Raw genomic sequence first — 115,343 nt, forward strand, 5'->3', positions numbered from 1 at the left:
ACACGCTGGATTGGCTGCAAGATGGCCTCAGCGCCTTGCACGCGCTGCGCACTGAAAGCTTCGATTTGCTGCTGCTCGACCTCGGCCTGCCACGCCTGGATGGCCTCGACCTGTTGCAGCAACTGCGCGCCGGGCAGCATGACCTGCCGGTGCTGATCCTCACCGCCCGCGACGGCACCGCCGAACGCATCGCCGGGCTGGACGCGGGCGCCGACGACTACCTGATCAAACCCTTCGACGTCGAAGAACTCAAAGCCCGCGTGCGCGCCCTGTTGCGCCGCAGCCAGGGCCGCGCGCAACCGATGCTGGAACATGCCGGCGTCAGCCTCGACCCGGCCACCCAGCAAGTGCGTTACCAGGATGAAGAGATCATCGTCACGCCGATGGAATACCAGCTGCTGCACCAACTGATGGTGCGCCCCGGCAAAGTGGTGACCCGCGAGCGCCTCGCCCGGGCGTTGTATGGCTGGCAGGACCGGGTCGAGAGCAACACCCTCGAAGTACTTATCCACAACCTGCGTAAAAAACTCTCCACCGACCTGATCCGCACCGTGCGCGGTGTTGGCTATGTGCTGGCGCTTAAACCATGACCTCGGTTCGCGCGCGCATCCTCATTCCGGTGCTGGTGTTTATTTTGCTCGGTGATGCCCTGATCAGCTGGCTCGTGCTGCGCGACAGCCACCACGAAATCGAAGAAGTCTACGACGCCCAACTCGCCCAAAGTGCGCGCCTGCTGCAAGGTGTGCTGCGCCAACGCGACCCCGGCGAAGCCGACTGGGACCGCTTATATCAGGCGTTCGACCAGGCCATGAGCCGTGTGGGGGAGGAGGGCGTGGCCCACCCGTACGAAACTCGCCTGACCTTCCAGGTGTGGCGCAGTGACGGGCAATTGCTCGTACGTTCCGCCGAAGCCCCCGTGCTGACTGCACCGCCGGCCACCCTCGGCGCCCACGACATCATGGACAACGATAATGACTGGTGCGCCTACCTCCTCGCCGACCCGCAACAGGGACTGCTGATCTGGGTGGGCGAGCGCGACGACATTCGCCAGGACCTGATCGAGCGCATTGTGCGCCACACCCTTTGGCCCACCTTGATCGGCGTGCCGCTGCTGACCGTGTTGATCTGGCTGACCATTGGCTGGGGGCTCACCCCGTTGCGCGCCATGGTGAGGTCGATTCGGGGGCGCAATACCGACACCTTGCAACCGCTGAACCTCAAGCCGTTGCCGACCGATCTGGAGCCCATGCAAACCGCGCTTAACCGGCTGTTGGTGCAAATGGATGACCTGTTGGAGCGCGAACGCCGTTTCATCGCCGACGCCGCCCACGAACTGCGCACGCCATTGGCGATCCTGCGCATCCATGCACAAAACGCCCAAAGTGCTGCGACCGAAGCGCAACGGCGCGAAGCCTTGGACTTCCTGGTCAACGGCGTGGACCGCGCCACACGCATTGGCAGCCAATTACTGACCATGGCGCGTATCGAGCCGCAACTGAGCAACCCCGTGCGCAAGCCTGTGCAATTGACGGAACTGGTGCGCGAAGAACTGGCCGAATTGACGCCGCTGGCCATGGAGAAAGGTGTGGAGTTGGTGCTCGAAGGCGAAGAAGAGTGTTGGGTGCAAACCGAGCCGGTAGCCCTGGCCATTGCGCTACAGAACCTGGTAACCAATGCACTGAATTTTTCCCCGGCGGGCAGCGAAGTGAAAGTGGTGATTGGCCTTAACTGCTTGAGCGTGGAAGACCAGGGCCCGGGGATTGATGAAGCGGAAATGGAGCGTTTGTTTGAGCGGTTTTATAGCCGGGATAACGCCAATGGTGCGGGGTTGGGGTTGGCGATTGTGGAGATGATCGTGGGCAAGATCGGCAGTGCGTTGACGTTGCAAAATTTGCAGCAGGGCGGCTTGCGCGCGCGGCTGAGCTTCACGGCTTGCGCGCAAGCGCCTGCGGGAATACCACACCGTTGAACGTGTGGGTGCAGCAGTCACAACTGGGCTTCATCTGTTCGGGCGTCAATTGGGGGTTAACCTTTTGCAGCAGGCCTGCCGCGTCGACCCACAAACCGCTGTAATAGCTGAAATCACCCAATAGCACATAGTCGTCTTTGTCATTTTCATGCAGAGCAACCATCCAGAACACGGGCTCCGGGCGATCCAGGCGAGCATTGGCTTCGCTGAACACCTTGTCCCATGGCTGACCAACGTTGGACAGGAGAAATCGGAATAGCGGCGTGTAGTCAAAACCGTGTCGTTGACGGCTGTGCATTGAACCGCGGGTGGACAGTGAACGCTGTGCACTTTTGGTATGCCGTTCATAGCGATAAGCGAAACCGCTACCGTGACGCACACCGTGGGTACGGGTGTTGACTGAGCGGTAGAGGAGGGGCTTTTTCATTGCATCAAGACTCTGTACGGGGTTGTTTTGGAGGGGGCGGCCAAGCGCCTTGATAGCGGAAGGAAATTTGGTAGTCGAATAGGTTGGGCTGTATTACATGCTGGAAGTGTGGCTGGAGAATTTTTATCCAATTTGGGAGAACGTTGAAAACGTCGGCATATATTGCGGTTTCATCGCTCAAACCTAATGCCTCAAAGGAACTGTCAGCGTCATCGATATCTGCCGAGTACTCATCTGCTTTTAAGTCATCACTGTTCTTTTCGTACCAGCACAATCTGATTTTCATGACCACTTTCCCCAGCGACGAAAAGTAAATCTCCAACTCCGAATCCAGATCAAACGTGCCGGATGTTTCCACCGAGTACGCGACGATATTTTTGTACGGCAGCGAGGTGAAGTCCTTTTTGCTGCCGGTAATCCCCTGCACGTTCACCGCGATGATGCGCTTGGTGGTGAAGACCACGCCGTCGCGCATGGCTTTGTAGGCGTCGATCACTTCTTCGCGGTCGAGCAGCAGGGCGGAGACGCGTTCGGCGTATTCGTTGTTTTGTTTGAGTTTGAAGAAGCCTTTGTTGTTGAAGTCGATCATGTGCCTGTCCTGGGTGAGTGGTGCGGCAAACGCCTGTGAGTGTGTATGACGTTTTGCTCGCGGATCTGTATCTAACGCCCGGCTTTCCAACGCCCTACCATGGCGTCCAACACACTATTTCTGGAGCGACACCATGCCCGAACTGTCCAGCTGGCTTGCCTATGGCCTGATCTCACTCGGCATGGTGCTAACGCCCGGGCCGAACATGATTTACCTCATTTCCCGCTCGATTTGCCAGGGGCGTAAGGCCGGGTTGATTTCCCTGGGCGGCGTTGCGTTGGGGTTTGTGGTTTACATGCTGTGCGCGGCATTGGGCATCACCGCGTTGGTGATGGCAGTGCCGTTTGCCTACGACGCGCTGCGGCTCGGCGGGGCGTTGTACCTGGTGTATCTGGCCTGGCAGGCGGTCAAGCCGGGTGGCCGTTCGCCGTTTCAAGTGCGGGACTTGCCCCAGGACAGCCCGCGCAAGCTGTTCATGATGGGCTTTGTGACCAACCTGCTGAACCCCAAGGTGGCGGTGATGTATTTGTCGTTGCTGCCGCAGTTCATCGACCCGAACGGCCATGGCAGTGTGCTGACGCAGTCCCTGGTGCTGGGCTTTACGCAGATTGCCATCAGCGTGAGCGTTAACTCGGTGATTGCCATCATGGCGGGCTCCATCGCGGTGTTCTTTGTCACCCGCCCGGGTTGGCAGGTGGTGCAGCGCTGGGTGATGGGCTCGGTGTTGATGGGGTTGGCGGTGCGGATGGCGGTTGAAGGGCGGCGGTGAGGCCATTCAGCGTGCCATGACGTTGACGATTACATGCAGGATGAAGGCGGGGCCATAGCAGGGCTGACCGTGTTCATCCTCGATCCGCCAGATGGACGTGACCGTGCAGGTTTCCTTGGGCGCGGCAAACTCCACAGTGATGTGCACCGGCTGGCCGGGCAGTGTTTCTGCAATAGCGACCTCGTTGTTCAGGCTGCGCAGGTGTGTGTCCATCACCACTTCCAGTGGCGCGCCCGTGGCGGTGCGTTGGGCGATGACGTATTCGCCGTCTACTCGCACCAACCTGCGGCCACGCCAGGGGCGGGAGCCAAGGTTCTGGATTTCCCAGGTTTTCTGAAAGATTTCGCCGGGCAGCACGACGGTTTGATCGGGCGTGGTTACGTCTGCATTGAAGACGGCGATGTCACTCGGGTCATGCAGGCCAATGGCTCGGTTGGTGGTGGCCATTGAGTTTGCGTCAGCCGGAGCGCCTGCCAGGTCGGCGAAGTAGCGGAACAGCAGCAGCGGCGAAACCTGCAACGCCTTGGCGAGTTTGATCAGTGTACGTACCGAGGGATCTTGCGAGGCGCCGCCTGCCAATCCGTAGAGATAGGTTCTGGAAATGCCAGCTTCCTTGGCCAGGGTGGTCATGGATTTGCCCAGTTCTCGGCTGCGTCGTACGACTAGGGCACGGAGTGTGTCGCGCGTTTTGATGCTCATAGTCGATTATTAATCCCCAGTCCTTGGTGAGTCGTCACCTTGTTCGTCAAAAAGGACAACCTGCTCGCCGTCACGTGTATTGGGCAGTGCACACTCGCACTTCTGCTGGCGACGTTGTGAAGGACATGGATAGGTCCCGTCTCGGTTGGCTGTATCCAGTGTCGCGGTTTCTCACACGCTTGCGAACCTAGTGTGTGTTGCATTCCTTTACATCAATCTTTGGATATAGCTATGACTCAAATAAAAGCGTGTTGTGAATCCATTGCCCGATCAGGCTTTGGCACCCTGCAAATATCTGATGCAATGCTGCAGGACTACAAAAAGATCGTTGATGGATACTCGGCAATTTCCCAAGCCACCAAAGAATCATTTTCCTTTGCCCTAGACACTGACGGATTTTTTCCTTTTGGCGCCGAGTATTCGGGTATCGAAGACCAACCTGATCTATGTGAACGGTTCTGCTACTGGCCCGTGCACGCATCTAAACGAATGGCTTTCGATTTCACGCGAAGCACATTTTTTGCAGCTGTTGATAGTTTTGAGAGGCAGATCAGCGAGTTGGCTAAGGAGTTGATGGACGGTGTTTGTGGTGAGTTTGGCGTCTCTCCATTAGCTCCCTTTCGCTCCGCGTCCTACGTGCAGCTCTGTGTCTACGGAGCGCAGACGACAGGTTGTGTACGTCGATTTGCTCAGGACCCTCATGAAGATGGTCACATGCTGTCGTTTATCAAACCTACCCGCGAGGGTTTGGTTTTGGTGAAGGGCAGTTCATTAGAGCCCGTGCGCCTTCTAGAGGGCGAGATTGCAGTTCTGGCGGGTTCTTTGCTCACAGAGCTTTCCGATCATGCAATTCCTGCTGCCTACCATGCCGTACTTGCACCCTTGAAACCGGTCGCCAGAAGTTCGTTGATTTACTTTGCTAATCCGAACCCGGAGCAGTTGCTGACGAGCTTTTACCGCCGACAATCAATCGATCTCAACAGCACTGTGAATGCTCGTCACACCGGTTTTGGTAATCAACCTATTCATTCTCTCTAGTATTTTTGCGGACACGGACATTCCATGTTTTCTAACTTCAGTGCCCTGTACGTCGAAGGCTTGCTCTTGGGCATCGGATTGTTCGCCGCTCCCGGCCCAAAAGACACCTTGGTCATCCGCCAAGCTGTCGGCCGTGGCCCTATTTGGGGCGTGGTCGCTATTTGTGTTTTGGCCGACATCCTGCTGATCGCTTTTGGCGTCACGGGTTTAGGTTCGCTGCTGGGAAGTTGGCCAGAGGTGATGGTGCTAATGCTGCTGTCCGGCGCGCTTTATCTACTGTGGTTTGGTGCCCAGCGCTTATTGGCCTGCATCCGTAACCAGTCCATGCCGGACACTCAGGGCGGCAATTCGCAACGCGGGCTGTTACGTACGGCGGTGGTGCTCGGCTTTGCCAACCCATACGCATGGCTCGATACGGTCGTGCTGATCGGCGCTATGGGTGCTGCCAAACCCGCAGGCCAACAAGTGCTGTTCGCAACCGGTGCCATGACGGCATCGTTGGTGTGGTTTGTGGTGCTGGCGCTGGGATGTCAGCGATTGGCCGGGCTGTTTCGTTCACCGGTGGTCTGGCGATGCCTGGACGCTGGCGTCGCCGTATTGATGGTGTATCTGGCCGGTGTGTTGATCACCGACTCACTGGATATCTTTCAGGTAGTCCTTGAGAGTAATCAGCGGCGGGCTTAGCTCATCAAGGCTGTGGACCTGTTGTACATCGGCGGACAGCTTGAGCAATTCACGCCCGAGTACGGTGTCGGCACCGCCTAACGTATTCAGTGCCTGGGCAATACACTCATCAAGCTTCACCTGAATCGTGGCCAAATCCCCCTGGCGCACCAACAACCCGAACACTTCCCGCTCATACCCGTCCATGACCAAATCATCCCGCAGAATCGGGCTCGCGCCTTCGGTCTCATGCACCAGCTTGAGAGCAAAAAGCGCAACAGCTTCCAGCGTCAATTCCATGGTCCCGGCTCCTTAACGTCTGCGTTCACCCGTGCATACGCACTTTTCTACAGGCGAAAAAAAAGACCTTGAATTTCAAGGTCTTTCTTTAAGATGGTGCCCCGAGGGAGACTCGAACTCCCACTCCTTTCGAAAACGGATTTTGAATCCGCCGCGTCTACCAATTCCGCCATCAGGGCTCAATGGCGGCGAAGTATAGAGATGAGATTACCGTTGGTCAATCACGTTTCATGGTCTATTTTCACTATTTCCGCTAGACTTCCCGGCCCTGCTAGACGAACCCCATCATGCGCGTTGCTGACTTTACTTTTGAGCTCCCTGATTCGCTGATCGCTCGCCACCCTTTGGCCGAGCGTCGCGCCAGTCGACTGCTGACCCTGGACGGGGTGAGCGGTGCCCTTGCACACCGTCAATTCACTGATTTGCTTGAGCATTTACGCCCAGGCGATTTGATGGTGTTTAACAACACCCGGGTGATTCCGGCACGGCTGTTTGGCCAGAAAGCGTCCGGCGGCAAGCTGGAAATTCTGGTGGAGCGGGTGCTGGACAGCCATCGCGTGCTGGCCCATGTGCGCTCCAGCAAGTCGCCGAAACCGGGGTCGAGCATCCTGATCGATGGCGGTGGCGAGGCCGAGATGGTCGCGCGCCATGACGCGTTGTTTGAGCTCAAGTTTGCCGAAGAGGTGTTGCCGCTGCTGGAACGCGTCGGCCATATGCCGTTGCCTCCTTATATAGACCGCCCCGACGAAGACGCGGACCGCGAGCGCTATCAGACGGTGTACTCCCAGCGCCCGGGTGCGGTGGCTGCACCGACGGCCGGGCTGCATTTCGACCAGCCGTTGCTGGATGCGATTGCCGCCAAGGGCGTCGAGAGCGCTTATGTGACCCTGCACGTGGGGGCCGGTACGTTTCAGCCGGTGCGTGTGGATAACATCGAAGACCACCATATGCACAGCGAGTGGCTGGAAGTCAGCCAGGGCGTCGTGGATGCCGTGGCGGCGTGCAAGGCGCGCGGCGGTCGCGTTGTAGCGGTGGGCACCACCAGCGTGCGTTCACTGGAGAGTGCGGCGCGTGATGGCGTGCTCAAGCCGTTCAGTGGCGACACCGATATCTTTATCTTCCCGGGCCGGCCGTTCCATGTGGTCGATTGCCTGGTGACCAACTTCCATTTGCCGGAATCCACGCTGTTGATGCTGGTGTCGGCATTTGCCGGTTACCCGGAAACCATGGCCGCGTATCAAGCCGCCATCGCCAACGAGTACCGTTTTTTCAGCTACGGTGATGCGATGTTTATCACCCGTAACCCGGCGCCGACTGCTCCTAAAGAAGCGGGCCCTGAGGAACCACTATGAGTCGTATGTCGTTTGAATTATTGGCCACTGACGGCAAGGCTCGTCGTGGTCGCCTGACCTTTCCACGCGGCACCGTCGAAACCCCGGCTTTCATGCCTGTGGGCACCTACGGCACCGTCAAGGGCATGCTGCCGCGTGACATCGTAGCCACCGGCGCCGAGATCATCCTCGGCAACACGTTCCACCTGTGGCTGCGCCCGGGCACGGAAGTGATCAAGAAGCATGGCGACCTGCATGACTTCATGAAGTGGCAAGGCCCGATCCTCACCGACTCCGGTGGTTTCCAGGTGTTCAGCCTGGGCGCCATGCGCAAGATCAAGGAGGAGGGCGTGACCTTCGCCTCGCCGGTCGACGGTTCCAAGGTGTTCATGGGCCCGGAAGAGTCGATGCAGGTGCAGCGTGACCTGGGCTCCGACATCGTGATGATTTTTGACGAGTGCACGCCGTACCCGGCGGATGAAGACGTGGCGCGCATTTCCATGGAGCTGTCGCTGCGTTGGGCCCAGCGCTCGAAGAATGCCCACGGCGACAACACCGCGGCGCTGTTCGGTATCGTCCAGGGCGGCATGCACGAAAGCCTGCGCAAGCGCTCGCTGGAAGGCTTGGACAAGATCGGCTTTGACGGCCTGGCCATCGGCGGCCTGTCGGTGGGCGAGCCCAAGCACGAGATGATCAAGGTGCTGGATTACCTGCCGGGCCTGATGCCGGCTGACAAACCTCGTTACCTTATGGGCGTTGGCAAACCGGAAGATCTCGTAGAGGGTGTGCGCCGCGGTGTGGACATGTTCGATTGCGTGATGCCAACCCGTAATGCCCGCAATGGGCATCTGTTCATCGATACAGGCGTGCTGAAGATCCGTAACGCGTTCCATCGCCATGATGATTCGCCGCTGGATCCCACCTGTGACTGCTACACCTGCCAGAACTTCTCGCGTGCTTATCTGCACCATCTGGACAAGTGCGGGGAAATGCTGGGTAGCATGTTGAATACCATCCACAATTTGCGTCACTACCAAGTCCTGATGGCTGGTTTGCGCGAGGCTATTCAACAGGGTACATTGGCCGCCTTCGTCGATGCCTTCTATGCCAAGCGCGGGCTCCCTGTGCCGCCCTTGGACTGAGTTTTCCGACCCTAAGATTCACTATTTGCAACTGGAGTGCTAAATGAGCTTTTTTATCTCTAATGCCATGGCTGACGCCGCTGCGCCTGCCGCTGCCGGCCCAATGGGCGGTGGTTTCGAGTGGATTTTCCTGGTCGGCTTCCTGGTCATCTTCTACCTGATGATCTGGCGTCCACAGGCCAAGCGCGCCAAAGAGCAGAAAAACCTGCTGGGCAGCCTGCAGAAAGGCGACGAAGTCGTGACCACTGGCGGCATCGCCGGCAAGATCACCAAGGTTTCCGATGCTTTCGTGATTCTGGAAGTCTCCGACACCGTCGAAATGAAGTTCCAGAAGGGCGCCATCGCCGCCACGTTGCCAAAAGGCACGCTCAAAGCGATCTGAGTAACAACTTTTACCAATCGACGGGGCGCGCAAGGCGCCCCGCGTTATAAGCGGGCGGCGTGATGCTGAACAAATACCCTCTGTGGAAATACGTACTGATCCTGGCGGTGCTGGCGATCGGTTTTATTTATTCCGCTCCCAATCTTTATCCTGATGACCCTGCGATCCAGATCACGGGCGCCAGCACTTCGCTGCAGGTCAATCAGGCTGACCTGGAACGCGCGAGCAAAGCGCTCAACGACGCGGGCATCCAGGTTAAAGCGGCAACATTGGCGGCTGATGCTAAGGGCGGCTTGTTGCGCCTGACCAAGGCAGAAGACCAACTGCCGGCCAAAGACGTTGTGCGCAAGGCCATGGGTGACGACTACGTTGTCGCGCTGAACCTGGCACAGACTACGCCAAAATGGCTGCGCAGCATTGGCGCGCACCCGATGAAGCTGGGTCTGGACTTGTCCGGTGGTGTGCACTTCCTGCTGGAAGTCGACATGGACAAAGCCCTCGACGCACGCCTGAAAGTCTACGAAGGCGACGTGAAGAGCCTGCTGCGCAAAGAGAAGTTGCGTTATCGCAGCCTGCCGCAGCTCAACGGTGCCATCCAGCTGGGCTTCGCTGACGAAGCTTCCCGCGAACAGGCCCGTGCTCTGATCCGCAAGAATTTCAATGATTTCGACATCGTACCGGCCGACCTGAATGGTCAGGCTGTACTGCGTCTGGCGATGAGCCCGGCCAAGATCGCGGAAATCCGCGAGTACTCCATCAAGCAGAACTTGACCACGGTACGTAACCGCGTCAACGAGCTGGGTGTAGCCGAGCCAATCGTTCAGCGTCAGGGTGCCAACCGCATCGTGGTTGAACTGCCGGGCGTGCAGGACACTGCTGAAGCCAAGCGTATCCTGGGTAAAACGGCCAACCTGGAATTCCGTCTGGCCGCTGAGCCGGGAGCTTCACGTGCCACTGCCGAAGAATTCGAGTTCCGTGAAGGCAACCGTCCTCCAGCGTTGATCGAGCGTGGCTTGATCATCACCGGTGACCAGGTGACCGACGCCAAGGCGGGTTTCGACTCGCAGCACGGTACGCCTGAAGTGAACATCCGTCTGGATGGCCACGGCGGCGACCTGATGAGCCGCGCCACGCGCAGCAACGTCGGCCGCAGCATGGCGGTGATCTTCATCGAGCAACGTCCGGTTACTACCTACACCAAGCAAATGGTCAACGGCGTCGAGAAAGACGTGCCGGTGCAGACCTTCAAGGAAGAGAAGAAGATCATCAGCCTCGCGACCATCCAGTCGCCGCTGGGTGCTCAATTCCGCATCACTGGCCTGAACGGCCAGGGCGAATCGTCCGAACTGGCGCTGTTGCTGCGTGCCGGTGGCCTGGCGGCGCCGATGTACTTTGCTGAAGAACGCACCATTGGCCCGAGCCTGGGTGCCGACAACATCACCAAGGGTATCGATGCGGCCTTGTGGGGCATGCTGTTTGTGTCGCTGTTCATCATCGCCATCTACCGCTTCTTCGGCGTCATCGCCACCGTGGCCCTCGCGGGCAACATGGTCATGCTGCTGGCCCTGATGTCGCTGCTGGGCGCTACGCTGACCCTGCCGGGTATTGCCGGTATCGTGCTCACCATGGGCATGGCGGTAGACGCCAACGTACTGATCTTCTCGCGGATTCGTGAAGAGATCGCGGCGGGCATGACCGTACAACGTGCAATCAACGAAGGCTTCGGCCGGGCATTTACCGCGATTCTCGACTCCAACTTGACCACCTTGCTGGTCGGCGGGATTCTCTTTGCCATGGGCACCGGCCCGGTCAAAGGTTTTGCGGTGACCATGTCCCTCGGTATCTTTACCTCGATGTTCACGGCCATCATGGTGACCCGCGCAATGGTTAACCTGATCTTTGGCGGGCGTGACTTCAAGAAGTTGTGGATTTAAGGGGCTGCCATGTTACGTACAATCAACTTCATGGGCGTTCGCAACGTTGCGTTCGGCTTCACCATGGTCCTCACCGTTCTGGCGTTGTTCAGCTGGTTCCATAAGGGCTTGAACTACGGTCTGGACTTCACCGGCGGTACGCTCATCGAGCTGACCTACGAGAAGCCGGCCGACGTTACCCTGGTGCGCAACGAGCTGGTCAAGGCCGGCTATCACGAAGCCATCGTGCAGAGCTTCGGTGCAACCACCGACCTGCTGGTGCGTATGCCGGGCGAAGATCCGCAACTGGGTCACCAGGTAGCCGAGGCCTTGCAGAAGGTCGGCGGCGACAACCCGGCGTCGGTCAAGCGCGTCGAGTTCGTGGGCCCGCAGGTCGGTGAAGAGCTGCGCGACCAGGGCGGCCTCGGCATGCTGATGGCGCTGGCCGGCATCATGATCTACCTGGCGTTCCGCTTTCAGTGGAAGTTCGGTGTCGGCGCCATTGTGTCGCTGATCCACGACGTCATCGTGACCGTCGGTATCCTGGCGTACTTCCAGATTACCTTCGACCTGACGGTATTGGCGGCGGTGCTGGCGATCATTGGTTACTCCCTCAATGACACCATCGTGGTATTCGACCGGGTTCGTGAGAACTTCCGCGTACTGCGCAAGGCGTCGCTGATCGAGAACATCAACGTTTCCACCACTCAGACCCTGCTGCGGACCATGGCGACGTCGATCTCCACCTTGCTGGCGATTGCTGCGCTGATGATCTTCGGTGGCGACAACCTGTGGGGCTTCTCCCTGGCGCTGTTCATCGGCGTTCTGGCGGGCACCTACTCGTCGATCTACATCGCCAACGTGGTGCTGATCTGGCTGAACCTCAACAGCGAGGATTTGATCCCGCCTGCCACTACCGGCAAGGAGGTCGACGACCGCCCTTGATGGGCGCTTGTTGACACGCTGTTACAAAGAAGGCGCGAGTATTGAACTCGCGCCTTTTTTTTCGCTCCAAGGCTGGGTATAGCGCGGACGTTTCGGTCCGTTTGTGATGGTCAGGAGGTTCACGTGAACAAGTCGTTGCTGGTTGGTGCGGTATTGGGTGCTGTCGGTGTGACTGCCGGGGGTGCTGTTGCCACCTACAGCCTGGTAAAAAGCGGCCCTGAGTATGCGCAAGTGCTGGCGGTGCAGCCGGTGAAAACCCAGATTAAAACCCCGCGCGAAGTCTGTAAGGACGTCGCCGTGACCCGGCAGAAGCCTGTGCAGGATCAACATCAAATCGTCGGTACCGTGGTCGGTGCGCTGGCGGGTGGCCTGTTGGGCAACCAGGTCGGTGGCGGTAATGGCAAGAAGCTGGCGACTGTAGCCGGTGCGGTGGGTGGCGGTTACGCCGGTAACAAGGTTCAGGAAGGCATGCAGAACCGCGATACCTACACCACTACGCAAACCCGTTGTAACACCGTCAACGACATCAGCGACAAGGTTGTCGGCTATGACGTGCGGTACACCCTGGATGGCAAGGAAGGTTCGGTGCGCATGGACCGTGATCCCGGTGGCCAGATTCCAGTGGATAAAGAAGGTCGTCTGATCCTGGGTCAGAACCAGCAGTAATTCCAAGTCGGGTGCGGTTCAAAATGTGGGAGCGGGCTTGCTCGCGAAGGCGTAGTGTCAATCAACAGATTTATTGACTGACCCACCGCTTTCGCGAGCAAGCCCGCTCCCGCATTGGGTATCGGTTGTAGCTGGAATTGCCGTATCGCCCAAATCCCAGGCATAAAAAAAGCACCCCTCGGGGTGCTTTTTTGTGCTCGCTCGCTTAACGCTTCAGCGAAGCCGGCAGGTGCGGCTGGATCGCCGTCAATACTGCCTTGAAGCATTTGGTGTTGCCGGCAACGACGTGGCCTTTCTCAAGGAAGTCGTGACCACCGGTGAAGTCGCTCACCAGGCCACCCGCTTCCTGGATCAGCAGGGCGCCTGCCGCCATGTCCCACTCGGACAGGCCCGACTCCCAGAACGCATCAAAACGACCGGCGGCAACATAAGCCAGGTCCAGGCTGGCAGCACCGGCGCGACGGATGCCGGCGGTCTGGCCAACCAGGGCGCGGAACATGCCCAGGTAGTTTTCCAGGTTGTCCATCTGGTCGTCACGGAACGGGAAGCCAGTGCCCAGCAGGGCGCCGTCCAGGCTGGTACGACCGCTTACACGCAGGCGACGACCGTTCAGCTGGGCGCCACGGCCACGGCTGGCGGTGAATTCTTCCTGGCGAACCGGGTCGAGCACGACAGCGTGTTCCAGGCGGCCACGGTATTTGCAGGCAATGCTCACGGCAAAGTGTGGGATGCCGCGCAGGAAGTTGGTGGTGCCATCCAGTGGGTCGATGATCCACAGGTAGTCTTCGCCTTCGCCGCTGCCTTTGTGCAAGCCGGTTTCTTCGCCGAGGATGCCGTGGGTAGGGTAGGCCTTGCGCAGCGCGTCGATGATTTTCTGTTCGGCGGCGCGATCCACCTCGGATACATAATCCTTGGCGTCTTTTTCGTCGACCTTGATGGTATCCAGGCGCTCGATGGAGCGGAAGATCAATTCACTGGCGCTGCGGGCGGCGCGCAGCGCGATATTCAGCATGGGCTGCATGGATGTGTCACCTAAGGTTGTTAAAGAAAGCCGGGCATTCTAGCAGAAACTTTCTTCAGGTGAAGGACGACGTTACCTTTCATGGCATAACCTTAGGCTGTTCTGTAAGATTTGCTCCCCTTTCCCGTGTCCGAGAGCGCCTCCCTTGCTGCAAAACATTCGTGTCGTCTTGGTCAATACCAGTCATCCCGGCAACATCGGCGGGGTGGCGCGAGCCATGAAAAACATGGGGCTGACGCGCCTGGTGCTGGTCGAGCCGCGCCTGTTCCCGCACCACGAGGCCGATGCCCGTGCGTCCGGCGCCAATGACATTCTGGAAAAAGCCCAGGTTGTCGCCACGTTGGAAGACGCGTTGGTCGGCTGCAACCTGGTGCTCGGCACCAGCGCCCGCGACCGTCGTATCCCTTGGCCGCTGCTGGATCCGCGCGAATGCGGCACCAAAGTGGTTGAAGAGGCTGCCGGCGGTGCCGAAATCGCCCTGGTGTTCGGTCGTGAAGATTCCGGCCTGACCAATGAAGAGCTGCAGCGATGTCATTACCACGTGCACATTCCATCCGACCCTGAGTTCAGCTCGCTGAACCTCGGGGCAGCGGTGCAGGTGTTGAGTTATGAAGTGCGCATGGCCTGGCTGGCCGCTGAAGGTCAGCCGAGCAAGGTTGAGAAGGATGAGGTCGCGTCGACCAAAAGTGGCGAGTTGGCCACGATGGACGAGCTGGAGCGGTTCTATGAGCACCTGGAGCAAACCCTGGTGGCCATCGAATTCCTCGATCCGGAAAAACCACGGCATTTGATGGCGCGCCTGCGTCGCCTGTACGGGCGTAGCTCGGTCAGCCGAGCGGAAATGAATATATTGCGTGGCATCCTCACGGAAACCCAGAAAGCGGCCCGTGGCGAGCTTCTTAAGCGGAAGGATTAAAAATGTTCGAGCGTTTGCGAGAAGATATCCAGAGTGTTTTCCACCGTGACCCGGCGGCGCGCAACGCCTTTGAAGTGCTGACCTGCTACCCGGGCATGCACGCGATCTGGATTCACCGCCTGTCCGGCGCCCTGTGGGGTATGGGCTGGAAATGGCTGGCGCGGCTGGTGTCGAACTTCGGTCGCTGGCTGACGGGGATCGAGATTCACCCGGGGGCCAAAGTCGGGCGTCGCTTCTTTATCGACCATGGCATGGGCATTGTGATTGGCGAGACGGCCGAAATCGGTGATGACGTCACCCTTTATCAGGGGGTGACCCTGGGCGGCACCACCTGGAACAAAGGCAAGCGCCACCCGACACTGGGTGATGGTGTGGTAGTGGGGGCGGGCGCCAAGGTGCTTGGCCCGTTTACCGTTGGTGCGGGCGCCAAAGTCGGCTCCAATGCCGTGGTCACCAAGGCCGTGCCGCCTGGCGCCACCGTGGTAGGTATTCCTGGGCGCATCATCGTCAAGCCGGAAGTCGGCGACGAGCAGGAAGCCAAGCGCAAGGCCATGGCGGAGAAGATCGGTTTCGATGCCTACGGCGTCAGCGAAGACATGCCCGACCCGGTGGCGCGCGCCATTGGCCAGTTACTTGACCACTTGCAGGCAGTGGACGGCAAGCTGGACGGCATGTGTGGTGCGTTGAAGGAGCTGGGCAGCAGCTACTGTGCGAAAGACCTGCCTGAGCTGCGCGAAGAAGACTTCGCAGAGATCAAGAACGAGGCTGCCACCACCAAGGCTGGCTGAGGTCTCGCAATCACCGCAAGACCCTGTGGGAGCGGGCTTGCTCGCGAAAGCGGTGTGTCAGTCGCTGAATATACTGGCTGACCCAGCGCCTTCGCGAGCAAGCCCGCTCCCACATTTGATCTTCGTTGTGTCTGGCAGTGCTGGTTGTCCGTTCCCGCTGTTCCATCCCACCCCACCCTGCTATGATTCGCGCGCCCTTTTTACGGGTAATCCCGACTAAAGCACTAGGTCTTATAGTTGACTTAAATACTCGGGAATCGCATACTTGCTCCCATTCTGAAACACCTTGGTACTTGTCCATGAGACTGACTACAAAAGGCCGATACGCGGTAACCGCCATGCTTGACCTGGCCTTGCACGCGCAAACTGGGCCGGTGTCCCTGGCCGATATCTCCGAGCGCCAAGGCATTTCCCTGTCCTATCTCGAGCAGCTGTTCGCCAAATTGCGCCGTAGCAACTTGGTTTCCAGCGTACGTGGGCCGGGTGGCGGCTATCAACTGTCCCGCGACATGCAGGGCATCCAGGTAGCCCAGGTGATCGACGCGGTCAACGAATCCGTCGATGCCACCAAATGCCAGGGTTTGGGTGATTGCCACGCTGGTGACACCTGCCTGACCCACCACTTGTGGTGTGACTTGAGCCTGCAGATCCATGAGTTTTTGAGTGGTATCAGCTTGGCTGATCTTGTGACTCGCCGTGAGGTGCAAGAAGTAGCCCAGCGTCAGGACCAGCGCCGTTGCAACACCAAGGCGCCGCGTCTGGACAAGATCGAAGCGTCCGCCGTCGAGTGACAGCCGCAGAGCTAACGGCACGCCAGCCAGCCTGATTAGGAGAAAGTCCATGAAATTGCCGATTTACCTTGATTACTCAGCGACCACCCCGGTTGATCCGCGTGTCGCGCAAAAGATGAGCGAATGCCTGCTGGTCGACGGAAACTTCGGCAACCCGGCCTCCCGTTCCCACGTATTCGGCTGGAAAGCCGAGGAAGCGGTCGAGAACGCTCGTCGCCAAGTCGCCGACCTGGTCAATGCCGACCCGCGCGAAATCGTCTGGACCTCCGGTGCCACCGAATCCGATAACCTGGCAATCAAGGGTGCGGCGCATTTCTACGCGACCAAAGGCAAACACCTGATCACCACCAAGATTGAGCACAAGGCTGTCCTCGACACCATGCGCCAACTGGAGCGTGAAGGTTTCGAGGTTACCTACCTCGAGCCAACCACCGACGGTATCGTCACACCAGCCATGATCGAAGCCGCGCTGCGTGAAGACACCATCCTGGTTTCCGTGATCCACGTGAACAACGAAATCGGCACCATCAACGACATCGCAGCCATCGGCGAACTGACCCGTTCCAAGGGCATTCTGCTGCACGTCGACGCTGCTCAGTCCACCGGCAAGGTCGACATCGACCTGTCGAAACTGAAAGTCGACCTGATGTCGTTCTCCGCCCACAAGACCTACGGCCCTAAGGGCATCGGCGCGCTGTACGTGAGCCGCAAGCCTCGCGTGCGTATCGAAGCCACCATGCACGGCGGTGGTCACGAGCGCGGCATGCGTTCGGGCACCCTGGCGACCCACCAGATCGTTGGCATGGGCGAAGCCTTCCGTGTAGCCAAAGAAGACATGGCTGCCGAAAACGTGCGCATCAAAGCGTTGAGCGACCGCTTCTACAAGCAGGTCGAGAACCTTGAAGAGCTGTACATCAACGGCAGCATGACTGCCCGCGTACCGCACAACCTGAATTTGAGCTTCAACTACGTCGAAGGCGAGTCGCTGATCATGGCGCTCAAGGACCTGGCAGTTTCGTCCGGTTCGGCCTGCACCTCGGCTTCCCTTGAGCCTTCGTACGTATTGCGCGCGCTGGGCCGCAACGACGAACTGGCACACAGCTCGATCCGCTTTACGTTCGGCCGCTTCACCACCGAAGAGCAAGTCGATTACGCCGCGCAGAAAGTCTGCGAAGCCGTCAACAAGCTGCGCGTTCTGTCGCCGCTGTGGGACATGTACAAAGACGGTGTCGACATTTCCAAGATCGAGTGGGCGGCACACTAACTATAGAAGCCGCCACCCAAGCTCTGTAGAAACGTGGCGGAAAACGCAGGCGTTTTTACAGGGTTCCAGAGCGGCCCTGATGAGTGAGGATTCAGTACCATGGCTTACAGCGAAAAGGTCATCGACCACTACGAAAACCCGCGCAACGTCGGCAAGATGAACGCGGAAGACCCTGATGTCGGCACTGGCATGGTCGGCGCTCCGGCGTGCGGCGACGTTATGCGCCTGCAGATCAAGGTCAACGACGCTGGCGTTATCGAAGACGCCAAGTTCAAGACTTACGGCTGCGGTTCCGCCATTGCCTCCAGCTCCCTCGCTACCGAGTGGATGAAAGGCAAGACCCTGGATGAGGCTGTGACCATCAGCAACACCCAGCTGGCCGAAGAACTGGCACTGCCGCCAGTGAAAATTCACTGCTCCGTACTCGCCGAAGACGCTATCAAAGCGGCCGTTCGCGACTACAAGCAGAAGAAAGGCTTGATCTAAGCATTTGGCGACGAGTAAGGAGTCAACGATGGCTATCAGCATGACAGAAGCGGCTGCGCAGCACATTCGCCGCTCCCTGAATGGGCGCGGTAAAGGTGAGGGGATTCGTCTGGGTGTTCGCACCACGGGCTGTTCCGGCCTTGCCTACGTGCTGGAGTTTGTCGACGAGGTGGTTGAAGAGGACCAGGTGTTCGAAAGTCACGGCGAGAAAGTGATCATCGACCCTAAGAGCCTGACCTACCTGGACGGCACCGAACTCGATTTCGTCAAGGAAGGGTTGAACGAAGGCTTCAAGTTCAACAACCCCAACGTGCGCGGTGAGTGTGGCTGCGGCGAAAGCTTCAACATCTGAGGCTATTTGTGGGCACTCCTTGTCATTTCGCTTTATTCGAGCTGCAGCCGAGCTTTCGGCTGGACCTTGAGCAGCTTGCCACGCGCTACCGAGAATTGGCGCGTGGGGTGCATCCGGACCGCTTCGCTGACGCTTCCGAGCGTGAGCAACGCCTGGCGCTGGAGCAATCGGCCAGCCTCAATGAAGCCTATCAGACGCTCAAAAGCCCCCCGAAACGCGCGCGCTATCTGCTCGCGATGAACGGTGGTGAGTTGCCGATTGAAGTCACGGTGCACGACCCGGACTTCCTGATGCAGCAGATGCAATGGCGCGAAGAGCTCGAAGACTTGCAGGACGAAGCCGACGTGGCCGGTGTCGCCGTCTTCAAGCGTCGTCTGAAAGTGGCCCAGGATGAGCTCAACGAAAGCTTCGCAGCCTGTTGGAATGATGCCGCGCAACGTGAACAGGCCGAACGCCTGATGCGGCGCATGCAGTTCCTCGACAAGCTCACCTACGAAGTGCGCCAGCTAGAAGAGCGCCTCGACGATTAACCCAGTGCTGCCCGTGTTGCACGCCTGATAGACAGATAAGACCTGATTACCATGGCTCTACTGCAGATCGCCGAACCCGGCCAAAGCCCTCAACCGCACCAGCGTCGTCTGGCGGTCGGGATTGACCTGGGCACCACCAATTCCCTGGTCGCCGCCTTGCGCAGCGGCCTGTCCGAGCCGCTGCCCGACGCCGATGGCCAGGTTATCCTGCCGTCCGCCGTGCGCTATCACGCTGATCGCACCGAAGTCGGTGAGTCGGCGAAGCTGGCGGCGTCTTCCGACCCTTTGAACACCGTGCTGTCGGTCAAGCGCTTGATGGGTCGTGGTCTGTCCGACGTCAAGCAACTGGGCGAGCAACTGCCGTACCGCTTTGTCGGCGGCGAATCCCATATACCGTTCATCGACACCGTCCAGGGCCCGAAAAGCCCGGTGGAAGTGTCGGCTGATATCCTCAAGGTGCTGCGCCAGCGCGCAGAAACCACCTTGGGCGGCGAATTGGTCGGCGCGGTGATCACGGTTCCTGCGTATTTCGATGATGCTCAGCGCCAAGCCACCAAGGACGCGGCGAAGCTTGCCGGGCTGAACGTGCTGCGCCTGCTCAACGAGCCGACTGCCGCCGCTGTGGCTTATGGCCTGGATCAACACGCCGAAGGCCTGGTTGCTATTTATGACCTGGGTGGCGGCACCTTTGATATTTCGATCCTGCGCCTGACCGGCGGTGTGTTTGAAGTGCTGGCCACCGGTGGCGACACCGCCCTGGGCGGCGATGACTTCGATCACGCGATTGCCGGCTGGATCATCACCAGCGCAGGCTTGTCCGCCGACCTGGACCCGGGCGCGCAGCGTAAATTGCTGCAAACCGCCTGTGTGGCCAAAGAAGCACTGACGAACGCCAATTCTGTAGACGTTTCCTACGGTTCCTGGTCGGCTCAACTGACCCGAGAAGCTTTCGATGCGCTGATCGAGCCGATGGTCGCTCGCAGCCTCAGGGCTTGCCGTCGCGCCGTACGTGACTCCGGTGTCGAGCTGGAAGACGTAGCCGCCGTGGTCATGGTTGGCGGTTCGACCCGTGTGCCACGCGTTCGCGAAGCCGTTGCAGAAGCCTTCGGTCGCCAGCCGCTGACTGAAATCGACCCGGATCAAGTTGTCGCCATTGGTGCTGCGATCCAGGCCGACACCCTGGCCGGCAACAAGCGCGATGGTGGCGAATTGTTGTTGCTCGACGTGATTCCGCTGTCCCTGGGGCTGGAAACCATGGGCGGCTTGATGGAGAAGGTGATTCCACGCAACACCACCATCCCCGTCGCCCGCGCTCAGGATTTCACCACTTACAAAGATGGCCAGACGGCCATGATGATTCATGTGCTGCAAGGCGAGCGCGAGCTGATCAGCGACTGTCGCTCCCTGGCGCGCTTTGAATTGCGCGGCATTCCGCCGATGGTGGCGGGTGCAGCGAAGATTCGCGTCACCTACCAGGTCGACGCCGATGGCCTGCTCAGCGTGGCTGCGCGTGAACTGGCCTCGGGCGTTGAAGCCAGCATCCAGGTCAAACCGTCCTACGGCCTGACCGACGGCGAAATTGCCAAGATGCTCAAGGATTCGTTCCAGTACGCCGGTGATGACAAGGTCGCCCGTGTACTGCGCGAGCAGCAAGTCGATGCCCAGCGCCTGCTTGAAGCGGTGCAGGGTGCCCTTGATGCTGACGGCGAGCGTCTGCTGGACGCCGAAGAGCGCATGGTCATCGACCTGCAGATGCAGGAGCTGGCCGAACTGATGAAAGGCAACGATGGTTATGCCATCGAGCAACAGACCAAGCGTTTGTCGCAAGTGACCGATGCTTTTGCCGCCCGTCGTATGGACCAGTCGGTAAAAGCCGCCCTGGCGGGACGCAATCTGAATGAAATCGAGGAATAATTAATGCCGCAGGTCATTTTTCTGCCACACGCCGAGCATTGCCCGGACGGTATGGTTGTTGAGGCTGAGACCGGCAAGTCCATCCTCGAAGTTGCCCATGACAACCACATCGAGATCGAGAGTGCCTGCGGCGGTGTCTGCGCCTGCACCACCTGCCACTGCGTGATTCGCGAGGGTTTCAACTCTCTGGAAGAAGCGGATGAGCTGGAAGAGGACTTTCTTGATCGCGCTTGGGGCCTGGAGGCGACTTCTCGCCTAAGCTGTCAGGCAAAAGTCGGGACTGAAGACATCACCGTCGAAATTCCGAAATATTCGCTCAACCATGCGGCCGAAGCGCCGCACTGATGGGTAGTATTGTCATGAACTATGGTTGGAATGATGTACAGCGCATTGCTGAAGAGCTCGCTGAAGCCAAGCCGGATGTGAGTCCGTTGACGGTCAACTTCGTTGATCTGCAGCGCTGGATCATGGAGCTGCCTGATTTCGACAATACCTCTGGCCGTTGTGGCGAGAAGGTATTGGAAGCGGTCCAGGCGCTCTGGATCGAAGAAATCGACTGATCATCCCCGCAGGTTAGGCAATACCCAATAACCCGCGTATAATTCGCGGGTTTAATTTTTCGTAAATTACCGTTTCTGGAGTTACACCATGGCTGTTCAACGTACTTTCTCCATCATCAAGCCTGACGCTGTTGCAAAAAACGTCATCGGCGAGATCACCACTCGTTTCGAAAAAGCCGGCCTGAAGGTTGTAGCTTCGAAACTCAAGCAACTGTCCAAAGCTGAAGCTGAAGGCTTCTACGCTGAGCACAGCGCTCGTGGTTTCTTCGGCGACCTGGTTGCCTTCATGATCTCCGGTCCTGTTGTTGTTCAGGTTCTGGAAGGCGAAAACGCTATCGCTCTGAACCGTGAGCTGATGGGCGCTACCAACCCTAAAGAAGCGGCTGCCGGCACCATCCGTGCTGATTTCGCTGAATCGATCGACGCCAACGCTGTTCACGGCTCGGACTCCGAAGCCGCTGCTGCTCGCGAAATCTCGTACTTTTTCGCTGCTACTGAAGTAACCGCTCGCTAAGCATCGGCTTAAAGAGTGAGGGTGAATCCATGACTACATCGACTGTTAAAACCAACCTGCTGGGTCTGACTCAACAGGAAATGGAAAAATTCTTCGACTCAATCGGGGAGAAGCGTTTCCGTGCCGGTCAGGTAATGAAGTGGATTCACCACTTTGGCGTCGACGACTTCGACGCCATGACGAACGTCAGCAAGGCCCTGCGCGACAAGCTCAAGGTCATTGCTGAGGTCCGTGGCCCCGAAGTGGTCAGCGAGGACATCTCCAGCGACGGCACCCGTAAGTGGGTGGTGCGCGTGGCGTCCGGCAGCTGCGTCGAGACCGTTTACATTCCCCAGGGCAAGCGCGGCACATTGTGCGTTTCGTCCCAGGCTGGCTGTGCCCTGGACTGCAGTTTCTGCTCCACCGGCAAGCAAGGCTTCAATAGCAACCTCACCGCCGCCGAAGTCATTGGCCAGGTGTGGATTGCCAACAAATCCTTTGGCAGCGTCCCGGCAACCGTCGACCGTGCCATCACCAACGTGGTGATGATGGGCATGGGTGAGCCGCTGCTGAACTTCGATAACGTCGTTGCCGCCATGCATTTGATGATGGACGACCTGGGCTATGGCATCTCCAAGCGCCGTGTGACCCTGTCGACCTCAGGCGTGGTGCCGATGATCGATGAGCTGGCCAAGCACATCGACGTCTCCCTGGCGTTGTCGCTGCACGCACCCAATGACGCATTGCGTAACCAATTGGTGCCGATCAACAAGAAGTATCCGCTTAAGATGCTGCTCGAATCTTGCCAGCGTTACATGGCGACCTTGGGCGAGAAGCGTGTGTTGACCATTGAGTACACCATGCTCAAGGACATCAACGACAAGGTCGAGCACGCGGTCGAGATGATCGAGCTGCTCAAGAACACCCCTTGCAAAATCAACCTGATTCCGTTTAACCCGTTTCCACATTCTGGTTACGAGCGGCCGAGCAACAACGCCATCCGCCGTTTCCAGGATCAACTGCACCAGGCCGGCTACAACGTCACCGTACGCACCACCCGCGGTGAAGACATCGACGCCGCCTGTGGCCAATTGGTAGGGCAGGTGCTGGATCGCACCCGTCGCAGCGAACGTTATATCGCCGTGCGCGAACTTAACGCCGCCGAAGATTTGCCGCAAATTGCTGTGAATCGAATCTGAGAGAGGATCTCTATGCCCTTGCGCCTTGCGCTGCTTTTACTTTTTACCGGCCTCGTGGCCGGTTGTGTTTCATCGGGCCATGACAGCCCTTTGCACACCGATAAAGGCCGTGATGAGGCGCGAGTTGCCTATGTGCAATTGGGTTTGGGGTATCTGCGCCAAGGCATGAGCGAGCAGGCCAAGGTGCCGTTGAAAAAGGCCCTGGAGCTGGACAGCGCCGATGCCGACGCGAATGCCGCACTGGCTTTGGTATTCCAGGCGCAGGCCGAGCCCGAGCTGGCTGATCAGTATTTCCACAAGGCCTTGTCCGTGCGTCCTGCCGACCCTCGGCTGCTGAACAATTACGGCAGCTTCCTGTTCGAGCAGAAACGTTATGACCAGGCCTCCCGTTATTTCCAACAAGCCAGCGCCGATACTCTTTATCCTGAACGCTCGCGCGTGTTCGAGAACCTTGGGGTGACCTCAATGCGTCTTGGCCAGCGCGACAGCGCCCGTCGGCAGCTGGAAAAAGCCCTGCACCTGAACGGTAGCCAGCCACGCGCGTTGCTCGAAATGGCTGAGTTGTCTTACGAAGACAGGCATTATGTGCCGGCACGTGACTATTACGAGCGTTTTAGCCTGCTCAGCGGGCAAAATGCACGTAGTCTATTGCTCGGTGTGCGGCTGGCGACGGTTCATGAAGAACGCGACACGGCCGCACGTTTTGGCCAGCAACTCGAACGACTCTATCCCGGTACGCCGGAATATCAGCAATACCTGTCGGAGCAATGATGAAAGCGGCGCACCCGGAAGTTGTAGCAGCTAATCGCGTAAACCCAGGCGAGACCTTGCGTCAGGCCCGCGAAAGCAATGGTTGGTCGCTGGCAGAAGTGGCCCTCAAGCTCAATTTGACCGCCACGTCCCTGGGCAACCTGGAAGCCGGCGCGTTCGACAAGCTGCCTGGGCACACCTTTGCCCGCGGCTATATTCGCGCCTATGCCAAGTTGCTGGGCATTGACCAAACCGTACTGGTCCAAGCGTTCGACCAATTCACCGGCACCGACTCCCAGGGCAGCAATGTGCATGGCCTCGGTCGCATCGAAGAGCCGGTGCGGGTTTCCCACACGATTTTGCGTATTGTCAGCCTCTTGCTGCTGATCGCCGTGATCGGCGGAGGCTTCGTCTGGTGGCAGGATCAGGCCTCCCAGCGCACGAAGGACCTGACCAGCAACGCCCTGGAGCATGTCGAAGTCGAAAGCGCCGACGGCACCACCCAGATTCATCCGCTGGATGAGCCGGAAGACCAGGCCGTTGCTCAAGGCCAGGCCGTGCCGGAAGCGCCAGCCACTGCCGAGCAGCCCGTTGCGGAAGCCGGCACGGCACCTGCTGCGCCCGCCGTTGTGCCAGTACCGGCGGTGCCTGCCACTCCGGTGGCCCCCGTTGCCCAGGCGCATGCTCCAGTCGCTCCGGCACAGGCTCCAGCGACCACTGCTCCAGCTGCACCGGCAACGCCGGCAGTCTCGCCGCCCAGCACACCCGCATTGGTGGCCGGCGATGGGCATATCCAGATTACCTTCATCTCTGACTGCTGGACGCAAGTCACCGATGGCAATGGCAAAGTGCTGTTTAGCGGTTTGAAGCGTAAGGGAGATACGCTTGACCAGGGCGGCAAGCCTCCTTTGACGCTGCGTCTGGGTTATGCCCGTGGCGCGCAAGTGGCCTACAACGGCCAGCCTGTGGACGTGGCGCCGTTCACCAGTGGCGAGACCGCTCGCCTCAAGTTGGGACAATAGTCATGCACGGCGAATCTCCAATCAAACGTCGCGTATCGCGCAAGATCTGGGTCGGCTCGGTGCCGGTGGGTGGCGATGCCCCTATCGCGGTGCAGAGCATGACCAACAGCGACACCAATGATGTCGCCGCCACCGTCGCCCAGATCAACCGTCTGGAAGCGGCCGGTGTGGACATCGTGCGGGTTTCCGTGCCGGACATGGACGCTGCCGAAGCATTTGGTCGCATCAAGCAACTGGTCAAGGTGCCGCTGGTTGCCGACATTCACTTCGACTACAAGATCGCATTGCGCGTGGCCGAACTGGGCGTCGACTGCCTGCGCATCAACCCGGGCAACATCGGTCGTGAAGACCGTGTGCGCGCGGTGGTGGATGCAGCCCGTGACCGCGGGATTCCGATCCGTATCGGCGTCAACGCCGGTTCCCTGGAAAAAGACCTGCAGAAGAAATACGGCGAGCCGACGCCGGCGGCGCTGGTTGAATCGGCGCTGCGCCACGTTGAACACCTTGAGCGCCTGAATTTCCAGGACTTCAAGGTCAGCGTAAAGGCCTCCGACGTGTTCATGGCGGTAGAAGCCTACCGCCTGCTGGCCAAGGAAATCGTGCAGCCGCTGCACCTGGGTATCACTGAAGCGGGCGGTTTGCGCTCAGGCACAGTGAAATCTGCGGTGGGTCTCGGTATGCTGCTCGCCGAAGGGATTGGCGATACTATCCGCATCTCCCTGGCGGCAGACCCCGTAGAGGAAGTGAAAGTCGGCTACGACATTCTCAAATCCCTGCGTTTACGTTCCCGTGGCATCAACTTCATTGCCTGCCCGAGCTGCTCGCGGCAGAACTTCGACGTGGTGAAAACCATGAACGACCTGGAGTTGCGCCTTGAGGACCTGCTGGTGCCGCTCGATGTTGCGGTGATCGGTTGCGTGGTCAACGGCCCGGGTGAAGCCAAAGAGGCGCACATCGGCCTGACTGGCGGTACGCCAAACCTGATTTACATCGACGGCAAGCCGTCGCAGAAGTTGACGAATGAGAATCTGGTGGATCACTTGGAAAAGCTGATCCGCCAGAAAGCGGCCGAAAAGGTCGCGGCTGACGCAGCGCTGATCGCGCGCGGCTAAGAACGAATTTAAGGATTAGATGTGAGCAAGTCTCTGCAAGCCATTCGTGGCATGAACGACATCCTGCCGGAGCAGACGCCACTGTGGCGCTACTTCGAGAACACGGTCGCGCGCCTGCTGGATAACTACGGTTACAAGCAGATCCGCATGCCGATCGTTGAATTCACCGAGCTGTTCAAGCGCTCCATCGGTGAAGTGACCGACATCGTCGAAAAAGAGATGTACACCTTTGAAGACCGTAACGGCGACTCCCTGACCCTGCGTCCGGAAGGTACCGCTGCGTGCGTGCGTGCCGTGCTTGAGCATGGCCTCACCGGTGGTGGCCAGCCGCAGAAGTTGTGGTACATCGGCCCGATGTTCCGCCACGAACGCCCGCAGAAAGGCCGTTATCGCCAGTTCCACCAGATCGGCCTCGAGGTGTTCAACCTCGACGGTCCGGACATCGACGCCGAGCTGATCGTGCTGACCTGGCGCCTGTGGGGCCTGCTCGGCATCCGCGACGCGGTCAAGCTTGAACTCAACAGCCTGGGCACCAGCGAATCCCGGGGTCGCTATCGCGTCGCCCTGGTCGAGTATCTGTCTGCTCACTTGGACAAATTGGATGAAGACAGCCAGCGCCGTCTGAAAACCAACCCGTTGCGCGTCCTCGATACCAAAAACGCCGACACCCAAGCCGTACTGGTCGACGCGCCGAAAATGGCCGACTACCTGGACGACGAATCCCGCACGCACTTCGAGGGCCTCAAGGCTCGCCTGGATGCGGCCGGTATTCCCTACGTGATCAACCCTAAGCTGGTTCGCGGCCTCGATTACTACAGCAAGACCGTATTCGAGTGGGTCACCGACAAGCTTGGTGCCCAAGGCACCGTATGTGCCGGTGGTCGCTACGACGGCCTGGTTGAGCAAATGGGCGGCAAGCCGACCACGGGCGTAGGGTTTGCGATGGGCATCGAGCGGCTGATCCTGCTGCTGGAAACCCTGGAGCAGGTCCCGGAAGAAATCTCCCGTCAGGTGGACGTGTACCTCTGCGCCTTTGGCGAGGCCGCCGAACTGGCAGCCCTGGCCCTGAGCGAAAAAGTGCGCGACCAGCTGCCGAACCTGCGCCTGCAGATCAATGCCGGCGCCGGCAGCTTCAAGAGCCAGTTCAAGAAGGCCGACAAGAGCGGTGCGTTGTATGCACTGATCCTGGGCGATGACGAACTGGCCCAGCAAGTGATAGGTTTCAAACCCCTGCGTGGTCAGGGCGAGCAACAGAACATTGCCTTTGATGCGCTCGCCGCGCACTTGGCCACCTGCGTCGTGCAGGGTTGAAGCTGTCGAACAGCCGAATTTAGCGATTAAGGAGTATTGGGGTGTCGAGTACTGATGATGAGCAGATGGCCGAGTTCAAGGACTGGTGGCAGCGTAACGGCAAGCCCCTGGTTACTGGCGGCCTGCTGGCTTTAGTGGTGGTGTTCGGGTGGCAAGCCTGGCACAAGTATCAGGCCAACCAGTCCCAAGGCGCCTCGGTCCTCTATCAGCAATTGCTGGAAACCACCCTGACGCCGGACGGCAAGCCCGATCCTGCCCAAGTGGCGGACCTGGCCGGCAAGCTGAAAAGCGAATTTGGCGGTAGCACTTACGCCCAGTACGGCAGCCTGTTCGTCGCGAAAGTCGCGGTCGACACCGGCAAACTGGACGACGCGGCCACTGAGCTGAAGGCCATCGCCGACAAGCCGACGAACCCGACCCTGGGTGAAATCGCACGTCAGCGCCTGGCCCAGGTATTGGCGGCACAGAACAAGGCTGACGAAGCACTCAAACTGCTCGACGGCGATGCTGACAAGGCATTCGTGGCCACTCGCGAAGAGCTCAAGGGCGACCTCTTGGTCCAATTGGGTCGTACCGACGAAGCCCATGCTGCGTACCAAAAAGCCAAGGCGGCGCTGTCTGATGAAGCGGCGGTCGGTGGCTTACAAATCAAGCTGGACGACTTGGCCAAAGGGGATGCGTGACGTGATCCGTTGGAAACATGCAGCATTGCTGGCTCTGGCCGTTCTGGCCGCGGGTTGCAGCAGCAACAGTAAAAAAGAACTGCCTCCTGCCGAGCTGACCAGCTTCAAGGAAGAAGTGGTCCTGCAAAAGCAGTGGAGCCGCTCCGTGGGTGATGGCCAGGGCGACCTGTACAACCTGTTGCAGCCGGCAATCGACGGCGACAACATCGTGGCCACTGACTCCACCGGCGTGATCATTGCCATGGATCGCATGAATGGCGACGTCAAGTGGAAGAAAGACCTCGAGCTGCCGGTTTCCGGTGGCGTGGGCGTCGGCTACGGCATGGTGCTGGTGGGTACGCTCAAAGGCGACGTGGTTGCTTTGGACTCCGCAACGGGTGAAGAGAAATGGCGCGCTCGCGTGACCAGTGAAGTGCTCTCCGCGCCTGCCACCAACGGCGATATCGTCGTGGTGCAAACCCAGGACGACCGTGTGATTGGCCTGGACGCCGCCACCGGCAACCAGCGCTGGTTGTACGACAGCACCCCTGCGGTGTTGACCCTGCGCGGCACCAGTGGTCCGATTGTGACCAACAACCTGGCCATCGCAGGCCTGTCGACCGGTAAAGTGGTCGCCCTGGATACCCAGAACGGCGTGCCGGCCTGGGAAACCCGTGTGGCAATCCCTCAGGGTCGTTCCGAACTGGACCGCGTGGTGGACATCGACGGCGGCTTGCTGCTGTCGGGCGAAACCATCTACGTCGCCACCTACCAGGGCCGCGTTGCTGCGCTGGACCTGCAAAGCGGCCGCATCAACTGGCAGCGTGATGCTTCCAGTTATGCCGGTGTCGCCCAAGGGTTTGGCAGCGTCTACGTAAGCCTGGCGTCCGGCACTGTTGAAAGTGTCGACGAGCGTTCCACCACTGCACTGTGGAGCAACGACTCCCTGGCCCGCCGTCAACTGTCGGCACCGGAAGTGTTCTCCAGCTACGTAGCGGTAGGTGACTTCGAAGGTTACCTGCATCTGCTGAGCCAGGTGGACGGTCGTTTTGTCGGCCGCGAGCGTATCGACAGCGACGGCCTGCGTGCGCGTCCGCTGGTTGTGGGTAACATGCTTTACGTGTTTGGCAACAGCGGCAAGCTGGAAGCCCTGACCATCAAGTAAAGAATTATGCTTGGGGTAAAACCCAGGCGGCCCCGCTTCGGCGGGGCATGCGGCATTTGAATATGCTGCCCCGAGCACCAGCCGCTGCCTTGCAGCGGCTTTTGTATTTTCTGAAATAACGAAGTGGAGAGCCGCATGGTTCCCGTAATCGCCCTGGTGGGCCGACCTAACGTCGGCAAGTCCACCTTGTTCAACCGCCTGACCAGGACTCGCGACGCCATCGTCGGCGACTTGTCCGGTCTGACCCGTGATCGCCAATACGGTGAGGCAAAGTGGCAAGGGCGCTCCTACATTATTGTCGACACCGGTGGTATCTCCGGTGACGAGCATGGCATGGACGAAAAGATGGCCGAGCAGTCGCTGCTGGCCATTGAAGAAGCCGATGTTGTGTTGTTCCTGGTGGACGCCCGTGCGGGCTACACCGCTGCCGACCAGATGATTGGCGAGCACCTTCGCAAGCGCAACAAGCGGTCCTATTTGGTCGCCAACAAGATCGATAACATCGATCCTGAGGCTGCCCGCGCCGAGTTCAGCCCGATGGGCCTGGGCGACGCGATCCCGGTCGCCGGTGCTCACGGTCGCGGCATCACCCAGATGCTGGAAATCGCCCTGCGCGACTTCCCCAAGGATGACGAAGAGGAAGAAGAGGGCGAAGCAGAGATCGTCGCCGAAGGTGAGGAAGCCAAGCGCATTCCTGGCCCGAGCGAAAAAGACGGTATCAAGATCGCCATCATCGGCCGCCCGAACGTCGGCAAGTCGACGCTGGTTAACCGCATGCTCGGTGAAGACCGGGTTATCGTGTATGACGAGCCCGGCACCACCCGCGACAGTATCTACATCCCGTTCGAGCGTAACGACGAGAAGTACACGCTGATCGACACCGCTGGTGTGCGCAAGCGCGGCAAGATCCACGAGGAAGTTGAAAAGTTCTCGGTGGTCAAAACCCTGCAGGCGATCAAAGACGCCAACGTGGTGATCTTCGTGATGGACGCCCGCGAAGGCGTGGTGGACCACGACCTCAACTTGCTGGGCTTTGCCCTGGAAGCCGGTCGCGCCCTGGTGATCGCGATCAACAAGTGGGACGGCATGACGCCGAGCGAGCGCGATTTCGTCAAGATCGAGCTGCAGCGTCGCCTGTTCTTCGTTGAGTTCGCCGATATCCACTTTATCTCGGCGCTGCACGGCACCGGCGTGGGCAACCTCTACGCCTCCGTACAGAACTCGTTCAAGTCCGCGGTTACCCGCTGGCCGACCAACCGTCTGACCCAGATCCTGGAAGACGCCGTCGGCGAGCACGCGCCGCCGATGGTCAACAACCGCCGCATTAAACTGCGTTACGCCCACTTGGGTGGTGCCAACCCGCCGATTATCGTGATTCACGGTAACCAGATCGAGAAGGTGCCAAAGTCCTATGTGCGTTACCTGGAAAACACCTACCGCCGTGTCTTGAAACTGGTCGGTACGCCGATCCGAATCGAGTTCAAGGGTGGCGAGAACCCATACGAAGGCAACAAGAACACCTTGACTGACCGTCAGGTGAACAAGAAGCGTCGTTTGATGACTCACCACAAAAAGGCCGACAAGAAGCGCCGAGATAAAAAGTAAGCAGTAGTGAGTGGCAAGCTACAAGCGGCAAGTAGAAGCGGGATTGCTTGTAGCTTGAAGCTAATAGCTTGCCACTCAAATCGCCAGGTACAACGGGGGCTCTGACTGAGCCCTTTTTTGTGCCTGGCGGTTTGTCGCTTGACCTGCTTGCAGCTTGCAGCTTAAAACTTGCAGCTCACCCGAAGGGGGCTCCTATGATCACCAGCAAGCTGCCGAATGTCGGCACGACCATTTTCACCACCATGTCGCAACTCGCTGCCGAAACCGGCGCGCTCAACCTGTCCCAGGGATTTCCTGATTTCAATGGCCCTAAGGCGTTGCTGGATGCGGTGGGCAAACACGTTGCCAGCGGGCATAACCAATATTCACCGATGACCGGCTTGCCGGCCCTGCGTCAGCAAGTGGCGGCCAAGATCGCGCGCAGCTATGGCGCCACGGTCAACCCCGACAGCGAAGTGACCATCACGCCTGGCGCCACTGCTGCAATCTTCTGCGCAATTCAGGCGGTGATTCGCAGCGGCGATGAGGTCATTGTGTTCGACCCCAGCTATGACAGCTATGAGCCCTCGGTTGAGCTGGCCGGTGGTCGCTGCGTGCACGTGCAACTGAGCCTGCAAGGCTTCGCCCTGGACGTTGAGAAGATCAAGGCCGCGCTCTCACCGCGCACGCGCATGATCATCCTTAATTCCCCGCACAACCCCACCGGTGCACTGATCAACCGTGCCGAGCTGGACCAATTGGCCGAACTGATCCGCGACCGTGATATTTACCTGGTCAGCGATGAGGTCTACGAACACCTGGTGTTCGACGGCGTGGCCCATGCCAGCGTGCTGGCCCACCCAGAGCTCTATCAGCGGGCGTTTGTGGTCAGTTCCTTCGGCAAGACTTACCACGTCACCGGCTGGAAAACCGGGTATGTGGTTGCGCCTCCAGCGCTGACCGCTGAACTGCGCAAGGTGCATCAATATGTCAACTTCTGCGGGGTGACCCCCTTGCAGTACGCGTTGGCTGACTTCATGGCCGAACACCCGGAACACGTCGAAGAACTGCCGGCTTTTTACCAGGCCAAGCGTGATCTGTTCTGCGACCTGCTGACGCCATCGCGCTTCAGCTTTACCCGGGTGGCCGGTACCTACTTCCAACTGGTGGATTACTCACAGATTCGCCCGGACCTGGATGACGTCGCCATGTCGCTGTGGATGACCCGTGAACACGGCGTGGCGACGATTCCGGTGTCGGTGTTCTATCAGCACCCACCCGAAGGCCAGCGCCTGGTGCGCCTGTGTTTTGCCAAACGCGAGGAGACGCTGCAACAAGCGGCGGAGAAACTATGCGTGATTTGAGTACATTGCCCGACCTGAATATCGCCCTGGTCCAAACCAGCCTGGTGTGGCATGACCGTCAGGCCAACCTCGAACATTTTGAGCTGCTGCTGGAACAGGCCAGGGGCGCCGATCTGATTGTGTTGCCGGAGATGTTTACCACCGGTTTCTCAATGGAATCGCAGACCCTAGCAGAGCGGGAAAACGGCCCGACCCAGCACTGGCTCCAAGCTCAGGCGGCGAAATACAACGCTGTGGTCACCGGGAGCGTGATCATCCAGGCCGCCGACGGCAGCCACCGCAACCGCCTGCTGTGGGCGCGGCCGGATGGCGAGGTGCTGCATTACGACAAGCGCCACCTGTTCCGTATGGCGGGCGAGCACGACCATTACACGCCGGGCGAGCGTCAGGTGCAGTTTGAGTTGAAGGGCTGGCGTATCCGTCCGCTGATTTGCTACGACCTGCGCTTCCCGGTGTGGAGTCGAGATGCTCAGGACACGGATTTGCTGCTGTATACCGCCAACTGGCCGGGTGCGCGGCGCCAGCATTGGAATCGGCTGTTACCGGCGCGAGCCATCGAGAATCTGTGCTACGTGGCTGCAGTGAATCGGGTGGGTACGGATGGCGAAGGCTTTGCCTACACCGGGGACAGTCAGGTGCTGGATTTCCAGGGTGAGACACTGCTGAGCGCGGGGGAGGCGGACGGGGTGTTTCAGGTGTGCCTGAATGCTGCGGAGTTGGCGGCGTATCGCACCAAGTTTCCGGCGAATCTGGATGCCGATGACTTTCAGTTTGTCTGATAGGCCGCTATCGCGGGCAAGCCCGCTCCCACAGGTGAATGCATTCCAAATGTGGGAGCCGGGCTTGCCCGCGATGAGGCCCTAGTAGACACCACAAATAAAAAGGCCCCTGGATTCTCACCCAGGGGCCTTTTGCATTTCAGCGGTAAGGCTTACGCCGCTTTCGCTTCCAGCTGGCTCAACGAGCGGTTCAGCGCACTGAACACCGCTTTAAAGCTGGCCGTGGTGATGTTTTCATCAATCCCCACACCGTGCACCGGACGCTCGCCATTCACGCGCAGTTCGATGTAAGCCGCGGCTTTGGCGTTGGTGCCGGCGCCGATGGCGTGTTCGTTGTAGTCCATGATCTCGACCTTGATCGGCAGCGCGGCAACCAGCGCTTCGAGGGTGCCGTAGCCCTTGCCGTGCCAGCGCAGGTTGGTTTCGCCCTGGCCTTTGCCCGAGACTTCCACTTCCACCGTGCTGTTGCCGTTCTCTTCCTGCAGGCGATGGCTGACCAGCGCATACGGCGTATTGGCTTGCAGGTATTCACGCTGCAACAAGGCGTAGATCTGTGGCGCGGTCATTTCCAGGCCGACGCGATCGGTCTCAGCCTGTACCACTTGGCTGAATTCGATCTGCATGCGGCGCGGCAAGCTGATGTCGTATTCCTGCTCCAGCAGGTAGGCGATGCCGCCTTTGCCGGACTGGCTGTTCACACGAATCACCGCCTCGTAGCTGCGGCCGATATCGGCCGGGTCGATCGGCAAGTACGGTACTTCCCACAGCGCGTCGGCTTTTTGCTGGGTAAAGCCCTTTCGGATCGCGTCCTGGTGGGAGCCGGAGAACGCGGTGTGTACCAGGTCGCCAACGTAGGGGTGGCGCGGGTGCACCTGGATCTGGTTGCACTCCTCGACGACTTTGCGCACGCCGTCGATGTCGGAGAAGTCCAGTTGCGGGTCAAGGCCTTGGGTGTACATGTTCAAGGCCACGGTGACCAGGTCGACGTTGCCGGTACGCTCGCCGTTGCCGAACAGGCAGCCTTCGACACGGTCGGCGCCGGCCATCAGGCCCAGCTCGGTGGCGGCCACGCCGGTGCCACGGTCGTTGTGGGTGTGCAGGCTGATGATCACGCTGTCCCGGCGGTTGATATGGCGACCGAACCACTCGATCTGGTCTGCATAGATGTTCGGCGTGGCGCATTCAACCGTGGCCGGCAGGTTGAGGATCATCTTGTGCTCTGGTGTCGGGTTCCATACCTCGATCACCGCGTCACAGACTTCCTTGGCGAACTCCAGCTCGGTAGCGCTGAAGGTTTCCGGGGAGTATTCGAAGGTCCACTGGGTTTCCGGCTGCTGCGCGGCATATTTGACGAACAGCTTGGCTGCGTTGACCGCGATGGCCTTGATGCCGTCCTTGTCCTGGTTGAACACGATGCGGCGGAACGACGGCGAGGTCGCGTTGTACAAGTGCACAATGGCTTTTTTCGCGCCGCGCAGCGATTCGAAGGTGCGTGCGATCAAGTCTTCACGGCCCTGGGTCAGCACCTGGATGGTGGTGTCCTCGGGGATGTGGTTGTCTTCGATCAGGGTGCGCACGAAGTCGAAGTCGGTTTGCGAAGCGGCTGGGAACGAGGCCTCGATTTCCTTCACGCCGACGGCGACCAGCGTCTTCCAGAAGCGCAGCTTTTTCACCGCGTCCATCGGCTCGATCAGCGACTGGTTGCCATCACGCAGGTCGGAGCTGCACCAGATCGGCGCTTCGGTGATGGTTTTCGACGGCCAGGTGCGGTCCGGGATATCGATGGTCGGGAACGCACGGTACTTCGAAGACGGGTCTTTGAGCATGCTCATCGGGAAATCCTTTGTGGTAAGGGCCGAGAAAAGGCGGCCTGCCGTAAAACTGTTATTGGGGGCGAAGCTGGGGACGAGGCAGAACGATTCAGCCTGGCAGTCGTGCGCTGACGAGGCACAGGCTGCGGTGCTGGCGGAGCTGAATGAGGGTGTGAGAGGTTTTCATAAGCTCAACCCTAACCGCCGGGGTGAAAGATGGCAAGCAGTCGAGAAAAATTGAGAGAAGTTCTGCTATGTGGGTGGGAAACGAGATTTTATGGTTGGAAGCAGCTGAGTTGCTTGTTTTAATTGCGCGCCCTTTAAGGGGCGCGCAATTGCGTCATTCAGGGTTGGAAAGCGCCGATAAAGATCGCCGGGTCGACCCGTGCGTCATTGAGGCTGATGTTCCAGTGCATGTGTGGCCCGGTCGCACGGCCTGTTGAACCGACCTTGCCCACCACCGCGCCGCGCGCCAGTTGATCACCGACCTTCACGTCGATCTTCGACATATGGCAGAACATGCTGATAAAGCCTTGGCCATGGTCGACAAACACGGTATTGCCGTTAAAGAAGTAATTACCGGTGAGGATCACCTTGCCTGCCGCCGGGGTCTTGATCGGCGTGCCGGCACCTACGGCGAAGTCCAGGCCAGAATGGGGATTGCGTTCTTCGCCATTGAAGAACCGACGCACGCCGAACTTGCTCGACAGCGGCCCGTTGACCGGTTTGTCCAGCAGCAAGTTGCTGGGCGTGTTCGGGCTGAAGCTGCGGTAGGCCTTGAGCTGAACGGCCAGTTCGCCCTCGATGCGCTTGAGTTGCGCCGGATCCGGGTTCACCTGGCTTTTGTTCTTCAGGGTGATGTGCTGCTCGGGGTACTTCTTGAACCCCACCACAAACGGCAGGTTTTGCCCGCCACTGCTGATGCGTTGCGTGCCAGGTTTGACCGTCAGCGGTATCCCGACAATCGCCAGCCAGTTGTTCTGTTCCTTGACCACTAACACTGGCCGGTTCTGGTAGGTGGCTTTAGGCGCTGCCGCTGAAGTACCCAGGTCAACCACCGCGACGCCACCGGGCACCGGCTTGTTCAGCAGCCGAGTGATGTAGCTGTCGGCATGGGCGGTGAAGGTGAGGCACAACAGCATCAACAAGCTCAATAAACGTGGCATCAATCAATCCAGTAACGAAAGGGTGACGGGCGTCAGGTGGTTATCTTCCACCCGCACCTGCAGTTGGCCTTCACCGAGGCGTGCGGTCAGGCGCTGGCCAGTGTGGGTTTGCGCGGCGTTGCGGATCGCCTGGCCACGCTCGTCCAGCAAGATGCTGTAACCACGGCCGAGAGTCGCCAGCGGGCTGACCACTTGCAGCGTCTGCACCTGGCTTTGCAGTTGCAGGCGACGCGCCTTGAGACCTTCGCGCATGGCGCGGGGCAGGCGTTCGGCGAGGCTGTCCAGGCGTTGGCGCAGCAGGGCCAACTGACGGCCGGGGTGCTGGCCGGCGAGGCGGGTTTCCAGGCGGATCAAGCGTTCGCGACGGGTATTGAGGCTGCGCTCGAAAGCACGGCGCATCCGCATGTCCAGGTCATCCAGGCGCTGGGCCTGCTGGCGCAGGCGTTCGCCCGGGTGGCGCAGGCGGCGAGCCATGCCTTCCAGGCGCAGACGGTCGTGGGACAGCCGGTTGCGCATCAGCATCACCAGCCGGCGGTGCAGGTTTTCGACTTGGCGCACCCAATGGCTGGCGTCGGGTGCGAGCAACTCGGCGGCAGCGGAGGGTGTAGGCGCGCGCACGTCGGCGACGAAGTCGCAGATCGACACATCGGTCTCATGGCCGACGGCGCTGACGATCGGCGTTACGCAGGCATCCACCGCGCGCGCCACGGCTTCTTCGTTGAAGCACCACAGGTCTTCCAGCGAACCACCGCCACGGGCCAGGATCAGCGCATCAAAGCCTCGCGCATCGGCCAGCTTCAGGGCGCGCACAATCTGCGACACGGCTTCGCGGCCTTGTACCGCCGTAGGGATCAGTGTCAGTTCAACGTTCGGCGCCCTGCGGCCGAACACGCTGATGATGTCGCGGATCACCGCGCCGGTCGGCGAACTGATAATGCCGATGCGCCGAGGGTGCGCCGGCAACGGCACCTTGCGTTCGGCACTGAACAGGCCTTCGGCGCTGAGCTTTTCCTTTAATGCATCGAAGGCCAGGCGCAGCGCGCCATCACCGGCAGGCTCTACAGTGTCGAGGATCAACTGGTAGTCGCCACGGCCCTCAAACAGCGAGACCTTGCCACGCACTTTAACGGCCAGGCCGTCCTTCAATGCCTGGCGCACCCTGGCGGCATTGTTGCGAAACAACGCGCAACGCACTTGGGCGCCGCTGTCCTTGAGGGTGAAATACACATGGCCGGAGGCCGGGCGGGCGAGGTTGGAGATCTCGCCTTCGACCCAGATATTGGTGAACACGTCCTCCAGCAACACCCGCGCGCGGCCGTTGAGCTGGCTGACAGTCAGGACTTCGCGGTCCAGGCCCAGACGGGCAAAAGGATCTTTAATCATGGGCGGCAGTTTATAGGCATTCGTGCAAGGTTTGGCAGAATTGCTCGACCAGCGCGCTCGGCGCCTGGTGGCAGGCGAGGGCGACGGTGCTGAGGCTGTCCGGGTCGGCCAGGGGTAAAAAGTGCACATTGGCAGGAGCGATGTCCTGCATGGATTTTGGTAACAAGGCAATACCGAAGCCGGCCTGGATCAATTGCAGCTGGGTCGTCTTGCGCGACATCACTCGCGCCGCCTTGGGGAAAAAACCTGCGCGCATACAAAGCTCGGCTGACAGATAACTCAGGCCACCGCGTTGGGGGTGAGGGATAGAGATAAACGCTTCGTCCCTGAGCTGCGCCAATTCGACCGGTGTGTCGCTGCGCGCCAACGGGTGATCCGGCGGCACCGCCAGCAACAGCTGCTCGCTGTATAAAGGCACCACACGCACACCTTCGCGCTGGCGCAACACCGGCAAGCGCAACAGCCCGACGTCTAGGCGGCCGTCGGCAATGTCCTCCAGTTGCGCTTCAGAGGACAGTTTGACGATGTCCATCGACACGCCCGGGCAGCGCGCCAGCCAGGTGCTGATGCCGTGCAGCAACGGCCCGCTCATCGGCACGGTGCTCGAATGGCTCAGGCGCAGCGTGCCAAGCTGGCCATTGCCCACCTGCGTGGCCATTTCGCTGGCTTTGAGCAACTCGCTCAGCAGGTTGCGCGCCCGAGGGTAGAAGGCTTCACCGGCCGCCGTGAGCCGGGGTTGGCGCGCGGTGCGTTCGAACAAGGGAGTTTGCAGCTGTTTTTCCAGCTCCTTGATCTGTCGACTCAAGGCTGACTGCGCCACAAACAAACGTTCGGCCGCGGCGCTGAAGCTGCCGCTGTCGGCGATTTCGACGAAGTAGCGCAGTTGGCGAGTAGAGATCACGCGTCATGCCTTTTCGAGATGGGTGGAGGACTTTGAAGATATTAGTCGCAACGCTCGACGATGGCTAAAGTGACGGCCATCTCTTTCAAGGAAGTGCCCATGAGCCCGGTTGAGCTGATGAGTCAGTGGTCGTTTGGCAGCGTTGATTGGCTGATGATCGGCCTCGGTATTGTCGTGGCCTATATCGTGTTTGGTATCGCCGGGTTTGGCACGGCGCTGGTCGCGGGGCCGATCCTGATTGTGTTTATGCCATTGTCGAAGATCATCCCGCTGCTGGTGCTGCTGGATTTTGTCGCCGCCTTTGGCAACCTGCTGCAATCGCGGCGGGACGTGAACACGCCCGAGCTGTTGCGATTGCTGCCGTACATGGCGGTGGGTTGCATACTCGGCGTGATCTTCTTGCTCAACCTGCATTCAGACCTGTTGCTGCTATTGATGGGGCTGTTTATCAGCGCCTACGCGATCTACAGCCTGGCGGTGAAAACCCGGCCGACACAGCTGGCGGCGGGCTGGTCGATTCCCATGGGCACCGTCGGCGGGCTGTTTGGTGCGTTGTTTGGCAGTGGCGGCTTTTTATATGCGATCTACCTGAACAGCCGTTTACCCAAGGACGCGGCGCGCGCCACGCAAAGTGCGCTGATCAGTTGCAGCACGGTGGTGCGCCTGAGCCTGTTTCTGATTGCCGGGGTGTATGCTGACGTGCCGCTGTTGATGTTGGCGTTGTGCCTGTTGCCGGCGATGGCCCTGGGGCTGTGGTTCGGGCGCCGGCTGACGATGCGAATGTCGCGTGAAGCCTTTGTAAAGCTGGTGACGTGGCTGGTGTTGGCCAGTGGCATTGCGTTGATCGGGCGGTACTTGAGCACTTGACCTGTGTGGGGCAGGGATTAAGCTGCCAGCCTTCAGGGCCTCATCGCGGGCAAGCCCGGCTCCCACATTTTTGATTTGTGAACGCAGTCAAATGTGGGAGCGGGCTTGCCCGCGATGGGGCCAGTAGCCACACCGCAGGACTCTCATGAACTCGCAAAGCATCCTTGTCCCGAAAATCTCCACCTTGCCCGTCCACGAACCCCGCGCGCGGGCGATCGTGCGCTGGCTGGTGCGCAAGAACATCATCAAGGAAGAACTGACCACCTGCGGCCGCACCGGCAACCGCATGGCTTACGCGCTGGCCGATGGCGCCCGCGCCGTGGTGCTGCACCCCGAAGCGCTGCCGTTCAACGAGCCGGTCAACGGCCTGGAGATCATCTACAAGCGCTGCATCTATACCCCGGCCAAGGGCTTTCTCGAAGAGGCCGGCTGCCCGGAATGCCTCAAGGAAGTTGGCGAGGCGCTGTTCGAAAGCCTCGAAGACTGGATGCCCGGCCACACCGACAACTTCACCTGCCCGCTGTGTGGACATGAGGATGACATCAACGGGTTTCTGTTCCTGCAGGAATGCGGGTTTTCCAACCTGGGTTTCATCTTCAACAACTGGGCGGAGGCGGGTTTCAAGCAGAGCTTTATCGACGAATTTGCCGACTGGCTGGACCAGAAGATGAGTTGGGTCAAAGTCGAGCTTTAATCCATCTATCAGTATTACCAAGTTTGTCAGAGTTTTACATTGAGCCTGACCGGGTGCATGTATATAATGGCGCGCTTCCATTTTCCCGCTCGGGAGCCCCCGCGATGCTGCGTATCAGCCAAGAAGCTCTGACATTCGACGACATTCTCCTAGTGCCCGGTTATTCCGAGGTGCTTCCTAACGAAGTCAGTCTCAAGACCCGCCTAACCCGTGGCATCGAGCTGAATATTCCCCTGGTTTCTGCTGCCATGGACACCGTCACCGAAGCCCGTTTGGCAATCGCCATGGCTCAGGAAGGCGGCATCGGCATCATCCACAAGAACATGACCATCGAGCAGCAAGCTGCCGAAGTGCGCAAGGTCAAGCGTTACGAAGCCGGTGTGGTGAAAGATCCCATCACCATCGAAGCCGACGCCACCGTGCGTGACCTGTTCGACCTGACCCGCCTGCACAACATCTCCGGCGTTCCGGTGCTGCACGATGGCGACCTGGTCGGCATCGTCACTTCCCGTGACGTGCGTTTCGAGAACCGTCTTGAAGTCACCGTCCGCGAAGTGATGACGCCTAAAGAGCGCCTCGTCACTGTCAAGGAAGGCGCCGACAAGAACGATGTGCGCGAACTGCTGCACAAGCACCGCATCGAGCGCGTGCTGATCGTCGATGACAAATTCGCCCTCAAAGGCATGATGACCGTCAACGACATCGAAAAAGCCAAGGCTTACCCGCTCGCCAGCAAGGATGACCAAGGTCGTCTGCGTGTTGGCGCGGCAGTCGGCACCGGTAAAGACACCGGTGACCGCGTTGCGGCCCTGGTCGCCGCCGGTGTTGACGTGGTGGTGGTCGACACTGCCCACGGTCACTCCAAAGGCGTGATCGACCGCGTTCGCTGGGTCAAACAGAATTTCCCTGACGTGCAGGTGATCGGCGGCAACATCGCCACCGGCGCAGCCGCCAAGGCCCTGGCCGAAGCCGGCGCCGATGCGGTCAAGGTTGGTATCGGCCCTGGCTCGATCTGCACCACGCGTATCGTCGCCGGTGTGGGCGTGCCGCAAATCAGCGCCATCGCCAACGTTGCCGCTGCCCTTGAAGGCACTGGCGTTCCGTTGATCGCCGACGGCGGCATCCGTTTCTCCGGTGACCTGTCCAAGGCCATCGTTGCCGGTGCTTCCTGCGTGATGATGGGCTCGATGTTCGCCGGTACTGAAGAAGCGCCGGGCGAGATCGAACTGTTCCAGGGCCGTTCGTACAAGGCTTACCGTGGCATGGGTTCGCTGGGCGCCATGTCCCAGGCACAAGGCTCCTCCGACCGCTACTTCCAGGACTCCTCGGCAGGCGCCGAGAAGCTCGTTCCGGAAGGCATCGAAGGCCGTGTTCCTTACAAGGGCACCCTGAGCGCGATCATCCATCAACTGATGGGCGGCCTGCGTTCCTCGATGGGCTACACCGGCAGCGCCGACATCGAAGAAATGCGCACCAAGCCAGAGTTCGTACGGATCACCGGCGCCGGCATGGCTGAATCCCATGTCCACGACGTGCAGATCACCAAGGAAGCGCCAAACTATCGGGTCGGCTGACGCCGACAGCTATAAGCCACAAGTTATAAGCTGCAAGCGGTGCTGTGCTAGTGCAGTTACCGCGCAGCTTCCGATTACTTGCAGCTTGCAGCTTGAAGCTTGCAACTGCTTTTCAGAGTTTCTTTCATGGCCCTCGACATTCACGCCCACCGCATCCTGATCCTCGACTTCGGTTCCCAGTACACCCAGCTGATCGCCCGCCGCGTGCGTGAAATCGGCGTGTACTGCGAACTGCACCCGTTCGACATGGACGACGAAGCGATCCGCGAATTCGCACCTAAAGGCATCATCCTCGCCGGTGGCCCCGAGTCCGTGCACGAAGCCAACAGCCCGCGCTGCCCGCAAGCCGTATTCGACCTGGGCGTGCCCGTCTTCGGTATCTGCTACGGCATGCAGACCATGGCCGAGCAACTGGGTGGCAAGGTTGAAGGTTCCGAGCTGCGTGAATTCGGTTATGCCCGTGTCGACGTGGTCGGCAAAAGCCGCCTGCTGGACGGCATCGAAGACCACATCGACGCCGACGGCCTGTTCGGCCTCGACGTATGGATGAGCCACGGTGACAAGGTCACCAAGATGCCGCAAGACTTCCACATCCTGGCCAGCACCCCGAGCTGCCCGATCGCCGGCATGTTCAACGACGAGCGCGGCTACTACGGTGTGCAGTTCCACCCGGAAGTGACCCACACCAAGCAAGGCGGCCGCATCCTGTCGCGCTTCATCCTCGACATCTGCGAGTGTGAAGCCCTGTGGACCCCGTCGAAAATCGCCGAAGACGCGATCGCCAACGTGCGTGCCCAGGTCGGCACCGACAACGTGCTGCTCGGCCTGTCCGGCGGCGTTGACTCCTCCGTGGTTGCCGCGCTGCTGCACAAAGCCATCGGCGACCAGCTGACTTGCGTCTTCGTCGACAACGGCCTGCTGCGCCTGCACGAAGGCGAGCAAGTGATGGCCATGTTCGCCGAGAACATGGGCGTCAAAGTGATCCGCGCCAACGCTGAAGATCAGTTCTTGAATAACCTGGCCGGCGAGTCCGACCCGGAGAAGAAGCGCAAGATCATCGGCCGCACCTTCATCGACGTCTTCGATGCCCAGGCCAAACATCTGGACAACATCAAGTACCTCGCCCAGGGCACCATCTACCCAGACGTGATCGAGTCGGCCGGCGCCAAGAGCGGCAAGGCCCACGTGATCAAGTCCCACCACAACGTGGGTGGCCTGCCTGAGGAAATGAACCTCAAGCTGGTAGAACCGCTGCGCGAACTGTTCAAGGACGAAGTCCGCCGTCTGGGCCTGGAACTCGGCCTGCCGTACGACATGGTCTACCGTCACCCATTCCCAGGCCCGGGCCTGGGCGTGCGCATCCTGGGTGAAGTGAAGAAGGAATACGCCGACCTGCTGCGTCGCGCCGACCACATCTTTATCGAAGAACTGCGCAAAGCCGACTGGTACCACAAAGTCAGCCAGGCATTCGTGGTGTTCCAGCCGGTGAAATCGGTTGGTGTTGTAGGCGATGGCCGTCGTTACGCCTGGGTTGTGGCCCTGCGTGCCGTAGAAACCATCGACTTCATGACCGCACGTTGGGCGCACCTGCCGTACGAACTGCTGGAAACTGTCAGCGGCCGTATCATCAATGAGATCGAAGGTATTTCGCGCGTGACGTATGACGTGTCGAGCAAGCCGCCGGCGACGATTGAGTGGGAATGATTGGACGTCCGGCATTGTCCGGCACCATCTAGCAAGTAATGCCCTGTAGCCCGCGTAATTGCGGGCTTTTGGCTTTTTGGGTCTGGCAAATTCTGGCAGCTTTGTGCATCGCCAAGCACGGTGGTATTTTTTACGTGGAGTCCGAGACCTCCATGCTGACCGATACCAAACTGCGTAACCTTAAACCGAAAGAAAAACTCTAAAAGGTGAACGAGCGCCACGGACTTTACGTGGCCTTCACCGCGGCCGGTCCTCTTTCATTTCGCTACAACTACTCCATCAATGGCTGTCATGAGCGTAACCCAACAGCTCGACGCGATCAGCCTGCAACCGCGTATGCGCACGAAGGTGCAAAATCATCTATCGCGCCTGGGCTATGCCCAGGAACTGCACGTCCTGGAGCTGCCCCAGGCGCATGCGTAAGGCTTTGTTGAAGTTTGGAGGCGGCGCGTGCGCCGTCCCGGCCACCATTGAGGCGCTGTTTATTGCGGTCGACGTGTCGGCCATTGAGCGCCGCCGGGGACTGACACAATGATCGGCGAGGTCACAGTCGGACACCTTAAAGGCTCTGGTCAGCCAGCACGCGGTGCGTGAAGCGGTGGTAGGCCGATTCGCCGATGCCGTGGGCCTGCGCGGGTTTACCGTCGGTCCGTGACAGTATGTAGAGGGTCGCGTTTGAAAGCTTCCGGGCTAGCATTTATCGGTATTTCTGGCTCACATTAATTGCAAATGGGCTCGCATTTCGACGGTGCTCGCTCGCATTTCATGCTGGCTGGCTCACCCCATCGGTAAATGATCAGCAGCTAGGTCGCTATCTCAACCCCTCATTCGTTACAGCCACTCGTTAGCAATAGCAAATAGGAATCAATACCGTCTATCGGGATGGTATGCACAAATGCATTTTTTGGTTGCTCGCGATGGCTGTATGGACATACAGTTTGTGTGCGACATGCGGTAAGAACGCAGAGAGTGTCGATTTTGCTACGCCAAGTAATGCGAGGGACCCGCAAACCCAAGGGAAGGAACTGCTCGTCATGGCCTAGAGGCTGCGGAAGAACCAGCTGCCCATTTTACTTGTTGAATATGCAAGCTTTGATGTTGTATTTCTGAGATGCCGGTTCCTCTGGATGTAGGCTGAATCAAAAAAGCAGAGAGACCGCAAAAACAAGGAGGTTTTTTCATGTCTGATTTTGATAAATACTTAGGTCCAGGGTCTGTACAGACAGGACCCGGATCGTACGAGTTGCCGAATATTAAAGTTGGGGCCGTCAATTATGAGCCTCAGGTGTTTGGAAGTGGGGGAGGAGATGACAGTGATTTTGCTCATAGTCGCATAGGGCAGCTGATTAACGTTGCGACACGTACTTACATACTTAATACATATCCACCTGTGATCGCTCAAAATGTTAGGGACCAAGAAGCGAATTTTGCAAAAAAGCTTCAATCTATGCCCACGTCTATTACAGAAAGTATTTACTCAATAGCGCAGAGTGAAAACAGCTCCGAGAGCGTTGCTGCGCAGATTGAAAAGCATAACCGCTCAGTTGATACACTTATCGCTCAAAAAGCACAGGCGTACGCTGCTCAAAAAGCGATTGGCGATAAGTACTACTACGGTGATTTCTTTCGCTTCCCCACGAGTCGATTTATTACTAATGCTATTAGCATGGGGAGGACGAATTACCCTCCGGATCGGAACTATAAAGAATGGTACGCCTCACTTGAGGCTGCGTATTCTGCAAAATATATCGGCCGTGAAATCGAATATTTAGGTGCCCTGAAGCAGAAACTGCAAGAACAGGCGACTCAAGCACGTGCAAACGCCGAAGTCGAAGCGCAGCGAGCGGCAGCAGAGGTTGAAGCTAAGCGTATTGCCAATGAAGCGGCTGCAGCTGAGGCAGCAATAGTCGCTGCGCAGGTAGAGGCTCAACGTGTCGCTGCAGAAGCTGCTGAGCAAGCGCGACTTGCAGCAGAAGCTGAAGCTGAAGCTAAGCGTGTGGTAGATGAGGCCGCTCGTGTGGCAGCCGAAACCGCAGCGGCGGCCGCAGCTGAACAGGCTAGTCTTGCGGCAGAAGCTGAAGCGCAACGCGTGGCTGCCGAAGCCGCTGAGCAAGTACGTCTTGCAGAGGTGGCTGAAGCTAAGCGTATTACCAATGAGGCTGCAGCCGCCGAGGCCGCCAGAGTCGCCGTTGAAGCCGCAGCACTTAAAGCCGCTCACACTTTCAGGCTTCCTGCAGCTGGAGCAACGCAGCTCAGCACAGCGGCAGGTTCTATTGCTATTACGACAGGTTCAGGCATTACACTGGATGCAGCGATTCAAGCGGCTAAGGTAGCGCTGGGTACAGTTGTAAGTGCGGCCACGGCAGTCGGTATTGGGGCGTTGACGTATTCAGAGTCCCTTGGCAACGGGGAACTGCCCGCGACAATGTTGGACCTGCCAGCTAAGGACTTGGCGCCTAATCTACCTGACAACCTGCACGATATAGCAGCAGCGGGTGGCACGGTTGATGTGCCCTATCGGGTTTATGGCGATCAGTCAAAATATTCGGTTGTGGCCACGCAAACTACAGGGGGGGTAACGTCCTCCGTACCGGTAAGGGCATTGGTACTTGATCCTGTAGCCAACGCCTATACGTTCACCACAAACGACACACCGCCGATCACCCTGACATTCCCGATCGCAGTACCAGGTGAAAGCTCAACAGCGACTCCCGCAAAACCCTTGGAAACTCCGGTATACACCGGGATCACGCTGACCCCAATTGAGGTCAAACTTGAGCCGTTTCCGATTGCCAGCCAGTTGAGCATCCGAGACGGTATTTACGTTTACCCCGCAGATTCGGGTTTGCCGCCGATCTATGCGGTATTTAGTAGCCCTTACGAAGGGGCAACCACCAAAGGTGAGCACAGCGGGCGGCTGTACAATCCAGACAAGGCGGGTGGGCCCACTCAAGACCTCGACTGGACTACGGCGTCGGTGACCCTGGAAGGTATTGATCTAGTTAAGTTGCATACGGGACGATTTGCCCCCTCCGATGCTAATAAAATCATGATTGACCGTCTAGAAAAGATCTTGAGTGGTCATGTCCCTATTGCTGATGTTGACAAACGCTTTTATACCCATGAAATTCGAGAGTTGGAGCGATATAGGGCATTGGGGGTTGCAGATGGAATAGCACCTGATGACAGAGGGGTTACTTGGAATAATGCCCATGCGGCAACCTTGGAAGATTATAAGCTCAAAGATGGTGAAGGTCTGTTTTACACTCCAGAAGCAATAGAAGCTGACAGGGTACAGAGCGAGAGGGAAGCAAAGTGAATACAATAAACGATGTGGTGATTGCAGAAGACCCTAGGGATGTTGTTCTATTTCTAACGAAAGGCGAAGACGGCATTTCGTATCCTCGGCTGGATAAACTTTATAATAGAAACAATTGGGCCAATATTTCAAATAATCTTGAACTATTAAAGCTCGTCAGTAATATGGTAGATGAAGGACTCATCGTCGACTCTGGTAATAGCCTAAGGAAAGGCCTTAATTGGAAAGAGCCGGCCTTCGTGGCTGAAAATAAGTATTCTTTTGAATAGTTTATAAAGCGTTGTGAAGAAAGCCCAGTTTAAGTTGGGCTTTCTTTTGGAGGATTATTGAAAAATCTTTTATTTTTATGTACTGAGTGCTTTTGCTTTTTAGTTGGTCGACGACCATGCCGTAAGAGTAATACAGTGTTTGTGAAAAGGGTTTTTCGTCAAATGGTATTTTTTGTGGTATTAGCTGGCGTGATTAAAATAAGGCTATGATTTATTAATATTCTTTATGTTTGAGTGGGAATGATCCTGCGTAGCAGGTGAGCGCTGAATAACAAAACCCCGGCCATGTGCCGGGGTTTTGTGTTTCTGGAATACGCTAAATCAAACACCATCGATCAAAAGTGTGGGAGCGGGCTTGCTCGCAAATGCGGTGTGTCAGTTGATGAACAGGTGACTGATACCCCGCATTCGCGAGCAAGCCCGCTCCCACATTTGATCTTCGCTCGGGCCTCAGCGCCGGGCAATGTCCGAAAAATAAAACTTATCCAACGTATGCCGTGACTCGGTGTACTCGAACTGCCTTCCATCCTGCAAAAACGTCTGGTTACTCACCACGATCACATGGCTTTGCCCATCCAGGTCCAGATGTGCCTGGTCGTCTTTGCTGCGGGGCAGGGCTTCGATGGTGCGCTGCGCGTAGCTGATCTGCAGCTGCAAGGTGTCTTCGATAAACGCATAGATCGACTGCTCGGCAATCGAGCGGTCCAGGCCTGGGATCAGGTCGGCGACGAAGTGGTTGATGTCGAGAATCACCCGTTTGCCGCCGATGCGCCGTACCCGTTTGATCCGCGTGATCAGCGTGCCGGGTTCGGCTTCGATGTGTTGCAGCAGAGAGCCTTCCAGCGGGAACTGGCTGAATTCGACGACGTCGGTGCGTACGTCATCGCCCAGGTCGGCGTGGGTTTCGTGGAAGCTGACGATGCCACCCAGTTGGAACTCGATCGGGTTGGGCGACAGCACGAAGGTGCCCTTGCCGTGGATTTTTTGCGCAAACCCCCGTTCCTGCAGCTGCTCGATAGCGCGGCGCACGGTGCCACGGCTGGCTTGGTAGGCGTCCATCAGTTCGGTTTCGGAGGGAAGGCGCGTGCCGCGTTGCAGGCGTTCAGTGGTGATGTTGGCAAGCAGATCGGTATAGATCTGGTTGTATTTGCTCATGGCGATGGCTCTGTGCCCGACGTGATGAAGGGTGAACGGTGTTCAAGGCAGGAACCTTAGTGGCAGAGGTGGGCTTTGTCCATTGGACCCAAGTGGAATAAGAGAAATGTCTGACTTAAAACTCAGAAAAATAAACATTTCTTAACTCGTACAGACGAGTTATTGCTTTAACTCGTACAGACGAGTATTTTTGCTCTCGGCGTGCTGCCAATGACTGCCCCCAAATAAAAAAATCAAAGTGGATACCAAGCATGAGCCACGATTATTCGAATATCGCCCGCGAGATTCTCGAGAACCTCGGGGGCAGCGACAACCTTGAGTAAGCTGCCCACTGCGTGACGCGTCTGCGCCTCGCGCTCAAGGACCCGAGCCTGGTCAAGAGCAGTGCGTTGAACCAGGTCGATCTGGTCAAAGGCTCGTTCTTCACCGGTGGTTTGTTTCAGGTGGTGATCGGCCCGGGTGAAGTGGAAAAGGTCTACGCCGCATTGCGCGAACAGACCGGCCTCGCCGCCGCCACCATCGCCGACGTGAAGAAGAAGGGCGCCGACAAGACCAACGCGATGCAGCGTCTGGTGCGGGTGTTCTCCGATGTGTTCATGCCGATCCTGCCCGCACTGATCATCGCCGGCCTGCTGATGGGCGTGAACAACCTGATGGGCGCCAAAGGCATGTTCATCGAGGGCAAGACGCTGCTGGAGGCCTATCCGAACCTGGATGGCCTGTGGAGCCTGATCAACCTGATGGCCAACACCTCGTTCGTGTTCCTGCCGGCGCTGGTGGGGTGGTCGGCGGCCAAGCGCTTTGGCGGCAGTGAAATCCTCGGCATCGTGCTCGGCCTGATGCTGGTGCACCCCGATCTGCTCAACGCGTGGAACTACGGCAAGGCAGTCGCCGGGCTCGATGGCCAGAGCCTGCCTTACTTCGATATTTTCGGCTGGTTCAAGATCGAAAAAGTCGGCTACCAGGGGCAGATCCTGCCAATCCTGATGGCGGCCTATGTGATGAGCGTGATTGAAAAATGGCTGCGCGCACGGGTGCCGAATGCGATTCAACTGCTCGTTGTGCCCATCACCACCATCGTCGTCACCGGCGTGCTGGCCCTGGCAATCATCGGCCCGGTCACCCGCCACCTCGGCATCCTGATCACCGAAGGCGTAGTCACCCTGTTTGACCTGGCGCCGATGGTCGGCGGAGCGATTTTCGGCCTGCTGTATGCGCCGCTCGTTATCACCGGCATGCACCACATGTTCCTCGCCGTGGACCTGCAGCTTATCTCGACCCAGGGCGGCACCTTTATCTGGCCGATGATCGTGATGTCCAACCTGGCCCAGGGCAGCGCCGCGCTTGGTGTGTTCTACATGACCCGCAACGCGCGGGACAAAAGCATGGCTTCCACCTCGGCCATTTCTGCTTACTTCGGTATCACTGAACCGGCGATATTCGGGGTGAACCTGCGCTTCAAGTTTCCGTTCTATGCCGCGCTGCTGGGCTCGGCGCTGGGCAGCATTTTCCTGTCGTTGAACAAGGTGACCGCCTCGGCGATCGGCGTCGGTGGCTTGCCGGCGTTTATCTCAATTCTTCCGCAGTACATCCCGGTTTTTGTCATCGGCATGGTCATTGCGATTGTGGTGCCGTTTGTTCTGACCTGTGCGTTGAGCATGAAGATTGTGCGGCCGGGGTATCGCGTCGCTTGATCGATCGCTATCGCAGGCAAGCCAGCTCCCACATTTGAATGTGTTCACAAATCAAAGTGGGAGCCGGGCTTGCCCGCGATGAGGCCCTCAAAGCCAACACACAACTTAATTGAAGGAGTCTCCATGCAAAACTGGCAACACTCGGTGATCTACCAGATCTACCCAAAAAGCTTCCACAGCCACGCGGGTAACGCCACCGGTGACCTGCTGGGCATCGTGGACAAGCTCGATTATCTGAAATGGCTGGGCGTGGATTGCCTGTGGATCACCCCGTTCCTGCGTTCGCCGCAACGCGACAACGGCTATGACATCAGCGACTACTACGCCATCGACCCCAGCTACGGGACCATGGCCGATTGTGACCTGCTGATCAGCGAGGCGGCCAAGCGCGGCATCAAGCTGATGCTCGACATTGTGGTCAACCACACCTCCATCGAGCATGAGTGGTTCCAGCAGGCGCGCAGCAGCCTCAACAACCCGTACCGCGACTTCTACATCTGGCGCGACCAGCCGAATAACTGGGAATCCAAGTTCGGCGGCTCGGCCTGGGAATACGAGGCGCAAACCGGCCAGTACTTCCTGCACCTGTTCGACCATACCCAGGCAGACCTCAATTGGGACAACCCCAACGTGCGCGCCGAGGTGTACCAGTTGATGCGCTTCTGGCGTGACAAAGGCGTGGGTGGCTTCCGCCTGGATGTGATCAACCTGATCTCCAAGCCTGCCGATTTCCCCGAAGACAACACCGACGGCCGCCGCTTCTACACCGACGGCCCGAACGTGCATGAATACCTGCAGGAAATGCACCGTGAAGTCTTCGAAGGCCATGACCTGATCAACGTCGGCGAGATGTCGTCCACCAGCCTGGAACACTGCATCCGCTATTCGAATCCTGCATCGAAAGAGCTGTCGATGACCTTCAACTTTCATCACCTGAAAGTGGATTACCCGAACCTGCAAAAGTGGGTGAAGGCTGACTTCGATTTCCTGCAACTCAAGCAGATTTTTTCCGACTGGCAGCTGGGCATGCAGGCCGGTGGCGGCTGGAACGCGCTGTTCTGGTGTAACCACGACCAGCCGCGGGTGGTCTCGCGGTTTGGTGATGACGGTGAGTACCGCGTGGTCTCGGCCAAGATGCTCGCCACTGCGCTGCACTTTCTCCAGGGCACGCCGTATGTGTACCAGGGCGAAGAACTGGGCATGACCAATCCAGGGTTCGACAAGATTGATCAGTACCGTGATGTCGAGACGCTGAACATCTTCCGGCTCAAGCGCGATGCCGGTGAGTCCGAGGCGTCGAGCATGGCGGCGATCATGCAGAAGTCGCGCGACAACGGTCGCACGCCGATGCAGTGGAGCACGCAGGCCAATGCCGGTTTCAGCAGCGGGGAACCGTGGATCGGTATTCCGGCCAACGCGGCGCAGATCAACGTCGAAAGCCAACTGGATGACCCGGATTCGGTGCTGCATCACTACCGCGCGCTGATTGCGTTGCGTCGTCACGAGCCGCTGATCCAGGAGGGTGTTTATCGCCAACTGCTGCAAGACCACCTCCAGGTCTGGGCGTACCTGCGCGAAGGCGATGGCGAGCGCTTGTTGGTGCTGAACAATTTTTACGGCACACCCTGCGAAATCCAACTGCCGGAAGGCGTCATCAGTGCGGCGAACGAGCAACGCCTGCTGATCAGCAATTACCCCGACTGCCCATTGCGTTCGAGCACGGTGGTGTTGCGACCTTATGAGTCGTTTGTGCTGCACCTCAAGGACTGAGACCCGCTTCAACCCCTGTATGGGAGTGCAGGGGCGCTTCACCAAAACATAATAAAAATATTGGAGTGCTTCATGAAAACAACAATAAAGCTGGGCCTTATTGCGTCGTGTCTCACCGCCCCTTTTGCCGCTCAGGCCCTCGAATTTGCCGGTTACTTGCGCAGCGGCGCGGGCACGTCGACGGGCAGTGGCAAGCAACAGTGTTTCCAACTGCCGGGAGCGCAATCGAAATACCGTCTGGGTAACGAATGCGAGCAGTACGCTGAATTTGAATTGCGCCAGGACCTGCTGACCCTCGACGACGGCTCGGTGCTCAGCGTCGATGCCATGGCGTCCCTGTACAACAAGTACGACCGCGCCCTGAAATTCCAGGGTGAAGACAACGGCTCGGCGCGCATGCCGCAGATGTATGCGCAGTGGTCCAACCTGCCCAGTCTCAATGGCGGTTCATTGTGGGCCGGCCGACGTTACTACAAGCGTAACGACATCCATATCTCCGACTTCTACTACTGGAACCAGAGCGCCACGGGCGGCGGTATCGAGGACGTGTTGATCGGTGACCTCAAATACAGCTATGCCCTCTCGCGCAAGGACAACCTGTACCAGAAGGAATACGCCACCCGTCACGACTTCAACGTCGCAGGCTTCAAGACCAACCCCGGCGGTGAGCTGGAGTTCGGCTTGAGCTACATCGAAAAAGCCGGCGGGCGTGACGCCAACAGCGGTTGGGCGATCACGGCGCAGCATGTGCAAAAACCTTTCCTTGGCGGTAAGAACAAATTCGCCTTGCAGTACGGCGAAGGCCCCGGCACGGGCTTGGGTTATACCGGCGACACCGCGCTGGACAAGAGCAGCAAAAGTTACCGCGCCGTGGAGTTTTTTGACTGGCAGGTGACCCCGCGATTCGGCGGACAGATCGAGGCGGTGTACCAGAAAGACATCCGCCCTGGCAGCCAGGACCAGACCTGGATGTCCATCGGCGTGCGCCCGGCGTACGCCATCAGCGAGCAGTTCAAACTGGTCACCGAACTTGGGCATGATCAGGTTGAGGCCGCCGGTGGTACGCGCAAGTTGAGCAAATTTACCTTCGCCCCGACCTGGTCGCCCAACGGCCCGGATTTCTGGGCGCGGCCGGAAGTGCGTTTGTACTACACCTATGCAACCTGGAACGAAGCGGCCAAGCGCGCGGCGAATGAACTGGCGGCAGGTTCGGCGTTGTCCGACACCGGCGCGTACGGTACGGCGCGGCATGGGTCGAATGTGGGTGTGCAGGTCGAATACTGGTGGAAGTAAATCTGTAAATGTACGCGGACTAAATGTGGGAGCGGGCTTGCTCGCGAAAGCGGTGGGTCATCCAATACATGTGTCGCCTGATACACCGCATTCGCGAGCAAGCCCGCTCCCACATTTGATCTTCGTCATCCCAGGACTCACATCCACCCTATGATTTTTACAGAACAAAACAGCAGGTGAAGTCATGACCACAACTCAACCCCTGGAACTGCTGGCGCCCCTGTCCGGGGTGCTGCTGGCGCTGGATCAGGTGCCCGACCCAGTGTTCGCCAGTCGCGTGATCGGCGACGGCCTGTGCATCGATCCCACCTCGCAAACCCTGTGCGCGCCGTTGGCCGGGGTGATCAGCAATATCCAGGACAGTGGTCATGCGGTCAGCGTGACCGACGACAATGGCGTCCAGGTGCTGATGCATATCGGCCTGGACACCGTGAACCTGGCGGGTCAGGGCTTCCGCCGACTGGTGCAGGAAGGCCAGCGGGTGGAGGCCGGGCAGCCGCTGATTGAGTTCGACGCCGACTACGTGGCGCTCAATGCGCGCAGTTTGCTGACCTTGATGCTGGTGGTCAGTGGCGAACCGTTTACGCTGCTGGCCGAGGACGGCGGTGTGGTGGATGCAGGCCAGCCGCTGTTGCGAGTATCACCGGGGGAGGCCGCTTCCGCAGCGGTCGAGGAGGAGGGCGATGCGCGGTTTTCCAAGCCGCTGACCTTGCCCAATACCAACGGTTTGCACGCCCGTCCTGCGGCGGTCTTTGCCCAGGCGGCGAAAGGGTTCAGTGCCAGCATTTACCTGCACAAGCAAACCCAGAGTGCCAACGCCAAGTCGCTGGTGGCGATCATGGCGCTGCAAACCGTGCAGGGCGATACCTTGCAGGTGAGTGCGGCGGGTGAGGATGCCGAGGCGGCGATCGAGGCATTGGTCGCGCTGCTGGCTGAAGGGTGTGGCGAGACGATCGCGGCACCGGCTGAGGTGGCCGAGGTGGTCGAGGCCGTTGCGCCGGTATCGTCGGCGACCTTGCTGCGGGGCGTATGTGCGTCCCCGGGGTCGGCATTTGGTCAGGTGGTGCAAGTGGCCGAGCCTGAACTGAAGATTACCGAAGCGGGCGCAGGAGAGGCGACCGAGCGGGCCATATTGGCACGTGGCCTGCTGGCGGCAACCGAGGCGCTGCAAGCCTTGCAGGCCAAGGCGGCCGGCAGTGCCCAGGCGGAGATCTTCCGCGCCCATCAAGAGCTGCTTGAAGATCCAACCCTGCTGGAGCAAGCCCATGCCATGCTGTCCAATGGCAAAAGCGCTGCCTTTGCATGGAACCGCGCCACGGTAAACACCGCCACATTGTTCCAGGGCCTGGGCAACGCGCTGCTCGCCGAGCGCGCGGCAGACTTGGCGGATGTCGGCCAGCGCGTGCTTAAACTGATCCTCGGTGTCCAGGAGCGTGCCTGGGACTTGCCTGAGCAAACCATCCTGATCGCCGAGCAACTGACCCCGTCACAGACCGCCAGCCTGGACACACGCAAGGTCCTGGGCTTTGTCACGGTCGGCGGCGGCGCGACCAGCCATGTCGCGATCCTCGCCCGGGCACTGGGTCTTCCGGCTATTTGCGGTGTGCCAGCGCACGTGCTGGCGCTGGCCAACGGCAAACAAGTACTGCTTGACGCCGACAAAGGCGAGCTGCACCTGGACCCGGACCTGGCCGAAATTGAACAACTGCAGGCAGCCCGGCAGCAGCAGGTGCTGCGCTGTCAACGCGAAGTGGCACAGGCTGCCTTACCGGCCATCACACGCGATGGTCATCGCGTTGAGGTCACGGCTAACGTCGCGTCGTTGCAGGAGGTGGAGCAATCCCTGAGCCTGGGCGGTGAAGGCGTCGGCCTGCTGCGCTCGGAGTTCCTCTACCTGGACCGCAATCGCGCACCGAGCCCCGAGGAGCAAGCCGGTACTTATAGCGCCATCGCCCGCGCCCTGGGCACCGAGCGCAATTTGGTCGTGCGCACCTTGGACGTCGGTGGCGACAAACCATTGGCCTACGTGCCGATGGAGAGCGAGACCAACCCCTTCCTCGGTTTGCGCGGTATTCGCCTGTGCCTGGAACGCCCCGCGTTATTGCGCGAGCAGTTCCGTGCGATCCTGGCGAGTGCCGGGTTTGCGCGGCTGCATATCATGCTGCCGATGGTCAGCCTGCTGTCGGAGCTGCACCTGGCGCGCAAGATTCTTGAAGAAGAAGCGCTGGCGCTGGGGCTCTGCGAACTACCGAAGCTGGGGATCATGATCGAGGTGCCTTCTGCCGCGTTGATGGCGGACGTTTTCGCGCCGCATGTGGATTTCTTCTCTATTGGCACCAATGACTTGACCCAATACACGCTGGCGATGGACCGCGACCACCCAAGGCTGGCCAGCCAGGCCGACAGTTTTCATCCGTCGGTGCTGCGGTTGATCGCCACCACGGTCAAGGCCGCCCATGCGCATGGCAAGTGGGTCGGTGTGTGCGGCGCGTTGGCGTCCGAAGCGCTGGCGGTGCCGGTGTTGATCGGGCTTGGCGTGGATGAATTGTCAGTGAGCGTACCGCTGATCCCGACCATCAAGGCCACGGTGCGCGAGCTGGACCTGGCCGACTGCCAGATCATCGCCCGCCAGGTGCTCGGCTTGGAAGAAGCTGCCCAAGTGCGCGAGGCCCTGCGCCTCTATCACGCGGCCACCGTTGAAACCTCACCTGTCGTGGAGCACTGAGCATGTTCGAGAAATTGCAGCGGGCGTTCTGGAAAGCCCTGACCCCGGATCTGATTGCCGAGACGGTGGTGGCGCCGCCACCGAGTTTGTTGTCGGCCGAAATGCTGAATGCGTTGGGTGGCGCGGATAATCTCAAGTCGCAGCAGCGCGTGGCGCTGACGCGGGTGCGCGTGCAGCTGCAGGATGCCGGGCGGTTGGATGCGCAGGCGCTGAAGGCGGCGGGTGTTGCGGGGGTGATGGTGTTGACCGGCGGCGTCGTGCATCTGCTCACCGGCCTCTAAGCCAGGCGGAGATCAAAAATGTGGGAGCGGGCTTGCTCGCGATAGCGGTATGTCAGGCAACGCATGTGTCGGCTGTAAGAATGCCATCGCGGGCAAGCCCGGCTCCCACAGGATTCTGCAGTGTTTGCGAGTCTGGTGTTAAAGCTGCGGGGTGTCTTCAGGCGGCTTGGTCTTGTCGATACCCGGCACATGCAAGTTGCCTTCGACCACCTGGTTGCCTTCCAGCTGCGGCTGGGTCACCCACGTGAGGATGTCGTAGTAGCGCCGGATGTTCGCCACAAAGTGCACCGGCTCACCGCCGCGCGCATAGCCGTAGCGGGTCTTGCTGTACCACTGCTTTTGCGCCAGGCGCGGCAGCATCTTCTTCACATCCAGCCACTTGTTCGGGTTCAGGCCTTCTCGCTTGGCCAGCGTACGCGCATCTTCCAGATGGCCGGTGCCGACGTTGTAGGCGGCTAGGGCGAACCAGGTGCGGTCCGGCTCGGCGATGCTGTCGTCCAGCTCATCCTTGATCTTGGCCAGGTACTTGGCGCCGCCCATGATGCTTTGCTTGGCGTCCAGGCGGTTGGACACGCCCATCGCCTGGGCGGTGTTCTGGGTCAGCATCATCAGGCCGCGCACGCCGGTCTTGGAGGTGACGGCCGGCTGCCACAGCGATTCCTGATAGCCGATGGCTGCCAGTAATCGCCAATCGACTTTTTCTTCCTTGGCGTAGGCTTTGAAGTGCTTTTCGTACTTGGGCAGGCGCTGCTGCAAATGCTGCGCGAAGGTGTAGGCACCGACATAGCCGAGTACATCAACGTGCCCGTAATAGCGGTCTTTAAGGCGCTGCAGCGTGCCGTTCTTTTCTACCTTGTCCAGGTAACTGTTGATCTCGTTGAGCAGGCTGTTGTCATCCCCCGCCGCCACGGCCCAGCTCTGGTTACTGGCATTGCCGAGGTCGAACGCCACGCGCACGTTGGGGAAGTACACCTGGTTCATCGCGACTTCGTTGGAGTCCACCAGGGTCAGGTCGATTTGCCCCTCGTCCACCATGCGCAGCAGGTCGACCACTTCAACGGCGTCGGACTCTTCGTATTCAATCGCAGGGTTCTGCTTTTTAAGCTCGGCCAATTGCTCGGCGTGGGTGCTGCCCTTAAGCACCATGATCTTCTTGCCCACCAGGTCCGCCGGGGTGGTCGGGCGAGACTGGCCATTGCGGTAGATGATCTGCGGCGTCACTTCCAGGTACGGATGGGAGAAGCGCACCTGTTGCGCGCGTTGCTCGCTGCTGACCAGGCCGGCGGCGGCCAGAACCGGGCCCTTGGGTTTGCCCAATTGGCCGAACAGGTCATCGAGGTTATCAGCGGTCTCGATCTCCAGCTTCACACCCAGGTCATCGGCAAAACGCTTGACCAGTTCGTACTCGAAACCGGTTTCACCATTGCGGTCCTGGAAATACGTCGCCGGGCTGTTCCGGGTGATCACCCGCAATACGCCATCCTCCTTGATTCGCTCGAGCGTGCTGGGCTTATCAACACAGGCGCTGAGCATCAGGAAGAGTCCGGTTGCGATGAGCCATTTGGCGCATCGCGGGCGTAAAGCAGTAGGGGAGAACATCTGCGCAGTATACGCAAACGACCCTCGGCGCCATATCTCGACAGCAGGGGACTTGTCTGCTAGCGCCCGCAAAACCGGGCTGAAGCCCGCAGAAACGTGGGTTGACGAGGGTTTGTGACGGTTAAAATAACTGCGCGCAAACCCTTGGAAAACGCTCCGATACCGTGCAATCCGTGCCAACTGACGTTCGGCAGCCGCCAGCCGTGCCGTTTCGGGTGCCGTTGGCGGCGGTTTACGCTAGAATGCACGGCCTCAAAGCACACCCCTTCCCGAGGCTGTCCCGAAGATGTTGATCCTGCGCGGCGCTCCTGCCCTTTCTGCCTTTCGCCACAGCAAACTCCTTGAGCAATTGAGCCAAAAGGTTCCAGCGGTTACAGGCTTGTATGCTGAATTTGCTCACTTCGCCGACGTTACCGGCGTGTTGACCGCCGACGAACAGCAAGTGCTCGCACGCCTTCTGAAGTACGGCCCCAGCGTTCCCGTTCAAGAGCCGACCGGCCGCTTGTTCCTGGTTCTGCCGCGGTTCGGCACCATCTCGCCCTGGTCGAGCAAGGCCAGTGATATCGCGCGTAACTGCGGCCTGGAAAAAATCCAGCGCCTGGAACGCGGTATCGCTTTCTACGTCGCCGGCCAGTTCAGCGATGCCGAGGCCGAGCTGATCGCCAGCAGCTTGCACGATCGCATGACCCAGATCATCGTCAGCCAGCTGGAACAGGCTGCCGGTCTGTTCAGCCACGCCGAGCCCAAGCCGCTGACCGCGATTGACGTGCTGGGCGGTGGCCGCGCCGCCCTCGAGAAGGCCAACACCGAACTGGGCCTGGCCCTGGCCGAAGACGAGATCGACTACCTGGTCAACGCCTTCATTGGCTTGAAGCGCAACCCGCACGACATCGAACTGATGATGTTTGCGCAGGCCAACTCCGAGCACTGCCGTCACAAGATCTTCAACGCCAGTTGGGACATCGACGGCGAAAGCCAGGAAAAAAGCCTGTTCGGCATGATCAAGAACACCTACGTGATGCACAGCGAAGGCGTTCTGTCGGCTTATAAGGACAACGCCTCGGTGATCGTCGGCTCCGTCGCCGGGCGTTTCTTCCCGGACCCTGAAACCCGCCAGTACGGCGCGGTGCAGGAGCCGGTGCACATCCTGATGAAGGTTGAAACCCACAACCACCCGACCGCGATTGCCCCGTTCCCGGGCGCCGCTACCGGTTCCGGTGGCGAAATCCGTGACGAAGGTGCTACCGGCCGTGGCGCCAAGCCAAAGGCGGGCCTGACCGGTTTTACCGTGTCCAACCTGCAGATCCCGGGCTTCGAACAGCCGTGGGAAGTGCCGTACGGCAAGCCTGAGCGCATTGTTACCGCGCTGGACATCATGATCGAAGGCCCACTGGGCGGCGCCGCGTTCAACAACGAATTCGGGCGCCCGGCGCTGACCGGCTATTTCCGTACGTTCGAGCAGTCCATCACCACCCCGCGTGGCGATGAAGTGCGCGGCTACCACAAGCCGATCATGTTGGCCGGCGGTATGGGCAACATCCGTGAAGAACACGTACAGAAAGCCGAAATCCTGGTCGGCTCCAAGCTGATCGTACTCGGCGGCCCGGCGATGTTGATCGGCCTGGGCGGCGGCGCAGCTTCCTCCATGGCCACCGGCACCAGCTCGGCTGACCTGGACTTCGCTTCCGTACAGCGCGAAAACCCTGAAATGGAACGCCGCTGCCAGGAAGTCATCGACCGTTGCTGGCAGTTGGGTGACAAGAACCCGATCAGCTTCATCCACGACGTCGGCGCCGGCGGTTTGTCCAACGCCTTCCCGGAACTGGTCAACGATGGCGACCGTGGTGGCCGTTTCGAGCTGCGCAACATTCCAAACGACGAGCCGGGCATGGCCCCGCACGAAATCTGGAGCAACGAATCCCAGGAACGCTACGTGCTGGCCGTCGGCCCTGAAGACTTCGCGCGCTTCCAGGCCATCTGCGAACGCGAGCGTTGCCCGTTCGCCGTGGTCGGCGAAGCCACTGCCGAACCGCAACTGACGGTTACCGACAGTCACTTCGGCAACAGCCCGGTCGACATGCCACTCGAAGTGCTGCTGGGCAAAGCCCCGCGCATGCACCGTTCGGCGGTACGTGAAGCCGAACTGGGCGATGACTTCGACCCAAGCACGCTGGAACTGGCCGACAGCATCGAACGCGTGCTGCACCACCCGGCCGTGGCGAGCAAAAGCTTCCTGATCACCATCGGCGACCGCACCATCACCGGCCTGGTTGCCCGTGACCAAATGGTCGGCCCATGGCAAGTGCCGGTGGCCGACGTTGCCGTCACCGCCACCAGCTTCGACGTCTACACCGGTGAAGCCATGGCCATGGGCGAGCGCACGCCGCTGGCGCTGCTGGACGCTCCGGCGTCGGGTCGCATGGCCATTGGTGAAACTCTCACCAACATCGCCGCTTCCCGCATCGGCAAGCTGTCCGACATCAAGCTGTCGGCCAACTGGATGTCCGCTGCCGGTCACCCGGGTGAAGACGCGCGCCTGTACGACACCGTCAAGGCGGTCGGCATGGAGCTGTGCCCTGAACTGGGTATCACCATTCCGGTGGGCAAGGACTCGATGTCCATGGCTACCCGTTGGAACGAAGACGGCACCGACAAGAGCGTCACCTCGCCGCTGTCGCTGATCGTCACCGGTTTCGCACCGGTTACCGACATCCGCCAAACCATGACCCCGCAACTGCGCATGGACAAGGGCACCACCGATCTGATCCTGATCGACCTGGGCCGTGGCCAGAACCGCATGGGCGCCTCGATCCTCGCGCAAACCCACGGCAAGCTCGGCAAGCACGCGCCGGACGTGGATGACGCTGAAGACCTGAAAGCCTTCTTCGCCGTCATCCAGGGCCTGAATGCCGACGGCCACCTGCTGGCGTACCACGACCGTTCCGACGGTGGTTTGCTGACCAGCGTTGTGGAAATGGCCTTCGCCGGTCATTGCGGCCTGAACATCGTGCTCGACAGCGTTGCCGAGGACGCCTCCGAGATCAACGGCATCCTGTTCAACGAAGAGTTGGGCGCCGTGATCCAGGTTCGCCAGGACGCTACGCCGGACGTACTCGCACAATTCAGCGCCGCTGGCCTGGACGACTGCGTGGCCGTGATCGGCCAGCCGATCAACAATGGCGAGATCAATATCTCCTTCAACGGCGACACTGTGTTTGCCGGCCAGCGCCGTCTGCTGCAACGCCAGTGGGCTGAAACCAGCTACCAGATCCAGCGTCTGCGCGACAACGTTGAGTGCGCCGAGCAGGAATTCGACGTGATCCTGGAAGAAGACAACCCGGGCCTGAGCACCAAGCTCAGCTTCGACGTCAACCAGGACATCGCCGCGCCTTACATCAAGAAAGGCATTCGCCCACAAGTTGCGGTACTGCGTGAGCAGGGCGTCAACGGCCAGGTGGAGATGGCGGCCGCGTTCGACCGCGCCGGCTTCAATGCGATCGACGTGCACATGAGCGACATCCTCGCCGGTCGCGTTGACCTCAACGAGTTCAAAGGCCTGGTGGCCTGCGGCGGTTTCTCCTACGGCGACGTGCTGGGTGCCGGTGAAGGCTGGGCCAAGTCGGCCCTGTTCAACAGCCGTGCTCGCGATGCGTTCCAGGGTTTCTTCGAGCGCAACGACAGCTTCACTCTGGGTGTGTGCAACGGTTGCCAGATGATGTCCAACCTCCACGAGCTGATCCCGGGCAGCGAGTTCTGGCCGCACTTTGTGCGTAACCGTTCCGAGCAGTTCGAAGCCCGTGTCGCCATGGTGCAGGTGCAGGAATCCAACTCGATCTTCCTGCAAGGCATGGCCGGTTCGCGCATGCCGATCGCCATTGCCCACGGTGAAGGTCACGCTGAGTTCTCCAGCGAAGAAGCCTTGCTCGAAGCCGACCTGTCCGGCTGTGTGGCCATGCGTTTCGTCGACAACCACGGCAAGGTCACTGAAAGCTACCCGGCCAACCCGAACGGCTCGCCGCGCGGGATCACCGGCCTTACCAGCCGCGACGGTCGCGTGACCATCATGATGCCGCACCCGGAGCGTGTATTCCGAGCCGTGCAGAACTCGTGGCGTCCGGAAGAGTGGAACGAAGACGGCGCCTGGATGCGCATGTTCCGCAACGCCCGCGTGTGGGTGAACTAAGGCGGTGTACAAGCTCAGCTTCTTTGTGCCCGACAGCCATGTGGAGACGGTGAAAACCGCCGTCTTTGCCGCTGGCGGCGGGCGCATCGGCAATTACGACAGCTGTGCCTGGCAAGTGCTGGGCCAGGGCCAATTTCGCGCGTTGGACGGCAGCCAGCCGTTTATCGGGCAAGTCGGCCAGGTTGAAGTGGTTGAAGAATGGAAGGTTGAGCTGGTGGTGGCGGATGAGTTGATCGTGGCGGTTGTGGCCGCGTTGAAACTGAGCCATCCCTATGAGACACCGGCGTATGAGGTGTGGCAGTTGGCGGATTTTTGATTCGCAGATTGTAGAAACAAGAAACCCGCTGGGCCAGTTTGGTCAGCGGGTTTTTTGTTGTTTGCAAGGGCCTATTCGCGAGCAAGCCCGCTCCCATATTTGACCGCATTGCCACGTCAGGCACCGATCAAACTGTGGGATCGAGCTTGCTCGCGAACGCGCCGGGACAGGCACCTCAGATCTTTCCCACAGGCCTTTCAGGTTGTCCCTCGGAACCCGTCTCAATAGCCTTGCTCGGTCACTGAAAAGTCAGTGATCGGGATTTGAGCTCAATACCCGTTCAACAACGTTGCACCGGCTTGAGATTCAATAATGGGTTTTCCAGATGTCGTCTCTCCCCGACTCAATACGAATACCCCACTGGGCCAGGCTTTGATTTCAATGTTCAAGTCCATCGAGGTGGAGTTGATGGTTGAGGGCGCCAAGCCCGGCGCGGTAAAGGTTATTGTCTTTGGCGGTTGTGCTGTCCATTTGTATACGCACCATCGAGTTTCCACTGATGTGGATGCAGAAATTTATTGCGCGAATGCGCGAGACACATTGCGTCTACGGACATTGCTGGCGGAGTTTCCAGAAACATTTTTCGATGAGCAATCCGGCCGCGTCATGGAGCTGAACTACGATCTTCAATACAACACTGCATTTGGCCCGCTTCATGAAGACTACTGGGAACGAAGTATTCCCCTCGAGGCGTTTCCTGATAAATCTTCACTGCATCTGCACATAGCTGCGCCTATCGATATTGCGATCTCCAAATTGGGCAGAGCTACTGATCAGGATATAAGCGACATCATGGCGTTGCTCAGGGCAGGCTTCATCGTTACCACTGAGTTCCGTCGATTGGCATTGCAGGCGATTGATATGTATGTTGGCAATAAAGAATCACCTAGATCCATTCTGACCAATATTCTGCACGACTACTTGGAGACTGAAGTTGACGAAGCCTTTTAACGCTCCCGTCCTCTCATCCGCCTTGGATACGCTGGTCAAAAGCCCTTTGAATCAGGCTGATGACGCTGCGCTTGTCGTTGCAGCGAAGGCGGTTTGGTATTCGGACGCGAACCTTGTGGGCGAGGTGAGGGCTTTTCTGAAGGCGCACTCCAGTGAAGTGGAGCTTCGCCGCGCAGGTTACTTGCTTGAGCGCTTCACGCGCTTTTCATGTGCGACGGATTCCCGGGTATTGGAAGCGTTGAAGGCGCTTGAATTGTTTTCGGGTTCTGCTGCCAAGCACAACGTGCAACCGCAAGGCGCTGTTGCGCTGCGCAGCCGTCGTGATGAACTGGCGGTGTCTTGGGGGTTGAGTGAGGGGCTGGGTTTGAAGGTTCAAGCACTGATGCCTTTCCAGACTCGCCATTACGAAGCTGAGCAGCGTGCGGCGTCTGCTTAGGCGTAGATTGCAAACAATGAACCCGGCTTAGGCCGGGTTTTTTATTGTCTGCGCTATCTTCAGGTCTCGGAGATTTCCCACAGGCCTTTCAGGTTGTCCCTCGGAACTGGCCTCATTAACCTTCGCCAGTCGCTGCCAATTCAGCGATCGGGACTGCAAGCCTGCCGAAATCATGTTGGGAGCTAAGAAGCGCCGCTATAATCGTGGCGTTTTTCATGGTCATCGTTTTGTGGTGGCTGTGCGTGGGAGACCTTCGGGTCTGCCGAGCTGCTCCTGACTCGGTCTTGCAGACCCGCGCACAGCTGCCTCCCATCATCTGCAAGTGATGTTGGCAGCTCCTATTTTTCAGGAGATTTACCATGATCAAAGACAGTCCCAATCCTCCATCTGATTCTCAATCTACCGACCATATTTTCACCGTACTGCCCAACCTGAACAGCGAAACCCTGCTCGCCAACGCCTCCCAAGACCTGGCATCCGTGCAGGCGCTGGCGGGCAATCTGGCGTTTGATATCGACGGCCCGCAGCGTGATGCGGTGCTGGGGATTCATCGGATGCTGGAGGGTATTCAGTTGATGGTGGATCGGGTGTTGGATTTAGTTGAGGTGCCTGAACAGAAGTAATCGGGCGCCTGTCGGGCCCAATCGCGGGCAAGCCCGCTCCCACATGTTGAACTGTGAATACAGTCAAATGTGGGAGCCGGGCTTGCCCGCGATGAGGCCAGAACAGCCGCTACAGCGCTAAACCCTGGCGCCGACCTCACGGCCACTGACCAACCGCTCCAGCGCCTCGCCCAACCCCAAGGCCTTGTCACCAATCAACAGGTGCCAAACCCCGCTGTCCAACTGGCTCACACCCTGGCAACCCAGCGCAGTCAAGTCGGCCTCGGACAGCACCGAGTCATCCCCCAATTCCACGCGCAACCGGGTCATCGCCACAGCTTCCAGCTGCCGCACATTCCCGCGTCCGCCCAAGGCGCTCAGCCATTTCTCGGCCTCGTGCACATTCACCGCAACCGGCTTATCCACAGGCGCAGCCGCTACCGGTGCAGTGGCAACAAATGACGGCATGGCCAAGCGAATCTCATCAGCAATGCTGTCGGCCATCGGCCCCACCACCACCTGCAAACTCCCGCCATTGCCCGGCCGCACCACGGCCATCGCGCCAAGCGCTTTCAGTTCCGCGTCCACTGCCTTGTTGCGATCCACCATGTCCAACCGCAGGCGCGTGGTGCAGGCGCCGACACTCAACAAATTAGCCGCACCGCCCAGCGCACGGATGTACGCACCGGCCCGCTGGTTCTCACTCATCGCCTCGGCCTGCACCACCGGGATATCTTCGCGACCCGGTGTCTTCAGGTTGAAGCGACGGATGCAGTAGTTGAACACGCTGTAGTAGATCACCGCGTAAGCCAACCCGACCGGGAACACCAGCCAGCCATTGGTGGACTTGCCCCAGCCCAGCACCATGTCGATAAAGCCGCCGGAGAAGGTAAAGCCCAGGTGGATATTCAACAGGTCAGTGACCGCCATCGACAGGCCCGTCAGCAGCGCATGGATCAAATACAGGAACGGCGCGAGGAACATGAAGGCGAACTCAATCGGCTCAGTCACGCCGGTCAAAAACGAGGTCAGCGCCATCGACAGGAAAATCCCGCCCATGACTTTGCGGCGTTCCGGCAGCGCGTTGCGGTACATCGCCAGGCACGCGGCGGGCAGGCCGAACAGCATCACCGGGAACATACCGGTCATGAACTGGCCCCCTTTCGGGTCGCCGGCGAAGTAGCGGGTCAGGTCGCCGGTGACCACTGCACCGGTTACCGGGTCGGTGAAGCTGCCGAACACAAACCACGCCATGTTGTTGAGGATATGGTGCAGGCCGGTGACGATCAGCAGACGGTTAAACACGCCAAATACGAAGGCACCAATGCTGCCGCTTTCCATCAACAACACACCGAAGCTGTTGATGCCGTGCTGGATCGGCGGCCAGATCAAGCCAAAGATCACCCCCAGCGCAACGGCCGAGAAACCCGTGGCAATCGGCACAAACCGCCGCCCGCCGAAGAACGCCAGGTACTCCGGCAGCTTGATGTCCTTGAAGCGGTTGTACAGCCCGCCGGCCATCAAGCCGCTGGCGATACCGGCGAGCATGCCCATGTTGATGGTGGTGTCCATCACCTTGAGCGTGGAGACCATCACCAGGTAACCGATTGCGCCCGCCAGGCCCGCTGTACCGTTATTGTCGCGGGCAAACCCCACGGCGATGCCGATGGCGAAGATCAGCGCGAGGTTGGCGAAGATCGCTTGCCCGGCATCGTGCATCACGGCGATGTTGAGCAGGTCGGTGTCGCCCAGGCGCAGCAAGAGGCCGGCGATCGGCAAGATCGCGATCGGCAACATCAGCGCACGGCCGAGGCGTTGCAAGCCTTCGATAAAGTGTTGGTACATGGCGTGTCTCCCTATTCTTGTTGTTTTCAGCTCAGCGGCCAGTGGTGTTGACAGGCTTGGCGAACGGCTTTGGCGCTACTCAGGTCGAGCAGGCGTTGGCTCAATTGCCGGCATTGAGCCGCGTCCAGGTGGCGGACACGGTCCTTGATTTCTCCGATTTGCGGCGGGCTGACGGACAGCTCGCTGACACCCAGGCCGATGAGTACCGGCGTGGCCAGCGGGTCGGACGCGAGGGCGCCGCAGATGCCGACCCAACGCCCGTGTTTGGCAGCCCCCGCGCAAGTCTGGGCGATCAGCCGCAGCAAGGCCGGGTGCAGCGCATCGACCCGGGCGGCGAGGCCGGCGTGGTCGCGGTCCATGGCCAGGGTGTACTGGGACAGGTCATTGGTGCCAATGGACAGGAAGTCCGCATGCTGGGCCAACTGCTCGGCCATCAGCGCGGCGGCGGGGACTTCGATCATCACCCCCAGCTCCGGGCGTTGGGTCAATTCCAGCTCCACGCACAATTCATCCAGGCGCTGACGGATCTGCAGCAATTCGTCGACCTCGCTGACCATCGGCAACAGGATGCGGCAACGTTCCAGCGGGCTGACTTGCAGCAGGGCGCGCAATTGCTGGTCGAGCAGTTCAGGCCGCACCTGAGCCATGCGAATCCCGCGCAGGCCCAACACTGGGTTGGCTTCGACGGGCAGCGGCAGGTAGTCGAGCTGTTTGTCGCCGCCCACGTCGATGGTGCGGATGATCACCGACTTGTCGCCCATAGCGTCCAACACGGCTTGATAGGCCTGGCGCTGCTCCTGCTCATCCGGCGCGGTGCGACGGTCGACGAAAAGGAATTCGGTGCGCAACAGGCCGACGCCATCGGCACCGTTTTCAAAGGCCACTTGGGCTTCGGCGCTGGAGGCGACATTGGCGGCGACTTCAATGCTCACGCCATCGGTGGTGCGGGCCGGTTCCTGCGCGTGGGCCTGTTGCTGTTGGCGGCGCAGTGTTTGTGCGTCGCGAATCTGGTGCACTTCGGCGTGGCGCGCCTCGCTGGGAGCCAGTTCCAGGCGACCATTGGCCGCATCCAGCACCACGCGTTGGCCTTGGGGCACATCGAGCACTTCGGCGCCCAATGCCACGACGCAAGGCAAGCCTTTACCGCGGGCCAGAATGGCGACGTGGGACGTGGCGCCGCCTTCGGCCATGCAAATGCCTACCGCGTTTTGCGCACTCAATTGCAGCAGGTCGGATGGCGTCAGTTCATGGGCGCTGACAATCGAACCGGCGGGCAATTCGAAGTGCCAGGTTTCCCCCAGCAGTGTGCGCAGCACGCGTTGTTGCAGATCCCGCAGGTCATTGGCGCGCTCGGCAAACAGCGGTTTGCCCAGCGCCAGTAACACGGCGCATTGCGCCTGGATCGCATCACGCCAGGCGTGGGTGGCGGCGCTGCCGTGTTCGATGGCACCGGTGGCGGCGTCCAACAGCGTCGGGTCTTCCAGCAGCGCGAGGTGGGCGGCGAAGATCTCTTCTTCCTCGACGGCTTTGCGTTGGCGTGCCTGGTCCAGCGTAGTGCGGATCTCGCCGCGCACGTGCTCAAGGGCCGTATCCAGCCGTTGCAGTTGTTCGTCGGCACGATGGTTGCCGGTGTCTGCCGGCAGCTCGATACCGGTCAGGCGAAACAGCGGCCCGCACACCAGGCCGGGCGCTGCACACACGCCTTGTAATACACCGGCTTCGGTATTTGCCTTGCGTGGCGCGACGGCAACCGGCGCGTGCGGTTCTTCGCTGATGGCGACAGACAGTGCCGCAACCAACGCCTGCAACGCGGCCTCGCAATCCTTGCCGCGGCAAGTGACACGTACCTCGTCGCCTTCGCCGATACCCAGCCCCATCAGGCCGATCAGGCTGTCGCACGCCGCCGATTTACCGGCGAAGTGCAACTGCGCCTGGCTGCTGAAACCTTGGGCGGTCTTGCGGATCAACGCGGCGGGGCGCGCATGCAAACCACCTCGGTGAGTGATACGCACGCTGGCACGGACTTCGGTGAACGCGTTATCCACAGGCGTTTGAGCCGGTGCTGCCGAGCGCGCCACGATGTGTAGCAACGGCTCACCAAGCTTGACGATTTTTCCCGCCACCGGCCGCAGCTCAAAGTGCTCGCCATTAGTCAGAATGATCAGGCTGATCAGGCTCTTGCACTGGCGCGCAATCCGGTCCAGATCGAACTGCACCAGCGCCTGGCCCTGACTCACCCGTGCGCCTTCCTTTACGAGCAGCGCAAACCCTTCGCCATTCAGCTCCACGGTGTCGATGCCCACATGCATCAGCACCTCCGCACCGTTTTCGGCGCGAATCGTCAGTGCATGCCCGGTGCGGGCGACATGGATAATCACCCCGTCACAGGGCGCGTGCAGGCAGTCGTTCAGCGGGTCGATGGCAATACCGTCGCCCATGGCGCCGCTGGCGAACACTTCGTCGGGAACGTTGCCCAGGGTCAGCACCGGGCCACAGAGTGGGGCGCTTAGGGTCAATTCATTATTGTTGTAAGACATGGGCACGGTACTCATCAGGAAAACGCTACTCAGTGAGTGCGGGTAACTTTGCTCAGGTGACGCGGCTGGTCCGGGTCCATGCCCCGCGCTTCAGCCAGGCCAGCGGCCATTACGTAAAAGCTTTGGATCGCCAGGATCGGGTCAAGGCTTGGGTGTTCGGCGCGGGTCAGGGTCAGGTCGCGCTCGCTGATATCGTCCGGCGCGGCCAGCAGCACGCGGGCACCGCGTTGGCGCATGTCGGCGGCCAGGCTCAGCAGGCCAGCTTGCTCTGCACCGCGTGGGGCGAACACCAGCAACGGGTAGCCTTGGTCGATCAAGGCCATCGGCCCGTGGCGCACTTCGGCGCTGCTGAAGGCTTCGGCCTGGATCGCCGACGTCTCCTTGAGCTTGAGCGCAGCTTCCTGGGCGATGGCAAAACCGGCGCCTCGGCCGATGACAATCAGCCGTTGGCTGGTGCGCAAGGCGTCGATGGCGGCGGTCCAATCCTGTGTGGCGGCTTCACGCAGGCCGGCGGGCAACGCCTGGCAGGCTTGCAGCAGCAACAGGTCCTGGTTCCAGTGGCCGATCAACTGCGCGCTGGCGCTGAGGGTGGCGATAAAGCTTTTGGTGGCGGCCACGCTTTGTTCCGGGCCGGCGCACAATGGCACATGGAATTCGCAGGCGGCTTCCAGCGGCGAGTCCTCGGCGTTGACCATCGAAATGCTCAAGGCGCCGCGTTTGCGCAGCAAGCGCAGGCTGTTGACCAGGTCCGGGCTTTGCCCCGACTGGGAGAAACCGAACGCGACCTGGCCGCTGACTTTCAGCGGCGCCTGCAACAGCGTCACCACCGACATCGGCAACGACGCCACCGGAATGCCCACATGCTGCATGGCCAGGTAGGCGAAGTAGCTGGCGGCATGGTCCGAACTGCCACGGGCAATGGTCATCGCGACTTGCGGTGGCTGGCGGCGCAGGCGCCCGGCGACTTCCTCCAGCATCGGGTTCAGGCGTTGCAGTTGCGCCGCGACGGCGTCACAGGAGGCCAGGGCCTCTTCAAGCATTTTTGAAGTCAATGGTTTCTCCTTCGACCATTACGTCGGTGAGGTGCAGGGAGCGGTCCAGCCGCACGCAGTCGGCAAAGCTGCCCGGTTGCAGGCGCCCGCGTTCTTCCAGGCCCAGGTAATCCGCAGGAAATTGCGAGAGGCGTTGTGAGGCTTCGCTGATGGGCAGACCGATTTTCACCAGGTTGCGCAGCGCCTGATCCATGGTCAGGGTGCTGCCGGCCAGGGTCCCGTCCGCCAGGCGCACGCCGCCCAGGCATTTGGTCACGGTGTGGCTGCCCAGCTTGTATTCACCGTCGGGCATGCCGGCGGCGGCGGTGGAATCGGTGACGCAGTACAGGCACGGGATCGAGCGCAGGGCCACGCGGATGGCGCCGGGGTGTACGTGGAGCAAATCCGGAATCAACTCAGCGTATTTGGCGTGCGCCAGGGCGGCGCCAACGATGCCCGGTTCGCGGTGATGCAGCGGGCTCATGGCGTTATATAAATGCGTGAAGCTGGTGGCGCCGGCAGCGAGGGCGGCGACGCCTTCTTCATAACTGCCCAAGGTGTGGCCGATCTGCATACGCACACCGCGTTGGCTGAGCGCGCGGATCAGGGCATCGTGGCCAGCGATCTCCGGAGCAATGGTGATCACCCGGATCGGCGCCAGGCGCAGATAGGCTTCCACTTCTGCCATCAGTGCGGTGTGGGCGAAGTTGGGTTGGGCCCCGAGTTTGCCGGGGTTGATGTACGGCCCTTCCAGGTGCACGCCGAGTACACGGGCGCTGCCGGTGGGGCGCTGCTCGCAGAAAGTGCCGAGCTGGCCAAGCACGCGGGAGATTTCGTCCACCGGTGCCGTCATCGTGGTGGCCAGCAGCGACGTCGTGCCAAAACGCACGTGGGTGCGGGTGATGGTCTCGAAGGCGTCGACGCCTTCCATGATGTCTTTGCCGCCACCGCCGTGCACGTGCAGGTCGATAAAGCCCGGCAGCAGGTACGGCAAATCGTTTTCAGCGGGGTCGCACGGCGCGCCTTCAATGGCGACCACCTTGCCGCGTTCGTGCACCAGGCGGCCGCGAATCCAGCCGTGGGGCGTGAGGATATTATCTTCGGACATGGGCAGTTCTCTAAGGCCGCAATTCAGCGGCAAAATCGTAGCGGCGCAGCTCTGCGACAAAGTCGTAGTAATCGTTGCGGCAGTAGGTGTCGGTGATTTCAATCGGCGTGTTGTCGGCGGTGTAGCCGACGCGGGTCATCAGCAACATGGCGGTGCCGGGGGCGATGCCTACCAGCTTGGCGAACTCATCCGAGGCATTGATCGCCTGGATATGTTGCAGGGCGCGCACGATGGGCTTGCCGATGCTTTCCAGGTATTCGTACAGCGAATTGCCGATGGCTTGCGGGTGCGGCAGCACTGAGGCAGGCATGGCGGTCATTTCAATCGCCATGACGGTGTCGTCGGCTTTACGCAGACGCTTGAGGCGCGCCACTTTGTCGGTGGGCGACAGGCCCAGGCGGATCAGCTCTTCGTGGGTTGGCTGGGTGATATCGCGCTCCAGCCACTGGGAGCTCGGCACAAACCCCTTGAGGCGCAACATTTCGCTGAAGCCTGAGAGGCGTGACAGCGGTTGTTCCAGGCGCGGGGTGATAAAGGTTCCAGAACCTTGGCTGCGGCGGATCAGGCCTTGGGCAAACAACACTTCCAGCGCTTTACGGGCGGTGACCCGCGAGATGCTTAATTGCTCGCTGAGGGCGCGTTCCGATGGCAGTGCCTGCTCGGATTTCCACTGGCCGGCATGGATCGCCGCTTCGAGGTTGCGGGCCAGTTGCAGGTACAGCGGCGTGGATTGTTTGTCGTCGGGGCGCAGCGTCAGGATAGGGTTCATCTGTGAAGTTTCCGATGCGGTTATTGGAGTGTTGTCGCCCGGTAATGGCCGGAAATTAATACCACTTAAATACCATGTCAATGCTGCCAAAACGGTGCGAGTGCCGGTTTCAGGGCGCCTTAATGGTGCCTGGTATCAAGTGGTATTAGAGAGGTCTTTATGGCGCGCACAAGTGCGCAGCCCGCGCGGTGAACTGGTATTCACCGGCAGGTGCTGCCGCGGGCAGGAAATTATTTTTGAATTATTTTACGAGCGGTACGACTTTACGGCCGAATCTCGATCATGGTGCCGTCTTTGACCAGGTTCCAGACTTCGCGCATATCCACATTGCGCATGCCGATGCAGCCGTCGGTCCAGTCCAGGGTGTGGAACCACTGCTCCGGGTATTCCTCGGTGTCGGGCGTACCGTGGATCATGATCATGCTGCCTGGCCTCACGCCTTCGCGGCGCGCACGGGCGGAGTCGCTGATATTCGGGTAGGAGATGTGCATGGCCAGGTTGAAGCGGTCGCTGGTCTTGCGCCAGTCGATCCAATAAAAGCCTTCCGGCGTGCGGCGGTCACCTTCGAACTGCTTGGTGCCTTTAGGGTTTTTACCCAAGGAGATGCGATAGCTCTTGAGCGGCTTGCCGTCGTTGATCAGTTGCAACTGATGGGCGGACTTGAGCACCAGGATTTTCTCGACAGGTTTGCCGCCGAGGGTTTCCACCGAAGAGGCCGAAGACAGGGTAGCGAACGACAGGCAGATAAGAGCGAGCAACCAACGCATTAAAACGGTTTCCCTAGTAAAGGTGCTGCCTGGAGTGTTGTTATTTGGCCGGCCGCGTCATGGGCGGCACCGACTCGCTGCGAACCGGGAACAGCTGTTGCTGACGGTCAGCGAAGAAGCATTCTAAGGTACGCCCGACTGTGCGGAAAGCCAGCTCTGACCAAGGGATGTCGGCTTCATCGAACAGCTTCACTTCAAGGCTTTCGGGGCCTGCGGCAAAGTCCAGGTCGACCAGCTCTGCGCGGTAGAAGATATGCACCTGGCTAATGTGCGGCACATCGATCAGGGTGTAGAGGCTCAGGTTGCGCACGCGGGCGCAGGCCTCTTCCAGGGTTTCGCGCATGGCGGCCTGTTCCACGGTCTCGCCGTTCTCCATGAAACCGGCTGGGAGTGTCCAGTAACCCAGGCGGGGCTCGATGGCGCGGCGGCACAGCAGCACTTTATCGCCCCACACCGGTACGGTGCCGGCGACGATATTGGGGTTCTGGTAGTGAATGGTCGAGCAGTGATCACACACAAAGCGCAGGCGTGCGTCGCCTTCGGGAATGCGCTGGGTAACCGGTTTACCGCACTGGCTGCAGAAGTTCATGCTGGGGTTCCTGGAGAGTCGGCACATCTTGGCTCGCTGCCAGGCTTTCCTGCAAGTTGTCGTTTCGCGACATGCACCGGGTTTTGGGGTTGGGCACCCGCACGCTTTGGTGCATGATGCAAGGTAGCCAACAGACCGAGATGACTCATGCTGGACGAGCTACTCCGCCGGGTAAGCAATCACACCCCTCACACGCTGGAGACCGACGGGCGTTTTCCCGAGGCCGCGGTGTTGGTGCCGATTACTCGCAGTGACGAACCTGAGCTGATCCTGACCTTGCGCGCCAGCGGCCTGTCGACCCACGGTGGCGAAGTGGCGTTTCCGGGCGGGCGACGTGACCCCGAAGACCCGGACCTGATCTTTACCGCACTGCGCGAAGCCGAAGAAGAAATCGGCTTGCCGCCCGGGCTGGTGGAGGTCATCGGCCCGTTGAGCCCCTTGATTTCCCTGCACGGCATCCGTGTAACGCCCTATGTCGGGGTTATCCCCGATTACGTCGAATACCTGGCCAATGATGCCGAGATCGCTGCGGTCTTCAGCGTGCCCCTGGAGTTTTTCCGTCAGGACCCGCGCGAACATACCCACCGAATCGATTACCAGGGCCGCAGTTGGTATGTGCCCAGCTATCGGTTTGGCGAATACAAGATCTGGGGGCTGACGGCGATCATGATTGTCGAGCTGATCAACCTGCTCTATGACGACGCGAAGATCAGCCTGCATCAGCCGCCCAAGAGCTTTATCAATATATAAGCCATCGATTGAATGGCCAGCCGTGAGGAAAAACCATGAAATACCGCCTGGGCGACGCCCGCGTCGAGACTCATCCACGCAGCTGGGTGGCGCCGAATGCCACGCTGGTTGGCAAGGTCAAGCTGGAGGAGGGCGCCAACGTCTGGTTCAACGCGGTGTTGCGTGGCGACAACGAACTGATCCTGATCGGCAAGAACAGCAACGTGCAGGACGGCAGCGTGATGCACACCGACATGGGCTATCCGCTGACCCTGGGCACCGGCGTGACCATCGGTCATAACGCCATGCTGCATGGCTGCACCGTCGACGACTACAGTTTGATCGGCATTAACGCAGTCGTCCTTAACGGCGCCAGGATCGGCAAGCATTGCATCATCGGCGCCAATTCGTTGATCGGCGAAGGCAAGGAAATTCCCGATGGCTCGTTGGTGATGGGCTCGCCGGGCAAGGTGGTGCGGGAACTGACCGAGGCGCAAAAGCGCATGCTCGAAGCCAGCGCTGCACACTATGTGCATAACGCGCAGCGGTATGCGCGTGATTTGGCTGAGCAAGAAGAATGAACCCGGTAGAACGGCCTGTCGCCTCACCGTGCGTGAGTATTTGCGCGTTGGATGATGACGATATTTGCACCGGCTGCCAGCGCACCGTGGATGAGATTACGCGCTGGAGTCGCATGGACAACACCGAACGCCGGGTGGTGCTGGGGTTGTGCCATGAACGGGCGAAGGCGAGTGGGTTGGTGTGGATGATGCCCGGTAAGTCGGGGGCCTGATAGACCGCTTTCGCGAGCAAGCCCGCTCCCACATTTGACCGTGTTTATCCTGTAGGAATAGGGTCAAAGTGTGGGAGCGGGCTTGCTCGCGAAGAGGCCCTGCCAGACGATATCCCTTTATTTGTGTACCCTGTTGCGCATTACCCACAGGCCAATCCCCTCATGTTCTTCCTGATCGCCTACATCAGCAGTGTCGTGCTGATTAACTTCGCTTTCTCCACCGCCCCGCACCTGGACGTTATCTGGTCCGCCTGGGGTGGCCTGGTGTTTATCCTGCGCGACATGGTGCAAACCCGTTTCGGCCACGGCGCGATCATTGCCATGCTGGCGGCGCTGGTGCTGTCGTATATCACCTCCGACCCGTCCATTGCCCTGGCCAGCGCCACGGCATTCGCGGTGTCCGAGTGCATCGACTGGCTGGTGTTCAGCATCACCAAGCGCCCGCTGCATGATCGCCTGTGGATAAGTTCGGCGCTGAGCATTCCCATCGATACCTTTATCTTCTTTGGCCTGATCGGCGCGCTGACGCCAGCGGTGGCCGGCACGGCGTTGGTGTCGAAATTCGCCGGGGTCACGGTGGTGTGGCTGATCATGGCGTGGCGTTTGCGCAAACGGGCCGTCGCCAACTGAGGCCAATTTTTACAGTTCATGTAAAATGCCGGCCTTTCTCCCCATGATCCGCTCCCCTGAGGACCTGAGATGACCCGAATCGGAACTCCATTGTCGCCAACCGCGACCCGCGTTTTGCTGTGTGGCTGCGGTGAGCTGGGCAAGGAAGTGGTAATCGAACTGCAACGCCTGGGCGTTGAAGTGATTGCCGTGGATCGCTACGCCAACGCGCCGGCCATGCAGGTCGCCCACCGTAGCCATGTGATCAACATGCTCGACGGCGCCGCCCTGCGTGCCGTGATCGAAGCGGAAAAACCGCACTTCATCGTGCCGGAAATCGAAGCCATCGCCACCGCCACCCTGGTGGAGCTGGAGGCCGAAGGCTTCACCGTGATCCCGACTGCGCGCGCCACGTCGCTGACCATGAACCGTGAAGGCATCCGTCGCCTGGCCGCTGAAGAGCTGGACCTGCCGACTTCGCCGTACCACTTTGCCGACACCTTCGAAGACTACAGCAAGGCCGTGCAGGACCTGGGCTTCCCGTGCGTGGTCAAGCCGGTGATGAGTTCTTCGGGCAAGGGCCAGAGCCTGCTGCGCAGCACTGATGACGTGCAGAAAGCCTGGGATTACGCCCAGGAAGGCGGGCGGGCGGGTAAAGGTCGCGTGATCATCGAAGGCTTCATCGACTTCGACTACGAAATCACCCTGCTGACCGTGCGCCACATCGGCGGCACCACCTTCTGCGCGCCGGTCGGCCACCGTCAGGAGAAGGGCGACTACCAGGAATCCTGGCAGCCGCAAGCCATGAGCCCGATTGCCCTGGCGGAATCCGAGCGCGTGGCCAAAGCGGTCACTGAGGCGCTGGGTGGTCGCGGCCTGTTTGGCGTGGAGTTGTTCATCAAGGGCGATCAGGTGTGGTTCAGCGAAGTGTCGCCGCGCCCGCACGACACTGGCCTGGTGACCCTGATTTCTCAGGACTTGTCGCAATTTGCCCTGCACGCTCGCGCGATTCTGGGCCTGCCGATTCCATTGATCCGTCAGTTTGGGCCTTCGGCGTCGGCGGTGATCCTGGTGGAAGGGCAGTCCACCCAGACGGCATTCGCCAACCTCGGCGCCGCCTTGAGCGAGCCGGACACGGCGTTGCGTCTGTTTGGTAAGCCAGAAGTGAATGGTCAGCGTCGGATGGGTGTGGCGTTGGCGCGGGATGAGTCGATTGAGGCGGCTCGGGCTAAGGCTACCCGTGCTTCGAAGGCTGTTGTAGTAGAACTCTAAACCGCGTCGCGTCTATCGCAGGCAAGCCAGCTCCCACATTTGATCGGGTTCACAAAGTTTGATGTGTGAATACATTTCAACTGTGGGAGCGGGCTTGCTCGCGAAGGCGGTCTATCAGGCGACCTTGTTCAAATCATTATCCCGCGTCTCTTTCAGGCACAGCACAGCGATCAAGCTGAGCAACGCTGCCGCCGACACATACCCGCCGACATAACTCAGCCCGCCCATCGCCACCAGCTTGGTCGCGAAGAACGGCGCCGCCGACGCACCGACAATCCCACCCAGGTTATACGCCGCCGAAGCACCGGTATAACGCACGCGCGTCGGGAACAGTTCCGGCAGCAAGGCGCCCATCGGCGCGAAGGTCACGCCCATCAGGAACAGCTCCAGCGCCAGGAACAACGCCACCGCCCAGGTCGAGCCGTGGGTCAGCAGCGGTTCCATGGTGAAGCCCGACAGAATCGCCAGCACTGCGCCGACAATCAGCACCGGCTTGCGCCCGTAGCGGTCACTGGCCAAGGCTGCCAATGGCGTGGCCAGGCCCATGAACAGCACGGCGAAGCACAGCAAGCCCAGGAACGTTTCGCGGCTGTAGCCCAGCGTCGATACGCCGTAGCTCAGGGAAAACGCAGTGGTGATGTAGAACAGCGCATAACACACCACCATCGACGCCGCGCCCAACAGTACCGGCAGCCAATGCTGGCTGAACAGTTCCACCAACGGCACTTTCACCGGTGCTTCTTTGGCCACGGCGTTGGCGAACACCGGGGTTTCATGCAGTTTCAAGCGCGCATACAGCCCGACCATCACCAGCGCCGCGCTGAGGATGAACGGGATGCGCCAGCCCCAGCTGCGGAATTGCTCGTCGTTCAGGCTCATGGCCAGGATCAGGAACAAACCGTTCGCGGCCAGAAAGCCAATTGATGGGCCCAATTGCGGGAACATGCCGAACCAGGCGCGCTTGCCCTTTGGTGCGTTCTCGGTCGCCAGCAATGCTGCGCCGCCCCATTCCCCGCCCAGCCCGAGGCCCTGGCCGAAACGCAGCACACACAACAGAATCGGAGCCCAGGCGCCGATGCTGTCATAGCCCGGCAGCAAGCCGATCAATGTGGTGCACACACCCATCAGCAGCAACGAGGCGACCAGGGTTGATTTGCGCCCGATACGGTCACCGAAATGGCCGAACAGCGCTGAGCCCAATGGGCGGGCGATGAAGGCGATGCCGAAGGTCAGGAACGACGCCAGCATCTGCGCGGTGCCGGACGTCTGCGGGAAGAACACCGGGCCGATCACCAGCGCAGCAGCAGTGGCGTAGATATAGAAATCGTAGAACTCGATGGCGGTGCCGACGATGCTCGCGGTCGCGACCCGTGCGGTCGAGTTGAGCGGGGCGGCGGTTGCAGCCTCGTTATAGGTGGTGCTCATGGCGGTATCCCTGACGGTCATTGCGCGTTTGGACGCGGATTATTATTGGTCGAACACCCAAGGATCAGGGGCGTAGGCGGGGCGGCTCGGGATGGGAGCAAACACCGGTCAGACACGGTAAAGCGGTGCCTGGACGCGCTGAGTGCGGGTAGCACGCGGTCGGGCGGGGCTTGGGTAAGCCGAGCCGATTATAGGAAGGGGGGTGCGGATCCAACAAGGGGGCAGGCGAGGATCTCTTGGCTGGAAACCGGATCAATGTGGGCGCTGGCTTGCCTGCGATACAGACGCCTCGGTGCATCAGGAGTACCGAGGTGATGCCATCGCAGGCAAGCCAGCTCCCACATTGGATTGTGTTATGCCAAGAGGTTATGCGGCGACCGGCACGCGGCTGGTGTGCCAGATCAGCACTTTGCTGACGCGGTTGTCCTCGGTCTCGAGGATTTCCAGGCGATAGCGGCCGATTTTGAGGCACACCGCGCAATCCGGAATGGTCTCCAGTGCTTCGGTCACCAACCCGTTGAGGGTCTTGGGGCCATCGCTGGGCAGGTGCCAGCCCAGGCTCTTGTTCAGTTCGCGGATCGAGGCGGCGCCGTCGATGATGAAACGGCCATCGGGTTGCGCGTCGATATGCGGGTTATCCACCGTCTGATCGTTTTCGAATTCGCCAACGATTTCTTCGAGGATGTCTTCCAGGGTGACGATGCCGAGCACTTCACCGTATTCGTCCACCACCATGCCCAGGCGTCGCTGCTGCTTGTGGAAATTCAGCAGCTGCAGTTGCAGCGGGGTGCTTTCCGGAACGAAGTAAGGTTCGTGGCAAGCGGCGAGCAAGGCATCTTTGGTCAGGCTGGCATCAGGCAGCAGGTGTTGGATCTGCCGGGTGTTGAGCACCGCTTCGACTTGGTTGATGTCGCTGTGGAATATCGGCAGGCGCGTGCGCTGGGAAGCGCGCAATTGCTCGATGATTTCTTCAACCGGATCGTCCAGGTTGATGCCGTCCACTTCGCTGCGCGGTACCAGAATGTCGTTGACCGTGATGTTGTCCAGGGCGTGAATACCGGGCATGCCGGGGGTGCGGTTGTCGTCGGACTCGGGCTCCGGTTCATCATCGTGATCGGGCAGCGGCTCGTCGCTTTTTTTCACCACACCGGTTTTGCGTGCGAAGGGGCGCAGCAGCAGCAGGCTGATGCCATTGAGCAGCCACGCCAGCGGATAAAGAATTTTCAGCGGCACGCCCAGCAGCGTATTGCCAAAGCCCAGTACGGCCTGGGGATGGCGAACCGCGAGGGCGCGGGGCAGGTAGTCGGCGAGCACCAGCAGGATTGCGCAAGAAATCAGCCAACCGAGCCACGGGCCGTTCTGCGCCCAGGCATAGATCGCCAGCAAGGTGCAGAGAATAACCACTGCAGCGCGACACAAGCTGTTGCACAGGATCAGGCTGTGACGCGGGAAGTTCAGGCGGGCGGCCGCCTTGTCACCCTGGCGTGTACCAGGGCGCAGTGCCAGCAGGTGTTGTTGTGCGGCTTCGATGGCGGTAAACAGCGCCGCCCATAACACCAGCAAGGTGATTACCGCGAGCATCGGCCCAAGGGGCAAGTTGTCCATGATCGCTGCCCGTCAGATATGCAGGATGTATTCGCGAACCAGCTTGCTGCCGAAATAGGCCAGCATCAGCAGGCAGAAACCGGCCAGGGTCCAGCGGATCGCTTTGTGCCCACGCCAGCCGAGACGGTTGCGACCCCACAGCAAGACGCTGAAAACGATCCAGGCCAGGCACGCCAGCAAGGTTTTGTGCACCAGGTGCTGGGCGAACAGGTTTTCGACGAACAGCCAACCGGAAATCAGCGACAACGACAGCAGTGTCCAGCCGGCCCACAGGAAACCGAACAGCAGGCTTTCCATGGTTTGCAGCGGCGGAAAGTTCTTGATCAGCCCGGACGGGTGCTTGTTTTTAAGCTGGTGGTCTTGCAGCAGCACGAGCAACGCCTGGAACACGGCGATGGTGAACATGCCGTAGGCGAGAATCGACAACAGAATGTGGGCGAGGATGCCCGGTTCCTCGTCGATGACCTGCACGGTGCCGGTCGGGGCAAATTGCGCCAGCAGTACCGTCAGCATGCCCAGCGGGAATAGCAGCACCAACAGGTTCTCGACGGGGATTCGATAGCAGGCCATCAGCGTCAGCGCGATGACGGCGGCGGCGATCAGGCTGGCGGCGCTGAAAAAGTCCAGGCCCAGGCCGACCGGCGTCATCAGGTGCGTGAACAGGCTGGCGGCGTGAGCCAGCAGGGCGATGACGCCAAAGCCCACCAGCAGGCGTTTGTCCGCTTTTGTGCCCTGGGCCAGACGAGTGCCCTGATAGAGAGTCGCAGCGGCATACAAAAGGGCGGCGGCGAGGCTGGGTAGCAAACTGGGTGACAAGGGGACCATAAATCCTGATAGACAAGCCCGAAAGGCGCTGAGTTTGGCACACACCTGCGCTCCACGAAAGACTCCCGGGCCAGACAGCGGGTGTGCACAGGCGCAGTCTTCGCTATAATCCGCGACCTGCCCACGCCGCAGGCTCGCCGAGCGCTGTTTTTAATAGCGATTTACCACAGCCTGGGCCGCCATTACCTCGGTCACCACTGCATTTCGATGAATAGGGCCTGAAAGGATCGCGCATGTTTGAAAACCTGACTGACCGTCTCTCGCAGACGCTGCGCCACGTAACCGGCAAGGCCAAGCTGACCGAGGACAATATTAAAGACACCCTGCGTGAAGTGCGCATGGCGTTGCTGGAAGCCGACGTGGCCTTGCCTGTGGTCAAGGACTTCGTCAACTCGGTCAAAGAGCGCGCGGTCGGCACCGAAGTGTCCCGCAGCCTGACCCCGGGCCAGGCCTTTGTGAAGATCGTCCAGGCCGAACTCGAAAGCCTGATGGGCGCGGCCAACGAGGATTTGAACCTCAGCGCCGTACCGCCAGCGGTTGTGCTGATGGCTGGTCTGCAAGGTGCGGGTAAAACCACCACCGCCGGCAAGCTGGCGCGCTTCCTTAAAGAGCGCAAGAAGAAGTCCGTGATGGTGGTGTCGGCCGACGTGTACCGTCCGGCGGCCATCAAGCAACTCGAAATGCTTGCGGGCGAAGTGGGGGTGACCTTCTTCCCGTCTGACCTGAGCCAGAAGCCGGTCGACATCGCCAACGCGGCTATTAAAGAAGCCAGGTTGAAATTCATCGACGTGGTTATCGTCGATACCGCCGGTCGCCTGCACATCGACGAAGAGATGATGGGCGAGATCAAGGCGCTGCATGCCGCGATCAACCCGGTCGAAACGCTGTTCGTGGTCGACGCCATGACCGGCCAGGATGCGGCCAACACCGCCAAGGCCTTCGGTGACGCACTGCCGCTGACCGGCGTGATCCTGACCAAGGTCGATGGCGACGCCCGTGGCGGTGCCGCGCTGTCGGTGCGTGCCATCACCGGCAAGCCGATCAAGTTCATTGGTATGGGCGAGAAGAGCGACGCGCTCGAGCCGTTCCACCCAGAGCGGATCGCCTCGCGCATCCTCGGCATGGGTGACGTGCTCAGTCTGATCGAACAGGCCGAAGCCACCCTCGACAAAGACAAGGCCGACAAACTGGCCAAAAAGCTGAAGAAGGGCAAGGGCTTCGACCTCGAAGACTTCCGCGACCAGCTGCAACAGATGAAAAACATGGGCGGCCTCGGCGGCCTGATGGACAAGCTGCCGAACATAGGCGGTGTGAACCTGGCGCAAATGGGCAATGCCCAGGGCGCGGCAGAGAAGCAATTCAAGCAGATGGAAGCCATCATCAATTCCATGACCCCGGCCGAGCGCCGCGACCCTGAGCTGATCAGTGGTTCGCGCAAACGTCGGATCGCCATGGGCTCCGGCACCCAGGTGCAGGACATCGGTCGCTTGATCAAGCAGCACAAGCAGATGCAGAAGATGATGAAGAAATTCTCCGCAAAAGGCGGAATGGCCAAGATGATGCGCGGCATGGGCGGTATGTTGCCCGGCGGTGGCATGCCCAAAATGTAAAGTATTCGAGCGCAAGCATGCTTGCGCTCCGACCCACAAGGATGTGGGATCTCCAGCAAACCCGCGGTTAGCGGGAGCTGACTCGCCGTTTTAACCGACGGCTCTATAGCAGATCTGAGTGGCACGCTGATAGGCGCCAGAAAAAGACATTTGCAAAAGTCCGGATATTCCTTAGAATATGCGGCCTTTCGGGCACCTATGCCCGCTGTGCATTTAGATTTGCAGCACCGACTACAGGAACGATGTTCACATGCTAACAATCCGTCTTGCCCTTGGCGGCTCCAAAAAGCGCCCGTTTTACCACTTGACCGTAACCGACAGCCGCAACCCGCGTGACGGTTCGCACAAGGAACAGGTTGGTTTCTTTAACCCTGTTGCTCGTGGTCAAGAAGTTCGTCTGTCCGTGAACCAAGAGCGCGTAGCCTACTGGCTGAGCGTTGGTGCACAGCCATCCGAGCGTGTTGCCAAGTTGTTGAAGGACTCGGCTAAGGCCGCAGCCTGAGCAATATGAACGCGACGCCAGCTGTTGCTGATGATTTGATCGTTATCGGCAAGATTTACTCTGTTCATGGCGTTCGCGGCGAAGTGAAGGTGTATTCCTTTACTGATCCGACAGAAAACCTGTTGCAGTACAAAACCTGGACGCTCAAGCGCGAAGGGAGTGTGAAACAGGTCGAGCTGGTCAGTGGACGCGGGAGCGATAAGTTCCTGGTCGCAAAGCTCAAGGGTCTTGATGATCGTGAAGAAGCTCGTCTTCTGGCCGGTTATGAGATCTGCGTGCCGCGCAACCTGTTCCCTGAATTGACCGACGGCGAGTACTACTGGTACCAGCTGGAAGGTCTGAAGGTTATTGATCAACTGGGGCAATTGCTCGGGAAAATCGATCATCTTCTGGAAACCGGCGCCAATGATGTAATGGTGGTCAAGCCTTGCGCTGGCAGCCTGGATGACCGCGAACGCCTGTTGCCGTATACCGGGCAATGCGTGTTGGCCGTCGACCTGGCAGCGGGCGAGATGAAGGTGGAATGGGACGCGGACTTCTAAGCGTGGCTAATTTGCGCATTGAAGTGATCAGTTTGTTTCCCGAGATGTTTTCCGCCATCAGCGAGTACGGCATCACCAGTCGGGCGGTGAAACAGGGGCTGTTGCAGCTTACCTGTTGGAGCCCGCGAGACTACACGACGGATCGACATCACACTGTGGACGATCGCCCATTTGGCGGTGGCCCGGGCATGGTGATGAAGATCAAGCCCCTGGAAGACGCATTGGCCCAGGCCAAGGCAGCTGCCGGGGAGAAGGCGAAGGTAATTTACCTGTCCCCTCAAGGCCGTCAGCTGAAACAGGCTGGGGTTCGCGAACTGGCGAATGAGGAAGCATTAATCCTGATTGCCGGTCGCTATGAAGGCATTGACGAGCGGTTTATTGAAGCTCATGTCGATGAAGAGTGGTCGATTGGGGACTATGTCCTGTCTGGCGGCGAGCTGCCGGCGATGGTCCTGATAGATGCGGTTACACGACTGCTGCCTGGAGCTTTAGGGCATGCGGACTCCGCGGAGGAAGATTCCTTCACGGATGGTTTGCTGGATTGCCCGCACTACACCCGACCGGAGGTGTATGCGGATCAGCGTGTTCCCGACGTATTGCTAAGTGGCAATCACGCACACATCCGGCGTTGGCGTTTACAGCAGTCCCTTGGTCGGACCTATGAACGACGCGCCGATCTTCTGGAAAGCCGCTCGCTTTCTGGAGAAGAGAAGAAGCTGCTCGAGGAATACATCCTCGCGCGGGACGATAGTTAACAACGTATCGATGGTAGGTCCGATGACTTACCTTAGGAGCACAGCATGACTAACAAAATCATCCTTGCACTCGAAGCAGAGCAGATGACCAAAGAGATCCCTACCTTTGCCCCGGGCGACACTATTGTCGTTCAGGTGAAAGTGAAGGAAGGCGACCGTTCGCGTCTGCAAGCGTTCGAAGGCGTGGTAATCGCCAAGCGTAACCGTGGTGTGAACAGTGCTTTCACTGTTCGTAAAATCTCCAACGGTGTTGGCGTAGAGCGTACTTTCCAGACCTACAGCCCGCAAATCGACAGCATGGCCGTTAAGCGTCGCGGTGACGTACGTAAAGCCAAGCTGTACTACCTGCGTGACCTGTCCGGTAAAGCAGCTCGCATCAAGGAAAAACTGGCTTAAGTCCAGCTTCCCGATGCAGAAAAAAGCAGCCTACGGGCTGCTTTTTTGTGCCTGAAATTTGTCAATTTGCCGGTATTTTCCCATGACCACCCGCCTCGAAGAAATCCAGCGTCGTACCGACCTGTCCGTGACCCACGTGACCAAGGCCGTGTTCCCGCCGACCACCAACCACCACAACACCCTGTTCGGCGGTACGGCGCTGGCGTGGATGGATGAAGTGTCGTTCATCACGGCCACGCGTTTTTGTCGTTTGCCGCTGGTGACGGTCTCCACTGATCGGATCGACTTTAATCACGCGATCCCGGCCGGCTCCATCGTTGAGCTGATCGGGCGCGTGGTCAAAGTCGGTAACACCAGCCTCAAGGTTGAAGTTGAAGTGTTCGTCGAGAGCATGAGTGCCGATGGCCGCGAAAAGGCGATCCAGGGTGTGTTCAGCTTTGTCGCGATTGATGCGGATAAGCGGCCGGTACCGGTGTTGCCTGGGTTTGTAGACTGATCTGAAACCGAGTCGTGGCCATCGCAGGCAAGCCAGCTCCCACATTTGATCGATGTTGATCATGAGATCAGGCATGACACAAAACCCATGTGGGAGCTGGCTTGCCTGCGATAGGATCTACCCGACACTACATTCATTCGCTTGAGCCCCTATGCCCGCCATTGACCATCCCCTGATCGACCGCTTCCTTGATGCCCTGTGGCTGGAAAAAGGCCTGTCGGACAACACTCGCCAGGCGTATCGCAGTGACTTGGCCCTGTTCAACGGCTGGCTGCAGGAGAAAAACCTCGAACTGATCAATGCCGGTCGCGAGCTGATCCTTGATCACCTGGCCTGGCGCCTTGAGCAGAACTACAAGCCTCGCTCCACTGCGCGATTTCTATCTGGCGTGCGTGGTTTTTATCGCTACCTGCTGCGGGAAAAGCTGATCGCGGTCGACCCGACCCTGCAAATCGATATGCCGCAACTCGGCAGGCCATTGCCCAAATCCCTGTCGGAAGCCGACGTCGATGCCTTGCTCGCCGCGCCCGACCTGAGTGAAGCCATCGGACAGCGTGACCGCGCCATGCTCGAAGTGCTCTACGCCTGCGGCCTGCGGGTGACTGAACTGATCAGCCTGACCCTGGAGCAAGTCAACTTGCGTCAGGGCGTGCTGCGCGTCATGGGCAAAGGCAGCAAGGAGCGACTGGTGCCGATGGGCGAGGAGGCGATTGTGTGGGTTGAGCGCTATATGCGTGATGCCCGTGGCGAATTGCTCGGCGGGCGGCCCAGCGACGTGCTGTTCCCCAGCCTGCGCGGTGAGCAGATGACCCGCCAGACCTTCTGGCACCGTATCAAGCACCAGGCCAAAGTGGCTGGGATCGGCAAGGCGCTGTCGCCACATACGTTGCGCCACGCGTTTGCCACCCATTTGCTCAACCACGGTGCGGATTTGCGTGTGGTGCAAATGCTGCTGGGGCACAGTGACTTATCCACAACCCAGATTTACACCCACGTCGCGCGCGCACGTCTGCAGGAGATGCACGCCAAGCATCACCCTCGCGGATAAAATTACGTCGGAAAAGGCCCAATTTGCCTGCCGCAGTCTGCCCCCCGGCCCAACTGTGGTAGGCTTTGCCGGTTCGCAAAGGGGACGGCGCCCAGGCTCGTATTGACAGCCCCGTGTTTCCAGATCGGTGTTCTTGCGCCCGTCCCTGCATCTGCCTTCAGGAGTTCCCATGCGCTTGACCCAGATTATTGCCGCCGCAGCCATTGCGTTGGTTTCCACCTTTGTTGTCGCCGATGACGCCGCCGAGCAGACCATTCGCAAGAGCTTGGCCAACCTGCAACTCGACACGCCGATTGAAAGCATCAGTGCCAGCCCGATGGCCGGGCTGTATGAAGTCAAGCTCAAGGGCAGCCGTGTGCTGTACGCCAGTGCCGATGGCCAGTACATCGTCCAGGGCTACCTGTTCCAGTTGAAAGACGGCAAGCCGGTCAACCTGACCGAGAAAGCCGAGCGCCTGGGCGTGTCCAAGTTGATCAACGGTATTCCTGTGGCTGAAACCGTGGTTTACCCGGCCATCGGCGAGACCAAGACTCACATCACCGTGTTCACCGACACCACCTGCCCGTACTGCCACAAGCTGCACGCCGAAGTGCCTGCGCTGAACAAAATGGGTATCGAAGTGCGCTACGTCGCGTTCCCGCGCCAGGGCCTGGGCTCGCCGGGTGACGAACAACTGCAAGCCGTATGGTGTTCGGCCGACAAGAAAGCCGCCATGGACAAAATGGTCGATGGCAAGGAAATCAAGTCGGCCAAATGCGCCAACCCGGTTTCCAAGCAGTTCGCCCTGGGCCAGTCGATTGGTGTGAACGGTACACCGGCCATCGTTTTGGCTGATGGCCAAGTAATTCCGGGCTACCAGCCTGCGCCACAAGTTGCCAAACTGGCGCTGGGTGCAAAGTAAGCAGTCATCGTCGAGCCTTTGACGATCATGCCCCGCCGAACAGTCGACGGGGCATTAATTGAGAGCCGCAGTTGTGCGGCTGTTTACCACGGCCGACCTTGAGTCGGCCGTTTCATGGGGAGTTCTTCAGTGAAACCGGTCAAAGTAGGCATCTGTGGGTTAGGGACCGTCGGTGGCGGCACCTTGAACGTACTTCAGCGTAATGCTGAAGAAATTTCCCGCCGTGCAGGGCGTGGGATTGAAGTGGCGCAAATTGCCACGCGTACGCCAAAGCCTCAGTTCCAAACGACCGGTATTGCGATTACCAACGATGTCTTCGCTGTGGCCACCAACCCTGAAATCGATATCGTCATCGAGCTGGTTGGGGGTTACACCGTGGCCCGCGAGCTGGTGCTCAAGGCCATCGAGAACGGCAAGCACGTGGTCACCGCCAACAAGGCGCTGATCGCCGTGCACGGTAACGAGATCTTCGCCAAGGCGCGCGAGAAGGGCGTGATCGTTGCGTTCGAAGCGGCTGTGGCCGGTGGCATCCCGGTGATCAAGGCGATCCGTGAAGGCTTGTCCGCCAACCGTATCAACTGGGTCGCCGGCATCATCAACGGCACGGGCAACTTCATCCTCACCGAAATGCGCGAGAAGGGCCGTACCTTCGAAGACGTGCTGGCCGAAGCCCAGGCGCTGGGTTACGCCGAAGCCGACCCGACCTTTGACGTGGAAGGCATCGACGCGGCCCACAAGCTGACCATCCTGGCCTCCATCGCCTTTGGTATCCCGCTGCAGTTCGACAAGGCCTACACCGAAGGCATCACCAAGCTGACCACTGCCGACGTGAACTACGCCGAAGCCCTGGGCTACCGCATCAAGCACCTGGGCGTGGCGCGCAGCACTCCGGCCGGTATCGAGCTGCGTGTGCACCCGACGTTGATCCCGGCCGACCGCCTGATCGCCAACGTCAACGGCGTGATGAACGCCGTGATGGTCAACGGTGATGCAGCCGGCTCCACGCTGTTCTACGGCGCCGGTGCCGGTATGGAACCGACGGCCTCCTCGGTCATCGCCGACCTGGTGGACGTGGTCCGCGCCATGACCAGCGACCCGGAAAACCGCGTGCCGCACCTGGCCTTCCAGCCGGACTCGCTGTCGGCCCACCCGATCCTGCCGATCGAAGCCTGCGAAAGTGCCTACTACCTGCGCATCCAGGCTCAGGATCATCCGGGCGTGTTGGCCCAGGTTGCCAGCATCCTGTCGGAGCGCGGCATCAATATCGAGTCGATCATGCAGAAGGAAGTCGAGGAGCAAAACGGCCAGGTGCCGATGATCCTGTTGACCCACCGCGTGCTCGAACAACGCATGAACGATGCCATCGCCGCCCTCGAAGCCCTGCAGGGCGTGGTTGGCCCGGTGGTGCGGATTCGCGTCGAACACTTGAACTAACCGATTTGATCCAGGGGCCCCGTGTGTTCGGCGGCCTCTGTTCGAGAATGTTTTAGAGGAGCCAGTCATGCGTTATATCAGCACCCGCGGCCAGGCACCGGCCCTGAATTTCGAAGACGTTTTGCTGGCAGGCCTTGCCACTGACGGCGGCCTGTATGTGCCGGAAAACCTGCCACGTTTCACCCAGGAAGAAATCGCGTCCTGGGCGGGCCTGCCGTACCACGAGCTGGCGTTCCGGGTGATGCGCCCGTTCGTCACCGGCAGCATTCCGGATGCGGATTTCAAAAAGATTCTGGAAGAGACGTATGGCGTGTTTTCCCACAGCGCCATCGCCCCTCTGCGTCAGCTGAACGGCAACGAATGGGTGCTGGAGCTGTTCCATGGCCCGACCCTGGCGTTCAAGGACTTCGCCCTGCAATTGCTGGGTCGCCTGCTCGATTACGTGCTGGAAAAGCGCGGCGAGCGTGTTGTGATCATCGGCGCTACGTCCGGTGATACCGGTTCGGCCGCCATCGAAGGTTGCAAGCACTGCGAAAACGTCGACATCTTCATCCTGCACCCGCACAAGCGCGTGTCGGAAGTGCAGCGTCGCCAGATGACGACCATTTTCGGTGAAAACATTCACAACATCGCCATCGAAGGCAACTTCGATGACTGCCAGGAAATGGTCAAGAACAGCTTCGCTGACCAGAGCTTCCTGAAAGGTACGCGCCTGGTGGCGGTGAACTCAATCAACTGGGCCCGGATCATGGCCCAGATCGTCTACTACTTCCACGCGTCCCTGCAGTTGGGCGGCCCGGCGCGTTCGGTGTCGTTCTCGGTGCCGACCGGCAACTTCGGCGACATCTTTGCCGGCTACCTGGCGCGCAACATGGGCCTGCCGATCAACCAGTTGATCGTCGCCACCAACCGCAACGACATCCTGCACCGCTTCATGAGCGGCAACCAGTACGTCAAGGAAACCCTGCACGCCACACTGTCGCCGTCCATGGACATCATGGTGTCGTCGAACTTCGAACGCCTGCTGTTCGACATGCACGGTCGCAATGGCGCCGCCCTGGCTGGCCTGATGGACAGCTTCAAGCAAGGTGGCGGTTTCAGCGTCGAGCAAGAGCGCTGGACCGAAACCCGCAAGCTGTTCGACTCCCTGGCCGTGGACGATGCGCAGACCTGTGAAACCATCGCTGAGGTCTACGCCCAGACCGGCGAACTGCTCGACCCACACACCGCCATCGGTGTGAAGGCCGCACGCGAATGCCGTCGCAGCCTGGACATCCCGATGGTGATTCTGGGCACTGCCCACCCGGTCAAATTCCCGGAAGCGGTGGAGAAGGCCGGTGTTGGCAAAGCGCTGGAGTTGCCCGAGCACCTGGCTGACCTGTTCGAGCGTGAAGAGCGCTGCACGGTGTTGGCGAACGATCTGAAAGCCATGCAGGCGTTTGTCAGCCAGCACGGCAATCGCGGTAAGCCGCTCTGATCCACAGCTTGCTACGCGGTAGGTCAAGCCCGTCTTCGTGACGGGCTTTTTCATTCTGGCGAGCCATACTTGCGCGGGCGGCCAACCAGCAAACTCAAGGAAACTCAATCGGTGCGTGTAGTGATTCAATGGGCGGTGCGGCTGGCTTGCGTGCTGTTGCTCGGCCATCTGTCTATGGGCCAGGCGGCTGTCAGCCTGCCTTTCAAGCTGGTGCCGGCGTTTATCCCGCTGCAGCCTTTGCCCCTGGCACCGGCGGAGCAGCAGTGGTTGGCCGCTCATCCGACATTGAAGGTGGGCATTTCGATTGATGATTATCAACCGATTGATATTACCCGCGACCGCAATCGCTACCAGGGCATCAGTGCCGATTACCTGAGCCTGGTCGGCGCGCGTCTGGATATGCCTATGCAGGTGCTGGGCTTTGCCGAACGAGCCCAGGCGGTTGAAGCGTTGCGCAGCGGTGCTATCGATATTCTCACCAGCGCCAACGGCTATGAGCGTGATGTGCCCGGCCTGCAGTTTACCCGCGACTACATGCCTGACCGTTCGGTGGTGGTGCTGCGCCGAGACGACACCCGGGGCGACGACCTGGCGGGCAAGAAGGTGGTGTTGCTCGACGGCTATGCCAACGTCAAGAACGTGCACGCGGCCTATCCTGGCAGCGACATTATGCTTGCGCCCAACCTCTACAGCGGGCTGGAAGCGCTTAAGCAACACGACGCCGATGCGTTTATCGGCAATGAAGTGATTGTGCGTGCCTACAAGTCGCTGCGGCCTTACCTGGGCTTGCAAATCAAGGAAGAGAGTCGGCTGCCCCCCATCGGTTTCGCCTTCGCCACCCGTCAGGCCGACCCATTGCTGGGCGCCATGATGGACCGCGCTCTGGGGAGCATTGAGGAATCAGTGCAGCGCGAAATCCTTGCACGCTGGACCACTGGGCTTGGCGTGGGTATCGGTGCTGAACGCATTGAGCTTTCCGCTTCGGAGCAGGCGTGGGTAGTACGCCATCGGCATATTGTGGTCGCGGCCCAGCAGCTATCGCCTTACGTGTTCAAGGACAAGGACGGTCGGTGGGTTGGCCTGAACGTTGACCTGCTCAATCGGATCTCGCGCATGACCGGTTTGCGCTTTGTCTTCGAAGAGGTGCATTCCACCGCGCAAACCCTGAATTGGCTGGAAACGGGCAGGGCGGACATGAACACCACCCTGGCCGAGAGCCAGGAGCGCAAGGCGCTGCTCAATTTCAGCCATAGTTTCGGCGGCTCCGGCTGGGTGTTTGTCGAGCCTGTCGATGCAGCACCGCTGACCGGTCTGGATCAGTTGGCCGGCAAGGTCCTGGCGCTGCCGGCGCGGCATGTGCTTGAGGGCTACCTTCGCCAGATGCATCCGCAAATCCAGCTGCGGTTGGTCGGCAATTATGCCCAGGCCCGAGAGTTGGTGCGACGAGGTGAGGCGGCGGCGACGCTCCAGACCGAAGTGGAAGTGCAGAGTTACCCGCAGGATGACTTGCGTATAGGTCGCAGTGTCGATGGCATGTGGTCGGCCAACAGCCTGTCGGTGCCCAAGGACCAGCCGGAGCTGCTGAGTATCCTGAACAAAGCCCTGGAGGCCTTGCCGGTGGCCGAGTTGAGCGCGTTGCACCTGCGCTGGATCGGGGCGGTCGCGCTTCCCGTGCCTGCCTGGCAACGGGTGCCTGCCTGGGCGTATTGGACGGTCGCCATGGCGATCCTGTTTGTACTGGTCTCGCAGGTGTGGAACAGCCGGCTCAAGCGCCAGATACGTCAGCGGCTGGAGGCCGAGCGCAGGCTCAACGATCAGTTGGCCTTCAAACGCGCCTTGCTCGATGGCATGCCCAACCCGCTGTTTGTCCGCGACCTGGCTGGGCGCCTGGTGACCTGCAACAAAACTTATGAGCAGCAATTGGCAACCCGGCTTGAACAGATCCAGGGTCTGACCTTGATGGAAAGCGGGGTGATGCCCGAAGCGACCGCTGCGCGCCTGCACGCCGGCCATATGGAGCAGTTGGCCACGCAACAGCCGTTGTTTGTCGACCGGCAACTGGAGTTCAACGGCGGCAGCTTTCATGTCTACCAGTGGACGGTGCCGTTCTTCGACGCTGAGAATCGCTTGCAGGGACTGCTTGGCGGCTGGATCGACATCAACGAGCGCAAAGTACTCGAGCAGCAATTGATGGATGCACGCCAGGTCGCCGACGAGGCGAATTACGCAAAAAGTGCGTTTCTCTCCACTCTCAGCCACGAGATTCGTACACCGATGACCGCGATCATTGGTTTGCTCGAGCTGGAACAGGAACGCTGCCTGGCAGCCGGTTTCCCTATATCCGAGGGGTTGCAGGTGGTCCATCGTTCGGCGCGTGAGTTGATCGCGTTGATGGGCGACAGCCTGGACCTCGCCAAGATCGAGGCGGGTCATATGCAACTGGCGCCGCAGTCTACCGAGTTGAAAGGGTTTTTCGAGGGCATCCAACGGCTGTTCGAAGCCACGGCGCAAAAAAAAGGCCTGCTCCTGACCTTGACGTTTGATCCGGCGGCGCAGGGCTATTACTGGTTCGACCCGCTGCGTTTGCGCCAGGTCATGCACAACCTGTTGGGCAATGCGCTGAAGTTTACCGAGCAGGGCGGGGTGCGTGTCAGTGTCACCTGCCAGCACGATGAGGCGGGCGCTGAATACTTGCATTTATGCGTCGAGGACAGCGGCCCGGGGGTTGGCGTTGAACAGCAGGCAACGATGTTCAAGCCTTTTATTCAGACAAGTGCACTGACTGCTGCCGAACACGGCGGAACTGGTTTGGGCCTGAGTATCTGCCAGCAGTTGGTGGAGCTGATGGGCGGTAGCATTCGCCTCAACAGTGTCATCGGCGAGGGTACTAAGGTGTGTATCGACCTGTGCCTGGCTCGGGTCAGCACTGACAATGTGCCCGTGCTGGCCGCCACGTCCTTGCCACCCGCTGGTCGCGATCTGTCGGTGCTGGTTGTCGATGATTTGGCTGCCAATCGTCTGGTGTTGGCGCAGCAGTTCGAGTTCCTCGGTCATCAGGTGATTGCCGTCGATTCGGCTGAAGCCGCTTTGCACTATTGGCGTGATCAGCGGTTTGACGTGCTGGTGACCGATTGCCAGATGCCGGGCATGTCCGGCTATGGCCTGAGCGAGGCCGTCCGGCGGATCGAAGCCGAGACACAACGGCCCCGTTGCGCACTCATAGGTTGCACTGCGAATGCCTTGGATGATGAACAACGGCGCGGCGAGGAGGCCGGTATGGATGAATTGCTGGTCAAGCCCATTACGTTGCAGCACTGGGCCGAGGTACTGACACGCGTAACGGCGCAACGCTCGTTCGATATCGAGACGTTGCGTACCATGACCCAGGCCGACTGGCCGGTCCTGCACAGCATGTTGCAGGCATTGGCAAAGAGCCTGGACCACGAACATGAGGTATTGGCGTTGGCCCTGGCCGAGCAGGACATGGCGCGTTTGAATGCGGCGCTGCATCGGCTCAAGGGCGTTTGCTCGCTGGTGGACGCACTGCCGCTGGCCAAGGCCTGCATGGCCCTTGAACGCTGCGCGCGCGAGCAGCGCGGCGCCGAACTTCAAGCACCCTGGCTGCGGTTGTCCGAAACCCTGATGACGTTTCGACGTGATCTGCAGCCTTATCTGGATTCACACGATTAGGACACGTCCTATGGGGCACCCTGCCGCTTTTGGTTACTGTGCCGTCTTTGCCCGATGCCGACAGAGTTGCCTATGCGTTCCCTCAAAGTCCTGATCCTTGAAGACAACCCGTTTCAATTGATGGCGCTGCATCAGATGCTTAACGCCAACGGCGTGTTCAATGTACTGACCGCCGAGACCGTCGAGGCAGCCCGCCAGTCCCTGGAAAGCAAAGGCCCCGTGGACATTGCTATTTGCGATCTGTACCTGGAGCAGGGCGATGGCCTGGAGTTGATCCGCGAATTGGCCGAGCACGGTCTGGCTCAAGTGCTGATACTGCTCAGCAATGCTGAGCCGGACGTGCTCGAAGGTGTGGCGAATATGGCACGGCAACAGGGTTTGAACGTGCTGGCATGTTTGCAGAAACCAGCGTCGGCTACGCTGATCGGGCAAGTGCTAACGGACTGCCAGGCGCGTTTGCGTCCGGGGCCGCCGGTGTTGTCATGGGCGCGGGTGCGCCATTTGCTGGATCTTGACGAAAGGGACGCGTTGCCACCCTCGGCGGATGTCAGCCAGGCCGGTATCGCGCGTTGTGGCAGGGTCTGGTATCAGCCCATCGTCAGCCAGGCGGGTGTGCTGCAACGGGTCGAGGCACTGGCGCGCTGGCAGTCGTGCGGGAATGACCTGCTGCTGCCTGACGATTTTTTGCCGGTGTTGGAATTTGCCGGCATGGAGGAAGCCTTTACCTGGCATGTGCTGGAGCAGGCGCTGGGGCTGGCTGGCCAGGTCATGGGCCAGACGGGCCAATTGTTGCCGGTGGCGGTGAATATTCCTGGGCGGATGCTGGAACGCTCGCACTTTCCCCAAGTGCTGCAAGGCTTGCTGCAACTTCACGGCGTGCCTGCCCACGGCCTGACCCTGGAGCTGGTGGAGACCTCAAGGTTGAAAACCGACAGCGCCCACGTAACGGGGTTACTGCGCTTGCGAATGATGGGTTGCCAGTTGTCCATTGGTGATTTCGGCGTGGGCGGCACCAGCCTGCAGAGCTTGCTGGAACTGCCCTTCACCGAATTGAAAATCCCCCCGGCGTTTGCCAGCGGGATGGCCAATGACGATCGCAAAGCGGCGGTGGTGGCGGGCGCCATGAGCATGGCTGCGCACCTGGATGTCGGTGTCGTGGTTACCGGGGTTGAAAGCGCCGCCGACTATCACGCCGTAGGAAAGCTCGGAGCAGCCTGGCTGCAAGGGTGTTTTATTGCCCGGCCGATGGATGCCGAGGCACTCAAGCAATGGATCGCGTTTCAGGCTATGCCAGCCCGTGTTCCTGCACATAGATAAACAGCGCGGCATCGTTGCCCAGGCCGAGCTTGCGCATGGCACTGACTTTTTGCGCGCTGACGGTCTGTTTGCTGCGATGCAGTTGCGCGGCGATCTCGCCCACCGTCAACCCGGCGGCCAGCAGGCGGATGACCTCCAGTTCCCGAGGTGAAAGCTGTTCCTGGGAATGCAGGCGATCGGCGCCAACTTCCCCCGCGAGGCTCAGTGCCTGACGAATGGCGTGGGCCACGTACGTGCGCTGTTGCCGGGCTTGTCGAATCGCCTCCGGCAGCTCACCCGCCAGGCTGGCTTTGCTCAGCAGCCCCATGACCCCCAGTTCCAGAATGGAATGGAACAGGCCGGCGTTATTGAGCATGGTCACCACCACAATGGGCAGGTCCGGATAGTGCCGGCGCAGTTGCCCGATCAAGCGCAGCCCGTCGGCGTGAGGCTCGGCGGGCATCATGAAGTCGGTCACCAGTACATCACAGGCACAGGTTTGTAGCAGCTCGATGAGGGCTTGGGGTGAATTGGCCTCTGCCACGATGCGCACATGCTCGTCCTGCTCCAGAACGGCGCGCAAGCCAATCAGGAAAATCGGGTGGTCGTCGGCAAGGACGATGCGCAATGGCTGTTCAGACGCGGCTTTCAAGGCAGGCTCCCAGGGTAATCCAGGGATTCTAGCCTGTCGGTGGATGTTTTCTCTCTGTCATCTTTGCCGTGCATGCTCGCTTGACTCGGGCAGGAGGCTACACAAAAGGTCGAACTTTCTGCTTTGAGCACGGGTCACTTGAATGTAAGCACCTTAATGACATTTTTGTTTTTCGAACCTTATTCGAATGATTGAGTGGTGATCGAGATGGAAAGTATCAGCCTATTGCTCGAAGAAGCACTGAGCCCTTATCAGGTTACGTTGACCACCTCGGGCCTACAGGGCGAGTGCCTGGTGACCGTGAAGAACCCTGCTGGCGCTATCGTCGTCGAGCGTGAAGTCGATCGGGCCCAATTGACCGATAAGCGTGTACTGGTGGATGTGGTGGATTGCTTGCTACGCGATCTGAAAATCGCTGAAGGGCGTCTGGAACCCTCGGTTATCGCAGCATTGCGTAACGCAGCCCAAACCCGTGGCGCCGCCCTCGCATGAAGAATTGTTTAATGATGGAAACTTCCTACCGCATGCCCGGTCAGATTTTATAACAGCAAGAGCAAACATTGTGCTCCGGTGTTTGTGGCTTGTTGTACTGGTCTTTGTAGGCCACGTTTAACCCCGAGTTGTCTCCCCACTGCTCGGGGTTTCTTTTGCCTGCGATTTGTCAGCGCTCAGGGGAATTCTGGAAAAAACTCGGGTTGTCCAACAAATACTGCGCGCGCATCACGGGGTCCAACCATGACGCGTAGGATTGCTGGACCCGCGCCTGCGGGATATCCCGTATCGCCTGATCGATTCGCTGCATGGCCTGACGGCCTTGAGGCGTATCCGAGCAACCAATATGCGAACGTTGATAACGCGCTGAGCCCTTGATGGGATAGAACATCAGATCCTGGGCAGCGATACCCTGTTGCCGCGCGTGATAGCGGATTTCCGGCGGGTAACCCAACACCGCTTCCAGCCGCCCAAGACGCTGCATTTGCAACAGGCTGCCAAGGGCGTCATTGCCGTAATGCAATGCCAGGGTGTGGGGAGCGGCGTGCTTGAGCTGTTCGTCGATGGCGGGGCCGTAGCTGCGTTCGGCGGTAGCGCCAATGCGCGCTTTATGGGATTCGAGAAAGGCTTGCAGATCAAATTGGCCCTCGGCAATAAAGGGTGCCATTGCCTCCTGCTGGCTGCGTTGGATCGTCACCCCGTTGCTGACCACCACGAATGCCTGGGCCGAAAACACAATGTACTTCGCGCGCTCCGGCGTCCATAGCAGCGAGGGGTCGCAGGTCAGGGACGGCGAGCGCAGCATTTGAATGCCGCGAGCGCGGTTGACGTGCATCACGGTGTGGCGGTATTGCGGCAGGCGCTTGGCGAGTATCGGCAACAACTCATCCAGTGCCCCCTGGCCTTTCTGAGGCCCTTCAAAGATGGTGATGGGCGGCAGGTCGCGCAACAGCCAGATCAGCGTGTCCTCGGCATGCGCCGAGAGCGGCCACACGCCGAGCATCACGCTCATGAGGCTCAGAGGGATAAACCGGCATTGGTACGGGCGAGCCATCAGATCGCGCCAACCTCGCGCAAATGGGTGATGGCTGCGGCGTCATAACCCAGTTCATTGAGGACCGTGCTGTTATGTTCGCCCAACTGCGGCCCGACCCACTCACAACTACCCGGTGTTTGCGACAGCTTGGGCACGATCCCCGGCATCTTGAAGCCCTTGCCGCCCGGCAACGTAGCCTCGAGAAACATTTCCCGCGCCAGAAACTGCGGGTCGCCCAACATGTCTTCGGCGCTGTAGATGCGGCTGGCGGGCACCTCGGCCTTGTTCAGTTGCTCAATCACGTGGTCCAGCGGCAGCGAGTTGACCCAGCGATCAATCACGCCGTACAGCTCATCACGGCGGCTATCGCGTCCGTCATTGCTCGCCAGCTGCGGGTCATTGGCCAGGTCTTCGCGGCCGATGGCGCTCATGAAACGCTTGAAGATTGCATCGCCATTGGCGCCGATCTGCACATGCTTGCCGTCGGCAGTGGTATGAATCGATGACGGCGTGATGCCGGGCATGATGTTGCCGGTGCGCTCGCGAATAAACCCGAACACGTCGAACTCCGGGATCATGCTTTCCATCATCGCGAAGATGGCTTCGTACAGTGCCACATCCACGACTTGGCCGAGCCCGCCGTTGACCTCGCGATGACGCAGCGCCATCAGCGCGCCGATGACCGCCCACAAGGCGGCAATCGAGTCGCCGATGGAAATCCCCGTGCGTACCGGCGGGCGGTCTTCGAAACCGGTGATATAGCGCAAGCCGCCCATGGACTCGCCCACCGCGCCGAACCCCGGCTGGTCTTTCATCGGGCCGGTCTGGCCAAAACCCGAGAGCCGCACCATCACCAATTTCGGGTTCAGCGCATGCAGGGTTTCCCAGCTCAGACCGAGTTTTTCCAGGACGCCGGGGCGGAAATTCTCAATCAGGATGTCGGCATTCGCCAGCAACTGCTTAAGGATGGCCAAACCCTCCGGGTGCTTTAGGTTCAGCGTCAGCGACTGCTTGTTGCGCGCCTGCACGAACCACCAGAGTGAGGTGCCTTCATACAGCTTGCGCCATTTGCGCAGCGGGTCGCCGCCGTCCGGGGATTCGACCTTGATCACCTCGGCACCGAATTCGGCGCAGATGCGTGACGCAAACGGGCCGGCGATCAAGGTGCCCAGTTCGATGACTTTCAGGCCGGCCAGCGGTTTGGCATTAAACGACATGAGGATCCTTATCAAGCGTGGAACGGTGGTGTGATGCCTTTTAACATAGGCGAGCGGCCCAGGGATAAGGATGATGCAGCGCAGTATTCGTTGAATGGCCGCGCCATCGGTTAGACTGGCCGCCTTTCCCTGTCTCTAGAAGCCCGTTCATGGCCCAGCCGTCCACGACCTACAAATTCGAACTCAACCTCACCGACCTTGATCGCTCGGTGTACGAGAGCGTCAAACAGACCATCGCCCGCCATCCTTCGGAAACCGAAGAGCGCATGACCGTGCGTCTGTTGGCCTACGCACTTTGGTACAACGAGCATCTGTCGTTCGGCCGTGGTCTGTCAGATGTGGACGAGCCAGCCCTGTGGGAAAAAAGCCTGGATGATCGTGTTCTGCACTGGATTGAGGTCGGCCAGCCTGACGCCGATCGTCTCACCTGGTGCTCGCGCCGTACCGAACGCACCAGCTTGCTGGCATACGGCAGCCTGCGTGTGTGGGAAGGCAAAGTGGTGCCGGTGGCAAAAAACCTGAAGAATGTACACATCGCCGCTGTGCCTCAGGAAATCCTCGAGACCCTGGCCAAGGACATGCCGCGCGTTATCAAGTGGGACGTGATGATCAGCGAAGGCACGATCTTCGTGACGGATGATCGTGGCCAGCATGAAGTGCAGTTGGAATGGTTGGTCGGCGAGCGTGATTAAACATGCGGGAGCTGGCGTGTGTGGGAGCGGGCTTGCTCGCGAAAGCATCACCGCAGCGTAACTGACTTACCAAGGTGTCTACATCGCCGGCAAACCAGCCCCCACATTTGTTCTATCTCGCTGTGAATATCTTTGTTTAACCGTCGTACCAGAAGAGAAGCTTCCGTCACCCCATGCGTATTGATCCTCGCCCGTTGCCCGCTGTCCTGCCGTTTCTCGGTGAATTGCCACCGCTGTTGACCCGTCTCTACGCCGCACGCGGGGTGCAGTCGGAAGCCGAACTGGACAAGAGCCTGGCGCGGTTGATTCCCTACCAGCAGCTCAAGGGCATCGACGCGGCGGTGGACCTGCTGGTGACCGCCCTCGAGCAGCGCCAGCGCATCCTGATCGTCGGTGACTTCGACGCCGACGGCGCCACGGCCAGCACCGTGGGCACCCTGGGCCTGCGTTTGCTCGGCGCGGCCCATGTCGATTACCTGGTCCCCAACCGCTTTGAGTACGGTTATGGCCTGACGCCGGAAATCGTCGCCGTGGCGCTGCAGCGCACGCCGCAGCTGCTGATTACCGTGGATAACGGTATCTCCAGCGTCGAAGGCGTGGCGGCGGCAAAAGCGGCGGGGTTGAAGGTGTTGGTCACTGACCACCACTTGCCCGGCGATGAATTGCCGGCGGCGGATGCCATCGTCAACCCGAACCAACCCGGCTGTGAGTTCCCGAGCAAGGCGCTGGCGGGTGTCGGCGTGATCTTTTATGTGTTGATGGCCTTGCGCGCGCGTTTACGCAGCCTGGGCTGGTACGACAACACGCCGCAACCGAACATCGGTGAATTGCTCGACCTGGTCGCCCTGGGCAGCGTCGCCGACGTAGTGCCGCTGGATGCCAACAACCGCATCCTGGTCCATCAGGGGCTGGAGCGTATTCGCGCCGGTCGCGCCCGGCCGGGGATCAAGGCGATTCTCGAGGTCGCCAAGCGCGACCATGCCCGTATCACCTCGACCGACCTGGGCTTTATTCTTGGGCCACGGCTGAATGCCGCCGGCCGCCTGGATGATATGAGCCTGGGCATCGAATGCCTGCTCACCACCGACTTCGCGGCGGCACGGGAAATGGCGGCGCAACTGGACGGCATGAACCAGGACCGTAAATCCATCGAGCAGGGCATGCAGCGCGAGGCGCTCGCCCAGCTCAAGGACTTGCCGGTGGAATCGATGCCCTACGGTTTGTGCCTGTTCGACCCGGAATGGCACCAGGGCGTCATCGGCATTTTGGCGTCGCGCATGAAAGAGCGGTATTTCCGCCCGACCATCGCCTTCGCCGACGCCGGTGATGGCCTGCTCAAGGGCTCAGGGCGCTCTGTGCAGGGTTTCCACATCCGTGATGCCCTGGCGGTCGTCGCGAGCCAGCATCCCAACCTGATCGCCAAATACGGCGGTCATGCGATGGCGGCCGGTTTGACCTTGCCCGAGGCGAATTTCCCACTGTTTGCCGAGGCCTTTGATGCTGAAGTGCGTCGGCAACTGCGCGAAGAAGACCTCACCGGGCGGCTGCTGTCCGACGGCACCTTGGCTGTGGAAGAGTTTCACTTGGAACTGGCGCGTGCATTGCGGCATGCCGGGCCATGGGGCCAGCACTTTCCTGAGCCGCTGTTTCACGGTGTGTTTCAGTTGGTCGAGCAGCGCGTAGTAGGGGAGCGGCACCTCAAGGTGGTGCTCAAGAGCGAATGCGGGTCAGTGAAGCTCGATGGCATTGCGTTTGGCGTGGACCGAGAGGTCTGGCCTAACCCGACAGTGCGTTGGGTGGAATTGGCCTACAAGCTGGACGTGAACGAATTTCGTGGGCAGGAAACCGTGCAGTTGATGATCGCGCATATCGAACCGCGCTAAATCCGACCAGCACCGCAAAACCAAATGTGGGAGCTGGCTTGCCTGCGATAGCAGCACTGCGGTGTGACTGACACACCCAGGTGATGCCATCGCAGGCAAGCCAGCTCCCACACAAGCCAGCACACCGTTTTTTGGCGTACAGCTGGGGATTACTCGGCTTTATCCTTGGCCTGGTGCTTCACGATGATGTCCACCAGACGCTGAGCCAGCGCCGGGTAGTTCTCATCGAAGTGATGCCCGCCCGGCAGCTTCACGGCTTCGCCCACAGCGGTCTTGTCGGTGCAGCCACTCTCGTCGACTTCTTCGGCACCGTAGATGCACACCACCTTGTCAGCGGGCAGCTTGGCCATTTCCGGGCCGGTAGCGGCCTCTTTGCCTGCGTTGCCCAACCAGCCTTCCACTTCGATTTCAAAGCTGCCGGTGCGCGCGAAGGCGAGCAGGATAATGGCGTCGACACGCTGCTGTTCGTTTTCCGGCATGCGGTTGTAGATGGCGGGCAGTACGTCGGCGCCGAACGAGTAGCCGGTCAGTACGAAACGCTTGGTGCCCCACTTCTGCCGGTAGTGCTGCATCAGTTCGCTGAGGTCTTTGGCGCTTTGTTCCGGGGTCTTGTGCTGCCAGTAGTAGCGCAGCGTGTCGATGCCGACCACCGGGTAGCCGATCTTGGCCATTTCACCGGCCACGTCGCGGTCCAGGTCACGCCAGCCACCGTCACCGGAGAGGAACAGGGTGACGGTATCTTTGGCTTGGCCAGCCGGTACTTCCACTACAGGAATCGCCAGGCCGCCGTTGTCCGAACCGACCAGCTGCTTACGCAGTTCGTTGTTCAACACTTGCGGGTAGTGAATGTCGTAGTCGCTGATGCTGGTGGTTGCGCGCGGGGTGTCGCGTACGAAACTGGCGCTTTCGTCGTCAGGGTTGTCGTTCCAGGCCACCAGCCAGTTGCCATGGGCGGAGGTTTTCGGCAGCGGGTCCTTGCAACCTTCCTGTACCAGGGTGAAGCCGACGGAGATGGCGTTGGCTTTGTCATCGCTCTGTGTGGCCAGCCAGCGCCAGGCGAGCGCAGCGCCAGGGCCAATGCCGCTGACCAGGGTCGCCGGGCCTTTAAGCTGGCCCAGGGCGCTTTGCAGAGCTTGTTCCTGCAACTTGCAGTCATCCTTCGGCAGGATCACTTGAACGATTTGCGCAGCGCCACCTTGGCTCAGTGCAATCAGCTGGCTGTCGGTCAGGGTTTCATCAGCCATCACGGCCACGGCCACACGGGCTTTTGCCGAGCCGTTGGGTGTCACACGGGTCATAACCGTGCCATCAGCCTGTGGCAGTTGTTCCAGGGTCGGTTGCGGGGCAGGGCGGTTCCAGAACCAAAAGCCGCCGCCTGCGATCAGGGCGAGCAGCACTACAAAGGCCAATACATACCGCCAGGAGCGTCGAATCATCAGCGTTTCACCAATCCAGTCAAGCCGCCCGCAATCAGGGCGGCGGTATCGGCCAGTGCCACCAGCGGATCAAGTCCTGCGGGCACGGCCATATAACGGGGTTCCCAGTCAGGCTGGAACTTGTCTTTGAAGCGGCGCAAACCTTGGAAGTTATACAGTTGCTCGCCACGGCGGAACACCATTGAGCCCAGGCGTTGGGTCAGCGGGGCGCCACGGCGTGGTTGCAGGCCCGACAACGGCACCATGCCGAGGCTGAAGCGGGCGTAGTCATGGTTCTTATAATGTTGAATCAGGCCGACCATCATGAACTCCATGGTCAGCTTCGGCGCGTCCGGGTGCGCACGCATCAGGTCGAGACTGGCCAGGTCATGGTTGTAGGTCTCGAGCAGGTTGGCGAAGGCCACCGGGCGCCCTTCGAAGCGAATGATCGCAATGCGAAAGTGCTTGAGGTAGTCGTCGCTGAAACGGCCCAGGGAGAAGCCCTTTTCCCGTACGTTCTTGCCGGTCAGCCAGGCATCGGAGATGACTTTGAGTTCATCCATCGGCGCCTGGCCCGGTTCGCAGATCTCCAGGGACAGGCCGTCCCGGGTGCCACGGTTCCAGGTGTAGCGCAAATCCTTCATCTCTTTGCCCTTGGCTTCCAGGTCAAAGCGTTTCAGGTCGACGCGGGCTTCTTCGCCCAGCTTGATCGCGGTGAGGCCGATGTCCATGTAGTACGGCAGGTTCTCGGCGCGTACCTGGTAGAACACCGGGCGGGCGTGATGGATGTCGCACAGGTCGCGGAACTGCCAGATCATCTCGGCGCGGGGCTGGGTCGGGCCGATCGGGTCATACAAGGCCACCAGGCTGCGCCCACGACGGGCGTACATCAGGAAGGCTTCGTCGTTAGGGTGGAACAGCAGCGCCTTGTCGCCGGTCAGCGCCAGGCCGCCGTCGGGTTGGGACGAGGCCATCAGAATCTTGGTGGCGCGCTCCAGTTCGTCGGGTGTCGGCAAGTGGATCACCGGCCGCGCAGTACGCAGCAGCCAGGTCAACGACACGATCACCAGCAACACTGCCGCACCGAGCAATGAGCGCAGGCCGCGAGGGGCGTTGGCATCCAGGGTGAACTGCCACCACAGTTGATGGCTGTACGGCACGTCTTGATAGGCAAACAGCAGCAGCCAGATCGAGGCGCCCAGCACGCAAACGCTGGCCACCAGGTACAACGGCGAGAACGGCAGTTCGGTCAGGCGGCTCGCGCGGTAGAACGAGCGACGGAAGATCGCCAGCAGCACCGCCGTCATGATCATCAGGCTGGCTTCTTCCCAGTCGAAGCCTTTGAGCAGCGAGAGCAGGGCGCCGGTCAGCAGCAACACCATGGTCAGCATCCACGCAGCCGACAAGCGCCGACGCAGGCCCTGGGCAAGCAACAGGCAGAGCACGCCGATCAGGCTGGCGCCAAAGTGCGAGGCGTCAATCAGGCGGTGGGGAATCAGAAAGCCGATGTTTTCCAGGCGTGTGTCGATTTCCGGCGTTGCGCCGGAAAACAGCAGGACCACGCCGGACAAAAAAACCAGTACGGCCAGCACGGGTGCGGCCAGGCCGGATGCCACCCGCAGGCTCTGCTGGGTCTGGAACAGGCGCTGAGCTTCGTTGACCAGCAGGAACACGCAGGCGATCAGCAGCGGCAGGACCACGTAGATCATCCGGTACAGCAGCAGGGCCGCGGCCAAAGGCGCGGCACCGAGCTTGTCGGCGAAGGCGGCGAGCAGAATCGCTTCGAATACACCCACGCCGCCCGGAACATGGCTGAGCACACCGGCGGCCAGGGCCAGCAGATACACCAGCAGGAAGGGACCGAACGGCGGCGCTTCCGGCAGCAACATATAGAGCACAGTGGCGGCAGCCGCCACGTCCAGTGCGGTGATGATCAACTGCAGGAAGGTCAGGCGCCGGCCCGGCAGGCGCAGCGTGCGGCGCCCGGCCTTGACCAGCAGGTTGTCCGGGTAGGGTTGTTCCGGCAGGCGGCGACGATAAATGCCGATGCACAGCGCGACCGACAACAGCAATACCACGCCGGCAATGCTGCCGAGCAAACCTTGCGACAGATGCAGGTAGGTGGACGCAGCCGGCAGGTTACTCAGCGTGGCCAGTGCGGCCAGCGGCGGCAGGGCAGTGCCCAGGGCCAGGCTGGCGAATACGGTCATATGGGCAACTTCCGAGGCCCCGATGCCATGGCGTGCATATAAGCGGTAACGCACCGAGCCGCCGGAAAGCATCGACAGGCCTATGGCATTGCCAATCGCAAAGGCCGTGAACCCACCCAGAGCCAGCGTCTTGGCAGGCAGTTTCACCCCGGCATAGCGGGCGCCGGAGAACTCGTAACCCAACAGAATGATGAAACCGGCGACCGCCGCCGCAAACGCTCCCAGCAATGCCGGTTTGGGCACTTCCAGGATCGAGTCGTGGAGGGCGTACAGGTCCAGTTCCAGCAGCAGGTGTCGGCAGGCGATCAGGGCAATTGCGAACAGCAACAGGGTGACGGCCAGCCCGATGGGTTGACGGTATTTGCTCAACAGATCCAGCCAACGCAAACGGGTGGGAGTAATCGGTTGTTCCGCTGTGACGGTGTCTTGTGGTTCAGACGAGTTGGCGCGCATCAATCACCTCGTGGATTGTGCGCGACAGGATGGAGGTATCCAGCCAAGTTACCAATCCCTATGGACAAAATAATTACAAATATTAACGCTTATCGCCGGGTGGGGCGAATGCGGCCATTGGTCGTAGAGGGTCGTGCTTGAGTACTGAGCATAGCTTGCAATGACATGGACTCTGCAAACCGTATACGGTTTCATGAAAGATGCCATGCCATTGTTTCAGAAGAACTTTTTAACCGGATACAAAAAAGGCCACTCTTTCGAGTGGCCTTTCTTGATGTTTGGTTGCGGGAGCCGGATTTGAACCGACGACCTTCGGGTTATGAGCCCGACGAGCTACCAGACTGCTCCATCCCGCGTCTGTGGCCGGCATTCTACAGCCCAGCGGCGGGGTGTCAACCGTTAATCGGCCGATGGGTCAAATAAGTGTGAATTAGTCGCTGCGTGTTGCCTATGTGCGGTAAGTCCGCGATGGGGAAAGAGTTTTTTGTCTTACAATTTTCATACAGGGATAAAACAGAGGCGCACAAAAAAGGCCACTCTTTCGAGTAGCCTTTTTTGATGTTTGGTTGCGGGAGCCGGATTTGAACCGACGACCTTCGGGTTATGAGCCCGACGAGCTACCAGACTGCTCCATCCCGCGTCTGTGTGTCGGCATTCTACAGCGGAACGCAGGTGTGTCAACCTGTGAATTGAAGAAAAGCGCTTGTGGTTCAATCGGTTAGCTCTCCAAAGCGCTGGCAGAAACGCCTCCGGGCCAGTCTGGCCGAGGGTTTCAGCTCTATCGGTAGGCTGATTTCGATTGAAAAAATAAATTCATCGCGGCGTTTTCCTACCGCTCGAACGGAAGATTCAAACTACTGGTGCTATATACAGGGGTGAGTGCGATACTGGCCATCCGTTGGATTACACCCTCTGTTTATATGACGCAGCGCAAAATTATCCACGTCGACTGTGATTGCTTCTACGCCGCCATCGAGATGCGCGACGACCCGAGCCTGGCGCAAAAGCCGCTGGCGGTCGGCGGCTCGGCGGATAGAAGAGGGGTGATCGCCACCTGCAACTATGAAGCGCGGGCATATGGCGTTCGCTCGGCCATGTCCTCGCGCCACGCCTTGAAGCTGTGTCCGGACCTGACCATCGTCAAGCCGCGCATGGATGCCTATAAAGAAGCGTCGAAGGAAATCCAGACGATCTTTCGCGAATACACCGACCTGATCGAGCCACTGTCGCTGGACGAAGCCTACCTTGATGTCTCCGACAGCCCGCATTTTGGCGGCAGCGCCACACGTATCGCCCAGGACATTCGCCGTCGGGTCTCCAACCAGTTGCACATCACCGTGTCCGCAGGCGTGGCGCCCAACAAGTTTTTAGCCAAGATTGCCAGCGACTGGAAAAAGCCCAACGGCCTGTTTGTGATTACGCCGGATCAGGTCGAAGATTTTGTGTCGCAGTTACCGGTGAACAAGTTGCACGGCGTCGGCAAGGTCACGGCCGATAAGCTGGCGCGCCTGGGCATTGAAGACTGCCTGCAATTGCGCGAGTGGAACAAGCTGTCACTGGTGCGCGAATTCGGCAGCTTTGGCGAGCGGCTCTGGAGCCTGGCCCGTGGGATTGATGACCGCGTGGTGCAGAACGACAGCCGGCGGCAATCCATCAGCGTGGAAAATACCTACGATGTAGACCTACCGGATCTATCAAGTTGTTTGGCGAAACTTCCCGAGCTGATGGAAACCCTGGCCGGGCGCATGGCGCGCATCGACAGCAGTTACCGCGCGGGCAAGCCGTTCGTCAAAGTGAAGTTTCATGACTTTACCCAGACCACCCTGGAGCAGGCCGGGGCAGGGCGGGACCTGGAGAGTTATCAACAGCTGTTGAGCCAGGCGTTCAATCGTGGCGGTAAGCCGGTGCGGTTGTTGGGGATTGGGGTGCGGTTGCTCGACCTCAGCAGCGGCAATGAACAGCTGCAGTTTCCCTGGTAAAAACCGGATCAAAAAACGGTGGGAGCTGGCTTGCCTGCGATAGCGCAGTGTCAGTCACTCACGCTTTGACTGATACACCGCCATCGCAGGCAAGCCAGCTCCCACATTTAGATCTGCGCCCGTATTGAGGTCCTAGCGCGCCGCAGGGTCCGCCACCAGCCGCCCCGCATCCCTGGTCAGCGCTTGCAGGAATTCCTGCTGCAACTCGGGATCGTTACGGGTCAGTTCGATCAGGCTTTGTTCCAGTTCGCTGGCTTCTTCTTCCAGGCCCAGTTCCGACAGGCGCTTGACCCGGTGGACCCACTGGTTGACTTCGTCGTCCTCCAGATCGTCGTAGATCAGGCCATGAGCTTCCAGCAACTTGCCGCGCAAAGTGGTGCTGATCGCCAGGGTCGAGTCCGAATGCACGTCGTCCTGGCCATCTTCCACACTGATTTTCAAAGTGGTGATGCGGTTCAGGTCCTGCTCGGCAAATGGGCTGTCCAACAGGTTCAGGCGCAGTACGCCGTCGCGGTCGGTGGTCAGCTCATGGGTTTGCTTGCCGGCGGTGACCTGTACCGGGCGCTCGCTCCAGGGCAGGCTCGAATACTCCGTGCGCTTGTCGCGCTGGACCTCATCGATACCGGCCAGGTTCTGTTGCGCACGGCCATGGGATTGCACGTTCATGAACGGGTTGATGCCATCCACGCCGTACGTCAGCCAATCGCGCGTCATGCTGGTGGGCAAGTTGCCGAGGGCGAAGATATTCGCCACGTTGGCGCCTGCGCCTGCCACCAGGGCGACCGCGCCCAGGGGCATCTCATAGAGTTTGCGCCAGGGTTGGTAGGGGGTGTAGCGATCGTAACGGCGGGTGACTTCGAATTCGGTGACCTCGAAGGTCTTTTGCTCGTGAATGCGCACCCGGCGTTGTGGAAGCTCCAATACTTTGGGTTCGCCTACATCGATTTGCAGGCTGTGATCGAGCAACTTACGCTCGACCCGCTCCTCGTGCTCACTGCGTTGCGACATCTGGTTGGCGCAGCCGCTGACCAGCAGGGCGCCGCACAAGGCGGCGCCCCCCAGGGCTCTGGTGTTTCGCTTGAACATGACTTCTCTTGATCTGGTTTTCAGCGACGAATACGCGCCTGAAGGAAAGACAGCACGTCAGCCACCGGCAACGGTTGGGCTTCGGCTTCGGTCCGGCTCTTGTATTCCAGATTGCCATCGGCCAGGCCGCGGTCACTGACCACGATCCGGTGCGGGATGCCAATCAGTTCCATGTCGGCGAACTTGATGCCCGGGCTGGTTTTCTTGTCCCGGTCATCGAGCAACACTTCAAAACCGGCAGCCGTCAGTTCGGCATACAGTTTGTCGGTGGCTTCGCGTACTTGCTCGGTTTCATAACGCAGCGGTACCAGGGCAATCTGGAACGGCGCCAGGGCGTCGCTCCAGATGATGCCTTTCTCGTCGTTGTTCTGCTCGATCGCAGCGGCAACCACGCGGGACACGCCAATGCCGTAGCAACCCATTTCCAGGGTGATCGGCTTGCCGTTCTCGCCCAGCACTTCGCACTTCATCGCCTTGCTGTACTTGTTGCCCAGCTGGAAGATGTGCCCGACTTCAATGCCGCGCTTGATTTCCAGAGTGCCCTTGCCATCCGGGCTTGGGTCACCGGCTACCACATTACGCAGGTCGGCTACGGTCGGAACCGGCAGGTCACGCTCCCAGTTCACGCCGAAATAGTGCTTGTCGTCGATGTTCGCGCCGATACCGAAGTCGCTCATCAGCTCGACCGAACGGTCGATGATGATCGGCAACGGCAGGTTCAGTGGGCCGAGCGAACCGGCACCGGCGCCAATGGCGTCGCGCAGCTCGGAGTCGGTGGCCATGACCAGCGGGCTGGCCACGCCTGGTTGCTGGGCTGCCTTGATTTCGTTGAGCTCGTGGTCGCCACGGATGACCAGGGCGATCAGCTTGCCTTCTTCTTCGGCGCGCACGATCAGGGTCTTGATGGTCTTTTCAATCGGCAGATTGAATTTTTCCACCAGGGCCGCGATGGTCTTGGTTTCTGGCGTGTCGACCAGGCGCAGCTCTTCGCTTGGCGCCGGGCGGGACGTTTCGCGTGGTACGGCTTCGGCTTTTTCGATGTTCGCCGCGTAGTCGGAGCCGTTGCTGAACACGATATCGTCTTCGCCGGAGTCGGCCAGTACATGGAACTCGTGGGAGCCGGCGCCACCGATGGAGCCGTTGTCCGCTTCAACCGGGCGGAACTTCAGGCCCAGGCGCGTAAACACGTTGCAGTAGGCGGTGTGCATGCGGTCGTAGGTGACCTGCAGCGACGCCTGGTCAGCGTGGAACGAATAGGCGTCCTTCATGATGAATTCGCGGCCGCGCATCAAGCCGAAGCGTGGGCGGATTTCGTCACGGAACTTGGTCTGGATCTGATACAGGTTCAGCGGCAGCTGCTTGTAGCTGCTCAGCTCGTTGCGCATCAGGTCGGTGATGACCTCTTCGTGGGTCGGGCCGGCGCAGAAATCGCGGCCATGACGGTCCTTGAAGCGCAGCAACTCAGGGCCGTACTCTTCCCAGCGCCCGGATTCCTGCCACAACTCAGCCGGTTGGGTACTTGGCATCAACACTTCCAGAGAGCCGGCGGCGTTCATTTCTTCGCGAACGATCGCTTCGACCTTGCGCATCACCTTCAAACCCATGGGCAGCCAGGTGTACAGGCCGGAGGCCAGTTTGCGGATCATGCCCGCGCGCAGCATCAGCTGATGGCTGATCACGACCGCGTCGGAAGGCGTTTCTTTCTGTGTGGCGAGCAAATATTGACTGGTACGCATGGTAGGCCGTTGTCGGTTGCTTGGACTTGAAATGACTTGGGATTGTACGGGCGCAAACTGCTGGAGTACAGGTATCAGAATGCAGAGGGGTATGTGTGACCGAGTCGTGTCAGTCTTCCTGTGAAGGGCTCAAACGAGCCCGCCGACTTTCCTGAAACCAGTGCAACGCAATCAGGAACAGCGTCGGCACACCCAGCAGGCAGGTGATGACGAAGAAGTTGTGGTAACCGAACTTCTCGACCATCACGCCCGAGTAGCCACCAATCAGGCGCGGCAGCAGCAGCATGATGGAGCTGAGCAGCGCATATTGGGTGGCGGAGAACTTGAGGTTGGTCAGACTCGACAGGTAGGCGACAAAGGCCGAGGTGGCCAGGCCTGAGCTGAAGTTATCCAGGGAGATGGTGAAAATCAGCATCTGCAGGTCCGGGCCCATGTCGGCGAGCATCACGAACAACAGGTTGGTGGCCGCCGAGGCTACGCCGCCGATGAACAGGATCGGCAGGATACCGAACCGCACAATCAACAGACCGCCCATACCGGCGCCGAGCAGGGTCATGATCAGGCCGAAGATCTTGCTGACCCCCGCAATCTGGTCCTTGGTAAAGCCCTGGTCGATGTAGAACACGTTGGCCATCACGCCCATCACCGTATCGGACATGCGATAGGTCGCAATCAGCCCGAGCAGCAGCAGCGCCTGCCAGCGGTAGCGCAGGATAAAGTCATTGACCGGCGTCAGCACCGGCGCCAAGCCACGCCGACCCATGGCCGAGAGGCACAGGGTGGTAAGGATGATGTACAAGATGGCGCGCAGGAAGGCGCGGTCTTCCATCAGCAATTCCCACAGGCTTACACCGTGGAACAGCACGCTGGCGAAATCCGTGTTGTACAACTGGGTGAACATCGCGGGGACCGACACCAGCAGTACGATCAGCACGAACACCGAGACCAATTGGTGCGCGAAGCTGTAGCGGCCGGCCTGCAACTGGGTGCGCAGTGGCACATCGGGTTCACGCATGAAGAAGGTGGTCAGCAGTGCCGGGATCATCAGCAAGCCGAACAGCACATAAGTGCCGGTCCATGCCGAGTGCTTATAGTTGAAGCCGGTCGAACCGAAGCCTTCGGCAAAGAACAGCGCGCCAGCCGTGGCCAGCAGGGCGGCGATGCGATAACCGGACATGTAACTGGCGGCCAGAGCGGCCTGGCGGCTGTCGTCGGCGATTTCCAGGCGATAGGCGTCTACCGCGATGTCCTGAGTGGCTGAGGCGAAGGCAACGATGACGGCAATGGCGATCAGCCAGGACAGATGTTTTTGCGGGTCGCAGAAGCCCATGCCGATCAACCCGAGGATCACCAGCGTCTGGGCAAGTACCAGCCAGGAACGACGACGTCCGAGTTTACCGAGCAGCGGCAGGCGCCATTGGTCGAGCAGCGGCGACCAGACCCATTTAAAGGCATAGGCCAGGCCGATCAGGCTCGCATAGCCGATGGTCTCGCGGGCCACGCCGGCCTCGCGCAACCACACAGAAAGCGTCGAAAACACCAACATGTAAGGCAAGCCGGCGGCAAAGCCGAGCAACAACAGCACTAACGTCGAGGGGCTGGCATAGGCGGCGAGCGCGGCGCGCCAGGTTTTACGGGGCATGGGCTGGAGTCTGCCTCAGATTTGCGGAAACAAAGCGCGCACTCTAACCGCTGTGCTCTACCGGGCGCCAGCCATGACGCTGAATATCAACGCGATTGTTCAGGATACTGACGCCTTCACTGCGCAAACGCGCACGTTGTTCGTCGCCTGACGCACTGCCCGCCGGCAGACTTATCCGACCACCGGCACCCAGTACCCGGTGCCAGGGCAACCGGGTGTCCTCGGGCAGTTGGCTGAGCGTGCGCCCGACCCAGCGGGCGGCACGGCCCAGCCCGGCCAGCTGCGCCAGCTCGCCATAACTCACCACGCAACCTTCGGGCACTTGCGCCAATGTCAGGTACAGCGCCGTACGGCGCATTTCGGCGGGGCTTTGTGGTGTCTCGGCAGGTTGATTCACTGTAGGTATCGTCGGTTGATTTGTAAGAAACGTCTGTAAGCTTGGTGGTGAGCATTGAACTCATCATAAATACTTGAGTCAGTCGTACCTATCTAACACGATAGCGCCCCCTTTTTCGCCAATCCTGAGCCCCGAATCCGCTTATGTTGTCCAGAACCCTGCTGTGCCTTGCTGTTTTCAGCGCCTCCACGCCCTTGCTCGCCGACACCGTCTGGCTGAAGAACGGTGACCGCCTGACCGGCAAGATCAAAGTCTTCGACGGTGGCAAACTGCTGATTCAGACCAGCTACGCGGGGGCGATCCCGGTGGATTGGAAACAGGTCAAGACCCTGGAGAGCGATCAGGAACTGCTGGTCAAGCAGGACGCCTACAGCGGTGAAAAAGCCAAGTCCCTGAAAGCGGCGGAGGACGGCAAGGTCGTTCTCGCCAATGGCGAAGCGCCCAAGACTGTGGACTTGGCCAGCATCCAGCAAATCATCAAGCCCAAGCCGGTCATCGAAGACCTGATGTGGAAGGGCAACGTCGACCTGGCGCTGGATTACAAGCGCGCCGACAAAGACACCAACGACTACGACGTTGACTTCAAGACCTCGGCCCGTCACGGCCAGTGGCGCCATACCGCGAAGGGTGAATACAACCGCGAGTTCCAGGATGACGTGACCACCACCGATAACTGGGCGCTGGAATATGACTTGGACCGCTTTATTACCGAGCATTGGTTCTGGCAGGGCCGTCTGACCTACAAACGCGACAAAGTCGAAGACTTGTCCCGCCAGCGCACCGTCGGTACCGGCCCGGGCTACCAGTTCTGGGACGATGAGCTGGGGGCGTTCTCCCTCGGCTCGCTGGTTAACCGCACTGATTATGAATATGCCGACGGCGGCAAAACCAACTTCTATTCACTGGCCATGAAGTGGAGCTACAACCGCTACCTGGTGGGCAAGACCGTGGAGTTCTTCACCAATGGTGAATTGGGCAAACCACTTGCCGGGCCGTCCGAATACTCCCTGGATGCGGAAATGGGGCTGCGTTACAAAGTCACTGAATGGGCTTCGCTCAATCTCAAGGCTGAGCGCGACATCATTAATGGCGAATCCCAGAGCAGCCTGGACAAGACCCGCTACACCGCAGGGTTCGGCGTGGCCTGGTAAAAGCTGCATCGGTCACTCTGGCAACCTGCGCGGATATTGATTACCTTGTGTTGAGATTCATTCCCATAGACGTCGTACGCTGTGGGCGGCTGAACACCCGAGGAGTTATACATTGAGCGCGCAGGTTGCCAAGAACGCCCGAGAGCTGTTGCTCAAGGAATACCGTGGGGCTCTCTCCACATTGTCCAAAGCCATGCCCGGGTTTCCCTTCGGCTCGGTCGTGCCCTATTGCCTCGACGAGCAGGGCCGCCCGATTATCCTGATCAGCCGTATCGCCCAGCACACCCATAACCTGCAGAAAGATCCCAAATGTTCGCTGCTGGTGGGTGAGCGCGAGGCCGATGATATACAAGCGGTAGGGCGCCTGACCTACCTGGCCGAAGCTGAAAAGCTTGAGGATGAGGCTGCGATTGAAGCGGCCGCCGAGCGGTATTACCGCTACTTCCCGGATTCGGCCAACTATCACAAAGCCCACGATTTCGACTTCTGGGTGCTCAAGCCCGTGCGGCACCGCTATATCGGCGGGTTTGGCGCGATTCACTGGGTCGATCAGTTGACCCTGGCCAACCCGTTCGCCGGCAAGACCGAGCGCAGCATGATCGAGCACATGAACAGCGACCACACCAAGGCCATTGCGCATTACGTCGAACTCGCCAGCTTGCCTGCACATGAACCGGCGCAATTGGCCGGTATCGACAGCGAAGGCATGCACCTGCGTATCGGTCAGTCCCTGCATTGGCTGCCCTTCGCAGAGCCTTGCAACACTCCGACACAAGTACGCGAAGCCCTGGTTTCATTGGCTCACGCCGAAGTTTGGCCGAAAAAAGAACCCGCCGACGCTTGAAATCACGAAACGGCGACGTCATCTAAGGTGAACTGGCAAGGCATTCTTGCGTTGAGGAACCATTTGATGCGCCCTTTTTTATTGCTCTTTCTGCTGTTTCCGGTGTTGGAGCTGTTCGTATTCGTTCAAGTCAGCAGTGCGATCGGGTTCTTCCCGGCACTGTTGCTGATAATCGCGGGCTCGATGCTCGGCGTCCTGGTGCTGCGCGTCGCCGGCCTGGCAACTGCGTTGCGTGCCCGTGAAAGCCTGAACCGTGGCGAACTGCCCGCGCAGACCATGCTTGAAGGCCTGATGATGGCCTTGGCGGGTGGCCTGTTGATCCTGCCGGGTTTTATCAGCGATGTGGTTGGCCTGGTCATGCTGTTGCCGTTCACCCGCAAGCTGCTGGCCGGCAAGATGCGCCAGCGTGCCGAGGATGCTGCGATTCGCCAGCGTGCATTCGCCGATGACCTGCAACCTCGTGGTGGCCCGGCTCCGCGCCAACCGTTGGGGCGTGAAGGTGATGTGATCGAAGGTGAGTTCGAGCACCGCGACAGTAAATAACCGCTTAATCGGCACGGCACCTTCGGGTGCCGTGTTGCGTTTACCGCCCGGCACACGCAAAAAATTTCCGCCGCGGCCCCTTGAAATAAGCTTATGCGCCCTTATGTAACGGTCACCGCAAGGTTTCTGGTGGCGACACCAGACAGACTTCCGCGTCTTGCTTGGCGAGGCGCGACCGGCACAGCCGGAATACAACCCGCCGGTACCAATACCGGCCGATGAAAAACACAATTAGGAGAGATCGACAATGAGCAAGCTTCGTCCTCTGCACGACCGCGTCGTTATCCGTCGCAGCGAAGAAGAAAAGAAAACCGCTGGCGGTATCGTTCTGCCAGGTTCGGCTGCTGAAAAAGCCAACCACGGTGTGATCGTCGCTGCAGGCCCAGGCAAGACTCTGGAAAACGGTGAAGTGCGTGCGCTGGCCGTTAAAGTCGGTGACAAGGTTGTTTTCGGCCCTTACTCCGGCAGCAACACTGTGAAAGTTGACGGCGAAGACCTGCTGGTAATGGCTGAGAACGAAATTCTCGCTGTACTGGAAGGCTGATTTTCCCGCTCATTTTTCCGTTACTCCAAAGAATTTAAGGAATATCGATCATGGCTGCTAAAGAAGTTAAATTCGGCGATTCCGCCCGCAAAAAAATGCTCACCGGTGTCAACGTCCTGGCTGACGCAGTAAAAGCGACCCTGGGCCCTAAAGGCCGTAACGTGATCATCGAGAAGAGCTTCGGCGCTCCGACCATCACCAAGGACGGCGTTTCGGTCGCTAAAGAAATCGAACTGGAAGACCGTTTCGAAAACATGGGCGCGCAGCTGGTCAAAGACGTTGCCTCCCGTGCCAACGATGACGCAGGCGACGGCACCACCACCGCTACCGTTCTGGCTCAGGCAATCGTCAACGAAGGCTACAAGGCCGTCGCTGCCGGCATGAACCCGATGGACCTCAAGCGCGGCATCGACAAGGCGACCATCGCCGTTGTTGCTGAGCTGAAAAACCTGTCCAAGCCATGCGCTGACACCAAGGCTATCGCTCAGGTAGGTACCATCTCCGCCAACTCCGACAGCTCCATCGGCGACATCATTGCCGAAGCCATGGAAAAAGTCGGTAAAGAAGGCGTGATCACCGTTGAAGAAGGCACTGGCCTGGAAAACGAACTGTCGGTTGTAGAAGGCATGCAGTTCGACCGTGGCTACCTGTCCCCGTACTTCGTCAACAAGCCAGAAACCATGGTTGCCGAGCTGGACAGCCCGCTGATCCTGCTGGTCGACAAAAAGATCTCGAACATCCGCGAAATGCTGCCAGTACTGGAAGCCGTTGCCAAAGCCGGCCGTCCGCTGCTGATCGTTTCCGAAGACGTTGAAGGCGAAGCCCTGGCGACGCTGGTTGTGAACAACATGCGTGGCATCGTTAAAGTCGCAGCCGTCAAGGCTCCAGGCTTCGGCGACCGTCGCAAGGCCATGCTGCAGGACATCGCTGTTCTGACCGGCGGTACCGTTATCTCCGAAGAGATCGGCCTGAGCCTGGAAAGCGCCACCCTGGAAAACCTGGGCAGCGCCAAGCGCGTGACCATCTCCAAGGAAAACACCATCATCGTTGACGGTGCTGGCGTAGAGCAGGACATCCAGGCTCGCATCACTCAGATCCGTGCCCAGGTTGCTGAAACTTCCTCGGACTACGACCGTGAAAAACTGCAAGAGCGTCTGGCCAAGCTGTCCGGCGGCGTTGCAGTAATCAAGGTTGGCGCTGGTTCCGAAGTTGAAATGAAAGAGAAGAAAGCCCGCGTTGAAGACGCCCTGCACGCAACCCGTGCAGCCGTTGAAGAAGGCGTGGTACCTGGCGGTGGCGTTGCGCTGATCCGTGCTCTGGAAGCTTTGGTTGACCTCAAAGGCGACAACGCTGACCAGAACGTGGGTATCGCTGTACTGCGTCGTGCTGTCGAAGCACCACTGCGTCAGATCGCTGCCAACTCCGGCGACGAGCCAAGCGTTGTGGTCAACGAAGTCAAGAACGGCAAAGGTAACTACGGTTACAACGCTGCCACTGGCGTCTACGGCGACATGATCGAAATGGGCATCCTGGACCCTACCAAGGTGACTCGTTCGGCATTGCAAGCAGCAGCTTCCATCGGCGGTCTGATCCTGACCACCGAAGCGGCAATCGCTGATGCACCGAAGAAAGAAGGCTCGGCTGGCGGCGGTATGCCAGACATGGGCGGCATGGGTGGCATGGGCGGCATGATGTAAGCCAGCCTTACCCGGCTAATAAAAACCCCGCCTG

The 115,343-nt window shown here is 59.7% G+C and carries 104 protein-coding genes, 3 tRNA genes and 2 pseudogenes (1 of these 109 only partly in view); 76 read left to right on the top strand and 33 right to left on the bottom strand.

The window, feature by feature from the left end; all coding sequences use genetic code 11:
- Both ACI77D_RS05360 and ACI77D_RS05365 read left to right on the top strand, forming a co-directional pair.
- Positions 1–590, top strand: partial view of a response regulator gene (locus ACI77D_RS05360; protein WP_259763449.1) — the 3' portion only. Its footprint begins 73 nt before the window's first position; the window shows 590 of its 663 coding nt (coding positions 74–663); the start codon falls outside the window, past its left edge; the stop codon is at positions 588–590.
- Entirely contained in the window at positions 587–1,969 is a 1,383-nt protein-coding gene (locus ACI77D_RS05365; RefSeq protein ID WP_407016195.1) for an ATP-binding protein, read from the top strand. The genes ACI77D_RS05360 and ACI77D_RS05365 overlap by 4 nt, the downstream gene beginning before the upstream one ends.
- Here the strand turns inward: ACI77D_RS05365 and ACI77D_RS05370 are convergent.
- On the bottom strand, positions 1,926–2,396 hold the full coding sequence (locus ACI77D_RS05370; RefSeq protein WP_221295612.1) for a hypothetical protein: 471 nt from the start codon (positions 2,394–2,396) through the stop codon (positions 1,926–1,928). The two genes, ACI77D_RS05365 and ACI77D_RS05370, sit on opposite strands and share 44 nt — an antisense overlap.
- A gap of 4 nt (positions 2,397–2,400) precedes the next feature.
- Positions 2,401–2,985 carry a colicin E3-like toxin immunity protein gene (locus ACI77D_RS05375; protein ID WP_407016196.1) on the bottom strand — a complete coding sequence of 195 codons (585 nt, stop codon included), beginning with the start codon at positions 2,983–2,985 and terminating at the stop codon, positions 2,401–2,403.
- 133 nt (positions 2,986–3,118) lie between these two features.
- On the opposite strand from ACI77D_RS05375, the gene ACI77D_RS05380 reads away from it, so the two are divergent.
- The gene (locus ACI77D_RS05380) at positions 3,119–3,754 is read left to right on the top strand and encodes a LysE family translocator (protein ID WP_064454052.1); all 636 of its coding nucleotides are present in this window, start codon (positions 3,119–3,121) and stop codon (positions 3,752–3,754) included.
- A gap of 6 nt (positions 3,755–3,760) precedes the next feature.
- On the opposite strand, the gene ACI77D_RS05385 is transcribed toward ACI77D_RS05380, so the two are convergent.
- Positions 3,761–4,453: an NBR1-Ig-like domain-containing protein gene (locus ACI77D_RS05385; RefSeq protein WP_221295606.1), complete on the bottom strand. Its 693-nt coding sequence runs from the start codon at positions 4,451–4,453 to the stop codon at positions 3,761–3,763.
- A 231-nt stretch (positions 4,454–4,684) separates the two neighbouring features.
- Between ACI77D_RS05385 and ACI77D_RS05390 the strand changes: the two genes are divergently transcribed.
- The gene (locus ACI77D_RS05390; protein ID WP_407016197.1) at positions 4,685–5,491 is read left to right on the top strand and encodes a 2OG-Fe(II) oxygenase; all 807 of its coding nucleotides are present in this window, start codon (positions 4,685–4,687) and stop codon (positions 5,489–5,491) included.
- A 24-nt stretch (positions 5,492–5,515) separates the two neighbouring features.
- Positions 5,516–6,175: a LysE/ArgO family amino acid transporter gene (locus tag ACI77D_RS05395; protein ID WP_221295605.1), complete on the top strand. Its 660-nt coding sequence runs from the start codon at positions 5,516–5,518 to the stop codon at positions 6,173–6,175.
- Here ACI77D_RS05395 and ACI77D_RS05400 read toward each other — a convergent pair.
- On the bottom strand, positions 6,125–6,454 hold the full coding sequence (locus ACI77D_RS05400; protein ID WP_064454049.1) for a hypothetical protein: 330 nt from the start codon (positions 6,452–6,454) through the stop codon (positions 6,125–6,127). The genes ACI77D_RS05395 and ACI77D_RS05400 overlap by 51 nt on opposite strands.
- Positions 6,455–6,548: 94 nt before the next feature.
- Positions 6,549–6,633: transfer RNA gene (locus ACI77D_RS05405), tRNA-Leu, on the bottom strand.
- 108 nt (positions 6,634–6,741) lie between these two features.
- Between ACI77D_RS05405 and queA the strand changes: the two genes are divergently transcribed.
- The 6 genes from queA to ACI77D_RS05435 all read left to right on the top strand — a co-directional run bounded on the left by queA (position 6,742) and on the right by ACI77D_RS05435 (position 12,833).
- Positions 6,742–7,806: a tRNA preQ1(34) S-adenosylmethionine ribosyltransferase-isomerase QueA gene (gene queA / locus ACI77D_RS05410; RefSeq protein WP_407016198.1), complete on the top strand. Its 1,065-nt coding sequence runs from the start codon at positions 6,742–6,744 to the stop codon at positions 7,804–7,806.
- 5 nt (positions 7,807–7,811) lie between these two features.
- Positions 7,812–8,927, top strand: a complete 1,116-nt coding sequence (tgt, locus tag ACI77D_RS05415; protein ID WP_003175976.1) for a tRNA guanosine(34) transglycosylase Tgt — start codon at positions 7,812–7,814, stop codon at positions 8,925–8,927.
- 43 nt (positions 8,928–8,970) lie between these two features.
- Positions 8,971–9,309 (top strand): preprotein translocase subunit YajC, encoded by a 339-nt coding sequence (gene yajC, locus ACI77D_RS05420; RefSeq protein ID WP_053135483.1) that lies wholly within the window; start codon positions 8,971–8,973, stop codon positions 9,307–9,309.
- A gap of 62 nt (positions 9,310–9,371) precedes the next feature.
- A complete protein-coding gene (secD, locus tag ACI77D_RS05425) occupies positions 9,372–11,243 on the top strand; it encodes a protein translocase subunit SecD (RefSeq protein WP_221295603.1) in 1,872 nt (623 codons plus the stop codon).
- A 9-nt stretch (positions 11,244–11,252) separates the two neighbouring features.
- Positions 11,253–12,167, top strand: a complete 915-nt coding sequence (gene secF, locus ACI77D_RS05430; RefSeq protein ID WP_053257884.1) for a protein translocase subunit SecF — start codon at positions 11,253–11,255, stop codon at positions 12,165–12,167.
- A gap of 123 nt (positions 12,168–12,290) precedes the next feature.
- Positions 12,291–12,833, top strand: a complete 543-nt coding sequence (locus ACI77D_RS05435) for a glycine zipper 2TM domain-containing protein (RefSeq protein ID WP_053257883.1) — start codon at positions 12,291–12,293, stop codon at positions 12,831–12,833.
- Positions 12,834–13,038: 205 nt separating this feature from the next.
- Here the strand turns inward: ACI77D_RS05435 and suhB are convergent, their stop codons facing one another.
- The gene (suhB, locus tag ACI77D_RS05440; protein WP_003175971.1) at positions 13,039–13,854 is read right to left on the bottom strand and encodes an inositol-phosphate phosphatase; all 816 of its coding nucleotides are present in this window, start codon (positions 13,852–13,854) and stop codon (positions 13,039–13,041) included.
- 145 nt (positions 13,855–13,999) lie between these two features.
- Between suhB and trmJ the strand changes: the two genes are divergently transcribed.
- From trmJ to ACI77D_RS05545, 21 genes are all read left to right on the top strand, one after another.
- Positions 14,000–14,770 carry a tRNA (cytosine(32)/uridine(32)-2'-O)-methyltransferase TrmJ gene (trmJ, locus tag ACI77D_RS05445; RefSeq protein ID WP_010565226.1) on the top strand — a complete coding sequence of 257 codons (771 nt, stop codon included), beginning with the start codon at positions 14,000–14,002 and terminating at the stop codon, positions 14,768–14,770.
- A gap of 2 nt (positions 14,771–14,772) precedes the next feature.
- Complete coding sequence (cysE, locus tag ACI77D_RS05450) at positions 14,773–15,558, top strand: serine O-acetyltransferase (RefSeq protein ID WP_064454046.1); 786 nt, start codon at positions 14,773–14,775, stop codon at positions 15,556–15,558.
- A gap of 299 nt (positions 15,559–15,857) precedes the next feature.
- On the top strand, positions 15,858–16,349 hold the full coding sequence (gene iscR / locus ACI77D_RS05455) for a Fe-S cluster assembly transcriptional regulator IscR (RefSeq protein WP_003194020.1): 492 nt from the start codon (positions 15,858–15,860) through the stop codon (positions 16,347–16,349).
- Between the two features lie 49 nt (positions 16,350–16,398).
- A complete protein-coding gene (locus tag ACI77D_RS05460; RefSeq protein ID WP_010207898.1) occupies positions 16,399–17,613 on the top strand; it encodes an IscS subfamily cysteine desulfurase in 1,215 nt (404 codons plus the stop codon).
- Positions 17,614–17,712: 99 nt separating this feature from the next.
- Positions 17,713–18,099, top strand: a complete 387-nt coding sequence (gene iscU / locus ACI77D_RS05465) for a Fe-S cluster assembly scaffold IscU (protein ID WP_003175965.1) — start codon at positions 17,713–17,715, stop codon at positions 18,097–18,099.
- A gap of 28 nt (positions 18,100–18,127) precedes the next feature.
- Complete coding sequence (iscA, locus tag ACI77D_RS05470) at positions 18,128–18,451, top strand: iron-sulfur cluster assembly protein IscA (RefSeq protein WP_003209680.1); 324 nt, start codon at positions 18,128–18,130, stop codon at positions 18,449–18,451.
- An 8-nt stretch (positions 18,452–18,459) separates the two neighbouring features.
- Positions 18,460–18,981 (top strand): co-chaperone HscB, encoded by a 522-nt coding sequence (hscB, locus tag ACI77D_RS05475; protein ID WP_064454045.1) that lies wholly within the window; start codon positions 18,460–18,462, stop codon positions 18,979–18,981.
- Between the two features lie 51 nt (positions 18,982–19,032).
- Positions 19,033–20,895 carry a Fe-S protein assembly chaperone HscA gene (gene hscA, locus ACI77D_RS05480; RefSeq protein ID WP_407016199.1) on the top strand — a complete coding sequence of 621 codons (1,863 nt, stop codon included), beginning with the start codon at positions 19,033–19,035 and terminating at the stop codon, positions 20,893–20,895.
- Between the two features lie 3 nt (positions 20,896–20,898).
- A complete protein-coding gene (gene fdx / locus ACI77D_RS05485; RefSeq protein ID WP_015885743.1) occupies positions 20,899–21,240 on the top strand; it encodes an ISC system 2Fe-2S type ferredoxin in 342 nt (113 codons plus the stop codon).
- A 14-nt stretch (positions 21,241–21,254) separates the two neighbouring features.
- The gene (gene iscX / locus ACI77D_RS05490; protein WP_064454043.1) at positions 21,255–21,455 is read left to right on the top strand and encodes a Fe-S cluster assembly protein IscX; all 201 of its coding nucleotides are present in this window, start codon (positions 21,255–21,257) and stop codon (positions 21,453–21,455) included.
- 88 nt (positions 21,456–21,543) lie between these two features.
- Positions 21,544–21,969, top strand: a complete 426-nt coding sequence (gene ndk / locus ACI77D_RS05495) for a nucleoside-diphosphate kinase (RefSeq protein ID WP_003175956.1) — start codon at positions 21,544–21,546, stop codon at positions 21,967–21,969.
- A gap of 29 nt (positions 21,970–21,998) precedes the next feature.
- The gene (gene rlmN / locus ACI77D_RS05500; protein WP_064454042.1) at positions 21,999–23,147 is read left to right on the top strand and encodes a 23S rRNA (adenine(2503)-C(2))-methyltransferase RlmN; all 1,149 of its coding nucleotides are present in this window, start codon (positions 21,999–22,001) and stop codon (positions 23,145–23,147) included.
- Between the two features lie 12 nt (positions 23,148–23,159).
- Positions 23,160–23,918: a type IV pilus biogenesis/stability protein PilW gene (pilW, locus tag ACI77D_RS05505; RefSeq protein WP_128590182.1), complete on the top strand. Its 759-nt coding sequence runs from the start codon at positions 23,160–23,162 to the stop codon at positions 23,916–23,918.
- Entirely contained in the window at positions 23,918–24,919 is a 1,002-nt protein-coding gene (locus tag ACI77D_RS05510) for a RodZ family helix-turn-helix domain-containing protein (protein WP_221295600.1), read from the top strand. Before pilW ends, ACI77D_RS05510 begins: the two co-directional genes overlap by 1 nt.
- Positions 24,920–24,921: 2 nt before the next feature.
- Positions 24,922–26,031, top strand: coding sequence for a flavodoxin-dependent (E)-4-hydroxy-3-methylbut-2-enyl-diphosphate synthase (gene ispG, locus ACI77D_RS05515; protein WP_064454039.1), 1,110 nt, complete (start codon positions 24,922–24,924; stop codon positions 26,029–26,031).
- Between the two features lie 21 nt (positions 26,032–26,052).
- Complete coding sequence (gene hisS, locus ACI77D_RS05520; protein ID WP_064454038.1) at positions 26,053–27,342, top strand: histidine--tRNA ligase; 1,290 nt, start codon at positions 26,053–26,055, stop codon at positions 27,340–27,342.
- A gap of 65 nt (positions 27,343–27,407) precedes the next feature.
- The gene (locus ACI77D_RS05525) at positions 27,408–28,025 is read left to right on the top strand and encodes a tetratricopeptide repeat protein (protein ID WP_177410102.1); all 618 of its coding nucleotides are present in this window, start codon (positions 27,408–27,410) and stop codon (positions 28,023–28,025) included.
- Positions 28,018–29,169: an outer membrane protein assembly factor BamB gene (gene bamB / locus ACI77D_RS05530; RefSeq protein WP_064454036.1), complete on the top strand. Its 1,152-nt coding sequence runs from the start codon at positions 28,018–28,020 to the stop codon at positions 29,167–29,169. The genes ACI77D_RS05525 and bamB overlap by 8 nt, the downstream gene beginning before the upstream one ends.
- Before the next feature lie 135 nt (positions 29,170–29,304).
- Entirely contained in the window at positions 29,305–30,774 is a 1,470-nt protein-coding gene (gene der / locus ACI77D_RS05535; RefSeq protein ID WP_407016200.1) for a ribosome biogenesis GTPase Der, read from the top strand.
- 194 nt (positions 30,775–30,968) lie between these two features.
- A complete protein-coding gene (locus tag ACI77D_RS05540; RefSeq protein ID WP_221295599.1) occupies positions 30,969–32,117 on the top strand; it encodes a pyridoxal phosphate-dependent aminotransferase in 1,149 nt (382 codons plus the stop codon).
- Positions 32,105–32,896 carry an amidohydrolase gene (locus ACI77D_RS05545; RefSeq protein ID WP_407016201.1) on the top strand — a complete coding sequence of 264 codons (792 nt, stop codon included), beginning with the start codon at positions 32,105–32,107 and terminating at the stop codon, positions 32,894–32,896. Before ACI77D_RS05540 ends, ACI77D_RS05545 begins: the two co-directional genes overlap by 13 nt.
- Positions 32,897–33,048: 152 nt before the next feature.
- On the opposite strand, the gene leuA is transcribed toward ACI77D_RS05545, so the two are convergent.
- The 4 genes from leuA to ACI77D_RS05565 form a co-directional block, all read right to left on the bottom strand.
- Positions 33,049–34,728 (bottom strand): 2-isopropylmalate synthase, encoded by a 1,680-nt coding sequence (leuA, locus tag ACI77D_RS05550; protein ID WP_053257867.1) that lies wholly within the window; start codon positions 34,726–34,728, stop codon positions 33,049–33,051.
- A gap of 323 nt (positions 34,729–35,051) precedes the next feature.
- Positions 35,052–35,873 (bottom strand): peptidoglycan DD-metalloendopeptidase family protein, encoded by an 822-nt coding sequence (locus tag ACI77D_RS05555; protein ID WP_221295597.1) that lies wholly within the window; start codon positions 35,871–35,873, stop codon positions 35,052–35,054.
- A gap of 3 nt (positions 35,874–35,876) precedes the next feature.
- Complete coding sequence (xseA, locus tag ACI77D_RS05560; RefSeq protein WP_064454031.1) at positions 35,877–37,256, bottom strand: exodeoxyribonuclease VII large subunit; 1,380 nt, start codon at positions 37,254–37,256, stop codon at positions 35,877–35,879.
- A 10-nt stretch (positions 37,257–37,266) separates the two neighbouring features.
- The gene (locus ACI77D_RS05565; protein WP_221295596.1) at positions 37,267–38,157 is read right to left on the bottom strand and encodes a LysR family transcriptional regulator; all 891 of its coding nucleotides are present in this window, start codon (positions 38,155–38,157) and stop codon (positions 37,267–37,269) included.
- Positions 38,158–38,256: 99 nt separating this feature from the next.
- On the opposite strand from ACI77D_RS05565, the gene ACI77D_RS05570 reads away from it, so the two are divergent.
- The 8 genes and pseudogenes from ACI77D_RS05570 (at position 38,257) to ACI77D_RS05605 (ending at position 46,584) form a co-directional block, all read left to right on the top strand.
- Positions 38,257–39,024, top strand: a complete 768-nt coding sequence (locus ACI77D_RS05570) for a sulfite exporter TauE/SafE family protein (RefSeq protein ID WP_221295595.1) — start codon at positions 38,257–38,259, stop codon at positions 39,022–39,024.
- A 145-nt stretch (positions 39,025–39,169) separates the two neighbouring features.
- Positions 39,170–39,718, top strand: a complete 549-nt coding sequence (locus ACI77D_RS05575; RefSeq protein ID WP_058422675.1) for a hypothetical protein — start codon at positions 39,170–39,172, stop codon at positions 39,716–39,718.
- A 104-nt stretch (positions 39,719–39,822) separates the two neighbouring features.
- The gene (gene guaB / locus ACI77D_RS05580; protein WP_003209646.1) at positions 39,823–41,292 is read left to right on the top strand and encodes an IMP dehydrogenase; all 1,470 of its coding nucleotides are present in this window, start codon (positions 39,823–39,825) and stop codon (positions 41,290–41,292) included.
- A 126-nt stretch (positions 41,293–41,418) separates the two neighbouring features.
- Positions 41,419–42,996 (top strand): glutamine-hydrolyzing GMP synthase, encoded by a 1,578-nt coding sequence (guaA, locus tag ACI77D_RS05585; protein ID WP_407016202.1) that lies wholly within the window; start codon positions 41,419–41,421, stop codon positions 42,994–42,996.
- 152 nt (positions 42,997–43,148) lie between these two features.
- Positions 43,149–43,292: pseudogene (locus ACI77D_RS05590) on the top strand (Arm DNA-binding domain-containing protein); the annotation flags it as partial.
- Positions 43,288–43,419 carry a hypothetical protein gene (locus ACI77D_RS05595; RefSeq protein ID WP_257784309.1) on the top strand — a complete coding sequence of 44 codons (132 nt, stop codon included), beginning with the start codon at positions 43,288–43,290 and terminating at the stop codon, positions 43,417–43,419. The pseudogene ACI77D_RS05590 and the gene ACI77D_RS05595, both read left to right, overlap by 5 nt.
- Before the next feature lie 757 nt (positions 43,420–44,176).
- A complete protein-coding gene (locus ACI77D_RS05600; protein ID WP_407016203.1) occupies positions 44,177–46,315 on the top strand; it encodes an S-type pyocin domain-containing protein in 2,139 nt (712 codons plus the stop codon).
- On the top strand, positions 46,312–46,584 hold the full coding sequence (locus ACI77D_RS05605; RefSeq protein ID WP_407016204.1) for a hypothetical protein: 273 nt from the start codon (positions 46,312–46,314) through the stop codon (positions 46,582–46,584). Before ACI77D_RS05600 ends, ACI77D_RS05605 begins: the two co-directional genes overlap by 4 nt.
- Positions 46,585–47,034: 450 nt before the next feature.
- On the opposite strand, the gene treR is transcribed toward ACI77D_RS05605, so the two are convergent.
- Positions 47,035–47,739, bottom strand: coding sequence for a trehalose operon repressor (gene treR / locus ACI77D_RS05610; RefSeq protein WP_064454026.1), 705 nt, complete (start codon positions 47,737–47,739; stop codon positions 47,035–47,037).
- A 251-nt stretch (positions 47,740–47,990) separates the two neighbouring features.
- On the opposite strand from treR, the pseudogene treP reads away from it, so the two are divergent.
- The 5 genes and pseudogenes from treP (at position 47,991) to ACI77D_RS05635 (ending at position 55,502) form a co-directional block, all read left to right on the top strand.
- Positions 47,991–49,433, top strand: a pseudogene (gene treP / locus ACI77D_RS05615) (PTS system trehalose-specific EIIBC component).
- Positions 49,434–49,556: 123 nt separating this feature from the next.
- Entirely contained in the window at positions 49,557–51,203 is a 1,647-nt protein-coding gene (gene treC, locus ACI77D_RS05620; RefSeq protein WP_407016205.1) for an alpha,alpha-phosphotrehalase, read from the top strand.
- 72 nt (positions 51,204–51,275) lie between these two features.
- Positions 51,276–52,496 carry a carbohydrate porin gene (locus ACI77D_RS05625; RefSeq protein WP_064454023.1) on the top strand — a complete coding sequence of 407 codons (1,221 nt, stop codon included), beginning with the start codon at positions 51,276–51,278 and terminating at the stop codon, positions 52,494–52,496.
- A gap of 184 nt (positions 52,497–52,680) precedes the next feature.
- Positions 52,681–55,221 (top strand): phosphoenolpyruvate--protein phosphotransferase, encoded by a 2,541-nt coding sequence (gene ptsP / locus ACI77D_RS05630; protein ID WP_407016206.1) that lies wholly within the window; start codon positions 52,681–52,683, stop codon positions 55,219–55,221.
- A gap of 2 nt (positions 55,222–55,223) precedes the next feature.
- The gene (locus ACI77D_RS05635) at positions 55,224–55,502 is read left to right on the top strand and encodes a PTS transporter subunit EIIB (protein WP_221295593.1); all 279 of its coding nucleotides are present in this window, start codon (positions 55,224–55,226) and stop codon (positions 55,500–55,502) included.
- A 138-nt stretch (positions 55,503–55,640) separates the two neighbouring features.
- On the opposite strand, the gene mltF is transcribed toward ACI77D_RS05635, so the two are convergent.
- Complete coding sequence (gene mltF, locus ACI77D_RS05640; protein WP_407016207.1) at positions 55,641–57,101, bottom strand: membrane-bound lytic murein transglycosylase MltF; 1,461 nt, start codon at positions 57,099–57,101, stop codon at positions 55,641–55,643.
- A gap of 286 nt (positions 57,102–57,387) precedes the next feature.
- On the opposite strand from mltF, the gene purL reads away from it, so the two are divergent.
- From purL to ACI77D_RS05665, 5 genes are all read left to right on the top strand, one after another.
- A complete protein-coding gene (gene purL / locus ACI77D_RS05645; protein ID WP_407016208.1) occupies positions 57,388–61,284 on the top strand; it encodes a phosphoribosylformylglycinamidine synthase in 3,897 nt (1,298 codons plus the stop codon).
- A 4-nt stretch (positions 61,285–61,288) separates the two neighbouring features.
- The gene (locus tag ACI77D_RS05650; RefSeq protein ID WP_015885716.1) at positions 61,289–61,600 is read left to right on the top strand and encodes an NIF3 1; all 312 of its coding nucleotides are present in this window, start codon (positions 61,289–61,291) and stop codon (positions 61,598–61,600) included.
- Positions 61,601–61,912: 312 nt separating this feature from the next.
- Positions 61,913–62,551 (top strand): DUF6036 family nucleotidyltransferase, encoded by a 639-nt coding sequence (locus ACI77D_RS05655; RefSeq protein ID WP_064454018.1) that lies wholly within the window; start codon positions 61,913–61,915, stop codon positions 62,549–62,551.
- Complete coding sequence (locus tag ACI77D_RS05660; protein ID WP_407016209.1) at positions 62,535–62,987, top strand: hypothetical protein; 453 nt, start codon at positions 62,535–62,537, stop codon at positions 62,985–62,987. Before ACI77D_RS05655 ends, ACI77D_RS05660 begins: the two co-directional genes overlap by 17 nt.
- Before the next feature lie 359 nt (positions 62,988–63,346).
- The gene (locus ACI77D_RS05665) at positions 63,347–63,610 is read left to right on the top strand and encodes a DUF6124 family protein (protein ID WP_064454015.1); all 264 of its coding nucleotides are present in this window, start codon (positions 63,347–63,349) and stop codon (positions 63,608–63,610) included.
- Positions 63,611–63,727: 117 nt separating this feature from the next.
- Here ACI77D_RS05665 and nagE read toward each other — a convergent pair whose 3' ends face one another.
- The 7 genes from nagE to ACI77D_RS05700 all read right to left on the bottom strand — a co-directional run bounded on the left by nagE (position 63,728) and on the right by ACI77D_RS05700 (position 72,235).
- On the bottom strand, positions 63,728–65,434 hold the full coding sequence (gene nagE / locus ACI77D_RS05670) for an N-acetylglucosamine-specific PTS transporter subunit IIBC (protein ID WP_064454014.1): 1,707 nt from the start codon (positions 65,432–65,434) through the stop codon (positions 63,728–63,730).
- Positions 65,435–65,460: 26 nt separating this feature from the next.
- Positions 65,461–67,971, bottom strand: a complete 2,511-nt coding sequence (ptsP, locus tag ACI77D_RS05675) for a phosphoenolpyruvate--protein phosphotransferase (protein ID WP_407016210.1) — start codon at positions 67,969–67,971, stop codon at positions 65,461–65,463.
- 29 nt (positions 67,972–68,000) lie between these two features.
- Complete coding sequence (locus tag ACI77D_RS05680) at positions 68,001–69,011, bottom strand: SIS domain-containing protein (RefSeq protein ID WP_407016287.1); 1,011 nt, start codon at positions 69,009–69,011, stop codon at positions 68,001–68,003.
- Positions 69,004–70,110, bottom strand: coding sequence for an N-acetylglucosamine-6-phosphate deacetylase (gene nagA / locus ACI77D_RS05685; protein ID WP_407016211.1), 1,107 nt, complete (start codon positions 70,108–70,110; stop codon positions 69,004–69,006). The genes ACI77D_RS05680 and nagA overlap by 8 nt, the downstream gene beginning before the upstream one ends.
- Before the next feature lie 10 nt (positions 70,111–70,120).
- A complete protein-coding gene (locus tag ACI77D_RS05690) occupies positions 70,121–70,879 on the bottom strand; it encodes a GntR family transcriptional regulator (protein ID WP_064454010.1) in 759 nt (252 codons plus the stop codon).
- 263 nt (positions 70,880–71,142) lie between these two features.
- A complete protein-coding gene (locus ACI77D_RS05695; RefSeq protein WP_064454009.1) occupies positions 71,143–71,646 on the bottom strand; it encodes a murein L,D-transpeptidase family protein in 504 nt (167 codons plus the stop codon).
- Between the two features lie 40 nt (positions 71,647–71,686).
- A complete protein-coding gene (locus ACI77D_RS05700; protein WP_064454008.1) occupies positions 71,687–72,235 on the bottom strand; it encodes an NUDIX hydrolase in 549 nt (182 codons plus the stop codon).
- 147 nt (positions 72,236–72,382) lie between these two features.
- Between ACI77D_RS05700 and ACI77D_RS05705 the strand changes: the two genes are divergently transcribed.
- The 5 genes from ACI77D_RS05705 to purT all read left to right on the top strand — a co-directional run bounded on the left by ACI77D_RS05705 (position 72,383) and on the right by purT (position 75,638).
- Positions 72,383–72,985 (top strand): CoA pyrophosphatase, encoded by a 603-nt coding sequence (locus ACI77D_RS05705; protein ID WP_017736785.1) that lies wholly within the window; start codon positions 72,383–72,385, stop codon positions 72,983–72,985.
- A 35-nt stretch (positions 72,986–73,020) separates the two neighbouring features.
- Positions 73,021–73,545: a gamma carbonic anhydrase family protein gene (locus ACI77D_RS05710; RefSeq protein WP_064454007.1), complete on the top strand. Its 525-nt coding sequence runs from the start codon at positions 73,021–73,023 to the stop codon at positions 73,543–73,545.
- The gene (locus ACI77D_RS05715; RefSeq protein WP_060754280.1) at positions 73,542–73,757 is read left to right on the top strand and encodes a DUF1289 domain-containing protein; all 216 of its coding nucleotides are present in this window, start codon (positions 73,542–73,544) and stop codon (positions 73,755–73,757) included. The genes ACI77D_RS05710 and ACI77D_RS05715 overlap by 4 nt, the downstream gene beginning before the upstream one ends.
- Positions 73,758–73,919: 162 nt before the next feature.
- A complete protein-coding gene (locus tag ACI77D_RS05720; protein WP_053257839.1) occupies positions 73,920–74,387 on the top strand; it encodes a preQ0 transporter in 468 nt (155 codons plus the stop codon).
- Between the two features lie 69 nt (positions 74,388–74,456).
- Complete coding sequence (purT, locus tag ACI77D_RS05725) at positions 74,457–75,638, top strand: formate-dependent phosphoribosylglycinamide formyltransferase (protein WP_014719785.1); 1,182 nt, start codon at positions 74,457–74,459, stop codon at positions 75,636–75,638.
- 114 nt (positions 75,639–75,752) lie between these two features.
- Here the strand turns inward: purT and ACI77D_RS05730 are convergent, their stop codons facing one another.
- The 3 genes from ACI77D_RS05730 to ACI77D_RS05740 form a co-directional block, all read right to left on the bottom strand.
- Positions 75,753–77,063 carry an MFS transporter gene (locus ACI77D_RS05730; RefSeq protein ID WP_053257838.1) on the bottom strand — a complete coding sequence of 437 codons (1,311 nt, stop codon included), beginning with the start codon at positions 77,061–77,063 and terminating at the stop codon, positions 75,753–75,755.
- A gap of 366 nt (positions 77,064–77,429) precedes the next feature.
- On the bottom strand, positions 77,430–78,668 hold the full coding sequence (locus ACI77D_RS05735) for a transporter associated domain-containing protein (RefSeq protein WP_407016212.1): 1,239 nt from the start codon (positions 78,666–78,668) through the stop codon (positions 77,430–77,432).
- Between the two features lie 12 nt (positions 78,669–78,680).
- A complete protein-coding gene (locus ACI77D_RS05740; protein WP_064454005.1) occupies positions 78,681–79,493 on the bottom strand; it encodes an inner membrane protein YpjD in 813 nt (270 codons plus the stop codon).
- 233 nt (positions 79,494–79,726) lie between these two features.
- Here ACI77D_RS05740 and ffh point away from each other — a divergent pair, with 233 nt between their 5' ends.
- The 12 genes from ffh (at position 79,727) to ACI77D_RS05800 (ending at position 93,661) form a co-directional block, all read left to right on the top strand.
- Positions 79,727–81,103 (top strand): signal recognition particle protein, encoded by a 1,377-nt coding sequence (gene ffh, locus ACI77D_RS05745; protein ID WP_024077237.1) that lies wholly within the window; start codon positions 79,727–79,729, stop codon positions 81,101–81,103.
- Positions 81,104–81,353: 250 nt separating this feature from the next.
- Entirely contained in the window at positions 81,354–81,605 is a 252-nt protein-coding gene (rpsP, locus tag ACI77D_RS05750; protein WP_003175899.1) for a 30S ribosomal protein S16, read from the top strand.
- A 5-nt stretch (positions 81,606–81,610) separates the two neighbouring features.
- On the top strand, positions 81,611–82,147 hold the full coding sequence (rimM, locus tag ACI77D_RS05755; protein ID WP_056858695.1) for a ribosome maturation factor RimM: 537 nt from the start codon (positions 81,611–81,613) through the stop codon (positions 82,145–82,147).
- Positions 82,129–82,902, top strand: coding sequence for a tRNA (guanosine(37)-N1)-methyltransferase TrmD (gene trmD, locus ACI77D_RS05760; protein WP_407016213.1), 774 nt, complete (start codon positions 82,129–82,131; stop codon positions 82,900–82,902). The genes rimM and trmD overlap by 19 nt, the downstream gene beginning before the upstream one ends.
- A gap of 45 nt (positions 82,903–82,947) precedes the next feature.
- Positions 82,948–83,298 (top strand): 50S ribosomal protein L19, encoded by a 351-nt coding sequence (rplS, locus tag ACI77D_RS05765; RefSeq protein ID WP_003175895.1) that lies wholly within the window; start codon positions 82,948–82,950, stop codon positions 83,296–83,298.
- Between the two features lie 82 nt (positions 83,299–83,380).
- Complete coding sequence (locus tag ACI77D_RS05770) at positions 83,381–83,794, top strand: acyl-CoA thioesterase (protein WP_128591738.1); 414 nt, start codon at positions 83,381–83,383, stop codon at positions 83,792–83,794.
- A 151-nt stretch (positions 83,795–83,945) separates the two neighbouring features.
- Positions 83,946–84,842 (top strand): site-specific tyrosine recombinase XerD, encoded by an 897-nt coding sequence (gene xerD, locus ACI77D_RS05775; RefSeq protein ID WP_064454002.1) that lies wholly within the window; start codon positions 83,946–83,948, stop codon positions 84,840–84,842.
- A 169-nt stretch (positions 84,843–85,011) separates the two neighbouring features.
- A complete protein-coding gene (locus ACI77D_RS05780) occupies positions 85,012–85,743 on the top strand; it encodes a thioredoxin fold domain-containing protein (protein WP_053257833.1) in 732 nt (243 codons plus the stop codon).
- Positions 85,744–85,872: 129 nt separating this feature from the next.
- Complete coding sequence (locus ACI77D_RS05785) at positions 85,873–87,177, top strand: homoserine dehydrogenase (protein WP_064454001.1); 1,305 nt, start codon at positions 85,873–85,875, stop codon at positions 87,175–87,177.
- A 67-nt stretch (positions 87,178–87,244) separates the two neighbouring features.
- Entirely contained in the window at positions 87,245–88,654 is a 1,410-nt protein-coding gene (gene thrC, locus ACI77D_RS05790) for a threonine synthase (RefSeq protein WP_064454000.1), read from the top strand.
- Between the two features lie 111 nt (positions 88,655–88,765).
- Positions 88,766–92,344 (top strand): transporter substrate-binding domain-containing protein, encoded by a 3,579-nt coding sequence (locus ACI77D_RS05795; RefSeq protein ID WP_407016214.1) that lies wholly within the window; start codon positions 88,766–88,768, stop codon positions 92,342–92,344.
- A 72-nt stretch (positions 92,345–92,416) separates the two neighbouring features.
- The gene (locus ACI77D_RS05800; protein ID WP_407016215.1) at positions 92,417–93,661 is read left to right on the top strand and encodes an EAL domain-containing protein; all 1,245 of its coding nucleotides are present in this window, start codon (positions 92,417–92,419) and stop codon (positions 93,659–93,661) included.
- Here the strand turns inward: ACI77D_RS05800 and ACI77D_RS05805 are convergent.
- The gene (locus ACI77D_RS05805) at positions 93,630–94,292 is read right to left on the bottom strand and encodes a response regulator transcription factor (RefSeq protein WP_259763464.1); all 663 of its coding nucleotides are present in this window, start codon (positions 94,290–94,292) and stop codon (positions 93,630–93,632) included. The two genes, ACI77D_RS05800 and ACI77D_RS05805, sit on opposite strands and share 32 nt — an antisense overlap.
- Before the next feature lie 207 nt (positions 94,293–94,499).
- Here ACI77D_RS05805 and ACI77D_RS05810 point away from each other — a divergent pair, with 207 nt between their 5' ends.
- Positions 94,500–94,784 (top strand): DUF3509 domain-containing protein, encoded by a 285-nt coding sequence (locus ACI77D_RS05810; protein ID WP_064455009.1) that lies wholly within the window; start codon positions 94,500–94,502, stop codon positions 94,782–94,784.
- Between the two features lie 169 nt (positions 94,785–94,953).
- Here ACI77D_RS05810 and ACI77D_RS05815 read toward each other — a convergent pair whose 3' ends face one another.
- Positions 94,954–95,838, bottom strand: a complete 885-nt coding sequence (locus ACI77D_RS05815) for a TIGR02285 family protein (protein WP_407016216.1) — start codon at positions 95,836–95,838, stop codon at positions 94,954–94,956.
- Entirely contained in the window at positions 95,838–97,037 is a 1,200-nt protein-coding gene (locus ACI77D_RS05820; protein WP_407016217.1) for a CaiB/BaiF CoA transferase family protein, read from the bottom strand. Before ACI77D_RS05820 ends, ACI77D_RS05815 begins: the two co-directional genes overlap by 1 nt.
- A gap of 149 nt (positions 97,038–97,186) precedes the next feature.
- On the opposite strand from ACI77D_RS05820, the gene ACI77D_RS05825 reads away from it, so the two are divergent.
- Both ACI77D_RS05825 and recJ read left to right on the top strand, forming a co-directional pair.
- Positions 97,187–97,729 (top strand): YaeQ family protein, encoded by a 543-nt coding sequence (locus tag ACI77D_RS05825; protein WP_064453997.1) that lies wholly within the window; start codon positions 97,187–97,189, stop codon positions 97,727–97,729.
- A 173-nt stretch (positions 97,730–97,902) separates the two neighbouring features.
- Positions 97,903–99,612, top strand: a complete 1,710-nt coding sequence (gene recJ / locus ACI77D_RS05830) for a single-stranded-DNA-specific exonuclease RecJ (protein WP_064453996.1) — start codon at positions 97,903–97,905, stop codon at positions 99,610–99,612.
- A gap of 149 nt (positions 99,613–99,761) precedes the next feature.
- Here recJ and ACI77D_RS05835 read toward each other — a convergent pair whose 3' ends face one another.
- From ACI77D_RS05835 to ACI77D_RS05850, 4 genes are all read right to left on the bottom strand, one after another.
- A complete protein-coding gene (locus tag ACI77D_RS05835) occupies positions 99,762–101,048 on the bottom strand; it encodes a virulence factor family protein (RefSeq protein WP_064453995.1) in 1,287 nt (428 codons plus the stop codon).
- Positions 101,048–103,690 (bottom strand): bifunctional lysylphosphatidylglycerol flippase/synthetase MprF, encoded by a 2,643-nt coding sequence (mprF, locus tag ACI77D_RS05840; RefSeq protein ID WP_221295587.1) that lies wholly within the window; start codon positions 103,688–103,690, stop codon positions 101,048–101,050. Before mprF ends, ACI77D_RS05835 begins: the two co-directional genes overlap by 1 nt.
- 279 nt (positions 103,691–103,969) lie before the next feature.
- Positions 103,970–104,046 (bottom strand) — tRNA-Met (locus ACI77D_RS05845).
- Positions 104,047–104,253: 207 nt separating this feature from the next.
- Positions 104,254–104,330: transfer RNA gene (locus ACI77D_RS05850), tRNA-Met, on the bottom strand.
- A gap of 280 nt (positions 104,331–104,610) precedes the next feature.
- Between ACI77D_RS05850 and dinB the strand changes: the two genes are divergently transcribed.
- Positions 104,611–105,669, top strand: a complete 1,059-nt coding sequence (gene dinB / locus ACI77D_RS05855) for a DNA polymerase IV (RefSeq protein WP_064453993.1) — start codon at positions 104,611–104,613, stop codon at positions 105,667–105,669.
- Between the two features lie 132 nt (positions 105,670–105,801).
- Here dinB and ACI77D_RS05860 read toward each other — a convergent pair whose 3' ends face one another.
- From ACI77D_RS05860 to ACI77D_RS05875, 4 genes are all read right to left on the bottom strand, one after another.
- On the bottom strand, positions 105,802–106,755 hold the full coding sequence (locus tag ACI77D_RS05860; protein WP_262666210.1) for a hypothetical protein: 954 nt from the start codon (positions 106,753–106,755) through the stop codon (positions 105,802–105,804).
- A gap of 20 nt (positions 106,756–106,775) precedes the next feature.
- A complete protein-coding gene (locus tag ACI77D_RS05865) occupies positions 106,776–108,491 on the bottom strand; it encodes a proline--tRNA ligase (RefSeq protein WP_407016218.1) in 1,716 nt (571 codons plus the stop codon).
- A 109-nt stretch (positions 108,492–108,600) separates the two neighbouring features.
- Positions 108,601–110,133 carry an AmpG family muropeptide MFS transporter gene (locus ACI77D_RS05870; RefSeq protein WP_064453990.1) on the bottom strand — a complete coding sequence of 511 codons (1,533 nt, stop codon included), beginning with the start codon at positions 110,131–110,133 and terminating at the stop codon, positions 108,601–108,603.
- A gap of 43 nt (positions 110,134–110,176) precedes the next feature.
- A complete protein-coding gene (locus ACI77D_RS05875) occupies positions 110,177–110,491 on the bottom strand; it encodes an MGMT family protein (RefSeq protein ID WP_064453989.1) in 315 nt (104 codons plus the stop codon).
- A gap of 182 nt (positions 110,492–110,673) precedes the next feature.
- On the opposite strand from ACI77D_RS05875, the gene ACI77D_RS05880 reads away from it, so the two are divergent.
- The 5 genes from ACI77D_RS05880 to groL all read left to right on the top strand — a co-directional run bounded on the left by ACI77D_RS05880 (position 110,674) and on the right by groL (position 115,309).
- Entirely contained in the window at positions 110,674–111,681 is a 1,008-nt protein-coding gene (locus ACI77D_RS05880) for a DUF481 domain-containing protein (protein ID WP_407016219.1), read from the top strand.
- Between the two features lie 112 nt (positions 111,682–111,793).
- Entirely contained in the window at positions 111,794–112,525 is a 732-nt protein-coding gene (locus tag ACI77D_RS05885) for a HugZ family protein (protein ID WP_407016220.1), read from the top strand.
- A 66-nt stretch (positions 112,526–112,591) separates the two neighbouring features.
- Positions 112,592–113,068, top strand: coding sequence for an FxsA family protein (locus tag ACI77D_RS05890; RefSeq protein WP_407016221.1), 477 nt, complete (start codon positions 112,592–112,594; stop codon positions 113,066–113,068).
- Positions 113,069–113,315: 247 nt separating this feature from the next.
- Positions 113,316–113,612: a co-chaperone GroES gene (gene groES, locus ACI77D_RS05895; RefSeq protein ID WP_017846112.1), complete on the top strand. Its 297-nt coding sequence runs from the start codon at positions 113,316–113,318 to the stop codon at positions 113,610–113,612.
- Between the two features lie 50 nt (positions 113,613–113,662).
- Positions 113,663–115,309 carry a chaperonin GroEL gene (gene groL, locus ACI77D_RS05900; RefSeq protein ID WP_064453985.1) on the top strand — a complete coding sequence of 549 codons (1,647 nt, stop codon included), beginning with the start codon at positions 113,663–113,665 and terminating at the stop codon, positions 115,307–115,309.
- Positions 115,310–115,343: the final 34 nt, after the last annotated feature.

Origin of the sequence: Pseudomonas sp. O39 (genome assembly GCF_045447295.1) — a bacterium.
Taxonomy (GTDB): domain Bacteria; phylum Pseudomonadota; class Gammaproteobacteria; order Pseudomonadales; family Pseudomonadaceae; genus Aquipseudomonas; species Aquipseudomonas antarctica_A.

Bases quoted from the DNA above. Each gene is read 5' to 3' on its own strand.
- ACI77D_RS05690 (WP_064454010.1), bottom strand. From the start codon at position 70,879: ATGAACCCTATCCTGACGCTGCGCCCCGACGACAAACAATCCACGCCG.
- ACI77D_RS05815 (WP_407016216.1), bottom strand. From the start codon at position 95,838: ATGGCTCGCCCGTACCAATGCCGGTTTATCCCTCTGAGCCTCATGAGC.
- tgt (WP_003175976.1), top strand. From the start codon at position 7,812: ATGTCGTTTGAATTATTGGCCACTGACGGCAAGGCTCGTCGTGGTCGC.
- ACI77D_RS05525 (WP_177410102.1), top strand. From the start codon at position 27,408: ATGGCCGAGTTCAAGGACTGGTGGCAGCGTAACGGCAAGCCCCTGGTT.
- der (WP_407016200.1), top strand. From the start codon at position 29,305: ATGGTTCCCGTAATCGCCCTGGTGGGCCGACCTAACGTCGGCAAGTCC.
- rlmN (WP_064454042.1), top strand. From the start codon at position 21,999: ATGACTACATCGACTGTTAAAACCAACCTGCTGGGTCTGACTCAACAG.
- purL (WP_407016208.1), top strand. From the start codon at position 57,388: ATGTTGATCCTGCGCGGCGCTCCTGCCCTTTCTGCCTTTCGCCACAGC.
- iscA (WP_003209680.1), top strand. From the start codon at position 18,128: ATGGCTATCAGCATGACAGAAGCGGCTGCGCAGCACATTCGCCGCTCC.
- ACI77D_RS05390 (WP_407016197.1), top strand. From the start codon at position 4,685: ATGACTCAAATAAAAGCGTGTTGTGAATCCATTGCCCGATCAGGCTTT.
- ACI77D_RS05680 (WP_407016287.1), bottom strand. From the start codon at position 69,011: ATGCTTGAAGAGGCCCTGGCCTCCTGTGACGCCGTCGCGGCGCAACTG.
- iscU (WP_003175965.1), top strand. From the start codon at position 17,713: ATGGCTTACAGCGAAAAGGTCATCGACCACTACGAAAACCCGCGCAAC.
- ptsP (WP_407016210.1), bottom strand. From the start codon at position 67,971: ATGTCTTACAACAATAATGAATTGACCCTAAGCGCCCCACTCTGTGGC.
- ACI77D_RS05870 (WP_064453990.1), bottom strand. From the start codon at position 110,133: ATGCCCCGTAAAACCTGGCGCGCCGCGCTCGCCGCCTATGCCAGCCCC.
- ACI77D_RS05665 (WP_064454015.1), top strand. From the start codon at position 63,347: ATGATCAAAGACAGTCCCAATCCTCCATCTGATTCTCAATCTACCGAC.
- ACI77D_RS05375 (WP_407016196.1), bottom strand. From the start codon at position 2,985: ATGATCGACTTCAACAACAAAGGCTTCTTCAAACTCAAACAAAACAAC.
- dinB (WP_064453993.1), top strand. From the start codon at position 104,611: ATGACGCAGCGCAAAATTATCCACGTCGACTGTGATTGCTTCTACGCC.
- guaB (WP_003209646.1), top strand. From the start codon at position 39,823: ATGCTGCGTATCAGCCAAGAAGCTCTGACATTCGACGACATTCTCCTA.
- ptsP (WP_407016206.1), top strand. From the start codon at position 52,681: ATGACCACAACTCAACCCCTGGAACTGCTGGCGCCCCTGTCCGGGGTG.
- ACI77D_RS05810 (WP_064455009.1), top strand. From the start codon at position 94,500: ATGGAAAGTATCAGCCTATTGCTCGAAGAAGCACTGAGCCCTTATCAG.
- ACI77D_RS05735 (WP_407016212.1), bottom strand. From the start codon at position 78,668: ATGGACAACTTGCCCCTTGGGCCGATGCTCGCGGTAATCACCTTGCTG.
- ACI77D_RS05380 (WP_064454052.1), top strand. From the start codon at position 3,119: ATGCCCGAACTGTCCAGCTGGCTTGCCTATGGCCTGATCTCACTCGGC.
- ACI77D_RS05780 (WP_053257833.1), top strand. From the start codon at position 85,012: ATGCGCTTGACCCAGATTATTGCCGCCGCAGCCATTGCGTTGGTTTCC.
- secD (WP_221295603.1), top strand. From the start codon at position 9,372: ATGCTGAACAAATACCCTCTGTGGAAATACGTACTGATCCTGGCGGTG.
- bamB (WP_064454036.1), top strand. From the start codon at position 28,018: ATGCGTGACGTGATCCGTTGGAAACATGCAGCATTGCTGGCTCTGGCC.
- xerD (WP_064454002.1), top strand. From the start codon at position 83,946: ATGCCCGCCATTGACCATCCCCTGATCGACCGCTTCCTTGATGCCCTG.
- iscX (WP_064454043.1), top strand. From the start codon at position 21,255: ATGAACTATGGTTGGAATGATGTACAGCGCATTGCTGAAGAGCTCGCT.
- ACI77D_RS05460 (WP_010207898.1), top strand. From the start codon at position 16,399: ATGAAATTGCCGATTTACCTTGATTACTCAGCGACCACCCCGGTTGAT.
- ACI77D_RS05510 (WP_221295600.1), top strand. From the start codon at position 23,918: ATGAAAGCGGCGCACCCGGAAGTTGTAGCAGCTAATCGCGTAAACCCA.
- cysE (WP_064454046.1), top strand. From the start codon at position 14,773: ATGTTCGAGCGTTTGCGAGAAGATATCCAGAGTGTTTTCCACCGTGAC.
- ACI77D_RS05700 (WP_064454008.1), bottom strand. From the start codon at position 72,235: ATGAACTTCTGCAGCCAGTGCGGTAAACCGGTTACCCAGCGCATTCCC.
- ACI77D_RS05385 (WP_221295606.1), bottom strand. From the start codon at position 4,453: ATGAGCATCAAAACGCGCGACACACTCCGTGCCCTAGTCGTACGACGC.
- ACI77D_RS05715 (WP_060754280.1), top strand. From the start codon at position 73,542: ATGAACCCGGTAGAACGGCCTGTCGCCTCACCGTGCGTGAGTATTTGC.
- treC (WP_407016205.1), top strand. From the start codon at position 49,557: ATGCAAAACTGGCAACACTCGGTGATCTACCAGATCTACCCAAAAAGC.
- nagA (WP_407016211.1), bottom strand. From the start codon at position 70,110: ATGTCCGAAGATAATATCCTCACGCCCCACGGCTGGATTCGCGGCCGC.
- queA (WP_407016198.1), top strand. From the start codon at position 6,742: ATGCGCGTTGCTGACTTTACTTTTGAGCTCCCTGATTCGCTGATCGCT.
- nagE (WP_064454014.1), bottom strand. From the start codon at position 65,434: ATGTACCAACACTTTATCGAAGGCTTGCAACGCCTCGGCCGTGCGCTG.
- ACI77D_RS05825 (WP_064453997.1), top strand. From the start codon at position 97,187: ATGGCCCAGCCGTCCACGACCTACAAATTCGAACTCAACCTCACCGAC.
- ACI77D_RS05835 (WP_064453995.1), bottom strand. From the start codon at position 101,048: ATGATTCGACGCTCCTGGCGGTATGTATTGGCCTTTGTAGTGCTGCTC.
- ACI77D_RS05595 (WP_257784309.1), top strand. From the start codon at position 43,288: ATGAGCGTAACCCAACAGCTCGACGCGATCAGCCTGCAACCGCGTATG.
- mltF (WP_407016207.1), bottom strand. From the start codon at position 57,101: ATGTTCTCCCCTACTGCTTTACGCCCGCGATGCGCCAAATGGCTCATC.
- ACI77D_RS05400 (WP_064454049.1), bottom strand. From the start codon at position 6,454: ATGGAATTGACGCTGGAAGCTGTTGCGCTTTTTGCTCTCAAGCTGGTG.
- iscR (WP_003194020.1), top strand. From the start codon at position 15,858: ATGAGACTGACTACAAAAGGCCGATACGCGGTAACCGCCATGCTTGAC.
- ACI77D_RS05705 (WP_017736785.1), top strand. From the start codon at position 72,383: ATGCTGGACGAGCTACTCCGCCGGGTAAGCAATCACACCCCTCACACG.
- ACI77D_RS05865 (WP_407016218.1), bottom strand. From the start codon at position 108,491: ATGCGTACCAGTCAATATTTGCTCGCCACACAGAAAGAAACGCCTTCC.
- mprF (WP_221295587.1), bottom strand. From the start codon at position 103,690: ATGCGCGCCAACTCGTCTGAACCACAAGACACCGTCACAGCGGAACAA.
- thrC (WP_064454000.1), top strand. From the start codon at position 87,245: ATGCGTTATATCAGCACCCGCGGCCAGGCACCGGCCCTGAATTTCGAA.
- xseA (WP_064454031.1), bottom strand. From the start codon at position 37,256: ATGATTAAAGATCCTTTTGCCCGTCTGGGCCTGGACCGCGAAGTCCTG.
- ACI77D_RS05880 (WP_407016219.1), top strand. From the start codon at position 110,674: ATGTTGTCCAGAACCCTGCTGTGCCTTGCTGTTTTCAGCGCCTCCACG.
- ACI77D_RS05540 (WP_221295599.1), top strand. From the start codon at position 30,969: ATGATCACCAGCAAGCTGCCGAATGTCGGCACGACCATTTTCACCACC.
- ACI77D_RS05800 (WP_407016215.1), top strand. From the start codon at position 92,417: ATGCGTTCCCTCAAAGTCCTGATCCTTGAAGACAACCCGTTTCAATTG.
- groES (WP_017846112.1), top strand. From the start codon at position 113,316: ATGAGCAAGCTTCGTCCTCTGCACGACCGCGTCGTTATCCGTCGCAGC.
- groL (WP_064453985.1), top strand. From the start codon at position 113,663: ATGGCTGCTAAAGAAGTTAAATTCGGCGATTCCGCCCGCAAAAAAATG.
- ACI77D_RS05710 (WP_064454007.1), top strand. From the start codon at position 73,021: ATGAAATACCGCCTGGGCGACGCCCGCGTCGAGACTCATCCACGCAGC.
- pilW (WP_128590182.1), top strand. From the start codon at position 23,160: ATGCCCTTGCGCCTTGCGCTGCTTTTACTTTTTACCGGCCTCGTGGCC.
- ACI77D_RS05740 (WP_064454005.1), bottom strand. From the start codon at position 79,493: ATGGTCCCCTTGTCACCCAGTTTGCTACCCAGCCTCGCCGCCGCCCTT.
- ACI77D_RS05655 (WP_064454018.1), top strand. From the start codon at position 61,913: ATGGGTTTTCCAGATGTCGTCTCTCCCCGACTCAATACGAATACCCCA.
- yajC (WP_053135483.1), top strand. From the start codon at position 8,971: ATGAGCTTTTTTATCTCTAATGCCATGGCTGACGCCGCTGCGCCTGCC.
- ACI77D_RS05395 (WP_221295605.1), top strand. From the start codon at position 5,516: ATGTTTTCTAACTTCAGTGCCCTGTACGTCGAAGGCTTGCTCTTGGGC.
- recJ (WP_064453996.1), top strand. From the start codon at position 97,903: ATGCGTATTGATCCTCGCCCGTTGCCCGCTGTCCTGCCGTTTCTCGGT.
- ACI77D_RS05570 (WP_221295595.1), top strand. From the start codon at position 38,257: ATGAGCCCGGTTGAGCTGATGAGTCAGTGGTCGTTTGGCAGCGTTGAT.
- ACI77D_RS05600 (WP_407016203.1), top strand. From the start codon at position 44,177: ATGTCTGATTTTGATAAATACTTAGGTCCAGGGTCTGTACAGACAGGA.
- ACI77D_RS05890 (WP_407016221.1), top strand. From the start codon at position 112,592: ATGCGCCCTTTTTTATTGCTCTTTCTGCTGTTTCCGGTGTTGGAGCTG.
- guaA (WP_407016202.1), top strand. From the start codon at position 41,419: ATGGCCCTCGACATTCACGCCCACCGCATCCTGATCCTCGACTTCGGT.
- ACI77D_RS05635 (WP_221295593.1), top strand. From the start codon at position 55,224: ATGTTCGAGAAATTGCAGCGGGCGTTCTGGAAAGCCCTGACCCCGGAT.
- ACI77D_RS05720 (WP_053257839.1), top strand. From the start codon at position 73,920: ATGTTCTTCCTGATCGCCTACATCAGCAGTGTCGTGCTGATTAACTTC.
- ndk (WP_003175956.1), top strand. From the start codon at position 21,544: ATGGCTGTTCAACGTACTTTCTCCATCATCAAGCCTGACGCTGTTGCA.
- trmD (WP_407016213.1), top strand. From the start codon at position 82,129: ATGGGACGCGGACTTCTAAGCGTGGCTAATTTGCGCATTGAAGTGATC.
- ACI77D_RS05820 (WP_407016217.1), bottom strand. From the start codon at position 97,037: ATGTCGTTTAATGCCAAACCGCTGGCCGGCCTGAAAGTCATCGAACTG.
- ACI77D_RS05875 (WP_064453989.1), bottom strand. From the start codon at position 110,491: ATGCGCCGTACGGCGCTGTACCTGACATTGGCGCAAGTGCCCGAAGGT.
- hscA (WP_407016199.1), top strand. From the start codon at position 19,033: ATGGCTCTACTGCAGATCGCCGAACCCGGCCAAAGCCCTCAACCGCAC.
- ACI77D_RS05625 (WP_064454023.1), top strand. From the start codon at position 51,276: ATGAAAACAACAATAAAGCTGGGCCTTATTGCGTCGTGTCTCACCGCC.
- purT (WP_014719785.1), top strand. From the start codon at position 74,457: ATGACCCGAATCGGAACTCCATTGTCGCCAACCGCGACCCGCGTTTTG.
- ispG (WP_064454039.1), top strand. From the start codon at position 24,922: ATGCACGGCGAATCTCCAATCAAACGTCGCGTATCGCGCAAGATCTGG.
- rpsP (WP_003175899.1), top strand. From the start codon at position 81,354: ATGCTAACAATCCGTCTTGCCCTTGGCGGCTCCAAAAAGCGCCCGTTT.
- fdx (WP_015885743.1), top strand. From the start codon at position 20,899: ATGCCGCAGGTCATTTTTCTGCCACACGCCGAGCATTGCCCGGACGGT.
- leuA (WP_053257867.1), bottom strand. From the start codon at position 34,728: ATGAGCATGCTCAAAGACCCGTCTTCGAAGTACCGTGCGTTCCCGACC.
- ACI77D_RS05575 (WP_058422675.1), top strand. From the start codon at position 39,170: ATGAACTCGCAAAGCATCCTTGTCCCGAAAATCTCCACCTTGCCCGTC.
- ACI77D_RS05545 (WP_407016201.1), top strand. From the start codon at position 32,105: ATGCGTGATTTGAGTACATTGCCCGACCTGAATATCGCCCTGGTCCAA.
- ACI77D_RS05695 (WP_064454009.1), bottom strand. From the start codon at position 71,646: ATGCGTTGGTTGCTCGCTCTTATCTGCCTGTCGTTCGCTACCCTGTCT.
- rimM (WP_056858695.1), top strand. From the start codon at position 81,611: ATGAACGCGACGCCAGCTGTTGCTGATGATTTGATCGTTATCGGCAAG.
- ACI77D_RS05770 (WP_128591738.1), top strand. From the start codon at position 83,381: ATGACCACCCGCCTCGAAGAAATCCAGCGTCGTACCGACCTGTCCGTG.
- suhB (WP_003175971.1), bottom strand. From the start codon at position 13,854: ATGCAGCCCATGCTGAATATCGCGCTGCGCGCCGCCCGCAGCGCCAGT.
- rplS (WP_003175895.1), top strand. From the start codon at position 82,948: ATGACTAACAAAATCATCCTTGCACTCGAAGCAGAGCAGATGACCAAA.
- ffh (WP_024077237.1), top strand. From the start codon at position 79,727: ATGTTTGAAAACCTGACTGACCGTCTCTCGCAGACGCTGCGCCACGTA.
- secF (WP_053257884.1), top strand. From the start codon at position 11,253: ATGTTACGTACAATCAACTTCATGGGCGTTCGCAACGTTGCGTTCGGC.
- ACI77D_RS05860 (WP_262666210.1), bottom strand. From the start codon at position 106,755: ATGTTCAAGCGAAACACCAGAGCCCTGGGGGGCGCCGCCTTGTGCGGC.
- ACI77D_RS05365 (WP_407016195.1), top strand. From the start codon at position 587: ATGACCTCGGTTCGCGCGCGCATCCTCATTCCGGTGCTGGTGTTTATT.
- ACI77D_RS05555 (WP_221295597.1), bottom strand. From the start codon at position 35,873: ATGCCACGTTTATTGAGCTTGTTGATGCTGTTGTGCCTCACCTTCACC.
- treR (WP_064454026.1), bottom strand. From the start codon at position 47,739: ATGAGCAAATACAACCAGATCTATACCGATCTGCTTGCCAACATCACC.
- ACI77D_RS05370 (WP_221295612.1), bottom strand. From the start codon at position 2,396: ATGAAAAAGCCCCTCCTCTACCGCTCAGTCAACACCCGTACCCACGGT.
- ACI77D_RS05730 (WP_053257838.1), bottom strand. From the start codon at position 77,063: ATGAGCACCACCTATAACGAGGCTGCAACCGCCGCCCCGCTCAACTCG.